The organism is Streptomyces sp. NPDC001822 (genome assembly GCF_042892135.1).
In the GTDB taxonomy this organism is placed as follows: domain Bacteria; phylum Actinomycetota; class Actinomycetes; order Streptomycetales; family Streptomycetaceae; genus Streptomyces.
This window is the reverse complement of record NZ_JBIATW010000019.1, coordinates 1-114,874: the sequence shown is the minus strand read 5'-3', so window position 1 is coordinate 114,874 and position 114,874 is coordinate 1. Positions and strand designations below refer to the sequence as shown.

Annotated in this window: 106 protein-coding genes, 3 pseudogenes and 1 CRISPR repeat array (1 of these 110 cut by a window edge); of the genes and pseudogenes, 78 read left to right on the top strand and 31 right to left on the bottom strand. The window is 68.2% G+C overall.

The genetic code is table 11. From position 1 onward, the window contains the following. The 27 genes from ACFYY2_RS31595 to ACFYY2_RS31465 all read left to right on the top strand — a co-directional run. A protein-coding gene (locus ACFYY2_RS31595; protein ID WP_388749368.1) for a ParB N-terminal domain-containing protein crosses the window boundary here: on the top strand, positions 1–1,478 show its 3' portion. The gene continues 334 nt to the left of window position 1, outside the view; 1,478 of the gene's 1,812 nt are visible here — the last part of the coding sequence; the start codon falls outside the window, past its left edge; the stop codon is at positions 1,476–1,478. 115 nt (positions 1,479–1,593) lie between these two features. Continuing rightward, on the top strand, positions 1,594–1,965 hold the full coding sequence (locus tag ACFYY2_RS31590; RefSeq protein ID WP_388749366.1) for a hypothetical protein: 372 nt from the start codon (positions 1,594–1,596) through the stop codon (positions 1,963–1,965). Between the two features lie 464 nt (positions 1,966–2,429). Then, positions 2,430–2,789, top strand: coding sequence for a hypothetical protein (locus ACFYY2_RS31585; RefSeq protein ID WP_388749364.1), 360 nt, complete (start codon positions 2,430–2,432; stop codon positions 2,787–2,789). Between the two features lie 110 nt (positions 2,790–2,899). Beyond that, positions 2,900–3,556, top strand: coding sequence for a hypothetical protein (locus ACFYY2_RS31580; RefSeq protein ID WP_388749362.1), 657 nt, complete (start codon positions 2,900–2,902; stop codon positions 3,554–3,556). 87 nt (positions 3,557–3,643) lie between these two features. Then, a complete protein-coding gene (locus tag ACFYY2_RS31575) occupies positions 3,644–4,135 on the top strand; it encodes a DUF6573 family protein (RefSeq protein ID WP_388749360.1) in 492 nt (163 codons plus the stop codon). Between the two features lie 78 nt (positions 4,136–4,213). Further along, entirely contained in the window at positions 4,214–4,927 is a 714-nt protein-coding gene (locus ACFYY2_RS31570; protein WP_388749358.1) for a PP2C family protein-serine/threonine phosphatase, read from the top strand. 285 nt (positions 4,928–5,212) lie between these two features. Further along, positions 5,213–5,731, top strand: a complete 519-nt coding sequence (locus ACFYY2_RS31565; protein ID WP_388749356.1) for a hypothetical protein — start codon at positions 5,213–5,215, stop codon at positions 5,729–5,731. Positions 5,732–5,768: 37 nt separating this feature from the next. Further along, positions 5,769–5,900, top strand: a complete 132-nt coding sequence (locus tag ACFYY2_RS31560) for a hypothetical protein (protein ID WP_388749354.1) — start codon at positions 5,769–5,771, stop codon at positions 5,898–5,900. A 69-nt stretch (positions 5,901–5,969) separates the two neighbouring features. After that, complete coding sequence (locus tag ACFYY2_RS31555) at positions 5,970–6,167, top strand: hypothetical protein (RefSeq protein ID WP_388749352.1); 198 nt, start codon at positions 5,970–5,972, stop codon at positions 6,165–6,167. Between the two features lie 770 nt (positions 6,168–6,937). Continuing rightward, positions 6,938–7,930, top strand: a complete 993-nt coding sequence (locus tag ACFYY2_RS31550) for a DUF3560 domain-containing protein (RefSeq protein ID WP_388749350.1) — start codon at positions 6,938–6,940, stop codon at positions 7,928–7,930. Positions 7,931–7,976: 46 nt separating this feature from the next. Then, complete coding sequence (locus tag ACFYY2_RS31545; RefSeq protein WP_388749348.1) at positions 7,977–8,195, top strand: hypothetical protein; 219 nt, start codon at positions 7,977–7,979, stop codon at positions 8,193–8,195. A gap of 149 nt (positions 8,196–8,344) precedes the next feature. Then, positions 8,345–9,031, top strand: a complete 687-nt coding sequence (locus ACFYY2_RS31540) for a hypothetical protein (protein WP_388749346.1) — start codon at positions 8,345–8,347, stop codon at positions 9,029–9,031. Positions 9,032–9,236: 205 nt separating this feature from the next. Then, on the top strand, positions 9,237–9,992 hold the full coding sequence (locus ACFYY2_RS31535; protein ID WP_388749344.1) for a hypothetical protein: 756 nt from the start codon (positions 9,237–9,239) through the stop codon (positions 9,990–9,992). A 212-nt stretch (positions 9,993–10,204) separates the two neighbouring features. After that, on the top strand, positions 10,205–10,612 hold the full coding sequence (locus ACFYY2_RS31530; protein WP_388749342.1) for a hypothetical protein: 408 nt from the start codon (positions 10,205–10,207) through the stop codon (positions 10,610–10,612). Positions 10,613–10,788: 176 nt separating this feature from the next. Next, positions 10,789–11,436 carry a hypothetical protein gene (locus ACFYY2_RS31525; protein ID WP_388749340.1) on the top strand — a complete coding sequence of 216 codons (648 nt, stop codon included), beginning with the start codon at positions 10,789–10,791 and terminating at the stop codon, positions 11,434–11,436. A 78-nt stretch (positions 11,437–11,514) separates the two neighbouring features. Further along, positions 11,515–12,297, top strand: a complete 783-nt coding sequence (locus ACFYY2_RS31520; protein ID WP_388749338.1) for a hypothetical protein — start codon at positions 11,515–11,517, stop codon at positions 12,295–12,297. A gap of 78 nt (positions 12,298–12,375) precedes the next feature. Continuing rightward, complete coding sequence (locus ACFYY2_RS31515; protein ID WP_388749336.1) at positions 12,376–13,101, top strand: hypothetical protein; 726 nt, start codon at positions 12,376–12,378, stop codon at positions 13,099–13,101. A 71-nt stretch (positions 13,102–13,172) separates the two neighbouring features. Next, positions 13,173–13,568 carry a hypothetical protein gene (locus ACFYY2_RS31510; RefSeq protein WP_388749334.1) on the top strand — a complete coding sequence of 132 codons (396 nt, stop codon included), beginning with the start codon at positions 13,173–13,175 and terminating at the stop codon, positions 13,566–13,568. Between the two features lie 46 nt (positions 13,569–13,614). Then, the gene (locus tag ACFYY2_RS31505; protein WP_388749332.1) at positions 13,615–14,007 is read left to right on the top strand and encodes a hypothetical protein; all 393 of its coding nucleotides are present in this window, start codon (positions 13,615–13,617) and stop codon (positions 14,005–14,007) included. Between the two features lie 80 nt (positions 14,008–14,087). Beyond that, entirely contained in the window at positions 14,088–15,152 is a 1,065-nt protein-coding gene (locus ACFYY2_RS31500; RefSeq protein ID WP_388749330.1) for a hypothetical protein, read from the top strand. A gap of 125 nt (positions 15,153–15,277) precedes the next feature. Then, positions 15,278–15,859 carry a hypothetical protein gene (locus ACFYY2_RS31495; protein WP_388749328.1) on the top strand — a complete coding sequence of 194 codons (582 nt, stop codon included), beginning with the start codon at positions 15,278–15,280 and terminating at the stop codon, positions 15,857–15,859. Between the two features lie 109 nt (positions 15,860–15,968). After that, positions 15,969–16,826, top strand: coding sequence for a DNA-processing protein DprA (locus ACFYY2_RS31490; protein WP_388749326.1), 858 nt, complete (start codon positions 15,969–15,971; stop codon positions 16,824–16,826). Positions 16,827–16,902: 76 nt separating this feature from the next. Next, on the top strand, positions 16,903–17,154 hold the full coding sequence (locus ACFYY2_RS31485) for a hypothetical protein (RefSeq protein ID WP_388749325.1): 252 nt from the start codon (positions 16,903–16,905) through the stop codon (positions 17,152–17,154). A 104-nt stretch (positions 17,155–17,258) separates the two neighbouring features. After that, a complete protein-coding gene (locus ACFYY2_RS31480; RefSeq protein ID WP_388749323.1) occupies positions 17,259–17,747 on the top strand; it encodes a hypothetical protein in 489 nt (162 codons plus the stop codon). A gap of 77 nt (positions 17,748–17,824) precedes the next feature. Beyond that, positions 17,825–18,649 carry a hypothetical protein gene (locus ACFYY2_RS31475; RefSeq protein ID WP_388749321.1) on the top strand — a complete coding sequence of 275 codons (825 nt, stop codon included), beginning with the start codon at positions 17,825–17,827 and terminating at the stop codon, positions 18,647–18,649. 241 nt (positions 18,650–18,890) lie between these two features. Beyond that, positions 18,891–19,076, top strand: coding sequence for a hypothetical protein (locus ACFYY2_RS31470; protein WP_388749320.1), 186 nt, complete (start codon positions 18,891–18,893; stop codon positions 19,074–19,076). 124 nt (positions 19,077–19,200) lie between these two features. After that, positions 19,201–19,404: a hypothetical protein gene (locus ACFYY2_RS31465; protein ID WP_388749318.1), complete on the top strand. Its 204-nt coding sequence runs from the start codon at positions 19,201–19,203 to the stop codon at positions 19,402–19,404. Between the two features lie 81 nt (positions 19,405–19,485). Here the strand turns inward: ACFYY2_RS31465 and ACFYY2_RS31460 are convergent, their stop codons facing one another. After that, positions 19,486–22,494, bottom strand: a complete 3,009-nt coding sequence (locus ACFYY2_RS31460) for a hypothetical protein (RefSeq protein ID WP_388749316.1) — start codon at positions 22,492–22,494, stop codon at positions 19,486–19,488. Between the two features lie 262 nt (positions 22,495–22,756). Here ACFYY2_RS31460 and ACFYY2_RS31455 point away from each other — a divergent pair, with 262 nt between their 5' ends. From ACFYY2_RS31455 to ACFYY2_RS31445, 3 genes are all read left to right on the top strand, one after another. Then, complete coding sequence (locus ACFYY2_RS31455; protein ID WP_388749314.1) at positions 22,757–22,939, top strand: hypothetical protein; 183 nt, start codon at positions 22,757–22,759, stop codon at positions 22,937–22,939. 492 nt (positions 22,940–23,431) lie between these two features. Next, on the top strand, positions 23,432–23,971 hold the full coding sequence (locus ACFYY2_RS31450) for a hypothetical protein (RefSeq protein ID WP_388749312.1): 540 nt from the start codon (positions 23,432–23,434) through the stop codon (positions 23,969–23,971). Between the two features lie 205 nt (positions 23,972–24,176). Further along, positions 24,177–25,112 carry a transposase family protein gene (locus ACFYY2_RS31445; RefSeq protein ID WP_388749310.1) on the top strand — a complete coding sequence of 312 codons (936 nt, stop codon included), beginning with the start codon at positions 24,177–24,179 and terminating at the stop codon, positions 25,110–25,112. Positions 25,113–25,226: 114 nt separating this feature from the next. Here ACFYY2_RS31445 and ACFYY2_RS31440 read toward each other — a convergent pair whose 3' ends face one another. Continuing rightward, on the bottom strand, positions 25,227–25,709 hold the full coding sequence (locus ACFYY2_RS31440; RefSeq protein WP_388749308.1) for a hypothetical protein: 483 nt from the start codon (positions 25,707–25,709) through the stop codon (positions 25,227–25,229). 110 nt (positions 25,710–25,819) lie between these two features. On the opposite strand from ACFYY2_RS31440, the gene ACFYY2_RS31435 reads away from it, so the two are divergent. Then, entirely contained in the window at positions 25,820–26,587 is a 768-nt protein-coding gene (locus tag ACFYY2_RS31435) for a transposase (protein ID WP_388749306.1), read from the top strand. Between the two features lie 182 nt (positions 26,588–26,769). Here the strand turns inward: ACFYY2_RS31435 and ACFYY2_RS31430 are convergent, their stop codons facing one another. Continuing rightward, positions 26,770–27,510 (bottom strand): class I SAM-dependent methyltransferase, encoded by a 741-nt coding sequence (locus ACFYY2_RS31430; protein WP_388749304.1) that lies wholly within the window; start codon positions 27,508–27,510, stop codon positions 26,770–26,772. Positions 27,511–27,677: 167 nt separating this feature from the next. Here ACFYY2_RS31430 and ACFYY2_RS31425 point away from each other — a divergent pair, with 167 nt between their 5' ends. From ACFYY2_RS31425 to ACFYY2_RS31415, 3 genes are all read left to right on the top strand, one after another. Further along, positions 27,678–28,457 carry a hypothetical protein gene (locus tag ACFYY2_RS31425; RefSeq protein ID WP_388749302.1) on the top strand — a complete coding sequence of 260 codons (780 nt, stop codon included), beginning with the start codon at positions 27,678–27,680 and terminating at the stop codon, positions 28,455–28,457. A gap of 402 nt (positions 28,458–28,859) precedes the next feature. After that, positions 28,860–29,135 (top strand): hypothetical protein, encoded by a 276-nt coding sequence (locus tag ACFYY2_RS31420; RefSeq protein ID WP_388749300.1) that lies wholly within the window; start codon positions 28,860–28,862, stop codon positions 29,133–29,135. A gap of 102 nt (positions 29,136–29,237) precedes the next feature. Then, complete coding sequence (locus ACFYY2_RS31415) at positions 29,238–30,431, top strand: DNA cytosine methyltransferase (RefSeq protein WP_388749298.1); 1,194 nt, start codon at positions 29,238–29,240, stop codon at positions 30,429–30,431. A gap of 113 nt (positions 30,432–30,544) precedes the next feature. On the opposite strand, the gene ACFYY2_RS31410 is transcribed toward ACFYY2_RS31415, so the two are convergent. Then, positions 30,545–30,697: a hypothetical protein gene (locus ACFYY2_RS31410; protein WP_331730877.1), complete on the bottom strand. Its 153-nt coding sequence runs from the start codon at positions 30,695–30,697 to the stop codon at positions 30,545–30,547. Between the two features lie 417 nt (positions 30,698–31,114). Between ACFYY2_RS31410 and ACFYY2_RS31405 the strand changes: the two genes are divergently transcribed. The 22 genes from ACFYY2_RS31405 (at position 31,115) to ACFYY2_RS31300 (ending at position 55,051) form a co-directional block, all read left to right on the top strand. After that, a complete protein-coding gene (locus ACFYY2_RS31405) occupies positions 31,115–31,717 on the top strand; it encodes a hypothetical protein (RefSeq protein WP_388749296.1) in 603 nt (200 codons plus the stop codon). A 1,011-nt stretch (positions 31,718–32,728) separates the two neighbouring features. Continuing rightward, a complete protein-coding gene (locus ACFYY2_RS31400) occupies positions 32,729–33,592 on the top strand; it encodes a conjugal transfer protein (RefSeq protein ID WP_388749294.1) in 864 nt (287 codons plus the stop codon). Further along, a complete protein-coding gene (locus ACFYY2_RS31395; protein WP_388749292.1) occupies positions 33,589–33,903 on the top strand; it encodes a hypothetical protein in 315 nt (104 codons plus the stop codon). Before ACFYY2_RS31400 ends, ACFYY2_RS31395 begins: the two co-directional genes overlap by 4 nt. Continuing rightward, positions 33,900–34,451: a hypothetical protein gene (locus ACFYY2_RS31390; RefSeq protein ID WP_388749290.1), complete on the top strand. Its 552-nt coding sequence runs from the start codon at positions 33,900–33,902 to the stop codon at positions 34,449–34,451. The genes ACFYY2_RS31395 and ACFYY2_RS31390 overlap by 4 nt, the downstream gene beginning before the upstream one ends. Then, complete coding sequence (locus ACFYY2_RS31385) at positions 34,451–37,090, top strand: ATP-binding protein (RefSeq protein WP_388749288.1); 2,640 nt, start codon at positions 34,451–34,453, stop codon at positions 37,088–37,090. The genes ACFYY2_RS31390 and ACFYY2_RS31385 overlap by 1 nt, the downstream gene beginning before the upstream one ends. Then, positions 37,077–37,280 (top strand): hypothetical protein, encoded by a 204-nt coding sequence (locus ACFYY2_RS31380; RefSeq protein WP_388749286.1) that lies wholly within the window; start codon positions 37,077–37,079, stop codon positions 37,278–37,280. Before ACFYY2_RS31385 ends, ACFYY2_RS31380 begins: the two co-directional genes overlap by 14 nt. Further along, positions 37,277–39,850, top strand: a complete 2,574-nt coding sequence (locus tag ACFYY2_RS31375) for a hypothetical protein (RefSeq protein ID WP_388749284.1) — start codon at positions 37,277–37,279, stop codon at positions 39,848–39,850. The genes ACFYY2_RS31380 and ACFYY2_RS31375 overlap by 4 nt, the downstream gene beginning before the upstream one ends. Continuing rightward, positions 39,847–40,977 carry an NlpC/P60 family protein gene (locus tag ACFYY2_RS31370; protein WP_388749282.1) on the top strand — a complete coding sequence of 377 codons (1,131 nt, stop codon included), beginning with the start codon at positions 39,847–39,849 and terminating at the stop codon, positions 40,975–40,977. The genes ACFYY2_RS31375 and ACFYY2_RS31370 overlap by 4 nt, the downstream gene beginning before the upstream one ends. Continuing rightward, positions 40,974–41,621, top strand: a complete 648-nt coding sequence (locus ACFYY2_RS31365; RefSeq protein ID WP_388749280.1) for a hypothetical protein — start codon at positions 40,974–40,976, stop codon at positions 41,619–41,621. Before ACFYY2_RS31370 ends, ACFYY2_RS31365 begins: the two co-directional genes overlap by 4 nt. Positions 41,622–42,006: 385 nt before the next feature. Continuing rightward, the gene (locus ACFYY2_RS31360) at positions 42,007–44,637 is read left to right on the top strand and encodes an ATP/GTP-binding protein (RefSeq protein WP_388749278.1); all 2,631 of its coding nucleotides are present in this window, start codon (positions 42,007–42,009) and stop codon (positions 44,635–44,637) included. Next, on the top strand, positions 44,634–45,584 hold the full coding sequence (locus tag ACFYY2_RS31355; RefSeq protein ID WP_388749276.1) for a replication-relaxation family protein: 951 nt from the start codon (positions 44,634–44,636) through the stop codon (positions 45,582–45,584). The genes ACFYY2_RS31360 and ACFYY2_RS31355 overlap by 4 nt, the downstream gene beginning before the upstream one ends. Continuing rightward, positions 45,584–47,053, top strand: a complete 1,470-nt coding sequence (locus ACFYY2_RS31350; protein WP_388749274.1) for a hypothetical protein — start codon at positions 45,584–45,586, stop codon at positions 47,051–47,053. Before ACFYY2_RS31355 ends, ACFYY2_RS31350 begins: the two co-directional genes overlap by 1 nt. 372 nt (positions 47,054–47,425) lie before the next feature. Then, positions 47,426–48,049 carry a hypothetical protein gene (locus tag ACFYY2_RS31345; protein WP_388749272.1) on the top strand — a complete coding sequence of 208 codons (624 nt, stop codon included), beginning with the start codon at positions 47,426–47,428 and terminating at the stop codon, positions 48,047–48,049. 599 nt (positions 48,050–48,648) lie between these two features. After that, a complete protein-coding gene (locus tag ACFYY2_RS31340) occupies positions 48,649–48,933 on the top strand; it encodes a hypothetical protein (RefSeq protein WP_388749270.1) in 285 nt (94 codons plus the stop codon). Positions 48,934–49,007: 74 nt separating this feature from the next. Further along, positions 49,008–49,724, top strand: coding sequence for an SAF domain-containing protein (locus ACFYY2_RS31335; RefSeq protein WP_388749268.1), 717 nt, complete (start codon positions 49,008–49,010; stop codon positions 49,722–49,724). After that, entirely contained in the window at positions 49,724–50,530 is an 807-nt protein-coding gene (locus ACFYY2_RS31330) for a hypothetical protein (RefSeq protein WP_388749266.1), read from the top strand. Before ACFYY2_RS31335 ends, ACFYY2_RS31330 begins: the two co-directional genes overlap by 1 nt. After that, positions 50,520–52,031, top strand: coding sequence for a CpaF family protein (locus ACFYY2_RS31325; protein WP_388749264.1), 1,512 nt, complete (start codon positions 50,520–50,522; stop codon positions 52,029–52,031). Before ACFYY2_RS31330 ends, ACFYY2_RS31325 begins: the two co-directional genes overlap by 11 nt. Then, positions 52,031–52,963 carry a type II secretion system F family protein gene (locus tag ACFYY2_RS31320; RefSeq protein WP_388749262.1) on the top strand — a complete coding sequence of 311 codons (933 nt, stop codon included), beginning with the start codon at positions 52,031–52,033 and terminating at the stop codon, positions 52,961–52,963. The genes ACFYY2_RS31325 and ACFYY2_RS31320 overlap by 1 nt, the downstream gene beginning before the upstream one ends. Continuing rightward, entirely contained in the window at positions 52,960–53,841 is an 882-nt protein-coding gene (locus ACFYY2_RS31315) for a type II secretion system F family protein (protein WP_388749260.1), read from the top strand. Before ACFYY2_RS31320 ends, ACFYY2_RS31315 begins: the two co-directional genes overlap by 4 nt. A 26-nt stretch (positions 53,842–53,867) precedes the next feature. Next, positions 53,868–54,074 carry a hypothetical protein gene (locus ACFYY2_RS31310; protein ID WP_388749258.1) on the top strand — a complete coding sequence of 69 codons (207 nt, stop codon included), beginning with the start codon at positions 53,868–53,870 and terminating at the stop codon, positions 54,072–54,074. A gap of 66 nt (positions 54,075–54,140) precedes the next feature. Then, positions 54,141–54,524 (top strand): TadE family protein, encoded by a 384-nt coding sequence (locus ACFYY2_RS31305; protein ID WP_388749257.1) that lies wholly within the window; start codon positions 54,141–54,143, stop codon positions 54,522–54,524. Between the two features lie 5 nt (positions 54,525–54,529). Then, on the top strand, positions 54,530–55,051 hold the full coding sequence (locus ACFYY2_RS31300; protein ID WP_388749386.1) for a TadE/TadG family type IV pilus assembly protein: 522 nt from the start codon (positions 54,530–54,532) through the stop codon (positions 55,049–55,051). 20 nt (positions 55,052–55,071) lie between these two features. Here the strand turns inward: ACFYY2_RS31300 and ACFYY2_RS31295 are convergent, their stop codons facing one another. Both ACFYY2_RS31295 and ACFYY2_RS31290 read right to left on the bottom strand, forming a co-directional pair. Further along, complete coding sequence (locus tag ACFYY2_RS31295) at positions 55,072–55,407, bottom strand: hypothetical protein (RefSeq protein WP_388749255.1); 336 nt, start codon at positions 55,405–55,407, stop codon at positions 55,072–55,074. Between the two features lie 36 nt (positions 55,408–55,443). After that, complete coding sequence (locus ACFYY2_RS31290) at positions 55,444–55,980, bottom strand: DUF4262 domain-containing protein (protein WP_388749253.1); 537 nt, start codon at positions 55,978–55,980, stop codon at positions 55,444–55,446. A 248-nt stretch (positions 55,981–56,228) separates the two neighbouring features. Between ACFYY2_RS31290 and ACFYY2_RS31285 the strand changes: the two genes are divergently transcribed. The 4 genes from ACFYY2_RS31285 to ACFYY2_RS31270 all read left to right on the top strand — a co-directional run bounded on the left by ACFYY2_RS31285 (position 56,229) and on the right by ACFYY2_RS31270 (position 60,959). Beyond that, positions 56,229–56,684: a pilus assembly protein TadG-related protein gene (locus tag ACFYY2_RS31285; RefSeq protein ID WP_388749251.1), complete on the top strand. Its 456-nt coding sequence runs from the start codon at positions 56,229–56,231 to the stop codon at positions 56,682–56,684. Between the two features lie 36 nt (positions 56,685–56,720). Then, entirely contained in the window at positions 56,721–60,083 is a 3,363-nt protein-coding gene (locus ACFYY2_RS31280; RefSeq protein WP_388749249.1) for a LysM peptidoglycan-binding domain-containing protein, read from the top strand. A gap of 192 nt (positions 60,084–60,275) precedes the next feature. Beyond that, positions 60,276–60,557, top strand: coding sequence for a hypothetical protein (locus ACFYY2_RS31275; protein WP_388749247.1), 282 nt, complete (start codon positions 60,276–60,278; stop codon positions 60,555–60,557). 48 nt (positions 60,558–60,605) lie between these two features. Beyond that, the gene (locus ACFYY2_RS31270) at positions 60,606–60,959 is read left to right on the top strand and encodes a hypothetical protein (RefSeq protein WP_388749245.1); all 354 of its coding nucleotides are present in this window, start codon (positions 60,606–60,608) and stop codon (positions 60,957–60,959) included. Positions 60,960–61,528: 569 nt separating this feature from the next. Here ACFYY2_RS31270 and ACFYY2_RS31265 read toward each other — a convergent pair. The 3 genes from ACFYY2_RS31265 to ACFYY2_RS31255 form a co-directional block, all read right to left on the bottom strand. After that, positions 61,529–61,810 (bottom strand): hypothetical protein, encoded by a 282-nt coding sequence (locus ACFYY2_RS31265; protein ID WP_388749243.1) that lies wholly within the window; start codon positions 61,808–61,810, stop codon positions 61,529–61,531. Positions 61,811–62,278: 468 nt separating this feature from the next. Then, on the bottom strand, positions 62,279–62,749 hold the full coding sequence (locus tag ACFYY2_RS31260) for an NUDIX domain-containing protein (RefSeq protein WP_388749241.1): 471 nt from the start codon (positions 62,747–62,749) through the stop codon (positions 62,279–62,281). Between the two features lie 2 nt (positions 62,750–62,751). Continuing rightward, positions 62,752–63,471 carry an XRE family transcriptional regulator gene (locus tag ACFYY2_RS31255; RefSeq protein ID WP_388749384.1) on the bottom strand — a complete coding sequence of 240 codons (720 nt, stop codon included), beginning with the start codon at positions 63,469–63,471 and terminating at the stop codon, positions 62,752–62,754. A gap of 271 nt (positions 63,472–63,742) precedes the next feature. Here ACFYY2_RS31255 and ACFYY2_RS31250 point away from each other — a divergent pair, with 271 nt between their 5' ends. Further along, entirely contained in the window at positions 63,743–63,994 is a 252-nt protein-coding gene (locus ACFYY2_RS31250) for a hypothetical protein (protein ID WP_388749382.1), read from the top strand. Then, complete coding sequence (locus tag ACFYY2_RS31245; protein WP_388749239.1) at positions 63,982–64,227, top strand: hypothetical protein; 246 nt, start codon at positions 63,982–63,984, stop codon at positions 64,225–64,227. Before ACFYY2_RS31250 ends, ACFYY2_RS31245 begins: the two co-directional genes overlap by 13 nt. Before the next feature lie 1,152 nt (positions 64,228–65,379). Here ACFYY2_RS31245 and ACFYY2_RS31240 read toward each other — a convergent pair. Beyond that, positions 65,380–72,324, bottom strand: coding sequence for a polymorphic toxin-type HINT domain-containing protein (locus tag ACFYY2_RS31240; protein ID WP_388749237.1), 6,945 nt, complete (start codon positions 72,322–72,324; stop codon positions 65,380–65,382). 202 nt (positions 72,325–72,526) lie between these two features. Further along, positions 72,527–76,237, bottom strand: a complete 3,711-nt coding sequence (locus ACFYY2_RS31235; RefSeq protein WP_388749235.1) for a LamG domain-containing protein — start codon at positions 76,235–76,237, stop codon at positions 72,527–72,529. Positions 76,238–76,593: 356 nt separating this feature from the next. On the opposite strand from ACFYY2_RS31235, the gene ACFYY2_RS31230 reads away from it, so the two are divergent. Next, a complete protein-coding gene (locus ACFYY2_RS31230) occupies positions 76,594–77,328 on the top strand; it encodes a hypothetical protein (RefSeq protein ID WP_388749233.1) in 735 nt (244 codons plus the stop codon). 169 nt (positions 77,329–77,497) lie between these two features. Further along, positions 77,498–77,649, top strand: a pseudogene (locus tag ACFYY2_RS31225) (IS5/IS1182 family transposase); the annotation flags it as partial. Between the two features lie 335 nt (positions 77,650–77,984). Here ACFYY2_RS31225 and ACFYY2_RS31220 read toward each other — a convergent pair. The 3 genes from ACFYY2_RS31220 to ACFYY2_RS31210 form a co-directional block, all read right to left on the bottom strand. Further along, positions 77,985–78,305, bottom strand: coding sequence for a hypothetical protein (locus ACFYY2_RS31220; protein ID WP_388749231.1), 321 nt, complete (start codon positions 78,303–78,305; stop codon positions 77,985–77,987). Between the two features lie 125 nt (positions 78,306–78,430). Continuing rightward, positions 78,431–84,643, bottom strand: coding sequence for a DUF6973 domain-containing protein (locus ACFYY2_RS31215; RefSeq protein ID WP_388749229.1), 6,213 nt, complete (start codon positions 84,641–84,643; stop codon positions 78,431–78,433). Positions 84,644–85,544: 901 nt separating this feature from the next. Beyond that, positions 85,545–85,982, bottom strand: a complete 438-nt coding sequence (locus ACFYY2_RS31210; protein WP_388749227.1) for a hypothetical protein — start codon at positions 85,980–85,982, stop codon at positions 85,545–85,547. Between the two features lie 119 nt (positions 85,983–86,101). Here ACFYY2_RS31210 and ACFYY2_RS31205 point away from each other — a divergent pair, with 119 nt between their 5' ends. Then, positions 86,102–86,365, top strand: a complete 264-nt coding sequence (locus tag ACFYY2_RS31205) for a hypothetical protein (RefSeq protein ID WP_388749225.1) — start codon at positions 86,102–86,104, stop codon at positions 86,363–86,365. Next, positions 86,362–86,727 (top strand): hypothetical protein, encoded by a 366-nt coding sequence (locus tag ACFYY2_RS31200; protein ID WP_388749223.1) that lies wholly within the window; start codon positions 86,362–86,364, stop codon positions 86,725–86,727. The genes ACFYY2_RS31205 and ACFYY2_RS31200 overlap by 4 nt, the downstream gene beginning before the upstream one ends. A 735-nt stretch (positions 86,728–87,462) precedes the next feature. On the opposite strand, the gene ACFYY2_RS31195 is transcribed toward ACFYY2_RS31200, so the two are convergent. From ACFYY2_RS31195 to ACFYY2_RS31165, 7 genes are all read right to left on the bottom strand, one after another. After that, positions 87,463–87,969, bottom strand: a complete 507-nt coding sequence (locus tag ACFYY2_RS31195) for a hypothetical protein (RefSeq protein ID WP_388749221.1) — start codon at positions 87,967–87,969, stop codon at positions 87,463–87,465. Positions 87,970–88,112: 143 nt separating this feature from the next. Beyond that, entirely contained in the window at positions 88,113–88,967 is an 855-nt protein-coding gene (locus ACFYY2_RS31190; RefSeq protein WP_388749219.1) for a hypothetical protein, read from the bottom strand. Beyond that, complete coding sequence (locus tag ACFYY2_RS31185) at positions 88,954–89,310, bottom strand: hypothetical protein (RefSeq protein WP_388749217.1); 357 nt, start codon at positions 89,308–89,310, stop codon at positions 88,954–88,956. The genes ACFYY2_RS31190 and ACFYY2_RS31185 overlap by 14 nt, the downstream gene beginning before the upstream one ends. A 68-nt stretch (positions 89,311–89,378) precedes the next feature. Further along, the gene (locus tag ACFYY2_RS31180; RefSeq protein ID WP_388749215.1) at positions 89,379–90,389 is read right to left on the bottom strand and encodes an NAD(P)H-dependent glycerol-3-phosphate dehydrogenase; all 1,011 of its coding nucleotides are present in this window, start codon (positions 90,387–90,389) and stop codon (positions 89,379–89,381) included. Continuing rightward, a complete protein-coding gene (locus ACFYY2_RS31175; protein ID WP_388749213.1) occupies positions 90,386–91,264 on the bottom strand; it encodes a class I SAM-dependent methyltransferase in 879 nt (292 codons plus the stop codon). The genes ACFYY2_RS31180 and ACFYY2_RS31175 overlap by 4 nt, the downstream gene beginning before the upstream one ends. Then, positions 91,261–92,406, bottom strand: coding sequence for a YcaO-like family protein (locus ACFYY2_RS31170; RefSeq protein WP_388749211.1), 1,146 nt, complete (start codon positions 92,404–92,406; stop codon positions 91,261–91,263). The genes ACFYY2_RS31175 and ACFYY2_RS31170 overlap by 4 nt, the downstream gene beginning before the upstream one ends. Beyond that, positions 92,393–93,652: a TfuA-like protein gene (locus ACFYY2_RS31165; RefSeq protein WP_388749209.1), complete on the bottom strand. Its 1,260-nt coding sequence runs from the start codon at positions 93,650–93,652 to the stop codon at positions 92,393–92,395. The genes ACFYY2_RS31170 and ACFYY2_RS31165 overlap by 14 nt, the downstream gene beginning before the upstream one ends. Before the next feature lie 473 nt (positions 93,653–94,125). Here ACFYY2_RS31165 and ACFYY2_RS31160 point away from each other — a divergent pair, with 473 nt between their 5' ends. The 10 genes and pseudogenes from ACFYY2_RS31160 to ACFYY2_RS31115 form a co-directional block, all read left to right on the top strand. Next, positions 94,126–95,355: a hypothetical protein gene (locus tag ACFYY2_RS31160; RefSeq protein WP_388749207.1), complete on the top strand. Its 1,230-nt coding sequence runs from the start codon at positions 94,126–94,128 to the stop codon at positions 95,353–95,355. Positions 95,356–95,859: 504 nt separating this feature from the next. Continuing rightward, entirely contained in the window at positions 95,860–97,383 is a 1,524-nt protein-coding gene (locus ACFYY2_RS31155) for a hypothetical protein (protein ID WP_388749205.1), read from the top strand. Between the two features lie 372 nt (positions 97,384–97,755). Further along, positions 97,756–98,499, top strand: coding sequence for an HNH endonuclease family protein (locus ACFYY2_RS31150; RefSeq protein WP_388749380.1), 744 nt, complete (start codon positions 97,756–97,758; stop codon positions 98,497–98,499). A gap of 67 nt (positions 98,500–98,566) precedes the next feature. Next, positions 98,567–98,878, top strand: coding sequence for a hypothetical protein (locus tag ACFYY2_RS31145; RefSeq protein ID WP_388749203.1), 312 nt, complete (start codon positions 98,567–98,569; stop codon positions 98,876–98,878). A gap of 304 nt (positions 98,879–99,182) precedes the next feature. Continuing rightward, positions 99,183–99,719 carry a peptidoglycan-binding protein gene (locus ACFYY2_RS31140; RefSeq protein WP_388749201.1) on the top strand — a complete coding sequence of 179 codons (537 nt, stop codon included), beginning with the start codon at positions 99,183–99,185 and terminating at the stop codon, positions 99,717–99,719. A 177-nt stretch (positions 99,720–99,896) separates the two neighbouring features. After that, positions 99,897–100,687, top strand: a protein-coding gene (locus ACFYY2_RS31135; RefSeq protein WP_388749378.1) for an IS5 family transposase whose coding sequence is annotated in 2 segments (ribosomal slippage) — positions 99,897–100,227 and positions 100,227–100,687 — 792 coding nt in all. Because the reading frame shifts where the segments join, the coding sequence is not laid out codon by codon here. A gap of 105 nt (positions 100,688–100,792) precedes the next feature. Further along, positions 100,793–101,173: a transposase gene (locus ACFYY2_RS31130; RefSeq protein WP_388749199.1), complete on the top strand. Its 381-nt coding sequence runs from the start codon at positions 100,793–100,795 to the stop codon at positions 101,171–101,173. After that, positions 101,065–101,328: a transposase gene (locus ACFYY2_RS31125; RefSeq protein WP_388749376.1), complete on the top strand. Its 264-nt coding sequence runs from the start codon at positions 101,065–101,067 to the stop codon at positions 101,326–101,328. The genes ACFYY2_RS31130 and ACFYY2_RS31125 overlap by 109 nt, the downstream gene beginning before the upstream one ends. A 280-nt stretch (positions 101,329–101,608) precedes the next feature. Then, the gene (locus ACFYY2_RS31120) at positions 101,609–101,947 is read left to right on the top strand and encodes a hypothetical protein (protein ID WP_388749197.1); all 339 of its coding nucleotides are present in this window, start codon (positions 101,609–101,611) and stop codon (positions 101,945–101,947) included. 28 nt (positions 101,948–101,975) lie between these two features. Next, positions 101,976–102,188: pseudogene (locus ACFYY2_RS31115) on the top strand (IS5/IS1182 family transposase); the annotation flags it as partial. Here ACFYY2_RS31115 and ACFYY2_RS31110 read toward each other — a convergent pair. The 3 genes and pseudogenes from ACFYY2_RS31110 to ACFYY2_RS31100 all read right to left on the bottom strand — a co-directional run. After that, a pseudogene (locus ACFYY2_RS31110) lies at positions 102,175–102,351 on the bottom strand (DUF2637 domain-containing protein); the annotation flags it as partial. The pseudogenes ACFYY2_RS31115 and ACFYY2_RS31110 sit on opposite strands and share 14 nt — an antisense overlap. Positions 102,352–102,721: 370 nt before the next feature. After that, entirely contained in the window at positions 102,722–103,378 is a 657-nt protein-coding gene (locus ACFYY2_RS31105; protein WP_388749196.1) for a class I SAM-dependent methyltransferase, read from the bottom strand. Between the two features lie 808 nt (positions 103,379–104,186). Next, complete coding sequence (locus ACFYY2_RS31100) at positions 104,187–104,552, bottom strand: hypothetical protein (RefSeq protein ID WP_388749194.1); 366 nt, start codon at positions 104,550–104,552, stop codon at positions 104,187–104,189. A gap of 193 nt (positions 104,553–104,745) precedes the next feature. Here ACFYY2_RS31100 and ACFYY2_RS31095 point away from each other — a divergent pair, with 193 nt between their 5' ends. Then, positions 104,746–106,305, top strand: coding sequence for a helix-turn-helix domain-containing protein (locus ACFYY2_RS31095; protein WP_388749192.1), 1,560 nt, complete (start codon positions 104,746–104,748; stop codon positions 106,303–106,305). Further along, on the top strand, positions 106,305–106,880 hold the full coding sequence (locus tag ACFYY2_RS31090) for a transcriptional regulator (RefSeq protein WP_388749190.1): 576 nt from the start codon (positions 106,305–106,307) through the stop codon (positions 106,878–106,880). The genes ACFYY2_RS31095 and ACFYY2_RS31090 overlap by 1 nt, the downstream gene beginning before the upstream one ends. Before the next feature lie 109 nt (positions 106,881–106,989). Continuing rightward, a CRISPR array of direct repeats spans positions 106,990–107,988; the repeat unit is 29 nt; unit sequence CGGAACACCCCCGCGTCGGCGGGGAGGAC. Positions 107,989–108,005: 17 nt separating this feature from the next. Here the strand turns inward: ACFYY2_RS31090 and cas2e are convergent. The 7 genes from cas2e to casA all read right to left on the bottom strand — a co-directional run bounded on the left by cas2e (position 108,006) and on the right by casA (position 114,174). Further along, positions 108,006–108,323, bottom strand: coding sequence for a type I-E CRISPR-associated endoribonuclease Cas2e (gene cas2e / locus ACFYY2_RS31085; protein WP_388749188.1), 318 nt, complete (start codon positions 108,321–108,323; stop codon positions 108,006–108,008). Then, entirely contained in the window at positions 108,323–109,261 is a 939-nt protein-coding gene (cas1e, locus tag ACFYY2_RS31080) for a type I-E CRISPR-associated endonuclease Cas1e (RefSeq protein WP_388749374.1), read from the bottom strand. Before cas1e ends, cas2e begins: the two co-directional genes overlap by 1 nt. 56 nt (positions 109,262–109,317) lie before the next feature. After that, on the bottom strand, positions 109,318–109,968 hold the full coding sequence (cas6e, locus tag ACFYY2_RS31075) for a type I-E CRISPR-associated protein Cas6/Cse3/CasE (RefSeq protein ID WP_388749186.1): 651 nt from the start codon (positions 109,966–109,968) through the stop codon (positions 109,318–109,320). Continuing rightward, positions 109,965–110,741, bottom strand: a complete 777-nt coding sequence (cas5e, locus tag ACFYY2_RS31070; protein ID WP_388749184.1) for a type I-E CRISPR-associated protein Cas5/CasD — start codon at positions 110,739–110,741, stop codon at positions 109,965–109,967. The genes cas6e and cas5e overlap by 4 nt, the downstream gene beginning before the upstream one ends. Beyond that, on the bottom strand, positions 110,738–111,901 hold the full coding sequence (cas7e, locus tag ACFYY2_RS31065; protein ID WP_388749182.1) for a type I-E CRISPR-associated protein Cas7/Cse4/CasC: 1,164 nt from the start codon (positions 111,899–111,901) through the stop codon (positions 110,738–110,740). The genes cas5e and cas7e overlap by 4 nt, the downstream gene beginning before the upstream one ends. Next, on the bottom strand, positions 111,898–112,512 hold the full coding sequence (casB, locus tag ACFYY2_RS31060) for a type I-E CRISPR-associated protein Cse2/CasB (RefSeq protein WP_388749180.1): 615 nt from the start codon (positions 112,510–112,512) through the stop codon (positions 111,898–111,900). Before casB ends, cas7e begins: the two co-directional genes overlap by 4 nt. 75 nt (positions 112,513–112,587) lie before the next feature. Then, positions 112,588–114,174, bottom strand: a complete 1,587-nt coding sequence (gene casA, locus ACFYY2_RS31055) for a type I-E CRISPR-associated protein Cse1/CasA (protein WP_388749178.1) — start codon at positions 114,172–114,174, stop codon at positions 112,588–112,590. Positions 114,175–114,874: the final 700 nt, after the last annotated feature.

Below are 114,874 nucleotides of genomic sequence, written 5' to 3'. Positions count from 1 at the left end.
ACACCGAAGCGCTGCTCCTGTCGATGGTGGAGAACACCCAGCGCGCCCCCATGACGCAGCGCGACCAGCTGAACGGCGCCGCGCAGCTGGAGCTCATTAGCATGAACGAGACCGACCGCCGCCGCGCGGCCGGAATCCTGGGCATGAAGCGCGAGTCTCTGCGTGCTGCGAAGCAGGCTTCCGCTCTGACCACCGAGGGACTCCAGGCAGGCGCCCGTTACGGGTTCGACCTGACCGAGATGGCCGACTTGCAGGACGTCGAAGAGGTGTCCGGAGCGGCCAACAAGCTCGCGGCCGCCCGTCGGCGGGACGCCGAGGCGAAGGGCAACACCAGGGGGAACTGGCAGCACGCCATGGCGTCACTCCGGCAGGAGCGCGACGAGCGGCGGAAGCGGGATGCCGCCGCGAAGACCCTCACGGACGCGGGGGTCACGGTCCTGCCCCGCTACAGCCGGAGCGATGACACCGCGCGGCCGCTGGACCAGATCACCACGAAGCTCGGCAAGGAGTTCACCGCGACGACGCACGCCGCGTGCGCCGGACACGCGGCGCGGCTGGACGAGGACGCCCAGCCGGTCTACTTCTGCACCGACCCGGAGAAGAACGGCCACGCGATTAAGGACGCCCCGGACGCGGCCGAGGAGGCCGAAGCGAAGGCAGCGGCGCGCGCCGAGCGGAAGAAGGTCATCGAGCAGAACAAGGCCGCCCGCGCCGCACGCGAGGTGCGCCACGAGTTCATTGCCCAGCTGTGCAAGGGCAAGACGCTGTCCGACGCGGCATGGACGCTCGTCCTCACCACCGTGATGAACGGGTCGGACACCTACCGCAAGTTCATCAACCGGACCCAGGCGAAGGCGACGGCGGCAGTCGCCCAGTTCACCGGCGGACCCGCGCCGGAGGAGAACGCAGACGACCCGTTCACGCCGCTCATCCAGCGGACCGGGAAGGCGCGCCGTCCGCAGTTGCTCATGGCTCAGGTGGCCGCAGCATTCGAGGACGAGATGCACGACAAGGCATGGTCCACGAAGACCGCCACTCAGGTCATGTGGCTGACGTTCCTGGAGGCCGAGGGCTACACCCTCAGTGCCCACGAGGCCGCCATTCTCGACCGTGCCACCACCCCCGAGCGCGCCGCCACCGAGCCTGACAGCCTGACGGACGAGCAGGAGCCGCAGGAGGACGCCGAGGAGCAGTCGACCGAGGCGCAGCAGGCCGACGAGGCCGACACCCAGGAGCAGGAGGCCGCGCCGGACGCCCCGGAGGAGGAGCCCGAGGCCGCGACCGCGCCGGACGCCCCGGAGGAGGAGCCCGAGGCCGCGACCGCGCCGGACGCCCCGGAGGAGGAGCCCGAGGCCGCGACCGCGCCGGAGGCCCCGGAGGGCGCCCAGGAGGCCGACAGGGAGGCCGAGGAGGGAGAAGTCGGGCCCGAGGCCGAGGACGCCGCCACGGCGCCGCAGGAGGGCGCACAGCAGGAGTAGCCGCCACGGAGCGGACCGGCCGCGCGCCGGTCCGCCCCCATTGGTCGCAGCATCACTCGCCGGGCGGGTTGGTCCCCGCCCGGCACCCAGACCGCACCCACACGGAAGGCACATCATGGAGACCACCGTTGCTCCGCAGCCGGACACCGAGCCCACGCTGCCCAACATCGCCCGCGCAGCCGCGCAGCGTCTCGGCGAGGGCTGGTCAGCCGAGCCGGGGGAGTACGCCGCATCGGCAGGGCTGTTCGGACCGTTCCGAAGCGCGTTCCGCCTGCACGTCGACCACGACGAAGACGTTGTCGTCGGTTACTGCCGCTACCAGGGAGACGACTTCCCCGAGCTGGACCCTGCTGAGCTCCCGATCGGAATCGGTATCTGTGACGGCGGGGTCTATCTGCCTGACGCGTGCCCCAGTGATGGCGTGGAGGCGCTCGCCGACCAGGTAGCGCGGGCCGTCCGCGTGGCTGCCGGGCTGCCTCTCCACTGATAGGCCCCGTGCCGATCCCTGGGACCGCGCAGCGGCAGCGTGCCCCGGAGGATCAGCCCGCCCAGCCGCTCTCCACCGAACCTCAGCGCTCCAGCCGGCAAAAAGATGAAGGGCGCGCCTTCCTCGCAGCGGGATGACGCAAGGGGCGGGCCGGACGCATACGCGTCCGGCCCGCCCCTTTCTTCGTGTGTGTGGCGGTCCGGCGGTTGTCCGCCGAAGCGGGCCGCTTGCGCGGTTGGCCCAACCGCCGGACCTTCCCAAACCACAACCCAACAGAGGAGATCGACCGATGGACGATTCCGCGCAGAGTCGTGATGCGTTTTCCAGCATAGCGGCACGCGAATTGCGACCCGGACACCTGCGGTCACTCGCCCACGAATGCGCCTAAGACTGCTAGAATTCATTATGTCGAAACCGGTTGGCCCCGGACGACACCCAGACCACCTCACCAGGGAGTTTCCCACATGAACGCTCAGGACCAGCAGGCCCGCAACGCCGCACCGGCGGACGAGATCACCACCGAGGAAATCGACTCGCTCTCCAAATTCGGCCTGACCCAGGACGACGTGGCTGAGGCCATGGGGCCCGTTGCCGCGAAGATCCGCGCGATGGCCGAGGACACCGGCCGACACGTCGAAGAGTTCTTCCTGTCCCTGGACTACGACCTGTTCGGCACGCTCTGTGTCGGTTACCTGGCCGCGAAGATCGCCGGGCACGCCGGGGAGGAACTGGCCCGCGAAGCGGAGCTGAACACGCTCGCAGCTCTCTCCCGGATCGGCCGCGAGGACCTCGGCCCGCTCGCCCAGGCACTCAGCCGCCGCTAGCCCGACCGGGCGGGGGCGGACCACGCGCCCGCCCCCGCCCGCCCGAGGCCCCTTTCCGGACCGGCCACGCCCACGCCGGCCGATCCGCCCACCGCGCCCGGAGGCACCCCATGGCCACAGGAACACTCACGCTGCGCGCGCCGCGACTCTTCGTGCTGCGCATGTCCGTCACCGACACCACGGCCACCACCCGCAGGTCCTGGTGCATGCCCGCCGCACCGTTCGGCGCTTCCGCCTGGCAGCTGCCGACCGTCGCCGCCTACCTCACCGCCCTGAACCGAACCCAGGGCGCGCCCACCCTGGAGAAGTTCGCCGCCCATCTCTCGCTTCGCGCCGGTGGATCCGTGCCCGTGCCGCTGGAGCCTTACGCCTACGACCCGATGCACGACCCGCGCGTCTCCACCTGGGTGGACGTCCACACCGAGCCCGCCCAGGGAGGCGAACGGTGGGCACGCTGCGCGCTGTCCGTGCTGGAGCAGGAGACCGGCCGGTGCGGATGGAGCCGGATCACGCGCCGTCGAGGCGCGCACGAGGTGATCGCGCACGCCTACCAGGAGGCCACGGCGGAGGCCGAACTACTGGCGGGCCGGATGCGGACGAGGCCGAACTACGGCACGGCCGAAGTGCACGAGCTGGCCGAGCAGATGCGCGCATGGTGCTGGCGTGCGCACCGGCAGGCCCGCGCCGAACAGTTGCTCATCCGCGCCGGGAAGCCGAGCCAGGAGAAGCAGAAGAATCGCAGGTCAATCGCGCTCACCTTCCACTAAAGACACACATTTCTGCTAGAATTCTTTATGTCGGGAGGTTGGCCCCTCCCGACACCCCGAACCGCACCACATGAAGGAGTGTCACCAGTGGAAAGCCCGGACATCCTCGCCCGCATCGAACACGACCTCTCCGTCAGCGATGACGCCATGCGTTCGATCCCCGCAGGCTCCACCGCCGCAGGCCCCGAGCCGTTCGGCCCGCTCATCGACGCCTACACCCGCGCCGACGCCATCGCGGACGGAACCCTGGTCGCCGTCCCCGAACCCGTCGCCCGCGAAGCGGGACTCCGCGCGCCGGTCGCGATCACCCGCGCCGCATGGAGCGACTGCGTGGAGTGGGGCGACACCGACAGCAACAGGCAGACCCCCCAGGACGAGGAAGGCCGACTCTGGGACGTCCTGTTCATGACCGCATTCGCCGCCCGCCGCTACATGCGGACGACCTTCCCCGTGGAGCTCTACCGGGTCCCCCGGGGAGGACGAGCCCGCACCGCGCGGCCCACCGAGCTCACATGCCGCCTCCACCGGGGCGACGCCAGCGAGGACGTAATCACGATCAGCCTGCCCGACGAGGACTGACAGCCCCAGACGGCCGGCGCCGCGCCGACGCGCGGCACCGGCCGCCTCTCGCCCACCCCTCGGTCCTCAGGAGCAGCCATGCCGATCCGCTGGATTTCCGCCACCGCCACCGATCAGGGCCCGCGCCGAGTCATGGCCGACGCCGCCACGTACCGCAATCGGGGGAACGGGCACCGGGCTTGGGCGGTTGCCGACGGAATCGGCGACGACTACGAGCCCGCCTACGCAGCACAGCTCGCCGCCGCCACCGCCGCCCAGGTCACCACCACGGGCGGAGCGTTCCGCGGCATCGCGACCGCGCGCGGGGTGCTCCAGGACGAGTACGAGGGAGCGCCCCGCGGTCAGTCCGGTGACTGCGTGATGGTGACCGCAGTACCGTTCCCCGACCACGCCGGAGGCGGATTCGATATCGCCTGGGTCGGCGACTGCCGCGCCTACAGCGTGCGAGGCGGGACGCTGCACCAGGAGACCGAGGACCACACCCAGGGCGCCGCCATGCTGCGCAGCGAGACCGCGTGGACGCGGGAGATCGCACCGGGCTACGACCACGTGGTGACGCGCAGCGTGTTGCGTGACTCCGAGATCGCGTCCGTCCGGGTCGACGGCCCGGTTGAGCGGCTACTGCTGTGCACCGATGGGGCGTCCAAGGTCCTGCCGGCCGAGGTCGTCGCCGCGATCCTCACGGGCACGAACTCCGCTTCCCGGGCCGCCCGGGCACTGGTGGCCGCCGCCCGGGCACGGCCCGGCGCGCGCGACAACATCGCCGTCACCGTTCTTATGCCGCGTTCCTGACAACACCACTAGCGGTGGCGGATGCTGACGCGGACATCATTCGGCCGACGAACACGTAACACACTGCGGCGCGATCGCCGCCCGGGAATTACAGGGCTGCGGACAGCGAAATTCAAGCCCTCTATTTGTAGCTCCCTTCGCCTTTCGCCGTGCACAAAGAAAGGGCGGAACATTCGCGCACCATCATCAAATGAGCGCAATTATGGTAGAGTTCTTTATGTCGGAACGGGGTTGGCCCCCCATCGGCACCCACGCCACACACCCCCAGCAGACGGAGGAAACCCCATGGCACGCCTGCCCAAAGTCACCATCCAGCCCCGCTACACCACAGCGTCTCCGCTCGCGGGACACGGCCACCGCATCGTCGACACCCGCAGCGGCTACACCCTCACCGAGCACCCCGACGCCGACGCCGCCCGGCTGACCGCCGAGGAGTTCAACACCTCCCCCCTCGCAGCGATCAACGCCGTCCGTGCCCTGGACGACACCCAGAGCGGCCCCGCCGCGCACGTGCTGCGCAGTCTGCGCCGCTACGGCTACAACTGGGCACTTGAGGAGCGCGACGCGAGGACGCTGCACCGATTCTGGGAGCTCGACGAGCTCACCGAGGCCGGTCACCTGACCATGGTGTGGAGCACCGAGGGGAAGCCGTTCTACGTTGCCCCCCCAGCGCTACCAGGCCCTGCCCATTGGGATTCTGGAGGACAGCGGCAAGAAGTACCCGTCCGTCCCGGAGTCCGAGCTCAGCCGCCGCCGCGTGCTGCTGGAAGCCATGCCCCCCAAGGAGCGGTACTCACCGTGTGAGCTGCACGGCATCAGCACCGGAAGGTGCGCCATCTGCATGCCGCGCGAGGAGTGGGAGTGCGAATGGGGCACGTGCTGGGCGAACGCCGTGACCGTGATCAAGGGCCGCCCGATGTGTGAGCGCTGCGCCCCGTCGATGGACCACCGCCTTTACCTCGCCGAGCGCTGAGACAGCCGTGCCGTCCCGGGGGTGCCGGTCACTGGCACCCCCGGGCGTGAACCGAAGGGATCACCACCGATGTTCACCCCGATCATCTGCGGCACCTGCGACCAAGGGAAGTACGCTCCAGCCGGCCCCGGCCTGTACGCGTGCACCATGTGCGGCCACACGCTCGCGACCACCGATTTCGTCCTGGACCCCGAAGAGCGGCTGATCTGCCGCGACGGCGTCATGTACACCCAGGCGCAGCACAGCCTCTCGGAGGACCCATCGTGACCACTTCCCCCGACAGCCCTTCCACTCCTCCCCAGGCGCCCCCTGACCCCGACGCCATCCAGCCGGGGCAACCCTTGCCCGGGGTCCGCCTGTATCCGCCTGCCGAGTTCGTGCACCATGCGGCTGGCCCGGATCGCGTCCCACTCGAAGAGGTCCCGTCCTCATCCTGAACGGGCGCAGCATCACCGCTCGCGGCGTGTGGCCCCACGGCCCGCGGCCCCCATACAGGCCTTCCTCCGCACCGGAGATCACTATGGCTGCCAACGAGCGCGCAGTATGTGAGTGGGCACATCCAGCGGCGTCTGCTGGCCAGGCTGGAGGAAGTGTCCGCCCAGTGGATCCAGGGCGCTGCAGCGGCCGAGGCAGAGCGGAGCGCCCGCGGTGCATCATCAGTCCGCATCGCTGCCGCATTGGCCCAGATCTCGGGCGGGCGCATCTGGACCGAGGCGCAGGACGCTCACCGGTCGACGCACATTCGGCGGCTCGGCCCACGGGTCGATGTCCGGGCCAAGATTGGCCCCGCCGGTGAGGAGGTCATGCTGTCCGTGAGCGGCTTGACCGGGAGTGCGGCGGCTGAACTCTGTGCGTTTCTCGCCCAGCTGACAAGACGTCCGGCGATCTCTGACACGTCCGCATCGGACGACGGAAACGACCTCCCACCTGCCCCCCCACACACAAAAACACCTAATTCTGGTAGGGTTATTTCAGTCGGAAGGGGTTGGCCCCCCGGACGGCGCCCAGACCACACCTGCGACATACGGAGGTCATTCGTGATCACCATCCGGCATACCCGCGCAGACGGCACACTCGTCGAGGGCAGCACAAAGGGCGACGGCGTCTACGAGATCGTCCAGGCGCACGGGTTCCGCTACTTCCCGTCGATCGGCCGCATCGGTATCCGCTCCTCCCGCGACCGCGCCGCCCAGACCTGGAAAATCAATCCCGCCGCGGAGGCCCTGCGCAACGCCGGCTTCGACGTAATCATCGACATCGACGAGGACAACCGGCGATCCTTCGCGGAAGCCGAGGCGGAGAAGACCCAGCGCGCCGAGGACCGCGCGGCCCGCTACGACGAGCGGTCCGCAAGGGCGCAGGAGAGCAGCGACCAGCTTCGAGCCACGGCCAGGCGGCGCATGGACGCCATCCCGTTCGGGCAGCCGATGATGCCGGACCACCACTCGTACGCACGGGACCGGAACTACCGGGAGCGCACCCACCGCATGTACGGCAAGGCGATCGCCGAAGGCGAGCGCGCCGCCTACCTCGCCAGCCGATCCGACGCGGCGGAGAACACCCAGCGCCACCGCAGGAACCCCGCTGTCACGCTGCGCCGTATCGAGAGGCTGGAGGCCGACCTGCGGCGGGTGCACCGGCGGCAGGCAGGCAAGGGCGCCCACGGCTTCCCCTTCGAGCTCGCCCCCGAGACGGTGGCGGAGCTCGGCCGCAGGGAGGAGGAGATCGCGGAGGAGCTCACCTTCTGGCGGACTCTGGTCGAGCAGGCCGAGGCCGACGGGTTCAAGGTGTGGGGCAAGGCCGACTTCACCAAGGGCGACTTCGTGCAGTGCGGGAGCCGTTGGTACGAGGTGCTGCGGGCCAACCCGAAGAGCCTGACCGTGCCCGGCGGCCCGGACATCAAGCCGGTCGTCACCAGCAAGAACCGCGCCTACAGCTGGGATGACCGGCTTCCGTACGACAAGGTCACCGGCCGCCGGACCGCACAGGAGATGCAGAAGGTTGCCGACTCCCCGACCACCGATGAGTGATTCAGCAAGCCCCTTCCTACCGCCAACCGGAAAGGACACTTTGGGCATGCTCGGATTCGACCCGACCACGACCAGCGGCGAGGAGCTCGCCTCCCTGTTCCGCACCTGGTGCGCACTGCGCGGTGACGACCCCGAAGGGGACATCAACGGTGGCGACCTGGTCGAGGCCGTCGGCCAGCACTTCGAGGCGCTCGGCCTGGACGTCGGCGGCCCCGCCTCCCAGGTCGACGCCCCGGCCGGCCGCGACGCCGCTACTGGCGACTAGCACCCCAAGGGATCGATAGCAGGCCCCTGCACGGAGAGGGCGGCCCCGCTCGATGAGCAACAGGCCGGGCCGCCCTGTCCTCTCCACGCCCTGCGCGCCGCAGCTCGGGCAACCAGACCGAGCCGCCCCCCATCTCGGAAGGGCCCCCCATGGACAGCACCGTCATGCCCGAAATGCAGACCCTCGCCGCTGCCGTCGCCACCCATCTCGGCCACGGATGGAAGGACGAGCCCCACCCCGAGCATCCCCGCTACAGCGCCAACGTGATCCACGAGGACGGCCGCCAGGTCCGCCTGTACGTCGACCGGTACGCCAGCGGCCGCGAAGCGGGACGCATCCACGTGACGGGGCAGCAGCCCAAGCCCCCGGCCAACCTCCCCGAGGAGACCGATCGGATCAACTTCGGTCACATCACGGTGGCCGGGACCAAGACCCCACGGCAGGTGGCGGGCGACGTGAGCCGCCGCCTGTTGCCCGACCTCACCACCGCACTGGCGACGTGGCAGAACAAGGTCCAACGGCTCTGCGCGGAAGAGGCCGAGCGCACCGCGACCGCCCACCGTCTCGCCAAAGTGCTCGCAACCACGCCGACCCGTGCCACCCGCGGAGCAAGTTACGAGAAGCGAAAGCTGCACCTGGGTTGGACCGGGGCCAACCGGAGCCGCGGACCTGAGCAGCGATCGACCACCACGCCGCGCGCGTCCGTCGAGATCGATGCGGACCGCTCCGGCGAGTACGTGAAGGTCGAGCTTTCCGGCCTCTCCGCCGCTCAGGCGGAACGGGTGCTGCGCGCCCTCATCGACCAGGAGCAGCACGGAGAAGCCCCCGGCAACTGATCCTCCCGTGGGAGGGCGGTGATGACTCGCGGGGAACAGGTGCCCGCCGGCCGCCGCCCTCCCACCTCTCCACTCGTGTCCCGCAGCGGCGGAGCCTGGCCGGTCCGGCCGGTGACCGTGCTGCGCCCAGCAGGCCGCCGAGGCAGACGCGGCGGCTCAGCCCGGCTCTTCAAGTACCCGAACCCGTCGGAGGGATGACTTCCCCATGGCCCGGACGTGGCTCTTGCAGCAGAACAACAGCGATCTACGCCGTCACGGCATCTACACCTGGAGGCTCCCGGCATGGGTGGTCACGCTCCCGTCCGGCGCATCGATGAACGTGTGCCCCAGTGCGGGTGTCTGTGCTCAGCTCTGCTTCGCACGTCAGGGCAGCTACCGGTATCCCAACGTGCGGGCGGCGCACATGCGCAATCTCCTCCTCACCCTGGACGACGCACTTCCCAGGTTCGAGGAGCTGATGAGCGAGGAGGTGCAGCACCGCCGCTACCGGAACCGCGCGGTGCGGCTGCACGACGCAGGTGACTTCCACAGCCTGGCCTATCTGGAAACGTGGCTGCGGATCATGCGCAACGCTCCGGAAGACACGTTCTTCTACTGCTACACCAAGGAAGTCCGTCTCTTTCAGGATGTGGTGGTCGGCAACACTCCGGCGAACTTCGCTTGGCTTCCCAGTCTGGGAGGCCGTGAGGACTATGCCGTCGACCTCTCCGCCCGGCACGCCGACGTCTTCCCCGACGAGGAGGCACTGGCCGCTGCGGGTTACTCCGATCAGTCGGAGTGCGATCTGCTCGCGGTCCGCGGACCCGAACGTGTCGGCATGCCCGCGAACAACATCCCGCGGCTGCGCAAACTGCAAGGCCGTGCCAGCTTCGGGCAGCTCCAACGCGCCCGCGACGAGCGGCTGAACCGCAAGAAGGCCCGCCACCCCGCACCGCAGCCGGCGGACACCATCCTGCGCTGACCCGCCCCCACGCCCGTCGGCACGGCCTTGACGTCCCGCTCGCTCCATCGGGCCCGGAAACCGGTTCTGACGTGCGGTGGAGCCGAGGACGCGAGGGAAATCCACCCAAGAAAACTCGCTAAACACTGGTAGAATTATCTATGTCAGGAAGTCGGAAGGGGTTGGCCCCCCGGACGGCGCCCAAACCGCATCACCCCACGTCAGGAGCCCGCGTGAACGACGAGACCACCCCCGTCACCGTTCCCGTCGACATCGAGTTCGGCGATCAGCCCGAGCGCTACACCCTGATCATCACCAAGCTCGAACGGCGCTTCGAGTCCTGCTCCGAGCTCCTCGGCGGTGACAGGACGGGCCTGGAAGCTCAGGTGACCGTGTGCCAGCCCGGCCGCGACAGCGGAGACACGTTCTTCCTCTCCCGTCTGGTCGACGAAGAGGACTGGGTCATCGACGCCAAGTTCGGCGCCAACGGCTTCCCCCACTTCAGCCACGGGTTCGGCTCCCGCGTCACGAAGCTGAGGTCCCTGCTCCCGGCGCTCACCGACCCGCTGGACGCGGCCGCCCGTGAGCGAGGGCTGGCCCGGGTCATCGGACGGGGCCTCCCGCTCACCCTCTCCAGCTGACTCCCCTCCCTCTTCCGGGGCGCCACTCCCGCGCCCCGGAAGAGGAGACAGCGCCCGCGCACCAGTTGACCCGGCATCTCTCTGTCCGAGCTCACCCTCACCTCTGCCGAGCGGGCCGGATTCCCTGCCCGCCGGGACCCGGCCGACCAACACCTCACGCGCGAGGAGCACCGCACATGTCCTTGACCCACCCCAGCATCCGGAGTCGCGTCAGCCTCGAAGACTGGCTTGGCCCGTTCGACTGCTACATCAGCCCCACCGACGGCTGGCTCCGCCCCCGCTTCGACCTCGAAGGCGCCCGCGAACTCTCCTCCCAGACAGTGCGCATGGCCGCTGAGGACGGCTTCGACAGCATGACCACGATCCACATCGTCGACGGACGCGCGGACAGTGGGGACACCGTCCACCTCGTCGAGGGTGGCCCGGACCGGTACAGCGAGAGCGACGATCCCATGGTGGTCGCCCTCCGCATCCGGTGGACCGGTGTAGGCCAGGACCCTGTCCACGCGGTCTCCATCTCGCACGCCACCCCCAAGGACATCAAGGCAGCCCGCAAGCGCAAGGTCAGCGGCCGAGGCCCCCGACGCGCGGTCGTCGTTCAGGTCGAATGGCAGTGGCTGTTCCGAGACGGTGACGCCACCTCAGCGGTCGACATCTGCCCGCCCCGCCCCGACGGCCTCTACGGAGTCGGCGACGGCCACTGGCCCTGGACGTACGTCGAGTGGACGTGCGCGTGCGGGTCGGTCTGGAACTGGCACGAGGACCAGTGCGGCACCTGTGACCTCACCCGAGACGGCCAGCCCGAGCACCAGCCGACTACCTGACCTGACCCCCGGGCCGGGACCCCTGCCCCGCCCGGGCCAGCCGACCACACCTCACAACGCACAGGTCGAGGAGCCACCATGCCCCACACCCACACCATGATCCGGACCCGTGTCTGCATCGACGACTTCCTTGGACCGCTCGACTGCGAGCTCGACCCCAGGAACCTGTGGAACGGCTTCCTGAGCCCCCACTTCACCCTGGACGCCGTCCGCGAGCTCTCCGCCCAGACGCTCCGCTGGGCCGCCGAGGACGACTACCAGTCCGACACCATCCACGTCATCGACGGCCGCGAGGACAGCCGGGACACCGTCCACATCATCGAGGGCTCCCCCAACCCGGACAGCGAGCGCGGCGAGCCATGGGCGGTCGCCGTCCGCATCCGGTGGAGCAACGTGGCCCGGGGCGCGGTCGAGGCCACCTCGATCCGCGTCGCGACACCCGCCGACCGCAAGCGGGCCCGCCGGAGCAAGGCCACCGGTCGCGGCGCCCAGCGCGCCGTCGTCCTCCACATCCGGTGGATGTACATCCACGAAGGCAGCGACACGGCGGCTACCGCCGAGCCCCTCGGCAAGGACGGGCTGTACTCCATCGGCGGCTGGGAATGGGCGTGGAGCTACTCCGTCTGGTGGTGCCCGTGCGCGAACTACAACAACTGGCACATGGCCGAGTGCAAGAACTGCGGCCTCGCCCGCGACAGCCGACCCGAGGAGCAGCCGTGCGACTGCGGCTGTGACCCCGCCCTGGGTGAACCCGGCCAGTACGACACCGCAGGGCCCGCGAGCCTTGCGCACCTCGCCGCGACCGGCCGGTACCTGCGCTGGACCGAGCTGATCCGCCTGGCCGCTACATCCGCCACCTGACCGACCCCGGGGTGGGCGGGGCCGAGTCCCCGCCCACCCCGGGCCGACCGGACACGCCTCACAGTGCAGGAGCACGCGATGGACCACAACAAGATCCGTACCTACGTCAGCACCGGCGGGGAGATCTACCCGGCCCGCCTCAACCCCCACAACCGGCACAACGGCTGGTATGACCCGTACTTCACCCTGGCCACCGTCCGGAAGCTGGCAGCCGACCTCCAGCAGGAAGCCGCCCTGCCCGGCTGCGAGGGCATCGACACCATCCACGTCATCGACAGCCGCACGGACATCGACGGCGCCCCCCAGGCGGTCGTCGCCCACGTCCGCTGGAGGCACGTGGACGACATGAACGAGCCCACGACCACGGTCGTCCGTCCGGACGCGGACGGCCTGTACGGCATCGGCGGCTACGAGTGGACGTGGTCGCAGGTCAAGGACGGCCCGATGGAAGCCGCCCGCCGCGCTGCCGACCGCGCACGCGTCGACGTCCTCCGCGAAGGCGCACGGCAGGCCGGCCACATGCTCCACCAGCTCGCCCCCGAGGCCACCGGCGCAGGGTTCGTCATCCAGGACGGCCACCCGCGCCTGATCAACGTGTTGGCCAAGGGCCGGGTCATCTGGACCGCCGACGAAGCCGACGAAGGAGTCTTCGACTGCGAGCGCCTCGGAGGAGCCGACGAGGCCCTGCGCCAGGCGCTCCAGTACGGCACCAGCCCCGAGACGCTCCAGGCGGCCGGATGGCACGCCATGAACAACGACCAGGGCCTCGAAGCGTACGCCGTCACCTTCCCCCCGAAAGCGTAGTCACCCAGGCCGGGGCGGGCACGCCCGGCCGCGCCCGCGCCCGCCCCGGCCCCCTCCTCCGAGGACATCACATGACCACCCAAACCCGCGCCTACCAGCACCCCGACAGCGGCACGCTGTCCGCAGCGGCTGACGCGGCACTGGCCGCGCACTCCGAAGCAGCCGACCGGATCGCCCGCGTCATGACCGTCGTCACCGCGGCAGGCGTCCGGGACGGCCTGACCGGCTGCGATCCCGACGCCACGCACCTGGAGCTGACCGAAGGCTATGACGGCGACCTCTGGGCCACTGGCCGTTACTGGACCGCCGACGGAGCGGAACGGACCTTCGCCGAGCACGCGGCCGACGGCGCCGGAGCAGGCATCGTCCACGTCTGGCACCCGTTGTGCACCGAGCTCCCCGACCGCGACGGGCGACCGGCTTACCGCCTCGACCTCACCAAGGCCGCCGGCATGCCCCTCGACTGACCGTCATCCCCGACACCGACCGTCTTGCAGAGCCGAAGGGACGCCCATGATCGAGACACTGGTCAGCAACAACGATCGCGACCGCTACCCCGCACACGTCGACCCCGCCGAGGTCAACGAAGAGGGCTACGTCCTGCCCTGGTTCGACCTGGAAACCGTCCGCCGCATCGCCGAGGGCACCCAGGACGACGCCGCCGACTTCAGCTACGGCTCGATCGACACCGTGCACGTCATCGACGGCGGCTACGAACGCGGTGAGACCCGGGCCCTCGTAGTCATCGTCACGTGGATGTACATGCCCGAGAAGAGTGCCGAAGAGGCCACCGAGATCCTCGCACCCCACCGGGAGACCGGCCTGTACGCCGTCGGCGGCCTCCCCTGGTGCTGGTACGCGCTCGACGACGACCTCTCGCTCAACTTCCCCTTTCGCGCCAAGTAGTCGGCCTACCCGGAGCGGGCACAGCGTCCGCCCGCTCCGGGAGCAGCTGACCTCACCTCACCGCCCGAAGGAGCAGCACCGTGCCCACCATCGACACCTTTGTCTGCTGGGACGACGAGCACATCTACCCGGCCCGGCTCAACCCCTCGAACCGCGGGAACGGCTGCGTCTTCCCCGGCTTCACCCTGGACGCGGTGCGCGAGATCGCCGCGCGCACCGAGGAAGCGATCGAGATGTACGGACACGAGAGGGACCAGATCACCGTCATCGACGGAGAGCCCCAGCCGATCGTGCTGCACATTCGCTGGGGGTACTTCGACCAGGCCAGCCCGGCCAGGTCGGTCACCGTCGTCAAGCCCGACGCCAACGGCCTGTACTGGATCGGTTGGGAGTGGTTCTGGTCCGAGGTCGAAAACGGCCCGCTGTTCCACAGCGAGCGGGCCGCTCACGAGGCCAAGAAGCAGGTCCTGAAACGAAGTGCCCACCGCGTCGGGGAGATTCTGCGGGAGCAGGTTCCGGACGCCACCTCCTGCCTGGTCGACCTGAGCGGGATCGCCCGCATCGGCCGCGTCTTCGGAGAGTTCGGCGACGACTGGCCGGTCACCACCGGACAGATCCAGGACGGGCCGTTCGACGCCGAGACCCTCGGCGACGCCGACGAGGTAGTGCGTCTCGCGCTCAACCACGGCCGAGCAGCGGACGACCTCGAAGCCAGCGGCTGGCGGCCCGCTCAGGACATCGGACGCCCCGATCTGCACCGAGTCGTGTTCGCACCGCGCGGTCTCGACTCCGTCGGCGAGGGCCCGCTGGACGAGGCCCGCACCACGGCGACCGAAGCGCGGCGCACACTGCTCACGGCCACCGTGCCCTACCTCGCCGACGACGTGGTCACGGCCTGTCCCAGCGCCACCGGTCTGATCGTCGACCCGACCGCGGAACAACCGTTCCTCCTGTTCCTCACCGACACGGCCCAGCCGGACGGGCGCTACCCGGCCTCCGCTCGGCTTGTGCAGAAGGTTCGTGACCGGCTGGCGAGCATGTTCGCCTACCGGCCGAGCGCCGAGGACCTGACCGTCAGCGGATGGAAGCCCGTTGTGCTGCCGGAACTGGACGGCGCCTACGCCCTGATCTTCCCCACCGAGTAGCTGTCCGGCGCCCCCGGGGGGCGGGCTCTTCACCCCGCCCCCCCCGGGGGCGCGACCGGCCACGCCGCCAGCCGGCGGCCACCCTTCGCCGCGCTGCGCGCGCGGCGGCCCGAGGAGGAGCAGCAGTGGCACACCCCAGGACGAAATACAGCGAGGACGGCAAGACCTGCGTCAGGACCCCCCGCCCCTGGGGATACGAGTACGCGGCATTCAAGGAGTCGCACTTCGGCGACGACTACGACACCGGCTTCCTCACCGGCTGGGAGGCCGACAACCTGATCGCCCGAGCGGTAAAGCGCCGCTACCTCGTGCGCATCGACGTCATGGGCAGCATGAGCATCACCCGGTCCCTGTCGTCGCAACGCCGCATCGTCCTGGACCCCGTCCGCGTTCCGGCGACCGTGACCAGCCGCCAGTTCGACGACCTGCGATTGATCGAGGCCGCCGGCAGCCGTGCCCGGATCCGAGGGACCGAGGACGGCGCCGCGAGCATCGAGTCGGACCTGCTGCGCATCCCACCCGGCGCGGCATCGGTGCTGCGACGCCGCGGCTGGATCAGCGAGACGCCTCACACCGGCCGCGCGGCCGTGTCAGCAGCCGGCCGGATGGCCATGGCCTGGCACTGGCACGAGTCCGAACGCCTGAACAGGCGACTTCTGCCAGGCCTGTACCTCGATGCGGCGCTGAGTCTGCCCTCCGCTCACTGACATCGGCGGATCAGCGCCCCGCAGCAACCACGCACACGGGTGGGAAGAGGGTCGGCCCCTTCTCCCCGCTCCGCAGATCCCAAGCCACAGCACTCACCGCGAGGTAATCATGACGACTGCCCCTGTCCGTATCAGCGAGCGCGCCGCCCGCGCCGCCCTGGCCCACTTCAGCCGGCCGGAGTGTGTTGCCGCCGAACTGTCCCAGCTGGGCCCGGTGGATCTCTGGGAGAAACTCACCGCCGCCGACCCGACCGGGCGGCTCTCCGGCTACGCGCCGGAGAAGGAACTCACCACGGCCGAACTGGCCGCCGACTTCGTCATCCCTGGTGACCCCGCTTGGCCGACCGCACTGGACGGCTTCGGAGACGCGCGCCCGCTGGGGGTGTGGATCCGCGGCCGCGGTGACCTGACCGCCCTTGCGGCCCACGCCATCGCCGTCACCGGCCGCCGCGCGCCAAGCCCTTCCGGTGTCCGCGCCGCCCAGGACGCGGCCCGTGCCCTGACCCAGGCCGGGCACACGGTGGCTTCCGCCCTCTCGTACGGCATCGACACCGCCGCCCAGCACGGCGCCGGTGCCCCGACGCTCGCCGTCCTGCCGTGCGGACTGGACACCTGCCACCCCTACAACCAGGCCGAACTCCTGGACCACGTCACCACGAACGGTGGCCTGGCAGTCAGCGTCTACCGGCCGGGAACACCAACCAGCCGAGTCACCCTCTCCACCACGGCCCGCCTCCTGGCCGCCCTTTCCCAGGCCCTCGTCCTGATCGAGCCCAGTGACGACGTCGCCACCGTCCCACTGGAAGCAGCCCAGGCGGCCCGGTCCCTGCACCGTCCGGTGCACGTGCTCACTACGACGGACCCCAGCACGAACATCCCCTACACGAGCAAGACCGGCCGCCTGCTGACGTCCATCCGCGCCCACCGCACCACGCAGCTCGCCGACATCGTCGCTGCCGTGGACTGACACCTCAGGGGGCGGGCCAGGTCAGCCTGGCCCGCCCCGCCGCTCCCCTCCGCCGACCCGGAAAGAAGGCATCGCCATGCGCGTCTCCGCCCGCCTCCGTCACCGCTTCCACCGATCGGCCCGCTTCTGGAACCTCAAGCGCAATGAACCGGATTCGCTGCCCGCCCTCCAGGTAGCCGGGGTCCTGGTCTTCGTCTACATCGACCGCGAGCACGGCACGGTCCGGGTGAGCGTCGACCTGGACACGGCCCACCGTGCGCTGCTGCGCCCCGACAACTGCGTGCCGCTCGAGATCTCGGTGCAGGGCTACACCGTTTTCCGGGGGTAATCCACCCGAAAAATCTCTCCTATTCCTGGTAGAATTATTTACGTCAGAAGGGGTTGGCCCCCCGGACGACACCCGAACCGCACCCGAGCAGCAGGAGGCCCCACATGACCGTCACCAACCCGAAGAGCGCAGCGCTCCCCGTCATCGGCACGCGCGCGGCCTATCACGGAAGCCTCACCGACTACCACGGCCGCGACTTCCTACTCTTCCCCCACGACTTCCTGCTGTCGACGTACGAGGCCGAGGACTGCGGCTGTGAGCACCGATCCCGCCGCACCCTGGTCAGCTGCGACCTGGCCGCTGACCCCCTGGTCCACGTCCGCGAATCGAGCTTCACCGCCGAGACGGGTGACTGGTGGCCCGACGACGCGATCGACATCGTGCACGACGGTTTCGTCTACAAGGCCTCCCACACCCTGCCCGGCGGATCGCCCACCACCCGGATCCTCGCGTTCTACACCGGGAGCGGCCACGTCCTGAAGAACTGGGGCACCCTCTGCGAGATCACCGAGAGCAACACCATCCGCATCCTTGACGAACGTGGCCTCGACCCGTTCCGCGCCCGTCTAGCCCTCCCCTCCCCTCCCCGCTGAGCAGCTGACACATCCCAGAGGGCGGCAATCCGCCGCCCCCTGCCGTCACCTGATCTACCGCGAGCAGAGGAGCACCCATGTCCGACCGCACCGCCACGACCGGTCACGCCATCCTCCCGCCGGGGACCGTCGTGCGCTGCCCCCACTACGTCAACGGCGAGAGCACCGGACTGCGCAAGGCCATCGTGCAACGTCTGTACGACAACAAGAAGCCGGAGCAGGGCTACCTGGTCTACTTTTTCGCCTCCGGCCCCGCCGACCCCTTCCGCCGCATGGGCGGCCGGGCCCGCCACTCCGAAGTCACCAGCGAACCCCAGCAGAAGGTTCCCGCCTCGCCCCGGACGGTGCACCGCTTCAACTCCACAGGTGAAGCGAACGACGCCGTGCAGTGGAACGACGCCATCGCCGACGGCGACCTGATCGTGGTCGAGCCGGAAGGAGTGGTCGGATTTCTGGCACTAACTCAGGCCGTCGCCATCACCACCAAAAGGGGCAGGCTTGAGCCCTTGCGCGCCCCCGCCAGGGAGGTCGACGGCGGTAGGTATGCCGACACCTACGCTGCCGCCGCCCACGAAGCCTACGCACTCAGGTCCGCCGTCGCCCCGCATCACGCCCTTGAGGTCAACGCACCGGTCCGCGCCGCTGCTCAAGCCATCGACCCCACAGCCCGGTTCTTCAAGCCGGTGTTCGCGAACCACGAGAACCCGCAGCCCATCGCCTGGGTCTACCTCGTCGGTCGAGGAGACACAGCCCGCTTCAAATGGCTCGCTGCTGACGGCCGCGTCGTCTCCGCCGAAAGCCACCGATACGGCTCCGAGGTTGCGCGGTCCGCATGGCTCCACTCCTGCGGTGCCGAACGGCCGCAGGACGCCACGTGCGACCCCTCACGAACCTGGGTCTGACGCCAGGCTTCCCGGCCCGCAGCTGAGCGCACTACCCCGGCACAGCTGCGCCGGGGGCAGCCATGCCAACCGCCTACGCACGGCCCGACTCGCTCGATAGGCCGCTTCTGCCCGCCGGTGGGGCGTGAACCCACGGAATGCCCCACCGGCCCCCAGCACAGTCCAGCACTGACAAGCCGCACACCCCGGCCAGGCGCGTGCGGTCCGTCGTGCCCTCACCCAACGGATGGAAGTCCCCAGCATGAGCATCGAGACCCGCGAGTTCATCATCGTCGGCAAGAACACCGACGCCAGCTACACCCTGTGGGACGTCATGCCCGCCGGCGCCGTCCTGGGCGGCCTGCGCCGCGCCACGGCCCCGGACACCCAACCCCCGGCTCCGCCCGTGCCCGCGGCCCCGACGGCCGCCGCCTCCCGCACCCGCTGATCCACTCGTACCGCTTGAGGAGTGCGCCCTGCCCGACAGCCCCGGCTGAGCGCCCCTTCCTTGGCCACCACCGCGCCGCCCCCCTCCGCATCGCACGACCTCTCCGATGTCACCAAGAACGCCGGTGGCTGCTGCTCGAGAGGTTCGGTCGCCGGCGTTCCTGGCCCGCACGGAGCGCTACCAGGCACTGATGATCGAGGCCATCGACAGGCTGGGCCTGGCTCGCATCGACGCGGGTGGCGGACAGTCCGCCGAGGAACTGGCTGACACTGTGCTCGCGGCAGTCGACGCGCAGACCGCGCTGGGACGGTCATCCACCGGCCGGTGACCATTCATGACTGCTCACCTACGGTGCATCCCGGCGCCAAGCGTCCCACCAGCTCATATTGAAACGATCAGTCAGTGCAGATCACTCAAGGTCTTGCCATGACCAGGGGTCAGCTGGGCGTCCATCCGGTTCCCGCCCGGACCTGAACCGCGTTCCGTGGTCACCGAACCTGATGAACGAATCGAAGCATCCTGAGCCCGGAAGCCTCTCGGTCAAAACCGCAATGTGTTCTCCTGCCCTTGCCGCCTTGAGCGCGGGCAGCACCACCTCCAACAGACGAGGCACGGTGTGCCGGTTGTCGAGGGCGGCGTCCGCGGCGGCCCGTTTAGCCAGGGTTGTGACCTGCTCATGGGCCTTGACCTTTCCAAGTGCCTCCAGCAACTCACGTACGGTGTGCGGGTTGTCGAGGGCGGCGTCCGCGGCGACCCGTTTAGCCAGGGTTCTGACCTGCTCGTGCGCGCCGGCGTCATGCAACCAGTTCAGCAGTACGGCCACGTTGTGAAGGTCGCCGAGGGTGACGTGAGTGGCGGCCCGGTCGGCGAGAAGCGTGGCTTGATCCTGTGCCCCCATCTCTTTGAGTCTGTGCAGCAGGATGGTTAGGGCGCCCGGGTCATCGAGGGCGACGTGCGCGGCTGGGGTGCGGGCCATCAATACAGCGATTTCTTCTTGCGCCCCGGCAGAGCGCAGTCCGGCCAGCAGGATGGACACGGATTGTGGGTCGTCGAGGGCGACGTGCGCGGCGGGTTTACGGGCCAACAACGTCGCAACCTGTTCGCGCGCCCCGGCCTCCTGCAGCGCTCCCAGCAGGCGACCTACGGTGAGCGGCCCTACGAGGGTGATATGCGCGGCTGCCCATGTGGCCAGGTCTGCGACCTGCTCGTGCGCCCCGGCCTTGCGCAGACTGTTCATCAGTACGGCGACGGCGCCCGGGCTGTTGAGGGAGGCGTGCGCGGCGGGTTTGCGGGCCAACAGGGTGGCAACCTGTTCTTGCGTCCCGAAATCCAGCAGCGCGTCCAGCAGCCAAGCAATGGTGTACGGCTCGTCGAGGGCGGCCGTCGTCGCGATGCGATCGGTCAGGACCCTGATCTGCTCCTCTGCCTCAAGTTCCTGCAGCCTCACCAGCACCTCGGGCATGGTGAACGGCGCTAGTGGGTCGTTGAGGGCCGCCGTCGTTGCGATGCGATCGATCAGGACCGTGATCTGCTCCTTTGCAGCGACTTTCACCAGTATGTCCAACAGTTCGCACACGTCGCCCAGGGCGTCGAGAGCGACCTGCGACGCAGGATCGCGGGCCAGCAGCATCGCCACCTGGTCGTGGGCCCCCACCACCCGCAGGGTCTCCAACAGCGTGGCCACGGCGCCCGGGGTGTCGAGGGCGGCGTGGGCGGAGGCCCGTTTCGCTAGGTCTGTAACCAGTTCCCGTGCCCCGAATCTCCACAGGATGATCAGCACCCCAGCGGTGGCATAGGGGCGGTCGACAGCGACATGGGCAGCCGCCCATTCGGCGGGGCGCTGGTCGGCGGGATGTAGGTCGTGGAGGCTGCGGACTAGGTCCGTCGGGGCAAACGATGCGCCATGGACGGTGGCATGCTTGTGGAGTTGCGCAGCGTCCCGGTAGAGGCCGCGAGCCCGAGCGGCGTCCCCGAGTACGGCCAGATCGGCGCGATGGGCGTGGGCGGCGGCGGCAGTCCAGAAGTCGATGGGTGGGATCTGCTCCGCTCGTTCCCGGCGCCCTTTCTGCTCTAGGTAATCAGCCAGCCGGTACAGCGGTCCCTGAACAGCAGAGGCGTCCTCGGTTCGGTTTGCTCTGGGGGTGCGCTGATTGCGGGAGCTGCCGGCTTTGACGGGGGTGAGGATGCCGGGGACGCCATTGCACGGCTTCGTGGCGTAGTCAAGGGCCTGTTCCAACCAATCTTCGCCGATATGGTCCCACTCGGTTTCCGTGAGGTAGCCGGGAGCGGCCTGAGTCAGCCAGGCCAGAGGGATCCGTGGTCCGGCGCCAAGTCGGCGGGCGTCCATCGCCGCGTGGATGAGTGCCTTCGTCGCGGGTGGGGCGGCATTCTGATAGCGGTTCAGGAGGACTGGAACTCCGGCCAGGTACTGGGTGATCTGACCGTCCGTGGCATGCGCGGCGGCCTCACCGAGCCGGGGGTCACGGTCGACGGTGCCGTGCAGCGCGGTCAGGTCGGCTGCTGTGAAGGCATCCGGAACGCCGATTCGATGTCCGTCCAGCAACTCCCGGGCCTGGGGGTGCAACTCCCGGCCGGCGCGGGCTGTCAGAGCGTCCCAGTAGTTGGGCCAGAGGGTGGCCAGCACCAGCACGGGGCCCCGCCTGCGGTCCCGCAGCAGGGTGCGCAGTTCCGCTGCAACCTGTTCCCCGAGCCGGTCCGCGGTCAGATAGAACTGCGCCTCGTTCAGCCACACGACCGTGTGCGGGGCGAGGTCCGCGAGGTCGGCCAGGACAGCGTCGGGGCGGGTAGGGGCGATGGGATGCCACAGCCTCCACGGCTCGTTGCTCTCACGCAACGGGGCGAGGGCCTCCCAGCAGGTGCGGGTCTTCCCGGTGGAGGAGCCGCCCACCAGCACCGCGATCTGGCTGGCCCCGCCGGCGGCCTGGGCCACCACCTCGGCGAGCACACGGTCGTGCTCACGCGGCACATACGCCGGCAGCATCGGCAGGCCAGTAACCGGGGAGGCGATCGAGCGGTGCACCTCCAGGTAGAACGGATCAACCACTTCCGACAAGGGCAGTCCCGGCCGTATCCCTTCCAGGGCCGTCCGACCGTGCCCCGCTAGGACCGCCGTGCTTGTGACTTCTGCACGTCGGCGGGCCTCGGCCTCGTAGGCACGGCGCCACGTCTGAGGATCCAGGAATGCTGCCGCGGGCTCGCCGGCCTGTCCCACGCGGTCGGCCCGTGCCTGAACTGCCCGCACCAGAGCTAGGAGGGGATCAATAACTTGGGGGAACTGTTTTTTGCGCAGCCAGTTCCCGATCGTGGTCGGCGCAACCCCTGCGACTCTGGCCAGTTCGCGGTGCGACGGTTGGCCCTGCAGAGGACCGGCGTGGAACGCCTCCAGTTCGGCGAGCATCGCAGCGAAACCAGAATCCTGCGCCCTCTGTCCGCTCATCACAGCGCCCCCTGACACTCACGGTACCCCCGGGCGTGGCGTGTCCACCCTGGCCGTGGACGCCGGTGGACACGCACCGTCCCGTGGCGTGAAACCCTAACGCCACCAGCGGGTTTGCTCAGCCGCGATCAGATTCCTGTGGGACGGACGGTTGGACAGGCAGCGTCGTGCACATCAAGTACGGCCCGCCCGGGCCGTCACTGTCCATCGGGGAGTTCCGGCGATGAGCCCGCTACAAATCCTTGCCCTGCTGCTTGCCCTGTCCACCGCCCTCAACCTTGCGATCGCCGCAAGCCTGCTGGCCCGGCGTTCTGGCGCCGGCGTCTGTCAGGCGATCCTTACCGGCGCGGGCACCGCGGCCACCGGTCTGGGCATCTATTTCGCTGCTGTCGCCGCCTACAGATGACCAGGCATACCCCTGGCTTGACAGACACTCCGTCACGTCGCGCATTCAGCGGCCACGTTGTCATACCGTCAGCCGGCCATCCTCCCGTCCTCGGCGGCTTCCTGCCGGGGCAGGGCGACCTCCGCGTATCGGGTACGGGGCTTGCGGGGCCGGGCACCATGGATGCCGCGTCGGCGAGGGCGAGGTGGGAGTTCATGTCCAGCTCTCGAGGCAGAGGGGAGGTCGGGGTCGGCATCCAAGTTGCTACGCGGTCGTGGCGAACTGAGTCCGAATGACGTCCACCGCTGGTGCGGTCAACGGATCCGAAGCCTCCGCAACGCGGGACCGGCACCGAAGCCAGGGCCCGAGTCACCACATACGACAGCATCGACGCCGAGCACATAATTAGGGGCTGTGTACGTCCAAGCCACCAGAGTCCATGTGACGTTCCGCAAGTCCGCGTGACCCGAATTCCCCTGGATACCAGGCGGAGGTGTCCCGGATACTTGCCTGATGACCAATCAGGCTCCACGCTACGGTGAACAAGTGATCAAGGCTGACTCGGTTCTGGCCGATATGGATGAGGAAAACCGCGATGAGTTCGGGAGCCCCGTCCACGGCAACGCGACCCGCCTCAACCACCTCCGCGGCCTGATCACCGCCCAGTCGGTCGAGATCGACACCGTGCTCCAAGACGTCCTGCACGTGATTGCGCCGGGCGCACTGGATAAGAGGAAAAAGTGGACAGCTGGCCAACTGCATCACGAGGTAGTGGCCTCGCTGGCGGCGGCCGAGGACAGCGACGCTGCCAGGCAGCTCGACCTCATTGACAAGGCGGTCAAGCGCCGGAACACCTCGGCGCACGGATCCCTGGACGTCATTGTCATGCTCGACAAGGCTCCGCAATACCCCGGAGACTCCGGGGGTACTCGCTACGACGTCGCCTTCCTGAACGGTGAGCAGGTGACGGATGCTGACCTGCTCGCCGATCTCGCCTTGCAGCAGGAGGCGCTCCGGGCCGCAGTGCAGATCTGGATTGACCTGCACAGATGAACGTCCCGGACGAGTGCCGCGCGACTCCGTCATCAGGCACCACCCACCGGGATGCGCCCATGGCGAAGAGGAGCGACCCCGCCTTGCGAGGCACGGCACCGACCACCCGAGCTGAGGGCAGCGAGATCCCAAAGAGACGGACAGCTTACGAGCTCGTGCACGGTTAGCGGTGGGACGTCGAGCTCGGATCGGCGATCATGGCTGCGTGGTGGGGAACGTGACGCGCAGAGCGATCATCAGCGACAGGAGGATCACGGGCTTGTCGGCCGCTGTGATCGCTGAACTCGTTGCCGAGATGGGCCCGTTGTGGCATGAGCAGCACCAGGCCAGGCTTGCGTCCCGGTCGCGGAAGCGTGCGGTGGGCGCTGGTGCGAAGCACCGCATGGTCTTCGTCGACCGGCTCTTGGCCACGCTGGTGCACCTTCGCCATGGGGTTACTCATGATGTGCTGGCCTGCTGGTTCGGTGTGGACCGCTCGACTGTCACCCGGGCGATCGGCGAGGTGCGGCCCCTGCTCGCGGCGCGGGGATGCACCGTCAGCCCCGACGTGCGGCTGCGAACCCTGGCCGAGGTCGTGGAGCATCTCGGCCAGGCCGGGAAGACCGGCATCATCGACGGCACCGAGATCCCTGTCCGCCGCCCGGCCGTCGGCCGCAAGGACCGGGACAAGTTCATCTCCGGCAAGAACAAGCAGAACGCCGTGAAGGCCATGGTCTTCACCGACGGGGACGGGCGACTGCTGTTCTGCAGCCCGACCAGACCCGGAAGCTGCGCGGACATCACCCACGCCCGCGAGTTAGGGCTGGTCAAGCTCCTGGCCGACGGGCCACTAGTCGAGATCCTTGCCGATGCCGGCTACCAAGGACTCGGAGCACAGACCGGCGGGCGCGTCGTGACGCCACCGCACCGCAAGTTCAAAAAGAATGCCCCGGACTGGTACGAGGAGATGCACGAGCGCCAGCGCAAGGCCCACTCCTCACGCCGCATCCGGGTAGAACACGGCATCGCCCACCTGAAGAACTCGCGGGCGCTGGCCCGTCACCTTGGCCACCGCGAGCACATGGACGACACCGTCCAAGCCATCGCCGGCCTACTGTCCCAGCAACAGACCGCAGACCGGATCCCGGCTCGGCAGACGTGAGCACCAAGGCCCCACCGACGCCACCGACGTCCCACCGCTAACCGTGCACGAGCTCGTAAGGCTTGTCCCGTAAGTGGGCAGAGTGATCAACAGCCCCAGGGTGACGGCGCCGTCTCACACGGCTGACCGCTGAAGGGTTTCTCGCCACTCGTCCATCACATCGCGGGACTCGTCCAGGGCAGGATCGCGCGTTGCGCCGGGTGCGTAGGCCGGGGACCGGTCGGCGCGGAGCGGCACATGAGCGCAGTACCAGGCCCGCTTGGCGCCTGCTTGCTCCGCGTCCGTGCCCGTCCGTAGATAGTCGAGCAAGGAGGTCATGACCCGACGGCGTCCGAAGGCGTAGACCGTGGGCTCGACGAACCAGAGGCAGAAGCTGGGGTCCGGGTCGTAGACGGCTGCGGCCATCAACGGGGCGAAGAACTCTTCGGGTAGGTAGGCGCGTTCGAGCAATGGCTTGCGCACCGCATGCGCCAGGTACCGTGCGCGGCGTGCTTCCGGCACGTCGGTCGCGCTCCCGAGATCGATCAGGCGCGCCACCTCGACGGCACATGTCAGGAAGGAGCGTGCACCTGCTTCGTTGTGCTCTTCGTCGGCCATGGCGGCATTCTGGACTGACTCAGGTCAAGAGGGTACGGGGCCGATTGTGGCCGCGATGCGGGCGACGACGTGCCGCTCGACTACCACTCCCAGGGTGAAACGATCATGCTGTGGCTGGTGTGATCACGGCGTCGGTGCCGTCCTGGATAGAGCCCTTCACCGGGCTGAGCTCGCGCTGCTTCAACAAGTTGGTCGCTTCTGTGCGGCGCGAGCAAGCCGTGGGTCAGCAGTGGGGCCGGCCTTGGAGTCTGTCGCTGGAAGACCGTGTCCTGCTGGTGACGGCGTACTGGCGCACCAACTTGACGATGCGCCAGATTGCTCCGCTGTTCGGCATCTCGAAGTCAGCGGCGGACCGGGTCATCGATATCCTCGGGCCGCTGCTCGCGCTCCAGACAAGGAAGCGGTTCCGCAAGGGCACCGTGCTCATCGTCGACGGGACCCTGGTGCCCACCCGCGACCACACGGTGGCCGAGCAGTCGAAGATCTATCGCTACTCAACGGCCCATCAGGTGGTCATCGACGCCGACACCCGCCTGGTCGTCGTGGTCGGCCGACCCCTGCCGGGTAACCGGCACGACTCCCGCGGCTGGGAGGAATCCGGCGCTAAGGCCGCCGTCGGCAACACGATGACCATCGCCGACGGCGGCTACCAGGGCACCGGACTGGTCGTCCCGCACCGCCGCCGCAAAGGCGAAGGACTCCCGGCTTGGAGGGAGGAACACAACCGCTCCCACAAGCAAGTCAGGGCCCGAGTCGAGCACACCTTCGCCCGCATGAAGGGCTGGAAGATCCTGCGTGACTGCCGGCTCAAAGGCGACGGAGTCCACCACGCCATCCTCGGCATCGCACGCCTGCACAACCTCGCCCTCGCCGGATAGGCCAACAAGTAGTTGGACAGCCACCCCTGCCCTCGCCAGGTCCAAGATCAGTTACGGGACAAGCCTTAGCCGGTCTAACCGTGTTGCTCTGGTTAACGACCCGAGACCCTCGCGGCATAGACCAAGTCCCACCGCAGAAGGCATGAATCTGCCCGAATAGGGAGTCGGTAGTCCGCCAGTTCTTAAAGGTCCGCGACGAGAAGTCGGTAGCCAACGTCTAGCGTCTCACGGTCGAGCAGGTCAGCATGGCGCTCGTGCCACAGGCCGGAAGACAGGTCGCTGGACAGCCGGGTCAGGCCCAGGCGGAGGACCTCCTCGCCGGTTTGGGCGAGCATCGAGATGCCGGCTCGCACTTCCGGATCGAGGTATGCCTCGGGTCGGCGCCAGAAAGCAGCACCGAATCCGTCAGTGCAGTCGTACGGGATCGGAACTGTCTCGATGTGAGCGTCTCCCAGCAGCGTAACCAATCGATCGATCGGAACAGCACGTGTGTCGTCGAACGTGGCCACCTCGGGCAGGTACTCGTCCAGCAGCCAGAACTTGCGAAAGATAGCCTGGTCCCACGTGAAGATGATGACGCGCTGCCGCGCGATCCGAAGGAGTTCCCCGATGCCGGCTTCCAGGTTCGTCCAGTGGTGCACGGTCAGTAGGGCCATCGCCGCGTCGGCCGAGTCGTCGGCGATGGGGATCAACTCCGCGGATGCCTGCAGGGCACGCGCAGATCCGGCCGGACGCTGGGCGATCATCACTGCACTGGGTTCAACCGCCAGCACCGTTTGCGGTGGTTCGTAGGAGCCAGTACCAGCACCGACGTTGACGACAGTGCTGGCATCGCCGAGCGCCTCGTGGATCTTGACACCGATCCGGCTGTCGGGTCGTCGCGTGTGATTGTAGGTCGCGCCGATGCGGTCATAGGTCGTCACGACGGACAGTATGCCTCGCCACTTACCACCTACCGTTTCTGATGAACCATCCACAAGTGTTGACAATTTCTCCTTGTGGTATGACGCGGGGTCAGGGACGCCGTCGGTCGTTCATCGGTTCTGACCAACTGGCTTCGCTTGTCAGACCGCAGCTCTAGTCTGATGGGGTGACCTCAGAAGGCGGCAAGCTCTCCAAAGAAGAGGCGGCACTCTCCGTCGAAGAGACCGTCCTCGGCCAAACGGCCTGGTTCCTTCATGATCAAGGAGACGTTCAAGCAGCGGCTCTTCTCCTGGACGTCGAGGGGATCGAGTGGTCTCCCGGCAACAGGTTTGGCGACTGGATGGATGCCCGCCTCCTCGTCCCGGGGTGGCTGATGGAACGGTTCGCCGAAGACATTCTTGCGCGGATCCGAGACGCTCTCTTGCCGATTGCTGAGCGGAACGGAGTAGAAGCACATTCTGTCTATGTCGGTCCAGCGCTTCCAGACGTGGGTTCGGACTGGAGGCAGGACCTGCAAGGTCGGCTCACGTCCGATACCTCGACAAACCATGCCGCGCGGGTCACCGATCCGAAGCCCGAATTGCGACGCGACGGATTCGTCTTTGATTCCCGCGAGGAACTACGGGCCTATGAGGCGCTCAAGCGAGCTCAGGCCGCCCTCCCCGCCGACGCCACCATCTCGATCTTTCCCTTGCCCCTGGGCCGTGTGGGTGTCGGCAACACATGGACGCCAGACTTCCTAGTCGTTCGCGAGGGCAGGGCCGGCCTGATCGAGGTCGACGGGCCTCATCACCGCGGCCGACTGGCAGCTGACGGAACTCGGGATCGACATTGGCGGAACAGCGGATTCGTTCACATAGAGCGAATCCTGGTGGAGGAAACCGCTCAGGACTCAGAGCTGGACGCACTAGTCCGGACCTTCCTCAAACGGCTGCGGACCCATTAGCCGGCCCCGGAGTCACCCCTACTGCCTTGTTCTCGGGAAATGTGTCCCTTCTGTCCCTGATGAGCGGCCGTAATCAGCGCCGCCCGCGCGGAAGCGGGCGGTGAACCCTGCCCGCGGGGGCCGTCCTCTGCGGTGGAGGATTCAGTGGGGTGACTCCAAGCGCGGCGTCCCGCGCTGCCAGGGCCTCGTCGCGTTCGGCGACCGCCTCGGACCGCTCCGTCGCCAGCTGTTCGATCATGACCGCGTAGGTGCCCGGACCGAGTTCTGCCGCGGGGCCCACGACGAGCAAGGTGGCGCTCCCACGTGCCGCGGCGAGGCCGCGTGCACGCAGCCCGCTCGCAAGGGGCAGTCGCGGCGGTCTGTGCGCACGCTGTTCGAGGGCGTGCAGCTGCCGAGGCCTGGGTGAGCGACGTGGCGGCGGAGGGGGCGCGGCTTGAGCGTGGTGCCCTGTCGGGTATCCGCCGGGCGGTGTACCAGGAGGCCGGACCGGGTTACCCGCACGGGGTCGGATTCGTCACGGCTGCTCCCACGGGTGCCCAGGACAAGCAGCGTGGCGGTTTCGAGGATGTCTGGTCGGCGGTCACCGGCCGGTCGGGGACGTGGCGGAGGCCGTTGCGCGGGGCGCGTCCGGCGCAGCAGTTGGGGTTCGCCGGGCCGGTGGCTTCGGAGTGGGTGTGATCACCCCCTTCACATTGCCTTGATTGTGCTAGGATTTTTTACGTCAGGCGGGGTTGGCCCCTCGTCTGCGTCCCGAACCGCTTCCGACAAGGAGCTCACGTGGTGAGTGGCATTACTTCGACGCATCTGTTCGCGGGAGGGCTCGGAGATTTGGTGGGCTTCGCGGCCGCCGGGTTCGACCCGCGGTTCGCCGCGAACCACGCGGCTCCCGCGATCGCCACGCTGCGCAGGAACTTCCCCACCGTGGCCTACGAGCAGTGCGACATCAACAACCTCGACTTCCGGCGCATCCCGCGAACCCAGGTGTGCTTCGGATCGCCGATCTGCAAGGAGGCCGCTCCGGCCGGGCGCAACTCCACCAAGAGCCAGCAGCCGACTGCCAGCCGTGAGCCCGGTGAGGGCGGCCCGGCCCCGGCCCCGGCATGGTCGCGGACCAGGGCGACGGCGTGGGATCTGATCCGGGCTCACGAGGTGCACGACTACGACATGGTCTGCGGCGAGAACGTGCCGGACTTCGCGACGCGGTGGGTTCCGTTCGAGGCCCGGCTCAACGTGTGGAGGGCCATGGGCATGGTGCCTCACATTGTGTCCTTCAACGCCGCACACATCTCCGGCCCCGGCAACGAGGCGGCGCCGCAGTACCGCGACCGCATCGTGTTCGTCTTCCTCAAGGAGGGGCTGCCCGCACCTGACCTCCAGGTGCGCCCCGCGTGCTGGTGCACCGAGTGCGGACCGGTCGAGGGGGTGCAGGTCTGGAGCAAGAGGTTCGACGAGCCGGGAATTCGCAAGGTGGGGGTCTACGGCAAGCAGTACCGGTACGCCTGCCCCGCCGTCCGGTGCGGCAGGCGCGTCGAGCCGGTCACCCAGCCGATCCGCGGCCACATCGATCTCGATGTGCCCGGCCGCCGCTTCGGCGCGGGCAAGCCCAACCGTAAGAAGTTCGCTCCCTACGCGGAGGAGACCCGCCGCAAGGTTGCCATCGGGCTGCAGCGGTTCGGGGACGAGCCGTTCCTGGTCGTGCTGCGCAACCACTGCACCGTGCAGTCCCTCGACGAGCCGATCGGCGCGATCACCGCCGAGGGCAATCACCACATGCTCGTGAGGCCCGGCTCCACGGTCGATGAGTGCGAGGTCAGCATGATCAGCCTGCGCACCAAGGCGCGCGCCCAGCGCTTCCCCGACAGCCACATTTTCGAGGGCACCACCGGCGCCGACCTGACCCGCCTGGTCGGAAACGCCGTACCCGTCAACGCCGCCACGTGGTTCGGTCAGCGCCTGATGCCCAGCCTGAACTGACCAGCCGCAAGCCGCCGCACCCCGACCCTCCCGCTGGAGGGTCGGGACCGCGGCGGCTTGCCCTTCAGGCGGACACGAGGCCCGTGATGCCCCGGGGCGGGCAGGGCGGCGTGTCACTGCCGCACGATCCAGACCAGGGTGGCGATCGCTGCGGCCGCGACGATCGGCTCGGTCAGCGAGGGGTGGACCGCGGCCACGTAGAAGGTGCCGGCCGCAGCAAGGAGAACGAGCAGCAGGTGCTGCGTGTCGAGGGGACGCTGATTCATGAGGGGGTCTCCGGTCGTGAGCGCACGGAACCAAGGCCGGGCGCGGAGGGGAAGGTCTCGCCGTCGGGCGGGGAAGCTCTGCGGTCAGACCAACAGAGGGGAAAGGGGGCATTCAAGAGCTCCGGCTGTGGCGAATGGATCGCCACAGCGGCGCCACACCCACTCTGCTCCGGGCGTCAGTTAGCAGTGCAAGCCCCAACCCCGTGCTCCCGCGCCACGCCTGCGAGTACATCTGCCACCGGCCAGAGCGTTCCTGACGCCCCGAATGCGGGAAGTCCGGCTGTTCGCGGCGCGGCCGGCTACCCGCCATTCCCGTAAATGCTGTACGGTTATTCATGTCACACCGTTGGTCGCGGTGCGCACCCAAACCCGATCCCGCTCAGGCCCGCATCGCGTAGGCCGTTGAAGGAGACTCACATGATCCGCGCCGGCCGCACTCCCGTGGGCACCGCCGATGTAGCCAAGCTCCTGGGGCGCAAGACTCTGCCCGCCGCCCTGGCCAGGACGCTGCCCGCCCCGATCAGTCGCCCCGGCGCAAGGACCAGCATCTGGGACCTCGAGCAGGTGGAGGCACACCTGGCCGGCCGGGAGATCCCCACGATCGCCGAGGCCGAGTCGGCCGACGATCTGCTGGACCGGGAGGAGGCCCGCCTTCAGCTGCAGAACGTCATCAAGCCGACAGCCTGGAACTCTTACATCGACCACGGCTTCGCCCCCAGCCCCGATCAGAAGGTGTGCGGGGTGTCCCACTGGCGGCGCAGCACAATCCTCGAGTGGGACGCCAACCGTCCCGGGGAAGGAGCTGGCGGTGGCCGCCCGAAGGGCAGCAAGGACACCAAGCCCCGCAACCGCGTAGTCGACGCCCGCCTGGCGCGCGCCGATGCCCGGAAGGAGCGTGTGCGCAAGATGCTGCAGGACGCCGGCGCACAGCTGACACCGGCCGAGGTCGCCGCCGCTGAGGACATCTCGGAGCGGCAGGCCTACCGACTGCTCGACGAGGCCCGGGCCGCAGCCGAGTAGTCGGTCTCGAGGACCGGTCCCCCGGCTGCGGTCGTCGCTTTCGGTGACTGCACAGCGAGGTGCGTACAGCGGGTCTCACCCTGCGCACCGACCTCGTCTGCCTGGATCGGCCCGTTTCACCGTGCCGCCTGCCCAGTGCGCAGCCGTTCCGGGAGGTATGTGAAGGGGGCGCCGCACACGCGACTCGGCGGGTGCGCAGTGGTTCCGCGCCGCTCTTGGGGACGCGCGGCGCAGACTGCGCAGTGCGACAGGGCTCGGTAGCCCAGCGACGGATGCGCACTCGGATGGACGTCTGTGACAGGGCGTCGGCCGGGGGCTGTGCGCAGGCGGCGAGGCACATCGAGCAAGGGGTGGTGAGTTCTGCTCACGACGGGGCGAGCTCCTGCCGGTCGCGCCGCCGGCTGGCACGAGCGTCTGGCTCGTGTTGAGGAGCCCGCTGCCCGTGGTGAGTTCTCTGGCATCCCGTGGTGAGTTTCCCGGCGTCCCGGTGAGTTCTCTGGCATCCCGTGGTGAGTTTCCCGGCGTCCCGTGGTGAGTTTCTTCGCGCGCCCATTCAGCGTGGTGAGTTCCGCGTCGAGCCGTGGTGAGTTGTGCAGCCGCGGCTCCGCCCCTCGTCCGTACTCCCGGTCCTCCTCGGCGTCTCAGAAGCGGCGATTGGGGCTCTGACCAGGCATGGTGAGTGGCGGGCCGAACTCACCACAGGGTGCAGAAACTCACCACGGGCGGCGTGCTTCAACCGTGATTTCAACCGGGTTGTCGTGGTGAGCTTTCCGGTGAGTGGTGCCGGGTTCCTTGGAGACAAGATCTGACCGCTTCTCTCCTTGGAGCCCCGGCATGACCGCAGGAACCTCTCGAAGGCCCGCCCCCGCGGCGTCTTCCCCTCCCCCGCTTCGCCCGTCCGTGCCGCCCGCGAGTTCCTTGCGGGAGGCGAAGCGACGCGTCTCCCTGGCACGGATCGGGGTCTGGACAGCACTCGCCGCCGGACCCGTTGCGCTGGTTGTCGCCTGCGCAATGCCCCGCACGGTCGTAGCCGCTGCGCAGCCCACGGCCGTCGCCGCGGCCCCGGTGCGCACCGCCGATCCATCCGGTGTGGCTGCGCTGTTCTGTGATCTGTGGCTGCGCAGTGATGACGCAGCGCCGGACAGCCAGACGGCCCGCATGGTCCACACGCTGGCCCCCGACGTGGCACTGCCCTCTCACACCGGCGCGGTGAGTGCGCAGCCGGTTCAGTCCGTGATGGCGGTGCGCAGCGAGCGTCTGGGGGGTGATCGCTGGTCGGTGGTGGTCGCTGCGCAGTTCACCGTCCGTGACGAGGATGCCGGTGCTGCTGAGTCCGGGAAGGCCTCGCGGGCGGTGAAGTACTTCGCCGTTCCGGTGGTCGCGAAGGAGTCTGCGAGTGGGGCAGGTGTGTTCCGGGTGACGGCTCCCCCGGCGCGGGTTGCCGGTCCGGTGCTGGCGGCGTCCGGTGCCTCACGGTTCGAGAACCGGCTTCCGGCCGACAGCGAGCTGGTCGCCTCGCTCGGTGAGTTCTTCGGGGCCTACCTCGCGGGGGTTGGTGAAGTGGACCGGTACCTGTCCCCGGATACGGAGCTCGCGGCGGTAGCGGATGCCGGATACACCGCGGTCCGGGTCGAGGACGTCTCAGCCGACTCTGAGATGGCCGCCGGCCCGGTGCCTGAGGACGGGACGAGCGTTCGGGTGCAGGCGCGGGTGACCGCTCTGGCCGCGAAGGCGGAGCAGTGGCCGCTGGCCTACGAGCTGACGATGACCGCCCGGTCCGGACGGTGGGAAGTCACCGCCCTGCACGCCGGAGCCGACCCGACAGCCAAGCCGTCCGCTGAGAACTCCGCTGCTGCCGGCGGTGAGGAGCAGTGAGCCGATCTCTCGTGCTGGCCGGAAAACTCGATTCGCTCGGTGACTCGTGGCTGGGGACGCTGGAGGACTGGGGTGACAAGGGTCTGAAGGTGGCGTTGATCGCCATCGTCGTCATCACTGTCGTCCGGAAGGTCTCCCTCAAGGCGGGCATCGGGGCCCTGATCGGTCTCGTCCTCGCGCTGGGCATCTACAACTCGCGGGATTCGCTGGCGAACATCTTCGAGGACGAGGTCAACAACCCCGCCAACTCGCAGCCCCCGGCCGTCGTCGTGGTCACCGACCAGGCCCCCACCCCTGGTGGTGTCCTGTGAGCGCCGCGACGGCGGACCGGCAGCGGGTGGCCCGGGTCTACACGGCTGCGCGTCGGCATCCGTGGGTGCTGGGCAAGCTCGGTGACTGGGTCATCTGGTTCGGCCCGTACACGCCCGCGCAGCTGGCGGTGCTCGGCGGCGGAGCCCTGCTGCTGGTCAAGACGTTCTCGTGGTGGTCGTGGCTTGGCCCGGTGCCGGTGGTGCTGTGGCTGGTCGCCGTATGGGCGGTGCGCGGGGCGAAGATCAACGGGCGCTCCCCTATGACGGCTGCCATGGGCTGGCTGAGCCTGCTGGTCCGCCACCCTGCGGGACGCATCGCCGGGCGGGTGGCCCGTGACCGTTCGTCCACGCTGCTCTCCGGAACGTTCATGGTCGAGCCCGCGGCGGACGAGGTTGCCCGCCTCGCCCCTGACGCCGCTCCGGTCACGGCGGCACGGCGCCGTACGAAGGCGAAGAGGAAGCCGTCCGCGCGGGCCCGGGCGGCGCGGCCGGTGCCGGTCACCGGCCTGGCAGGGCTGCTTGCCGGGGCACAGACGGGGAGGTCCTGATGCGGATTCCGTTCCGGCATGTAGCGGGGCATCTGGTCTGGTCGGTGTCGGGCACCGTGTGGGCGATCTGGCGCGTGGCCCCGGTTGGCGGCCGCTACGTGGCGCCGCAGGTCCGCGACGAGTTGTTGAGCCGTGTCACGTCACTGGTGCGGTCTCTGGCCGGGGCACCACGCCTGTTCGGGCTGGCGGCCCGGGTCGATCCGGGTGAGGTCGCCGAGCAGATGGTTGAGGGTGTCGACTGGCAGCGCCTGCCGGCTTGGGCGGAGACGACCGCGGCTGCTCTGGATCTGCTGGCCGGTCAGGAGATGCACCGGCGCACCCTGTGGCTGGCCGTCCCGTTGACGTCGCCGGGGCGCAGGTTCGATCTGGCGGCGAACGGGTCGGCGATGTGGTCGGAGCTGTCGGGTGCGCTGGGGTTGGACCCGGTGCCGGTTGCTGCGGACGAGGTCACCGAGTTCACCGAGCGGGCGGACCGTGTGCAGGCCGCCCTCGGTGGCGGTCTGTCGCTGCGGCCGGCCCGCCCGGCGGAGGTTGTGTGGATGCTTCAGCACGCGGTGCATCGAGGTCTGGAGGAGCCGCTGCTCGCCGACGCCGAGGAGTCCTCCCTCTACGGCAGCCGGCTGCAGGGTGATGAGCTCCGCTCCCCCTCGTACGCCGACCTGGGCCAGGTCCGCCTCGCAGAAGGCGGCCGCCCCACCCCAGATCGGGGCGACACCCGCAAGCAGGAGAAGAAGGGGAAGGGGAGCCGCTCCGGTAAGGGCGGGGCGTCGTGGTGGCGTAGGGATGGTTCTTCCCCGTTGGCGCGCCGGTGGCTGGAGGTGGAGTGCGAGGCGGGGACCGGCTACCAGGCGCACCTGGCGCTGGCGGAGTTTCCCGCGGTGCAGGCGCTGGAGTCCGCGGATCTCCTGGCGCAGTTGGAGTCGCTGGACTTCCCTGTCGACTTCACCGTCGACATGCAGGTGGTCCCGTCCGAGCGGGCGCGTGAGCAGGTGCGGCGGAAGAAGAAGGAGTTGCTGGACCAGGCCGAGCAGTACGGTGCTCAGCCCACCGGCATGCCGCATTCGCTGCCGGAGGCGGCCGGGGCCTTGGCTGAGCAGGACGCCAGGCTGTCCCGGTCGAGCGTTGAGGTCGAGGTCCAGTCCGTCACCGTCCTGACCGTGTGGGGGCCGGATCCGGTGGTGTGTGATGCCAGGGCCCGGGCCTTGGTGGCGCTGCTGTCGGGTGGGGACTACCGGGCGGTGCGCCCGCACGGCATGCAGGAAGCACTCTTCGCCCTGGGCCTGCCGGGATCCGTGTGCCCGGCTGCGGTGCGGGAGTTCACGCAGCATCAGCTGTCGGAGGACTGGGCCGCAGGCGGTGCGTTCACGAACACCCGGGTCGGGGACCCGAGCGGGATGATGATCGGCGTTGACCTGGACTGCGGGACTATCCGCCCTGTCCTGATCAACCTCGCGGATGCCCCGCAGCGCAACGCGAGCGCCTCGATGGGCATCGTCGGGGACCTCGGCGGCGGCAAGAGTGTGCTGGAGAAGCTGCTCGTGGCCGCGGTCGCCGACCGGGGCGGGCGGGCCATCGTCATCGACCGCACCCCGATCCGGGAGTGGGCGACGTTCGCGCAGTCCGCCGCCGTGGGCAGGTGTGAGGTCATCGACGCGGCGAAGGCCCAGCTGTCCATCGATCCGCTGCGCGTGTTCGGCGGGCCCGTCGGCGCGCACTACGCCTTGTCCTACCTCACGCTGCAGCTCGGTGTCGGACCGATGTCCGCGTCCGGTGCGGTGCTGCACCACGCGGTCGAAGAGGCCGCCGCCGGCCCGGATCCCTCCATGGCATCGGTCCTGCGGGCCCTGCGCGCTCTGGCGTCGAGCAGCTCGCCCGGCTCCAGCCGCCGCGACGCGGCAACGACCATGTCCGAGCTGCTGTCGATCGTGAGCTCGAACCCGCTGGCGGGCATGGTCTTCGACCCGGACCTGCCCCCGGTCACGCTGGACGGAGATCTCAGCGCGGACATGGTCGTCATGACGACCACCGGTCTCACACTGCCGCCGCGTGAGGCGTTCGCCGACATGGAAGTGCTGCGCCAACAGCCGCTGGAGGCTCTGATCGGCCGGGCGGTGCTCTACCTGATCGCGGCCATCGCCCGCCAGGCCGCGTTCAGCGACCCGTCCCGGTTTTGCACCGTGGCGATGGACGAGGCGTACTGGCTGACCAGCAGCGCCGAAGGCAGCGCCCTGGTCCACGAGATCCTCCACGACGGCCGTAAGCACGGCGCCGGCTGCATCCTGGCCGCCCACGACGCCGACGAACTCGGCAAAGACTCCGGGCTCCTCGCCTACAAGGCCCTGGCCCGCACCAGCGACCAGACCCGCGCCCGCAAAGGCCTCGCGTTCCTGGGCCTGGACAGCGAGGACGAGGACCTCCTCCGCATGGTCACCACCGGACTGTCCCCCGTCGGCCAGAAAGGCCGCGAAGGCGAGATGCTCCTGCGCGACCCACGCATGCAAGTCGGCCGCATCAAGGTCCACGTGCCACCGGTCCCCCGCATCGAGAAGGCCATCTACACCACGCCCGCGACCGCCGCTCCTTCCGCGCGGACGACGAGTGCCCCCACCGTCGAGGAGGTCCACCGTGCGGACGTCTAAGGCCGACCGGCTGGCGCTGCTGTTCCTCGTCATCGTCCCGCTCCTGAGTCTGCTCGCGCCGTCCTGGACAACGCTTGCTTCAGCCGTCGAGCACCACGTGCTGCCCGAGCATGCCTGTGTGCAGGCGCCCGTTCCCGGACTGGTGTACTGCCCGGCATCGTCTGCTCGCCAGAGCGGGGGGCATCAGTGACGTCTCTGACTGCCGCCACCATTGGTGGGTGGGTCCGCAGGTGGGCCCCGCAGCGCGGCACTGTGCGCCAGGCGCTGTACGTAGGCCTGCTCGTCGTCGTGTTCCTCGGAGTGAATGCCTCGGTCGCGCACGCGGCGACCGGAGGCAACGACTCGGCCGACCTCCTCGCGCCACTGAATATCCGGTCCTCCGAGGGGATCCCGATCAACGGGTACGAGCTGTCCGCGAACGGCGGGTCGATCGTGTCCCTGAAGTCGCAGGCCCTGGCGTTCGTGCTGTCCGGCCTGTTCACGATCATCCGGGTGTTCGTCGGCTTGGCCTGCTGGGCTGTCGAGTTCGCGTTCCGCTTCCCCCTGCTGCACATGCTGGCCGGTCCCGCGCAGAAGGTGTCGGACGCCTACGAGAGCGCAGTCGTCGACACTCTCGGTCTCAAGGGGCGGCTGCTGTCGTGGGCGTTCGTGTTCGGACTGGTCATGGTCATGCGCGGCATGGTCGGCAAGGGGCTCGGCGAGATCGTGCTCACCTTGCTGATCGCCGCGTTCGCCGCGTCGGCGTTCGTGCGCCCCGACTACCTCCTGGCCGAACAGGGCCCCCTGGTGGCGACGCACGAGGGTGCTGCGGAGGTCGCGCTGCTGACGGTGAACTCCTACAGCTGGGGCGGGAAGGTCGCCAGTGCGGAGCCGTGCGCGAGCCTGGTGGGCGGTGCTGAGCTGAAGTGTCTCGAGCGTGAGAGGGCGAAGCCGGTCTCGGCGACCGAGGTGGCCCGGCCGATTCAGGAGTCGGTGACCAACGCGCTGGTCGTGAAGCCGTACATGCTGCTGCAGTGGGGCAGGATCCTGGACCCGGCCAAGGCCTCCGACAGGAAGGCCTACGCCATCCATCTGCGGCTCGTCTCCGGCAACTACCTGACCGGTCAGGACGGCAAGGACGACCCGTGCGAGGCGATCGACGGTCCGGCTGGTGAGTTCTGTGAGAGCCCCGGTCACAAGCGGGACGCGGTGCTGCCGCCGCTCACCCCGGGCAACGCGCTGCTGAAGACTCCCAGCCCGGTTCTGACCGAGGAGGACCAGCAGCTGGCCGCCGCGCTCACCGACATGGAGAAGGCGGGGCCGGTCGGCAAGGCAGCCGCCGAGTATGCGAAGAAGCCGACGTGGTGGCGGGCCGGCGGCGCGGTGCTGCTGCTGATCGCCGCGCTGCTGATCTGCGCGATGCTGCTGTCCGCTGTCATCGTGCTGCTGGGCACCCAGGCCGCCGACGTCGCGGCCGCCGCCGGCGGTGTCGTCGCCTTCGTCCTGGGCATGCTCCCCGGCCCCAGCCGCCAGGCCGTGTGGAAGTGGCTGGCCGTCTTCGCGATCAGCATGCTGTCCACCTTCGGGATCTGTATGTTCATCCCGTTCTTCGGGATCGCCGTGGACGCGATCCTCACCAACGGCCCGGACCTGATGATCGAGCGGATCCTGCTCCTGGACGTCATGGCCCTGGTCGGACTCGCCTTCCACCGCAGGCTCCTGACCGGTATCACCTCCTTCGGGAACCGCATGGCCATGCGCATGCGCTACGCGAAGATCGGCGGCTCGCACCTGCCCGGCGACTCCTCCGAGATCGGTGCCGCGCTCGCCATGAACCTGGGCGGACAGGCAGGCGCAGGCCTCGGCATGGGCCTGCTCGGCCGCCCGAGCGCTGGCGCCCACATGCTCGGAATGCGCCACGGACTGCTGAACAGCGTGGCCGCAATGGCCGACGGCGCGGGCCAGCCCATCGACGGCAGCCGGCTGCTCGGCGAAGCGGCCGCCGAAGGCAGTCGCGGAATGGCCCCGATGATGCTCGGCCTGGCCGGAGGCCGCCTCGCTCTGCGCGGCGCCTACGGAGCCCTGATCGGCCGCCGCCCGCAGGAGGAAGACGAGTCCGTGAAGCTGTTGCGGCTCATCGCCAAGGGAGGCCCACAAGGCACTACGGAGGCCTCGGCCGGCACGGGTGGAACCGGGGACACCATGCGCGTCCACAAGGTCACCGGCGAAATTCTGCCCGACCAGCCGACCGAACCTGAGCAGCCCCTGGCCGGGACCCGCCTTCACGAAAAGGCGATGCGGTTCCGTGGATACCGGATCGCCAGCCGCACCGCCCGCGTCGGATACGGGGCAACGCTCGGCGCACCCCGCAACGTCAAGGCCGGTGCACGTGCTGCAACTGCGGTCACCCGTGATGCCCACACGCAGTTGCGGGCCGCGGCCAGTCAGGTCCGTGAGGACGCCGGTGAGTGGGCTTCGGCCGGGCGGGCCACCGCTGCGGGCATCGACCACGTCTCGCAGAAGGCTGCCGCCACGTGGCAGGCCCACGACCCCACCGCGCCGGTACGCACCGCGGCGCGCAACGCCGCCGCCACAGCGATCATCGCCACAGGTCAGACCAGCCCCTCGACGACGCCGACGGGTCCGGGCGCTGGCAACACCTCGGCCACACGGCAGGAGGATGCGGCTGTCGACGCGCGCCGCCGTGTCTTCGACGCACTGATGCGCGCGCAGCGCACCGGGTGGGACAACGAGCCCTCGTGGGGCCGTGATCCGGAGTGAAGGCCTGGAAGAAGGCGAGTCTCCTCGGTGTGCTGCTGGTGGTGTGTGCGGTGAGCTGCGTCGCCCCGATGAACTCGATGATCTCCGCCGCCACCACGATGAGCGAGGACCAGGGCGAGGACGTCGGCGGATCGGCCCCGGGGATCCCGGAGCGGATGCTCGCCGCGTACAAGAACGCGGTCGTCGCGGTGCGGGATGTGGCGCCCCGGTGTCGGGGCATGCGGTGGCAGATCCTCGCCGGGATCGCGCGGATCGAGTCCAACCACGCCGGCGGGCACAGCATCGGCGCTACCGGGGACATCAGCCCGCACATCCTGGGCCCGGCGCTGAACGGGTCCGGTGTCGGGGGGAACACCAGCGTCTTCCCCGACACCGACGACGGCGCATGGGATGGCGACCCGGTGTACGAGCGGGCTGTGGGCCCTTTCCAGTTCCTGCCTCAGACGTTCCGCGGGTACGGCGAGGACGCCAACGGTGACGGAGTCATCGACCCGCACAACGCGGACGATGCCGCACTGACGGCAGCCTCCTACCTCTGTGGGGAGGGCCGGAACCTCAAGGACGAAGCCCAGCTGAAGAGGGCGATCTTCGTCTACAACCACTCCGACGCCTACGTCGCCGACGTGCTGAGCTGGATCCACCGATACGACGAAGCCTCCGCCGGAGCAGGTGAGATCGGCCAGGCCACCGGCACCGCCCGCACCGTTCTGTCCGCCGCCCTCGCCCAGAAGGGCATCGCGTACTCCTGGGGCGGCGGCAACGCCAAGGGCCCCTCTCGCGGGGTGTGCTGCTCACCCGGCGGCCAGGACGGGCGCACCGTCATCGGCTTCGACTGCTCCGGGCTGACCCTGTACGCGTTCGGCCGGGCCGGTGTGAGGCTGCCGCGCACGGCCGCCGAGCAGGCGGGGGTCGGCAGGCGGATCCCCGCCTCCGCCGGCGTGGGCGCGCTCGAGCCGGGCGACCTCGTGTTCTACGGCTACGTCCCCACCCGCAACAGCACCATCCACCATGTCGGGATCTACCTCGGAAACGGCCAGATGATCAACGCCCCCAAGCCCGGAACCAGGGTCCGTGTCGAATCCGTGAGCTCCATGGCCGACTACGCCGGAGGAGCTCGGATCCTGTGACTCATCCACCCGCCCCGCAAGGCAGCCGCACACTGCTGGCCGTCGCTGGCACGCTCGCCGCGACCGGCTGCGCCCTGGTCTTCTACGCCATGCCCGCGCACCACGAAGCCGGTGCGCCACGCACGACTCCGTCCCCCGCGTCGGCGACCCGCGTTGCAGCACTTCCCAGCGCTGATGCGACATCGCCGGTCACCGCCGGGCCGTCGACCAGTTCCCGCGCAGTCGAATCAGTGCCTGTTGTGCCGCCCTCCGCACCAGCGAGCGCGCGGGCCCTGCCGGAGCCGGGAGCAGGCCCGCGCGCCGACCCTCTCGTCCAGGACGCCCTGGAACAAGCACTCCCCTCCGACCTCGCGCCGGCCGACGAAGCGCAGCTGACCGTCTTGGGACGCGCGGTGTGGATGGCCGAGCTCACCGGCGCGGGCCGGTCCAAGTGGCCCGACTACTTCCCGGACTCGCCCTCGGCTGCCGTGTACTCCCGGGTTCGAATCCAGGCGCTGATCGCGCGCCGCGACAACAACCACCCGGCCGACGCCGTGGTGCACCTCGTCTGGGCGGGAGCCGACCCAGCCGGGACCTTCATGGACGGACGCACCGCGACCCTCCGATTCACCCGGCAAGCCGGAGCTTGGGCGCCCGTGCGGTGACCTCCCAACGAAGCGAGAGCCTGCGCCTCCGCAGTAAGCCAGCGGATGCGCAGCCGTGGTGAGTTTGCGCGACGGCTCCCCTGTTCTTGTTTCCGGGGACGTGTGCTCCCCGAGTGCTGCATCCCGTGACATGCGCCCTGACCAGGGATGGTGAGTGGCCAACTGGCCGCTACGCACTCACCACGAGCGCTGTTCCTCAACCGTGATTTCAACCGGGTGGCCGTGGTGAGCAAATCGGTGAGTGGTGCCGGGTTCCTTGGAGACAACACCGGATCACCTCCCCTCAGGAGTACCTCATGCCCCTACACCGCGCGCTTGCTACGAGCCCCGCCGGAACGATCAGGCGGGATAGGCCCGTGGGCTCTCTCTCATCCGAGGGGGTCTGATGGCTCTCCACGGCGTCACCGTGGCTTCCGCTCCCAGCGCGGCATGGGAGGTGATGACGTCTCTGGGTTCTCTGGCGTGGTCGTGGGCGAACTGGGTCTACGCGAACGCGTGGCTGCTGGGTTTGGTCGGAACGGTGCTGGCATGTGGGTGGACGGTGCTGGAGCGCCGTTTGTCGGCTGCGGCGCTGGAGCGGCGGACCTTTGTGGAGTTGGTGCCGTCGCGTCAGTTCGAGGCGAGTGGTGAGGAGATCGGCCGGTTCGGTGCGCAGCTGATCCGGGCGGCGGGTGCGGGTCCGTGGTGGGCGCCGAGGTCGGCGCGGGCGGTGCGGGTGCGGTTGCGGGCCGATGGCGGCAAGCCGCTGACCTACTTGGTCGAGGCCCCGGCGTCGGCCCGGCATCTGCTGTTGCAGACGCCGTATGCGCGGGTGCGCTCCGAGCCTGTCCGGCCGCCGCAGGCTAAGCGGAAGCGCAAGGAGCCGGACCACACGGTGCGGGCGGTGTTCGCGTTGCACGGGGCTCCGGGGGCGCGGTTGCGGGAGGTTCCGTTGGAGCCGGATCCGTTGCAGCCGCTGATCGACGCGGTCGCCGATCTCCGGGCGGATCTGGGTGATCTGGCGGAGGTGTGCCTGGACATGTCGCCGGCGTCGAAGTGGCGGCTGCGGGCCAGGCGCTGGCAGGTCGTCGACTCCGCGCGGCAGCACGCGCGGCGTGAGTCGCGTCGCGAGGCGCGGTGGATGACGCAGGACGCCGCGACGATGGAGGACGCCCTGGCATGGCAGGTCACAAAGCTGACCATGCCCCACGAGCAGCGTTCGGGGTCGAGTCGGAGTCTGCTGATGGCGCCGCGGCCGCCGCGGCTGGATCGGGACAAGGCACTGGGGAAGCTGGCCGAGGACGCCGGTCTGGTGCGGGTGCAGTTGTTGGTGCGGTGTTCCTCGAACGTGGTGGGCAGGGCGGAGCGCCGGCTTCGGCACATCGAGGCGGCGCTGGACGTGTACGCGGCGCGGACCCGGTTGTCGTCGGCCGGCTGGTCGGTGGGCCCGGTGCGGGTGGGTCCGGACCGGTGGCCGTGGCGGGACCGGTTCGATGAGCGGTGGGCAAGCGGGCTGATGCGGCCGGGGCGTAATTCATGGGCTCGGGTGGAGGAGCTCGCCGGTTTCCTGAAGCCGCCGACGGTGCATGCCCGGTTGCCGCTGCTGGCCACGGACATTCCGACGTTCGATCCGCAGGAGCTTCAGCAGGGGCTGGTGCCGCAGGGCTGGTACCGGGGGCCTGACGGGCGCGAGCGGCTGGTGGCGACCCGTGAGGACGACACCCTGTTCGAGGTGCAGGTCGGCAAAGCCGGGTGGGGCAAGACCATGCGCGCTTTGTGCCAGGCCGTCGCCTCCGCCCATGGCGGGCGGGGGCTGGGCTTCGTCGACCCGCACAGTGACTCGTGGACGACGGTCGCCCCCTACCTCGCTCACCCGGAGATCATGAGCCGGGTCTGGCTGTTCGACCTGACGGTGCGCGGGGGCCAGGACAAGTTGGCGTGCTGGAACCCGCTGGACATGAGGGGCGGGCGTGCCGCTCATGAGGTGACGGCCGCCATGGTCGACGCTTTCGCGACCAGTCTGGGGTGGGGCGACGCGAACGCTCCCCGGGCCATCACGATCCTGACCAAGGCCATCGAGGCGCTGGTCGCGGTGAACAGCAAGGCTGTCGCGCACGACGCACCGCGCTGCCAGGCCACCGTCTTCCAGATCCGCTCGCTGCTGACCGATCCCGGTTTCCGCCATCTCGTGGTCGGCGGACTCGACGCGGAAGCGGCCGCGTGGTGGACGACGTCGTTCACCGAGATCCCCAAGGACGCCCTGCCGACCGTTCTCAACCCGCTGGACCGTCTCGCTTCCTCCCCGGTCATCAAGGCGTTCCTTGGGCAGCCGGTTGGCAGCTACGACATCCGCCGGGCGATGGACGACTCGCATGTGGTGTGGATCTGCCCGGCCGGGACCGGGCCGACCGACCGGCTGCTGGTGTCGCTTCTGGTGCGGGACATGCTGCGCGCTGGCCTGTCCCGGCGTGACTTGCCCGAGCGTCGCCGGGCACCGTTCCGGCTGTACCTGGACGAGCTGATCTCCCTGGACGGCTCCGCGTCCACATCGTTGGCGGAGATCACCGAGCAGCTGCGCAAGTTCGGGGTGCGGATGCACGGAATGACGCAGCTCCTGCACCGGCTCAGCGGCGACGTGCGCACCGCGTTGCTGCAGAACGCCTCGTGCCTGTCCACGACCGCCGGATCGGTCGAAGCGGTCCGCCACATCACCAACGAATGGGGCGACCAGGTCAGCCCCGAAGACGCGGCCGAACTCGACCGCTACCGGCACTGGGCCTCCTTCACCGTCGCCGGCAAACGGGTCGGGCCTCTCCTCATCCGCGGTCCGGAACTCGGTGAAGTCTTCGGATCGCTCGCCAAGCGCGACAGGGTCCGCACCCTTACGCGCGCCGCCCACACCAACACCGGCGCTATGGCTCTCACCACTTTGACGGAAGCAGCCGCCAAGCACGAAGAGACCGTTCGCGGCTTCCTTCACCAGTCCAGTCCGAGGGCCACCGATTCGGCCTCGAACGAGCAGGAGCAGTACCGATGAACACAACAGGCCAGAACGCGGTGTCCCCCTTCAGCACAAGGACCGGGTCAGGGCAGGCGCTGGCTGCCACCGAGGATTCCGCGGCCCACCGGACAATGGCGCTGCTCGCTCAGCACCGTGTCATCACCACTCCGCAGCTTCACCAGATGTTGGCTCTGCACGCCGCACGGTCGGCGACTTCGAGAGTGCTGAGCAAGCTGCAGGCCGGCAAGATGATCGCCTACGCGGTCCTGCCCAGCAGCAACCGGACCCGGTTGTGGTTCCTCACCCCCCGGGGCGCCCAGGTGGCGACGCTGTGGCCCGAGCTCCGCGGGCGCAGCGTCGTGGCTCCGGGCAACGCGGCCGAGGCCACACTGCGGGCGGCACACACCCTGACCGGGGTGCGCGCACATCTGGCATTCCTCGATGATGCACGGTTCCGTGGGGATGAGTATGGGGCGTTGGACTGGGTGCCGGAGATCGCTCACCGGCTGCCGGACACCGGTGGTGAGGACCGGCTGATCGCGGACGCGGTGATGCACTACACGGCGTCCTCACCGCGGCGGCTGCAGTTCAGGTCGTTCGTGGAGATCGACCGGGCCACGATGAGTTCGGAGCGCCTGGCGAGCAAGCTCATCTCCTATGCCCGGTTCCACGACTACACCCCGCAGCCGGTCGGACGCCGGGGGCTGGTCGGGGACCAGGCCGCGATGCTGGCCTGGCAGCGCTTCTACCCGCGCTTCCCCCGGATCCTGTTCATCCTCACCGGTGCCTCCGCCCGGACGCTGCAGCAGCGCACCGAGGACCTGCGGGCCATGGCCACCGAACATCCGCTCGTCGCCACGCTGGCCGCCAAGGTTCCGCTCGGTGCGGCCGTGCTGGAGGACCTGGAGGAACACGGGCCGTCCGCACCGGTGTGGACGCCGCTGTCCGGGCCGGCCGAGCGCCGCTCATGGATGGACCTGTGATGGCGGCGAAGCCACCGCGGCAGTTCGGCGGCAGCATCCGGCGGGGGCCGATGGCCGCTGACGCTTTCCAGGCCCACTTCACCCAGATCCACAACGCTCTCTTCCGAGACCGTCGCCTGTCCTTCAAGGCCAAGGGCATCTTCGGGCTGATCAGCACCCACCGGGACGGCTTCGGAGTGAACAGGGCATCGATCGCCGGCTTCTCCACCGATGGCATCGCGGCGGTCAGCTCCGGGCTCAAGGAGCTCGTCGCCCTGGGCTACCTCCAGCGCAGCCGAACCCGGAACGCAGCCGGCCATCTCGGGGAGGCCGAGTACTTCATCACCGACATGCCCGACGGCCTGATCCTCACCTTCGACCCCGGGTCCGACCCCTGGGACCAGGCCCCACAAGCAGGTGACGAAACCTGCAGGTCAGAACCAGGATGCGAAAACCGCACACAGGTCACTGCACAGGAAACCCGCAGGTCAGAACCAAGATGCGATTTCCCTACGTTGGAAAACCCTACGTTGGAAAATCGCCTACATAAGAAGACCACTACTTCTAAGGAGACCAACAAGAAGAACCAGGATGCGGCTGCGCCGCGTAGCGGTGGGACGTCCGGTAGGACTTCAACCTCAGGTAGTAGCGCGCGTGAGGCTGAAGGCGGCTCCGCCGCGTCCGGAGAGACGTCCTCCTCGCCGGGCATCGAGGCAGGCCGCGGACGGCGGAAGGCGGTACGGGCTGAAAGCCGCAGGAAGGCGCGGCACTCAGCGGTCGAGCTCGCCACCGTACGGCAGGTGCGCGGCTACTTCGCGCCCGCTCTGCTGGAGGTCCTGCCGGAGCTCCCGCAGGTGTCCACGGCGATCCTGTCGGCCATGCGGGCCGACGGGCGGACCGTTGAGCAGCTCGGCGAGCGGATCCAGTACCGGTGGATCCACCACGGCTTCGCCGCGAAGTTCACCACCGGGGAGCTGAGTAACCCGGTAGGTGCGGCCGTCGCGATGGTGCGGCCGCTGCGGCGCGGCGACCGCTACGCGTGCGCGGACGCCCGGTGCGAGAACGGCCGTGACGTCATCACCGGTGTCGACTGCCGCCTGTGCGAGGTCCGTATCAGTGACCGCCGGGCTGCAAGGACCCCTCGTACGGGCCGGCCCGGGAACGCAGACCGCACCGAGCCCCCCGGTGTCGGCGGGAAGGCAAGGGGGCGGCTTGTGGACTGTGCGGAGCCTTCATGCCGGCAGCCGATCCCCCCGGCGAGCGGCCCGCTGTGCCCGGGCTGCCTCACTGACGAGCGCGAAGCCATGGAAGCCGCGCAGCGGGCGTCGGCCCGATGGGAAGCCGAAACGAACAGCCAGGCGAATGCAGCTCCGGCAGCGGCGTCACAGGACGAGGGAGACCCGACTACTGCTCGGCTACGCGCACAGATCGCTGGCCGTTGGGGCACGGCGGAAGAACTTGCGGCGTACGGGCAAGGCCTCCAGCAGTGAGTGGACACACCTCGACCTCGATGACGCACAGGTGGCGAGAACAGACCACTCGGCCGGTTACTGACCCACGGCCCAGACGCCACCATAGGGCGCCCCTCGCTAAGGATGCCGACGAATCGACTAACTGACTGGATAAGGGCTGGTCAACAGCACTACTGGCGGGGGCGCCTGGAACGGGCGTATGAATTTCTTCGCCCTCCACGCCGGATTGCGCAGATTTGGGCCACCTGTACCGAATTCCAACATCCCTTACCGGCTGGGTTGTTGAGACAACTTTGCGTAAGGTACCGATTTAGACTGCCGAGTTGGTTTCGAGGGCGAGACCCTGCCACCAGGGGTCCAGCCCAGGTCGTACCTCTTTTAGGCATATGCATGGGAGACGTAGTAATGCGGACAGGACGGCAGGACCGCCCCGATCTTCGCAAGCGAAACCACCTCACAGTGGCCGCGCTGCTTCTAGCGACTTGCGGGCTTAGCGCCGTAGTCGGGTGCAGCGCCGACCCCGCCACGGACGCGAAGCCGGCCAAAGCGACGCCTGCAGCGCCCTCGGGCCAGCCGGCACCATCTGCCGATCCGACAGAGGCCGCCGAGACGGCTGCCATCGGGGTCTACAAGCAGTACTGGCAAGAGATGGAGCTGGGTTACGCCAAGGGCAGTTCCAAGGGCACCAGCTTGCAGGACTACGCCGCTGGCCTTGCGCTGATCAAGGCGAACGACGGCATGGCGAGCATGGTCAGCGCTGACCAGTTGGCGGTAGGCCAGGTCACCGTGGACAGCCCAACGGCAACCGAGAGCGACATCAACCGGAAGACCCCCAATGTCAAGCTGGCCAGCTGCCTCGACGTCTCAAAGTGGCAGGTCATCGACAGCAAGACGCGGAAGCCTGTGCCTCTTCCTTCCACACGCCTGACGAGGTACGTCGTCCACTCGGTCATCGAGAAGTGGCCGGAGGGGTGGCGAGTCGTGAAGGACGAGCCTCAGGAGAAGGCGTGCTGACTGGGCGCCGCGTTGCTGCGGCTCTCGGTGTCGCTTCAGTCGTGCTCGCCGGCCCGGCGTCAGCCCAGGACCATCGAGTGGGCGCCGGCAACTGTGCGGACCAGTGGTTCTGTGTCGAGGCTGGCACCGGCGGCTCTGGTGGCAGCGGTTCACATGGTGGTCCTCCTACCGGCACCGGTGGTACTGCCGCGAAACCAAGTGGGAAGCCCAAGCCGCCCGAGTGCTCACCTCCCAAAAAAGTGGCCCCTCAGCCTCCCGCCGGTAGCGAATTCTGGGAGGGCCACGACCCATCCGAGGGTGGTGCGGTCTATGTGCGTACGTGCCGCTACTACATGGAGTCCGGAGCCTCGAACACGATCACCGAGGCCGTGTACGGCGGGCCGGGTGGTGCACCTGCGGCGCCGGCGGTGGATCCTGCGGTAGTCGCGCGGCAGGCCGTGGACAAAATGCTGCTGCGGGGCCCGCAGATCGGTATCACGCCGAAACCAGGCGGCACGGGTGTCATCGGTATGCCGGTGTACATGTGGACAGCTCGCGGTCCTGAGACGTTCGGGCCTAACACGGCGAGCGCTACGGCTGGTGCTGTCACGGTGACGGCGGTGGCGAAGGTCAGCAGGATCGTCTGGTCCATGGGTGACGGCAAGACCGTCGTGTGCACGACGCCCGGGACGCCGTACAAGAAGTCGTACGGTGCGGATCCGTCGCCAGACTGCGGGCACCGCTACACGCGCCCCTCCTCGACCCAGGGGTCGGGGAAGTACCACGTCACGGCGACCTCCACGTGGACGATCGACTGGACCGGTGGCGGTACCTCCGGTCAGCTGACCGAGGTCCGCGACAGCGACGTCGACATCACCGTCGCAGAGGTCCAGGTCGTCAACTAGCCGTCTCTCGAGCCGCGCTCTTCGCGGCTCGTCCTCGTCCATGAGTTCCTGCGTGTCCCAGGAGGCAGCAGATCGTGAGTAAGAGCACCACCATCCTTGCGCCCGGCCAGGGAACGCAGGATTCAGTCCGGGAGCGTTCGTCCAAGCCGGTTGCCGCTCCGCGGATGGTCAAGCAGCGACGGCGCCGCCCCGGCCTGATCGCCCTGTCCGTCGCGCTGATCGCCGCGGGTGGCCTGTCCGGCGCCGTGCTGTACTCGGCGTCGGGCCAACGCACTGCCGTCCTGGTCGTGACCAAGGACGTCCCGGCAGGCACGAAGCTGGCCAAGACGGACTTGAGTGAGGCGTCGGTCGCGCTGGATCCCGCCGTTAAGTCGGTGAAAGCCTCCCTGGCATCCGACCTCGTGGGCCAGCGGGCTGCAGTTGACCTCCGGGCCGGTTCACTGCTGACCCCATCGCAGGTGACGGACAAGTCCCTGGTCGGGCCTGACCAGCAGCTCGTCGGGGTGAGCCTGAAGCCTTCGCAGATCCCCGCCACCCGCCTGAAGCCCGGGCAGAAGGTGCTCGTCGTCAGCACTCCGGACGCCGACGCCGCAGCAGCCCAGCAGGAGACCGGCATCGAGCGGAAACCGAAGACACTGACCGCCTCCGTCGTCGCGGTCGGCGCGCCGGCGACAGGAACGGGCAATGTGGTCGTGGACGTCGCGGTCCCCGTGAAGGACGGCCCTGCACTCGCCGCCCAGGTTGCCACGGGCAACGTTGCGGTGATCGTCGATGCTCGGGATGGCAGCTGATGGCGGTCATCGCGCTGGCCGGTGGACTCGGCGCGCCGGGTGCGACGACTGCGGCGATGGCGTTGCTGTTGACGTGGCCGTTGGAGACCGGGCATCGGGTGGTGCTGGCCGAATGTGATCCGGACGGCGGTGCGATCCTGCCCGGTGCCCTGCAGGGCACCCTCGGCAACACGCACGGCCTGCGCAACCTCGCGCTGGCCGGCCGGCAGGGCCAGTTGGGCGAGGCATTTTGGCGGCAGCTGGTCGATGTGACCGACGCCGGTACTCGGGACCGTCTGGTGCTGCCCGGTCTCTACGATCCTGCCCACGCCTCCTCGATGGGGCCGGTGTGGGATCAGCTGGCCCACCTGTTCGCCGGCGTCGAGGAGCACCAGCACGACGTCCTGGTCGACCTCGGCCGCCGCGGGGCGTTCGGCCCGTCGGGTGTCCTAGCGCAGCGGGCTGACGTGGTGTTGATGGTTGCGCAGAACACGCTGCGGAGCCTGCAGAGTGCGGAGGTACGGCTGACGGCCCTGCGTGAACAAGTGGGCAACGCTCCGGAAATCGGTCTGTTGCTGGTGGACCGAGGGCCCTTCCCGAAGGAAGAAGTCCAGAAGCACCTGAAAGCGGATGTGGTGGCGACGCTGCCGTGGCGGCCGGCCGAGGCCGCAGTGCTGTCGGACGGGGCAAGTCAGCCGCGGAAGTTCGCCACCAGCGAGCTCATGCGCAGCGCCCGCACCACGACGGAGAAGGTACGGGAGCTGGTCGAGGCCCGCCGGGCCCGTCTGGGCCCTCCCGGGCAGAGGTCGGTGGCCGGTGCGCGCTAACCCGATCTACCACAACCCGCAGGTCACCACGTTTGACGAGAGGATCGCGGCCCAGGCGCAGGCCCGACCGCACCCGTCTCCCGTTCAGGCGCCCCTGTCCTCACAGAGCGCAACCGGCGGTCCCCATCAGGTTGCCGTCGACTACGAATCTGTGCGGCTGATCAAGAAGGAAGTCGGCGAGCGGCTCACCGCGTTGCTGCGTGCCGAGCCGGGCATGTCACAGGCGGCCCAGGAGCAGCGTGGCAGGGCGTTGATCAATGAGCAGGTGGCGATCTGGTCGGATGCCGAGGCCGTGAAGCGTGGTCTTGCGACCACGCCCGGCGAGGATGCGGCGATTTCGCAGGCTGTGTTCGATCTGCAGTTCCGGGCGGGTCGTCTGCAGGCGCACCTGGACAACGAGCGGGTGGAGAACATCCTCATCAACGGCTTTCGGGAGGTGTGGCTGGACTTCACCGACGGGCGTCGTGTCCAGGTCGTCCCGGTCGCCGACTCAGATGAGGAGCTCCGGGAACTGCTGCGCGATCTGGCCCGGCGCACGACCGGGCAGAGCGAGCGCAGCCTCTCCACCGCCGATCCGTTCCTTGCCCTGCGGCTGGCGGATGGGTCCCGGTTGCAGGCGATCATCGACGTCACCCCCGGCACCTACGTGGCGATCCGACGGCACAGCATGCGGCACGCGAATCTGGACGACCTGGTGCGGTTCGGGATGCTCGACACCACCCTGCAGCAGTTCCTCAGGGCGTGTGTCCGTGCCGAGAAGAACGTGATGATCGTCGGTGGCCAGGCCGCCGGTAAGACGACGCTGCTGCGGGCGCTACTCAAGGAGATCGACCCGGACGAACGGTTCGCCACGCTTGAGACCGAGTTCGAGCTGTTCGCGCACGAGAACGGGTTCCACCGCCAGGTCGTGCCGATGGAGGCACGCCAGTCCAACGGTGAACGGGTCGACGGGCACGGTGCGGGTGAGATCTCGCTGATGGACCTGATGTACCGGGCGCTGCGTATGTCGTTGGCTCGGATTGTCGTCGGTGAGGTCCGTGGGCCGGAGATCGTGGCGATGCTGCAGGCGATGACGAACGGGCAGGGCGGCAATCTCTGCACCCTGCACGCCATCCACCCCAGTGTTGTCTTCGATCGCATCGCGGAGCTCTACCTGCTGGCCCAGGCGAACATGTCGGAGCAGCTGGCCTACCGTCAGGCGGCGAACGGGCTGCACTTCATCGTGTTCGTGAACTCGATCGATGAGACGAAGATCGCCGGTTACCGCCACCGTTTCCTCTCCCACGTCGTGGAGGTGACCGGTATCGGTGAGGGCGGCCGGCCCGACACGAACACGATCTTCGGGCCGCGCCCCGAGTGGGACGAACCGCGGGCGGTGCCGTTGATGCACCCCAGGTGTATCAACGACCTGCGCCGTGTCGGCTTCGACGCCGACCTCCTGAACGCGCCACGCGGCACGTGGCCCACGGTCCTCCCGCTCAAGGTTCGGGAGGTGTCCTGATGGGTGCATTGCTGCTGTGGGTGCTGGCCGGTCTCGCCCTGACCGGCGGAATGGTCGGCCTGGTCTCCGGCGTCGTCGGCACAACCCAGCCGAAGGGCCCGTCGGTGGCGTCCCGGCTGCGGGCGCGGACCGGGTACGCCGACCAGGATGCCCGCGCACGCCGACGCAACCTCCTGGTTCTCGGTCTGGTTATGGGTGCGGTGCTGTGGCTGGTGACCGGGGTCTTCGTCCTCGGTGTTCTCGTGGTGCTCGCGGCGGTGGGTGTGCCGTGGCTGCTGGCACCGACGAGGGGCGCCGTGGGGCGGATCGCGAAGCTGGAGGCCTTGGGCGACTGGACGCAGCGCCTGAGCAACGTGCTGCGGCTCGGCCGCGGCCTGGACGAGGCACTGAAGCTGTCCCGCAAAGGGGTGCCCGAGGCGATCGAGGACGAAATCGGCGACCTCGTCGACCGGCTCCAGGCCGGATGGCGCTCCACCGACGCGTTGCGCGAGTTCGGGAACGCGCTGGACGACGTGACCGCCGACAAGGTCGTCGCCGCGCTGATCCTGTCCGCCGCCGACCGCGGCCCGGGCCTCGCCCAGGCGCTCGACGACCTCGCCGAGTCCGTGCACGAGGAAGTCGCCAAGCGCCGGACCATCGAGTCCGACCGGGCCAAGCCCCGCACCACGGTGCGGTGGATGACCATCATCACCCTCGGTGTCATCGGCATCGGGATGCTCGTGCCCAGCTACACCGCCCCCTACGGAACCCTCCTGGGTCAGCTGGTCCTCGCCCTCCTCGTCGCCGGCTTCGTGGCGGTCCTGGCATGGATGAGGTCGCTGGCCGACACCAAGCCGGTCCCCCGCTTCCTGGTCGCCGACCCGCGCAGCCGCGTCACCGTCACACCACCCCAACACGCATGTGATACCCCGGTCCTCGAGGAGGTCCTGTGATTCCCGTCGGCGCAGTCCTGACCGGCTGCACAATCGGCGCCGGCGTGGCCCTGCTCATCAAGGAACTCGCGCGCCCCGCCCCCGCCCTGGGCCCGGCCCTGCAACGCCTGAACCATCCCTCCCCGCCGCGCCCGGAACTGACCAGCGCGAACCGGGACGAACGCTGGGGCGCCTGGCTCCTGGACCACCTCACCCAGGTGCCAGGGGTTCGGGTCCCCTACCGGAATCTCGCCCTGGTCGGGCAGAGCCCGAGCCGCTTCATGCTGACCAAAGTCGCGCTCGGTGCCGGTGGGCTGCTGCTCCCACCGCTGTCGACGCTGCCGTTCCTGCTGCTGGGCATGCCCTTGTATCTCCCGGTCGGTGTCGGGCTGCTGTTCGGCCTCATCCTGTGGTTCGCCCCGGATCTCGCGCTACGCGACCAAGCACGGCGAGCCCGCGAAGAGTTCGCGCACGCCATGGCCGCCTACCTCGACCTCGTCGCCCTGCGCCGGGCCGGGAACACCAGCGCCGAGCAGGCCATGGAACAGGCCGCCCAAGTCGGGCAAGGGTGGGCGTTCGTCCGGATCCAGGAAGCCCTGGCCCGCTCCCGGGTCGACAAGGTCCCGCACTGGGAGTCACTGGAGCGGCTCACCCGCGAGCTCGACCTTCCGGTCCTCGATGACCTTGCCGCGATCATGCGGCAGTCCTCGGACGATGGAGCGTCCGTCTACGCGACCCTGCGCTCCCGGTCGAAAAACCTGCGCACCGAACTGCTGTCCGACCAGGCCACCGAAGCCAACGCCGAGAGCGAGAAGATGACCGCCCCCGGAGCCCTCCTCGCGGTACTCGTCATGCTCCTCATCGCGTTCCCCGCGGTCATCCGCATCCTCAACACCTGAATCCCCAGCACGAAGGAGACAACGTCATGCGCAAGCTCACCGTCCGAATTTCCGGCGCCGGCCAGTGGCTCCGTAGCCGCATCGACCAGGGCCGAGCACAGGGAGAAGACCGGGGCGACATCTCGATCACCACCGTCATCATCTGGGTAGCGGCCGTTGCCGGGGCGCTGCTGATCGCGGGCAGCATCGCCGTGGTCATCTCCAAGTACAACGGCATGCTCACCGGTATCTGACCCACCGTGAACAGAGCAGCAGCAGCCGTACGCCTCCGGCATTGGACCACCACGGTCCGGTCTCGCATGAGCGGGCAGGGCGATCGCGGCGATTCATCCGTACAGATGGCGATCGTGTTCCCGTTCGTCATCCTGCTCATGATCACCGCGGTGCAGGTGGGGATGCAGTACTACGCGCGCAACATCGCACTGACCGCCGCCCGGGAAGGTGTTGCCGCCGGCCGGATCCACGAGGCCTCCCCCGGTGAGGGCGCGGCCCGGGCCCGGGAGACGCTGGGCCGGATCGCCGGTGACAGCCTGCGCGGCGCCGGCGTCAGCACGGCCGGGAGCAGTGGGGAGACGATGGAGGTCACCGTGACCGGCCGGGCCGTGTCCCTGGTTCCGGGCATCCGAGGACTGCTGATCTCGCAGTCCGCGACCGGCGCCCGCGAACGCTGGACCAGCCCGTGAGCGCCATGTTCGGGATCCGGTCCTGGTTTCGGGTCCGCGCTTGCGGGCTTCGGAGCGACCGGGGTAGTGAGGCGATTCAGGCGGCGATCGTGACACCTTTGCTCATCGCATTCGTGTGCATGGCGGTCGCGGCCGGCCGGCTGGTGACATCGGGCAGCAAGATCGACGCCGCCGCCGAGGACGCCGCCCGGGCCGCTTCGATCGAGCGGACCTACGGCGACGCGACCGCGGCTGCTTCCTCCGCTGCGGCGCGCTCGCTCGATGACCAGGGCATCAAGTGCGCGTCCACGAGCGTGTCCGTGGACGCCTCCGGACTGAACGTGCCGATCGGCCAGGTCGGCTACACCACCGTCACCGTGCGCTGCACCGTGGCGCTCTCCGACCTCCTGCTGCCCGGCGTGCCGGGTTCGAAGACGCTGTCCAGCAGCTTCAGTTCAGTGGTCGACGCCTACCGCTCCAGAGCTCCTGGGTTCGCAAATTCTGAAGGCCAATGGAGCACGAACCGAAGTAGGGAGGCCCTGCAGTGAGCAGGCACGAGTACTTGGGTTCACGCTCCTCGCGGCACGCACTTCCGGGATCCTTCTCGGCAGGCTGCTCGAGCCGCGAGCCAGATTCCCTCGAACTCGTCGGGGGTGAGGTCCTGCGGCTCGAGTCCCTCCCACTCCTGGAGGGGCACCTCGGCCGTGGCACCGAACATCGACTCGTACTCCACGAGGGTTCCGGCCTGCTGAGCGACTTGCCATTCGGCCAGACAGGCTGCAGCGATCGGCTTCTCACGGGGACCTTGAAGCTCGACCTGGCGGGCGACCCAGCCGTCGGCGTCGATCTCGAAGTAGAACCAAGTGTCTTCCGCAGCCCAGTAGCTGCGGCACCAGTGCTTCATGCCGCTATCGTGCGCGCCGGTGCCGTCGTCGGACGTTCACAGGTTCTGCGTCCATACGCCGGCAGGGTGTTCGTCCGGGAGCACGTCCAGCCTGGGTTGGTGGGAAAGGAGGCTTTCTCCACCGGGCTGCCAGGGCAGGACTCCGTCGCGGTCGGGCCAGACGACCTGAAGGACTGGGAACGGTGGCTTGCGGTAGAAGTTGATCGCGGTGCCGAAGAACGCTTTGTACCAGCGGTAGTCGACAGCTTTGAGCACGACCGGAACAGAGGCGATGTCGTGCCGTATCTGGCCCGCCTCCAGGCGCTGCCCTTCAACAGCCCGCTTGCCGAGGTCGTTCAGGAGCGTCTGCATCATGCGGACATCGAGACCGAACATCGCGAGCTCGGGGATGCGATGGCTATGCCACAAGCCGATCGTGTACGCCCAGCCGGGTGCCTCGTCGCGGCCGACGGGGACCATCGTGACCTGCCAACCGTGCTGCTGAACGACATCGACCGTCGACTGGATGCGGGGGTCCAGTTCTTCGATGTCCCGGCAGACGATGCAGTGGCAGAGGGTGTGACCGGTGGGCATAGCCGCGAGGCTACGGGAGCGGATCGGCTCCATGTTCAGCGGGATCGGTCAGGCGGAGGGGGTGGCGTCAGTGAAGCCGGAGTGGTCGACGACTTCGGTGTAGCGGAGGCTGGCGTTGATGGACGGGTCGAACACCTTCAAGAACTTCCCCCATCGAGGCAGGCCTCTGGCCAGCACCGGAACACGGCCTGCAACAGCGAGGGCTGCCGAACTCACGACTTTTCCGATACGGGAGGAATGACGTGCAGATGAAATTCCTCGGTCGGTTCGACCGTCGTCGACTTGCGTTGTCGCACCGGATGCAGCGGGACGACGGCGGGGTCGTCGTGTTCGTCGCAGCGTGTGTGGTGGCGTTGCTCGGCATCGTCGGGCTGGTCCTTGACGGTGGCGGGAAGCTGCGGGCCACGGAGCGTGCGGACGCTGTGGCGTTCGAAGCCGCCCGGGCCGGCGGTCAGGCCATCAACCCCGCGGCCGCGGTCAGCGGGGACGCGATCCGGGTCGACCCGCAGGCCGCCGCGGCGGCCGCGTACGCCTACCTCGGCCAGGCCGGTGTCAGCGGGGAGGTCACCTTCAGCGACAACAACTCCAAGGTCTTCGTCACGGTCACCGACACCTACGCCACGAAGTTCCTGCCCGTGGTCGGGATCGGCTCCATGGCCGTGTCCGGGCACGGATCCGCAACCCTGCTCCACCAAGCCGACTGACACCCCGCACCATCCTGAGAAGAAGGGCGCCGTTTCATGCCAGAGTCCCCCGCCGGTCTGACCCGGCGCCCACCCGCCCCAGCCCGCCACAGGGGCGCCGGGCTACTGGCGGTGTTGCGAGCCCTGATCAGCCTCGTGGTGCTGGCCGCCCTGCTGGCCGGCCTGCCCATCCTTCTGTGGTGGGCGACCGGTGTGGTCGCACCGGCGGGGCTCAACGTGCTCGGCAGCCTGCTCTCGACGCAGGACAGCGGGCAGGTGTTCCTCCTGGTCCTGTCCGCGGCAGGCTGGGTGGGCTGGGGAATGTTCGCCCTGTCCGTCCTGGTCGAAATCCCCGCCCAGCTACGGGGGCGCACCGCGCCGCAGCTGAGGCTGCTGGTCGGGCAGCGCGCCGCCGCCGCTATGGTCGGCGCTGTCCTGCTGGCCCTGCCGACGGGGACCGCGCTCGCCGCCTCCGCCAGCCCAGCGACCGCCTCCCCCGCCGCCACGTCCACGCTCAGTCCGTCCGATGCCTCCGTGGCCGCTGGGCCGAGTGCGGCGCGGCAGTCCGAGGACAGCAGGCAGGTCACCCACACCGTGGCCGACACCAAGCCGGCCGAGAGCCTGTGGTCGATCGCCCAGGACCGGCTCGGCGACGGCAACCGGTGGGAAGAGATCGCGGCACTCAACGACGGCCGCACCATGGCCGACAGCCAGACCTTCCACGCCGATGCGCCGATCCACACCGGCTGGATCCTGCACCTTCCCGACGATGCCCGCCCCACCACACCCGTGGCCGGCCCCAGCGAGGAGGCCGACAGCGCGAGTGGGCTGCGGACACTGGCTGTTGGCAAGCAGCCTGCTGCGGGTGAGGAGTATGTGGTGGAGGTGGGTGACAGCCTCTCGAAGATCGCGGCGGACGAGCTCGGGGACGAGTCGAAGTACCCGGACATTTTCGAGCTCAACAAGGGCGAAGCCCAGCCCAGTGGAGGCCACTTCACCAACCCGGATCAGATCTTCCCCGGTCAGAGCCTGACACTCCCTGCCACCACACCCGTGCCGGGTGACACCGGGACAGGAGAGAAGCCGGGGTTGAACACACCCGCCCCACAGACTCCCGACACCACCAACCAACCGGACCAGGCAGAGCAGCGCCACGACGACGCCAAGCAGGGCGACGACGAAACGGACCAGCCGTCCCCGAGTACGCCAGCCCCGGAACGCAGCACAACTCCCGGCCACGCCGGCGCCGGATCACCCGCCCCGACCACCGCACCGGGCGCCGGGCCATCCAAGGACGCCACTGCTCCCGCCCCGCGCAGCACCCCGACTTCCGTCCCGTCACAAGCCGGACCGCCTACAACGGCCACACCGAGAGCAGGTGAGGAGTCGTCTGAGTCTGTGCGGCAGGCGGCGCTGGTCGGAGGGATCGGTGCGCTGCTGGCCGCCTCGCTCGCCGGTGCGCTCGGGGTGAAGCGGATCCTGCAGCAGCGACGTCGCAAGGCGGGCGAGAGGATCGCGATCGACTCCGACCCGTCGCTGCTGGAGCAGATCTTCAACACCAGCGGTGAGCCCGCCAGCGCCGCGTTGCTGGACCTGGCTCTGCGCACGCTGGCCGGCGGGGCCAGTGCACAGACGGAGCTGCCGGTCGTGCGCGGGGCACGGATCACGGGTCGGAGCCTGCACCTGCTGGTCGAGGACAAGGCTACGACCCCGCTGTCCCCGTTCACGGCTGGTAAAGAGACGGGCGTGTGGGGGCTGGATGCGGCGGCCGCACTGCTGGACGAGGAAGCCGCCGCCCAGGTCTCCGCACCGTACCCGGGACTCGTCACGCTGGGAGCCACCGGGGACGGTGACCTGCTCCTAGCTGACCTGTTGAACCGTGTGGTCCTCCTTGATGGTCAGGCCGACGACGTTCTCGCTGTCACCCGCGCGCTGGCGCTGGAGGCCGGCACCTGCGGCTGGAGTGACCACACCGAGATCGTGACCGTCGGTCTCGGCAGCCGCCTCGCCACGCTGCTGCCCAAGGGCCGTGTGCGCACGATGCCAACCCTGCAGTCCGTCGTGGCCGATCTCGGCAGCCTCCTCGTCGAAGTCCACCAGCAGGACGAGAACGCCCCCGCTCCCCTGCCCTGGATCCTGATCGGCGCCGGCGACATCGACGGCGACCAGGTCTGGCAGCTCGCCGACGCCATCGCCGCAGCCCGCACCCTCCCCATCGCCGTCGTCCTGCCCGCGAACGACGCCACCCGCCAGGCCTTCCCCGACGCCGACACGATCCCGGCCGCCGCGGACACCCCGGTCGACGTTCCCAACCTGACCGGTGAACCCATCCAGTTGCAGCGGCTCACCAACGAGCAGTACCGAGACTTCATCCACGCCCTCGAAGTCACCGAAGAACCCGCCCAGCCCGCCACCGGCGCCTGGAAACTCGCCGAAGACCACACCCACCCAGTCGGGACACCACTCACCGGCCCCCACACCTTCTACCTCGACGAGGGAAGCCCGGACCCCGGCAACCCGTTCCCCGCCCTACTCGCCTCCACCGATAAGAACGCTCCCGTCGACGACGCCGAAGGCATCGCACCGCAAGAAGGCATGGGCAAGTCCGGTAGCCCAGTAGTCCCCGGGCAAGCGACAGAGCCCGGGGCGCGACGCACCGACGACCTGATCGAGGATGACCCGTCGGCGCCGGAGATCCGCCTGCTGGGTCCGTTGCAGGTCAGTGGCATCAGCAACTCCGGTCACGGGCCCAAGGTCGGGGCGCTCGCCGCGCTGATCTACCTGCGGCCCGGACGTAGCGCCGACACCTTGTGCACGGCGATGGATCCGGTGAACCCGTGGTCGACGCGCACCCTGCAGTCCCGCCTCTCCGAGATCCGCTCCCGCTTCGGCACGGACGCCGACGGGCAGCCCTACCTGCCGCGCCCGAAGACCGGCTACGCGTTCCGCACCGGGATCCGCTCCGACTGGGACCACTTCCAGAAGCTGGCTACGCGCGGCCTGGCTGCCGGCCCGGAGACCGGGATCCCGGACCTGGAGAAAGCCCTCGGCCTGGTCCGCGGCAAGCCGTTCGAGGGCCAGGACTACCCGTGGGCCGACTCCATCCAGCAGGAAGTCATCTCCCGCGTCACCGACATCGCCCACACGCTGGCCGCCTGGCTCTCCGAAGGCGACACCCCCGACATGGACGCAGCCCGCCACGCCGTCCTGCGCGGCCTGGACGTCGACGAGACCTCCGAAGTCCTCTACCGAGACTGGATGCGCATCGAGTGGGCCACCGGCAACACAACCGGCGTGCGTAAAGCCATCTCCCGCCTCCAGCAGATCACCCGCACCTACGACATCTCCCTCGAACCCCTCACCGAACAGGTCATCGACCTGGTTCTGTCCGAGGAGCCAAAACACGCGGCGGCGAAGTGACGGTCTGACCTGGCTCGCCCGGCCACGGGCTACGAGGAGATGCAGGGGCTCAGTGCCATGCTGATCCCGCGAGTGCCCCGATAACCCGAGACCGGGCTCTCGCGGTGGCCCCGCCTCTTCTTCTCCGGGAAGGCGGGGCCAGCCGCTGTCTGGTCGTTGGCGTCCGGCGGGCTGGGGAGGCACCGTGGGGAGATGAGCCCGCCCGTCACTGTTCACCACCTCAGCCCCGATGGCGGCCGTCGCGTATCCGTGCGGAGCGCCGCCGACACGCACATCCTCGGAATCGCGTACAGCGACCGCGATGTCGTCGAGTTCCTGCGTCGATCGGCCAGGACGAGCCTGATCTGCTGCTCGATGACGCTGCTTGGGTCCGGTGGCGTGGCGGAAGGCCGCATGAGTGGGCGGCGGCATGAGCGTCCGGACAGGGCCGCGTGCTGCCTGATTGCGGCTGGTCGCGTGATCGCGGGCAGGTAAGCGGCGTGTGACTCGCACACGACAATCGAACAGACGTACTATCCCGGTGTGCCGACGTATACCTTCCCCGCAGATCTTCGTGACGCTCAGATCGCCCTGCTCCAGGCCCGCGCAGCCCTGGAGCAGTACACCGCCGGTCACCCCGGGTCGGTGGAGCCGATGCCCGGCTGGAAGGCCGAGAAGCAGCTGCACAGCGACTACCGGCCCGAGAAGCCCGAGAGCGCGGGCTACACGCCGGAGCAGAAGGTCGAGGTGGCCCGGCTCCGCAAGGATGCGCTCGACCTGAGCGTGACCGTCTCCACCCATCCGTTCTGGGCGACGGTGGACAGGGGTGAGGTGGTCGAGGCCCGCATGGCCTTGAAGCGCGCCCAGGAGAGCGCGGATACGAACGGGGCCGCCTGACAATGGGCGGCGACGGCGGGATCTCCCGGCTGGAGAAGTGGCGAGCGACGCGCGAGTATCTGGCCTGGCAGCTGCAGTGCGTCGACCGCCAGATCAGAGAGCTCGAAGCTCAGGAGCGGGCCCGCGCCAAGCAGACGTGGAAGATCCAGCCGAGGGCTTCCAATACCACGGCTCTGCTGCACCGCGGGGACTGCACGCGTTACACGGAGGATTTCGGGCTCGTGTCCCGCGAAGAGGCAGTTGTCTCGGCTTCCATACTGGGAAGTCGTAGTATTCCTTGATTAGTGTGTCCACGATTCCACTGGTTTGGAACATTCCTTGCAGTGCGGATAGAGAGTCCACGGACCATTCGGGGAGAACTTGTTCGGCGGGTTGTGGTCGCCAGTCCAGTGTGACCGCACTCGGCGACGCCCTCGACACGCGCTTAGCAGCGGCGGCTACTGCCGTCAAGCGGCAAATCATCGGCCCCGTCGGGAACAGCTCGACGGGGCCGATAATGTACACGTTAGGCGGCGGAAAGATCTACCGATCAGCCAAGACCAAAAGATCGATCAAGCCAGCAGCCCAAGTCACTTGAGGTGTTCACAGTAGGCATCGAAAGCCACGTCGCTCATGTTTCTTACCTCGAACTCTGTTAGCCATCGAGTTTCCAAAGCGATGCGGGCTAGCTCTTCCCCTACAGCGACGAGGACAATTGGCGGCTCATCGGGATCTTCAGTCACGCTGATCGCAACCTGAATGGCTCGTTCAGTATTCAGGCCAGACAACAAGCGTAGCGCGGCAATTCTATCTGCGAGGTCAGTCGATGAGTCCATGACCGCTGCAGTCGCCATTGCTACCTGGTTACTCATCCGGAACTCCCGAATAGTTCATTCAACGCATCCGTCACTTGCCCTGTAATCGGCTTCGGGAGATGGACCGTGTGGTGCGCTTTATTGTTACCTGTCCGCTCCACCCTGAAACCCCTCTCCCTCAAAGCGCCCACCATTGTCGAGCGATACTCACCGGATTCCTTGATCTTCGGAGGTAGGCGAGTCGATGTTGAAATCCCGTGGGGGAAATTATTCTGTTCGGCGCTAACGGCATCCGCCGCCAGCTTCTCCGTGGTTTCTGGGCCACTCCCGAAGCGGTACAGAGTGGTTGCGTCATCAATTCCATTGCAGTTGTGAACGAGTACTGGAGTCTTACCCGCCAGGACATAGTACGTGTGCTACGCGAAGCCTTCGACCTGCTTTCTCGCAGGTCAAGTGCGGTTTGCTGGTCCGGTGACGTGCGTGGTTGTGCGGGGTCGTTGCCGTCAGCTACTGCCGTCAGTGGGTTCAGCCCAGGTAGGGGGTTTCACGGTGTTCCAGGAAGTGCTGGAGCCGAAGCCGTTGGGTGTGGTGCATCGGCAACTGCTCGATCTCTTCCGGCGGTACATACCGGAGTTCGGTGGACTCATCGGAAATCTCCAGCTGGCCGCCGGTGATGCGGGCGGTGAAGCAAACGTTGAACTGGCGGCGGACCTCGCCGTCGGTGTAGGCGATGATGTGTTTCGGGTCGGTGTATGTGCCGACCAGGCTGGTGATCTCGACGTCCAGGCCCGTTTCTTCCTTGACCTCGCGGACGGCCGTGCCGGGCAGGGAGTCGGTGAGGTCCATGCCGCCGCCGGGCAACGCCCACAGGTCGTTGTCGCGGCGGCGCTGGAGGAGGATGCGCCCGTGGTCGTCGGTGACGACGGCGGAGGCGGCGACAACCATGCTGTTCGGCTTGGGCGCATTCGGGGCGTCGTAGTACTCGGTGCGGGCCACGGTCAGCCTTCCTCTCGTACGGGGGTTGCCGTCGTCCACACGGCGACGAAGCTCTCGGCATAGGTGTCGAACATGCCGCCTGCCTCGTGTCGGCGAAGATGCCACACGGGGGCGGCGTAGGCGTTGACGCCCCAGACATGGGCGTTGACGAGTTGCTGGTCGTCGGCCCGGTAGAGGGAGTTGTAGAGCGTGGTGCTGTGGGTGCGGACTTCGATGCCCGGGGTGCCGGCGAGGGGCCTGTAGTGCATGAGTGCGAGGCGGCAGCGGGATTCGATGCCGTGGCCGAAGCGCTCTTCCTGGCCGCGGGCTTGGACGTTGTCGCTGTCGGCGTCCCCGATCGCGATGCGGACGGTGCAGCCTTCGGCGGCGCGTTCGGTGAGGAGTTCGTTCAGCCGCGGGTACGCCTCGTGGAGGAAGACTGCCGCGTAGACCAGGATGTCGATCCGTTCCCGCGCCTGGGCCATCAGGTCGGTGAACGTCGAGACGGGGATGTCGGCCCGCTGCTCGTAGAGCGCGACCAGCTCGGGGCTGATGCCGCGGGCGGGGCGGGCCTGGCGGAGCGCCGGCCAGAGTGCGTGCACGTCTTCTCCCAGGGCCTTGGCCGCCTGGAGGGCGGTGGCACGACGTGGGATACGCCCGAGGTTCACCCAGCGCTCGACCGACTTGGGGTCGACCTCGACCTGCTTAGCGAGTGCGGCGTACGTCCAGCCTCCCGCCGCCATGACGGCTCGTAGTCTCTCGTTCGGCACGAGTCTCCCCCTACATCTCAGGACGGCACTAGGGACGTTCTACACGGTGTAGGACGTCCCGAAGTGGGGTTTGGTGGAGGTTCCTTCGTACCGGTGACCGGCGTGAGGATCGGTGCCGACCCTGCGGCACCAACAGGCCCAGGGGCACGCATCAATGCCGCCGAGGAGCGTCACCGTGCGAATGAGCGCTACCCCATGTTCCCGCCCTGCGACTGGACGCCCGGTCGTGCGACGCCTCGTCGGGGTGGTCACGATGACGTCCTCCACCCCTGATGCCGACGGGAACACCGTCTCGCCCGATGCTGGCGCCCTGGTGGTCGACCGGCGGAGCGGCAAGGTGGGCGTGGTGATGGGGCATGTGGGGCCGTACGTGCAGCTACGACCGCCACGCGGTGGCCGGGAGTGGGACGTGCCGCCCGAGGACGTTCGCCCACCGACTCCGACGGAGGAGTTAAGCGCGAAGGTGGCCGTGGCTAACCGGAGGTGGGGACGGTGACCCCTCGCTCGGTCCTGCGCTACGAGACCTGGACGCTCCAGCCCGACCGCGAGCCGGACGCGGAGCCGGTCCTTTACGAGATGCAGTGCGCCGTGGACGGAGAGACCTCGCCGACAAGCGAGGACTTCGCCGAACCACAGGAATGGGTGCTGCGGCACTGCGGCCAGAACCCGTCTCACCACACCTACCGGGAGATCATCACCCGCCCCTGGCGGACCTGGCGCCAGACGTGACCCGCCTCGCTCGCCCAGGCGCCGCACCGCGCTGACCCACCCGTCTCCCGTCCCTGCCGGGCGCAGCCGATCGAGGCTCCCCCGTCCTCGTCAGCCCCGGCAGGGACGGGCCTTCACGTGTGCGCCGCGCCCATGACCGTAAGGTTCTGGCCTCAGCCCCAGAAAGTCAGCCACGACGGCGGGCGCGCCAATCGATCACCCGCCACGTGTGTCTCGCTCAACCCCGCACCGCCATCAGCCCAGTTATCTCCATCGTCACGGCCCCCAGCCAGGCACAACGGCCGCGTTCTGGACGACAGCTCCGCCGGAGTGCCGACGCCGCACGGTACGAGATCACCGGACGGCCTCTCGGGGGCCCGGCCGGTCTGCTGCTGAGCGGTCGGACAGCGGGGCTTCCGATTGACAGTCCGGCCTGTACCTCTGGGCTCTGCGCGCAGAGTGGTCGGCGGCCGTCGCCAGCGGGGCGGCAGACAGGAGCGGGCGGCGGTCACCGACCGCCGGCGCGCGGCGGCCCGCGTCAGCGGGACGCCCTTGATCAAGTAAGGAAACTCTGAACAGCTCGCCTATCCAGCCAGCCGACTGCGACGAGCCAGCACTCCGTGCAGCGCTCATCCGCTGGCGTTGCCGTCAACTACTGCCGTCAGACAGCCGAGCAGACGTCCGGAGCCCTGCCGGGGATGGACCCGGCGGGTCCTCTCACATTCCACCCAGAGACACTCAGCTCACCTTCATGAAGCATGGGAACCCCGGCATGCCTACGGTGAGGCGACCGCCCATTTCCAGTGTGGGTGAATAGAGGCTGCGACAGCCCTGACGAGGAATTCGAAAAGCCCTGTCGCAGGCATCTGATCGCCATTTGACAGGGCTTTCCATCCGGAAAATTGATTACGAAATCACCACAGGCGGGCCACCTCGCTATTTCCGGAGTCTAGGACAACATAGTCAGACTCTCCCGGGTAGGGCAGCCAAACTGATATTCCATTCGGCCAGATATTAATCTCGACGGAGGGAGCAAGGCTCGGATCCAGCTGCAACGTTATGAACTCGTCGGCGTCGAGCGTGAAGACGACCCCACCCGGCTCGAACGTAATTCGTGTCGACCCGGCTGTTGCAGCGAGCTTCATTTCCATCATCGAACGATTAGCCTCCATACTAGCTCCAGGCGTTAATTATCTCCTGCAACAGTTGCACACGGTTTCTTGCGGTGTTCACGGGCGCCCTGGAGTTCTGCGCACCCCGTCCGGCTGCGCCGCCCTTGCCCGCATTAACAGCCCCCTGATAGAAGTCCTGGAGCTTCTCTGCGTCGCCCCGACTGGCAAGTCCACGGAGAACCCCCGGCGTGCGCGTTCCAATAAGTTCCCCGGGGTCACTGTTGCCCCAAATCTTGTTGCCGACGACATTCATTCTTCCCCCCTCAAGCGTCGGCGGCTTTACGTAGCCGCCGCGTTCGGGAAGAGCGTTAGCCAGGTCTTCGGCGACACCGTCGGAACCCACACTGAATCGTGTTCCCCCACAATTGTGAACGAGGACCGGCGTGGCGCCTGCGAGCACATAGTACGCGTGGATGTCCGCGATGGTGAGGTCGTGGGTTCGTTGGCGCTTGGTGTAGTGGGTTACTTCGGAGATCTGGACGCGCCTGCCTGCACTGGTGCGCAGGGACTGTCCGACCTGAAGGTCTCCCGCTTTGACCCATTTCTTGAGGTCGGGGACCCAGAACGGGTGTGTGTCAGTGGCTACGATGCTTGACTGGTCGCCATCATGGGAGATGAAGATCTTCGTGAAGGCCTTGTCGTCTTCCGTCGTGATCGTGTCGACGACCTTCTTTGCGACCGTCTCTCCACTCTCGGCGTCTGTGGTGACGACGACGTCTCCGGCTTCGACATCCTCGATGGCTTTCCGTTTACCGTTGGCTAGGAGTACGCCGGTGCCGGGCAGGAAGCTGTGACACGCATTGAATTTTTTTCCGGCCTTGTGGGTCGCGACCAATAGGGAGACATCGAATGTAATCTTGGCTGACCCCTCTGCAGATCGCCCATTATCGAAGTCGCTGTAGATCTCACTTCCTCTTGCGTAGAGGGCATTTACCGTCGCCGCTCCGGTGATCTCTTCTATTTGATTTTGGACGATCTCGAAGCACGAATCGCCGGATGTGACACAGTTCCGGTCCTGTTCGAATTCCTCGACTCCCTGGTCCCAGATGCTGGTGCCCAGGTTCTTCGCCTGCCCTACGAAGGTCTTGACGAATCGAAGGCCCCAGCTTCCTCCGCTGTTGGTGTGATTTGTTCCACCTGTATTGCCTTTTGGTATGTGGACTACAGCGTTGCGGGTTTGGGACATGTCGGGCGCGTTGTGGACGACGCGGACGGGGTTGTTCTTTCCGGTGCCGGTGCCGCCGATGGGGTAGCCGTTGCCGCAGACGTCGGCTGGGCACATTCCGGTGGGGTCGCTGGAGGTGACGGGGTTGTTGCCGGCGTAGCTGTAGCCGTTGAGGGATTGGTGCTGTGTGAGGGTGAGGACGGGGTCGACGCTGATGAACTGGCCAATGCCTGGGTCGTATTCGCGTGCGCCGATGTGGGTGAGGCCGGTGGTGGTGTCGGCGGGTTTGCCGAGGAAGGCTTTGTCGTCGGGCCAGGCGGTGCCGGTGGTGGTGCCGCGGGGTGCGCCGAAGGGGGTGGTGTAGCGCTTGCTGAGGGCTTGGGTCGTGCCGGCGTCGATGGCCAGGGCGCCGGTGCCGTGGTGGTCCGAGGTCAGGAAGACCAGGGCGGGGGCGCCGGATTTGTTGGTGCGGGTGGCGATCGTGGTGCCGCCGACGGTGTAGGTGCGGTTTGCCCAGTATTTGGGAGTGGTTGTGGTGGTGTCGAGATGGACTTCGGTGATGCCGTCGAGGTAGAGGATGCTCTCGCCAGCGGTGTTGCGCCGGATGAGGAGTTCACCGTCGGCGTCGTAGATGTAGTTGGTGGTGCTGGTGGTGCTTCCGGCGGTCTCCTTGGTCTGGGCGAGGTCGGATTCCTCGTTCCAGGTCAGGGCCTGGGTGGCTGACCCGTCGGGACGGGTCAGGGTATTGCCGGTCGTGTCGTAGGTGTACTGGGCGGTGGCTGCGGTGCAGGCGGCTGTGGTGGTGGCGGTGAGGGTGTGGGGCTGGGCCAGCTTGGTGTAGCAGTAGTTGCGGGTGGTGTTGGTGGTGTGGTTGGTCTCGGTGGAGCGCTGGCCTCCGTTGGTGTAGGTGTAGGAGGTCCAGTAGGGGGCGGCGCCGCCGATGTTGTTGGTGGTGCGGCCGGTGGTGGCGCAGTCGGCGGTGGTGGGGGTCCAGGCGTCGGTCAGGCGTTGGTAGCCGTCGTAGGAGAAGCACTGGTTGTCGGCTTTGCCGGTGCCGCCGAGGGTGGTGGGGTCGCTGAGTGCGGTGACGTTGCCGCTCTGGTCGTAGGTGTAGTTGAGCTCTTGGAGTTCGTAGGAGTGGGTGTCGTCGGTGACCTTTGACTGGGTCAGCCGGTCGGTGCCGTCTTCGTAGGTGTTGCCTATGTGTGTGTGCTTGATGCCTTCGGCGGCGGAGGTGCCCAGGGTGAGGGTTTCGGGCAGCCCGGTGGCGGAATAGCTGGCGCCCAGCAGGTAGCTGCTTGTGCCGCCGACGTCGGTGGGCAGCCCTGCCGCGTTGTAGTGGGTCTGGATGATCTCGGAGGGCATCCCGCCGGCCGCGGGTTCGCTGGTGTTCTGCTGGGTGCCGTCGAGGTTGTAGGCGGTGGTGAAGGTCAGGGGGGATTTGACGGCGTCGAGGGTGACCAGCTGGTCGGTGGCGGGCAGGGTCAGTTGGCTGCCGGTGACCCGGTAGAGGGTGTCGTAGGCGGTGACTTTGCGGGTGTAAGCGGTGCCCGTGGTGCCGCTGCCGCCGACGTAGCGGGTTGAGGCGTCGAGTTGGCCCTTGGCGAGAGTGTCGTAGGTGCGGGAGGTGAGCTGGTTGGCTGGGATCTGTTCCTCGAGGGTGGAGGTGAGATCTGCGGTGGCCGGAGCCTTCCACGTGCCGGTGGGGCGGCCGAGGACGTCGTAGGCGGTGATCAGGACCCGGCCGGCCGCGTCCTTGCTCCAGGAGGGCTGGTCCAGAGGGGTGTAGCCGGTGGTGGTGGTGCCCTTGTCCGGGTCGCTGACGCTGGTCTGCCGGCCGAACAGGTCGTAGGAGTAGGTCCAGGAGGAGTTGTCCGGTCCGGTTACCGTCTTCGGCTGGCCGCCGCTGGTGTAGGTGTAGGAGGTGGAGGTATGCGCGGCGCCCAGTGCGCCGCCGTAGCCGGTGTCCGCGGGGGAGGCGCCGGCGTATTCGCGGCGTTCGGTTGTGCGGCCCTGGGCGTCGGTGATGACGCGGGTGGCGGAGCCGCCGTCCAGTGCGGTGGTGGCTGTGGAGTCACCGGTGTAGCTGGTAGTGCTCGACTGCTTCTTGACTCCGAAGACCAGGAGGCTGCTGGTGACGGCGCGGCCTGCCCCGTCGAAGACGGTCTCCACCTGCTTGGGTGCCCCGCCGTATTCGGCCCTGCTGTATTCGCTGTTGGGGGCATGGGTGGTGTCGGGGATGTCGGCGAACGATTCGTAGGCCAGACCGCGGCTGTCGTAGCGGGTGTCGCTCAGCAGCCGGCCGCCATCCGCCGCCGGTACCTGGGTCTGCAGCGGCCGCAGCAGCGCGTCGTAGAGGGTGTAACTGGTGTTGTAGACGTTGTTTCCGCGGATGGTGGCGGTGGAGACCCAGGACGGTTCGGTCTTCGAGAGGTGATAGGCGTAGGTGTAGTTGGCGCTCTGGTTGCCGCTGTGGGACCGGTTGGGCAACCAGACGCTCGTTATTCGGCCGAGCGCGTCGTACGCCGACTCCGTCAGGTTCTTGTTGACGTCGAAGACCGTGAGGGGGGAGCCTCGGCCCGGGTCGAAGAAGCTGATGACCTTCTGTGTCGTGATGGGGCTGGTGACGATGGTCTGCGTCAGGGGGCCTGCGGCGACTGGGGTGTAAGCGGTCGTGGTGGTGTTGTTCGCGGTGTCGGTGACGGTGCGGAGTCGGCCGAGGGTGTCGAAGGTGGACTTGGCGAGGGTCTGCCAGGTGCTGGGCATTCGTTCACCGCCGCTCGCAGCGGCTGGGTAGGCCGTGGCCCGGCCGCTCCAGCTGGCGTCGCCCGTGGTCGGGGTCTGGTCCTGCTTCCAGGTGGTGGCGGTGGTGTTGTCGTAGACGGTGGCAGTGTCCGCGAGCACGTCGCCCGGGGTCGCGCTGGTCGCGGGCAGGGACAGGGCGGTCTCGGCGGTGGCGCAGGGCTGGCCGACAGTGCGGGTACGGGAGACCAGAGAGGTGATGCCGAGCGCGGAGTTTCGGGCGTACCAGGTGCGGGTGCAGGCTTCGTCGCCGGTCTTGGCGGTGTCCCCGGTGGTTTCGGAGGCGGTGGCCATGCCGTAGGTGTCGTAGGTGGTTGTCGCTGTGGTGGTGCGCCAGGTTTTGGGGACGGTGAGGTAGGTGTGGGTGGAGGTTTTCGCGGTGCGGACGTAGTACGCCTCGATGTCGGCGTACGACTTGTGCTGGGTTGCCGTTTTCTGCATCCACGGGTCGCTGACGCTCACCGCGACGGGGGTGGTGCCGTCGTAGGTGATCTGTTCGCGAAGCGTGCCGGCGTAGGGGTCACTGTCCTTGAAGTCGGGCACGTCCAGGCCCGCCACGTCGATCCCGGCGACGTCGGCCGGGCGGGTGCCGCCCGTTTTGGTCCGGTCACCGTCCATGCCCTGCAGATACAGGGAGACACTCTTGGACTTGGTGCTTCCGCTGCCCGTGGTTGTGGTGACCTGTCCGTAGCCTCGCCAGAGCGACCAGGTGCGCTCGTCCTCGGGGGTGAAGGGGTCGTCGTTGTAGTGCCAGGCGGGGGCGGCGTAGGAGTAGGCGCTTTGCATGGTCTCGCCGTGGCCGCTGGGGTCGGAGGAGACCACCGCGAGGACGCGGTACTTGTTGAACCAGTCGATCGCGGCGCCCTTGGAGCCGTTGATGTGCCAGTACTGCGGGTAGCAGCTGGTTGTGTTGTCGTCCTCTGCCGGCATGCTGGAGCCGCGCACGCACCCCGGCTCGGAAAGGGTCACCGTGGTGATGGCGCCGGTCTCGGAGGTGATGGTGTCGATGCGGGGCCGGTCGAGGGGAAGGATGTCATCCAGTGGGGCGTCGACCCGGTTGGGGCGCATCTGGTAGGTGAAGGTGACCGGGTCCAGGGCGATCGGGGTTGTGCTGCCGTTCTTCCCGGTGTGCTGAATGGATGTCAGGGTCAGTGTCTGGTCGCTGGTGTCGCCGATGTCGCCGCCGTCCTTGAACGCCTGGGTCAGTGTCCAAGCGTCGACGGGCTTGTAGGCGGCCGGGCTTGCCGCAGCCGCCCAGACGGATGTCTCGACTCCGGTCAGGCGCTTGCGGGTGAAGAACGACGGGGCGACCACGTCACAGTCGGCGCCGGCTGCGCAGATGCTGTCGTACGGGACGTCGGGCCACTTGTCCGCTGTGTCCTTCGTGAGCGAGGTGCAGTCGGCGGCGGTGCAGCGCTCGTCATAGGTGAGGGTGACCTTGTTGGAGGCGTCGGCGGTGAAGAGGGTGGCCTTGTTCTGCCCGTAAAGGATCTTTGTGAGGTAGCCGCCACGCGTGTACTGGGCGGTGGCGGTGTCCGAGCCGTTCTTCGCGTAGGAGTTGCTCTCCGCCGTGTACCAGTAGGACATGGCGTTGCCGTGCAGGTCCTCGACGTAGTCGAGGTTCCAGCGCCAGGCCTGGTTCTTGGACCGGCCGGAGAAGGTGGTGGCGGAGGAGTAGCCAGGCTCGCCGTCGTCGTCGCCGAAGACGGGGACGGTCCAGACCGAGTTGGTGCGCTCGGTGCCTGCGCCGGACAGTTTGTTGAGACCAAAGACGTACTTGGTGCCGTCTCCTGTGGTCACGGTCCAGTACTCGCCCGCGCCGTCGCTGTCATCGTCTCCCTCGTCGGCGTTGTCCGCGCCGGTGGAGTGCGTGACGGTGGAGGCGTCGTCGTTCTTCAGCCGCCACTCGCCCGTGGTGTCGTCCTTGACCAGTTCGGTCGATGCGCCGTTCAGGACCAGGGAGGCGTTGTCGTACTTCCAGCACTGGTCGAACTTGTCGGCCTGACCATCTTGGTCGCACGGTCCGTAGTTGCGCTCGACGTAGGAGGCGGTGTTCAGGTCGAAACCTTCGCCTACCTGCGTCGTCTGGTTGTTGGTCGTGGCCGTCTTGCCGTCCACACTCCCGGAGTTGTAGGTAAGGGAGGGGGAAGGTGCCGGACCTGCGGCCGGCGAGGGAGCCGCCATGTCGTAGGACCAGGTGAATGCGCCTGATGATCCGCCAGCCTCCCAGGCGGAGGACGATGCCAATGGCGTGGCCGCGTAGTTGCCAGAACCCGACGCCGATTCGCCCGGTGCGCCCGCGGCGAGCGCGAGCACCGTCCCTGCCGGCCCGGCCGACAGGTCGACGCGCGCCGTCAGTGTCCGGGCGGAGACATGGTTGTGTGAACTGACGGGGACCGCTTTCCCGCAGGCCGCCTTGGCGGGAGTGGTCAGTACGCAGTCCGGCAGGCGTACCAAGCGCAGCCGTCCGGCCCAGCCACCGCCGTAGGCGGAGGCGAAAGCCCCGTAGTTCACTGAGAGTTCAGCTGTGCCGGGGCTAGCGGCGGCTGCACTGAGCAGGACGCCTTTGATCCCGGCGGCCGTCGCGGCGTCCTGTCCCAGAGTCCGCACCGTCACTTGACCGCTGGCGGCAGCTTTGCGTTTGCCTCCGGCCATCGGGGTGATCGTGACGGGGAGGCCGCCTGACGTAAGCCGGGCAGGGGCGCCGCGATGCAGCGTCGCGGCCGCTGCTGCGGCGTGCGGCCAGGTCTTCGTCTGCTGGGCCCGTGCGGTTGCCGCTTGAGCTGCGTTTACGGTCCAAGCGGCGGCGACGTGATCACGGGCCTTCTTCGCACCCAGGCCCTTGACCTCGGTCAGTTTGCTGACTCTGTGGGCGGGTGGCTGCTGCCGGCCCAGCCCTTCAGGGTCCGCTGCCTGGCTCACCGATGTGAGCCCGGTGGGTATGGACAGGGCGAGCGCGAGTCCGAGTACCAGCGACACTCTTCTGCCCTGGCTCCCCCCGCTCCGCACCTGAAATCTCTTGCGGGCTGACCTGCCCTTGGTGCTCATGACTGATCTCCACACCTGCACGATTCACGCCCGCCGGGTAAGAAGGGATATGGGAGGAGGAAGGAAACAAGAGGAGCCACCGGACCGAGGCCCGGGCGGCGCCGTAGGGCACCCAGTCCAAGCGTGCGGACGGCTATTCACCGACCACCGCCGCGAGCTGGGCCTCGTTGGCGACGGCTCCCGCCCAGAGCCGGATGTCCGTAAGGGCAGCCGGTGCGTAGTGGTCCCATGCGCCGGCCACGTAGCCCTCGCCGACGGCGAAGTCGCCGGTGCCTGCCACAGCTGTGAAGGCGTGCGTAGCCCCTGCGCCGGACTCGGTCGACTTGAGGTAGAGATGGATCTCACCCGTGATGGCGTCGTAGACACCCGTGAGCTGGACGGGGCTGCCGGTCTCCGCTGCGGTGTCCGATTGCACGGCGGTAAAGGAACCATCCGTGTTGAGGCGGCCGAACTCCCAGTAGCCCTGGGGAACAAGCACCTGATTGCCGTCGTCGTCGACCTCGGTAGTCGAACCGTCGCGGTGATACCACAGACCCCACGACGAGCCGTCCGCACTGCGCTGTCCCAGGATCTGGCCGCTGTACCCGTCAGGCTTGGCCATCAGCGCGGTCTTGTTGAGCGCCACCTCGCTGGTGACCGTGAAGGAGCCAGTGTCGTCCACCAGCGGTCCCGGCGTGGTTGCGGCGCCGTTGAGACCGTCGAGGACGATGGCTTCGCCGTCCAGGGTCGCGCCGCCCGAGAGGGTCAGGGTGCGGCCGTAGCCGGTGGTCGTGTCGGGGAGCGTGGCGCCGCTCGCACCGGCCGGGTTCCACGCTGCCGTCAGTTCCACCGCTGGGTTGTTTGAGGAGTCCAGCAGGCGGGACTCCGTGGCAATTCCCTCGTCGGTCAGGGGCCGTTGCCACACGGCTACCTCGTCCACCCGGCCACGCCAGTATTCCTTGAACTCGTTGAACTTCGAGCTGCGTCGTCCGAACTGCATGACACCGTCCGTGGTCTGCGCCAGCGAGGCGGCAGGCAGAGCCACCGGGGTCCCTTGCCGACGGCCGTTGACGAAGAGGCTGATCGTGCGCGCGTTCTTGTCGTACACACCCGCCAGGTGCGTCCATGCCTTCAGCGGAACACCGGCGGATTCAGCGTTGACACCCAGCTGCTTTTGCACGCCGCCCTCGTTCCACGTCCACAGGAACACCCACCGCTTCACGCTCGGGGAGTAGTACAGGGAGAACCCGGAACTGTCGCTGCCCATCTGGGAGAGAACTCCGCGGTAGGCGGAGTCGTCCGTCAGATAAGCCCATGCCGAGACCGTGAACGAGGACTGGGTGTTGACAGCCGGGGCCTGCGTAGCCGCATAGCCCGCCTGATGAGCCGTGTCGCTCGTGTCGTTGAGGAACAGAGAGCGATCTCCGTCTCCGCGCCGCGCGAACGTCGACCATCCCGCACCTGCCGCGGTGTTCAGGGTCGCCGGGTGTCGGACGCCCTCCGTCGCGCTGTCCAAGGCCGTGGTGACGGTGGATCCCGGCGGCTGGTCATCGAAGTGCCAGCGCCCCGTCGCCTCCTGCCCTTCGGCGACCTTGAACTCGACGATCGCCTTCGCACCCCAGCGGCCGGAGCCCACGCTGTCCTGCGCCCGCACCTGCAACTGCTGGGTGCCGGCCAGCTGGGGTGTCACGCCGGCCTGCACGGTCGCCCCGGTGATCGGCGCGGACCAGGACGGTGAGCTCGAGAGCTTGTACTGGTAGGCGGCGTTTCGATCACCGGAGGCCGGTGCGAAGGTGAAGTTGCCCTTGATTCCGGGGCCGCCCCCCGGCGCACAGGCGTCTGGCAGGCAGAGCGTGTACGGGCCGTCGAATGTGATGCTGGGGGCCTTGGGGGCGGTGGTGTCCACGAGGAAGTAGCACCAGCCCTTGGTGGTCAGGGTGCTGTGCGACTCGATGAGACTGGTGTCCCCGTTGTAGTAGGACCGGGTGAACACCGCCATCCGGTAGAGGGGGCCTTCGCTCAGAGTGATGGGCGAGCTGACCGCCACTGCCTGGTTGTCCCTGACGAAACCTGCACTGGGCCGCACCGGTTCCGTCGCCACGCCCCACGTGCCGTCGCTGTTCTTCTTCTGCACGTAGAAGTGCGCACGCAGACTGGCTTCGCTTTCCCCTCCGGCGACGGTCTGTGCGGTGGCGGTCATCGTCGGCGTCGGGTCGGAGATCACGTCGGGATCCGCCGGGTTGGTCTCGCAGCTGATGCCGGTTCCCTCGACGATGCCCGCGCTGGTCGGCGGGGCGGGCAGCCCAACGTAGGTGACGTCCAGGACCGCATCGTCATCGAAGCGCTTCCAGCTGTTCGGATCGTTCTCGTCATGCGCTTTGAGCATCAGCGTCAGTCGGGAAAACGTCCCAGCCGCGAAGGACTGGACCGTGGGGGTGAGATTCTCGTACGCCTGCTTGGAATCATCGTGGAACTCGATAGGGGCGTCCGGCTGATCAGGACTGCAGGCCGTGCCCCGCCCCGCGGACACCGTCCGGTCGACCATCACGTCCCAGCCGCTGGAAGCCGGCCCCGGCCACCGGGTGGCAGACGAGATGTTCCCGGTCCGCACCAGGTCGACCGTCGAGGGAACGCACGACATGGACCAGCGCTCGGTTACTCGGAACGTTGCGTCCAGGACCCGCTTGCCCGCCAGTTGCGTCGGCGCGAACTCGAAGTACATCCGGTTCGCATACGAGGTCTCCGAGCACACGTAGCCGACGCCGCCGGTCACGTAGATGCTGCAGCGTCCAACGCCCTTCCCGTCGGTGCCGCCCGAGAAGTTGTAGGAGGTGTCCGGCCCCGAGGACAGCAGCGTGCGCTCGGACTCACCCCACGACACGTCCGGGTCGATGTACTGCGGGAAGACCGCGTCCTCGCCGGTCAGCATCGCGGCGTCGGGCACCACGGTGATCGACTCGGCGTCGGTGTGCACCGGCAGAACCGTGGAGGCGTCGCCGTTTCCGGGTCCGCTCGCCGGATCCGGCGTGGACTCACCGTCTGCGTCCTCCGAGAGAAGGGCGTCGGACGGGCGGGGCGCCGGCACGTTCTTGGTGACTCTGTCACCGGCAGAGTCCCACTGCCGTGCGGCTGGGGACCGGAAAACGGTGGTGCCGTTCTCATCCACCGCCGAGAGGCTCCCCAGGCCCTCCTTACGCAGGGTCAGCCTTTCGGTTTTGACGGGGAACTGCAGCTTCTTCAACTCTGCGCTGGCAGCAGCCTCAGCGGTCTTCACGATGAGGACCTCACGGTAGCCCTCAACCTCGGCCGTCAACTGCAGATCCACACCAGGCAGCACATCCGCGTACCGGGCGGTCGCGCCCGTCAGCGTCGGCGTGGGCAGAACCCCCGGCCAGCCCACCCCAAGAGAACGGCCGCTCTTCGACACCTTTACCAGGCCCTCGCCATCACCGCTGCCGGAGAACGACAAGGCCGCAACCGCGGCCTTCGGACCGACCGAACCATCCGCGCGACGAATGAGCGTCGTATCCGGGGTGACCCATGACCCGTCAGACTGCCTGACCCTCACGGGAACCGCGGACTGCTCAAGAGTGAAGGTCAGCCCGTCAGGGTTCGCGTAAGTCGTCGCGTACTCCGTGCGCTGCTCGACCACCTCCTGACGCTCGCCGGTTTGAACGGCCTTCGCCGCAGCGGCCCTCGCACCCGAGGCCGCAGGCGTGCGCTCAGTTGCCCGGGCCGCAGATGCAGACATCGTTCCCCACGCGGGAATACCCGCGAGCAACGTGGACATCACCACAGCCGACCAAAGCCGACGCGCCTTCCTGCAGCCTGTCCGGCCACGGCGACGCCCCACCACCCCGCCCATATTCCCCACCCCAGGCTCACAAGATCGTCACAGACTCGCAGACCATAGGTGATCACCCATTGATCCCGTCAACAGCAAAAAAAGGGCACGCAAGTAGGCTTCATCCAGACGTTTATGACAGCCCGTCAACACTTCAATAAACCTAATGAGTACACCCGTGAAATTCACGCAGAGAAAACCACGAAAAGTGTATTAAAAATGAACAGAAATATAATTTAAGATGGCTTACAAGAGAATGACTCGCGATATAATGGGCGGGTAAAATAGTTTCAAACATTGCGGCAGACACCGCCGGGTGTGGAGAGCGATGCATCCACTCCCTCGCGTTCAGCGGTAGGTGGGCGAATGACTCGTCGGTGCCGGAGAACTGTCTGCTGGGTCCGTTGCAGGTCAGTGGCATCAGCAACTCCGGTCACGGGCCCAAGGTCGGGGCGCTCGCCGCGCTGATCTACCTGCGGCCCGGACGTAGCGCCGACACCTTGTGCACGGCGATGGATCCGGTGAACCCGTGGTCGACGCGCACCCTGCAGTCCCGCCTCTCCGAGATCCGCTCCCGCTTCGGCACGGACGCCGACGGGCAGCCCTACCTGCCGCGCCCGAAGACCGGCTACGCGTTCCGCACCGGGATCCGCTCCGACTGGGACCACTTCCAGAAGCTGGCTACGCGCGGCCTGGCTGCCGGCCCGGAGACCGGGATCCCGGACCTGGAGAAAGCCCTCGGCCTGGTCCGCGGCAAGCCGTTCGAGGGCCAGGACTACCCGTGGGCCGACTCCATCCAGCAGGAAGTCATCTCCCGCGTCACCGACATCGCCCACACGCTGGCCGCCTGGCTCTCCGAAGGCGACACCCCCGACATGGACGCAGCCCGCCACGCCGTCCTGCGCGGCCTGGACGTCGACGAGACCTCCGAAGTCCTCTACCGAGACTGGATGCGCATCGAGTGGGCCACCGGCAACACAACCGGCGTGCGTAAAGCCATCTCCCGCCTCCAGCAGATCACCCGCACCTACGACATCTCCCTCGAACCCCTCACCGAACAGGTCATCGACCTGGTTCTGTCCGAGGAGCCAAAACACGCGGCGGCGAAGTGACGGTCTGACCTGGCTCGCCCGGCCACGGGCTACGAGGAGATGCAGGGGCTCAGTGAGCATTCTCAGAGTGGCCACCGATCGGGTGACTGCGACGGGGGCGCAACGCACGAGGCACCCGTGCCGTTGAGGGAGGTGTTTGAAATCTCAACTCATCAGCGCAGGTGCCTCGTTGGTCTCTTATCCTGCCGCACTCGACCTGCCGCATGCGCTGGTCGAGTGGGTCGCCATGATCATCGTCACCCGCAAGGGTGACCGCCGGTGCATCCGCCGCACCAGCGTGCGCTGGTCGCTCTGGTGTACCTGCGCAAGCACGACACGCTCGAAGATCCCGGATCAGCCCGAACCGCATGACGTCAATCGCCAGAGCAGTCCTCACCCTGCAGAGGCAACGCTGAAAAGGCTCACTCGAGCCGGGCCGTCGGTCCCATGGCTCTGGTCGCCAGGCTGAGGTACTGAAACGACGGTGGACGGCAGGGCAAACACCCCGGTCATTGGTATAGCCAGCACCACTGACCGACGACATGCAGCCGTGCATGAGGCTGGTCCCGGCCCTCAGCTACACCGACCTGCTGCGACAGGCCCGAGGTAATGGTCTTCCATCTCCACTCGGACCACAGCGCCTCACGGCGCAACCAAGATCCTCGACAGAGTCAAGCTCAGGACGATTCGACGACGACTACGCCGTACATGACGTACCCCATCGCAGTGAACACGATCAGGCCCAGTCGCAGCAGTGACAGCAGCAGTCCAATCCGCCGAGTACCGTCCTTGTCACTGCGCAGCACAACGAAAGACAACGCCAGGGAGCCGAGCAGGATCACCGCTCCCGTGAGGTAGCCCACCGTCCACGGCGCCGTGGAGCCGTCGTAGTCCTCCGTGAAGGCGGGCATCAGCAGGCCGATGCCCGCCAGAACCATGGCGCTCACACAGGTCAGGACGAAGTCGAGCGAGAGGGCCACCGCCCAGGTGACCGGCATACGCCGCCGGGCCGGGGAAAAAGCTTGGTTTCGCACAGCAGTGTCTCCGTACATCGATGGCGCCGGAGGGCGCGGGCGGCCAGGTGACCGTTTCCGCACCCTCCGGCGGTGAAAGGCCCACGCGGTCAGCGCATGGCCAGTTTGCCGTTCTTTAGTGCCTTCTTGCAGCGCTTGCAGGCAGCATCTTGCGCTCCCCAGCGCGTCCACGCGGTGATCTGGGAGCCGATGCTGCGGCCCACCTTGTTGTTGTAGTAGTCGACCTGGGAGTCACGGCGCTTGGCCTTGTCCTTCGTGTTCTTGTGCTTTGCCTCGTGGGCGTTGCCGAAAGCCTTGGCAATGGTCCAGCCGAAGTCCCACACCAGCATGGCCTGCCAGATGCAGTGCCGGTAGGCGTTCTGCTTGTTGGAGTTCTTGTAGGCCTTCTTCGCCTCCCGCTGGGCCCAGTAGCTGTCATCGGCCACACCCCAGCAGGCCCACCAGTACTTGGCGCAGGCTTTCCCCTCGTGCCAGATGTCGTTGATGCTGAAATTGCCGCTGAGGTCCTTGCAACCGACGGGATCGCCGGAACAGTAGTCGTAGGCATTGGCGTTTCCGCCCTCGACCGGGTCCAGCGAGGTGAACCGGCCAGTCGCCGGGTCGTAGAGGCGCGAGCCCATCAGGGTGAGGCCGGACAGGGTCTCGCCGGAGCGCTGATCGCCCCCGAGCCAGCCGTAGCGGGTGGGCGTCTGGCCTGCGCGCCGTTGGCCGTACTCGTCCGTGTCCAGGGCCACCGGGGCCTTGGAGGCGTCCAGCGGGAGTTGGAGCACGACGTCACCGTGCACGGAGGTGAGCTGCAGGACGACGTCACCGGTCTTGCCTGTGACCGCCGCGAGCCCGCCGCCGAGCGAGTCCACGTTCCGGGTCAGCGCCCCGGTGGCGGTGTCCTCGACAATCCAGCGCGGGCTGTCGGAGTCGCCGTCGTAATGGTTGATCCGGGACGCGCTCTGGGTCCAGGTGGAACCGCTGCCCGTCTCGACGGTCCACGACCTGAAGCGCTGGGTGGCGTCGAGCCGCCAGGTCTGACGCTGCCCCTTCGCAGTCTCCCGGTATACGAGGTCGTTGGCGTAGTACTCGATGCCCGTGCCGTCGGGACGTGCCGTGTTGCGGCCGAGCCCGTCGTAGACGTAGCCGGAGTCGACGAGGCGGTCCGCGGTGTCGTAGGTGCTGGTCCGCGTGGTCCCTCCACTGGTCGGGCAGTCGGTGCCGGGGGCGGAGGAGGCCGTCGTGAGCGACGTCCGGTTGGTCCGCCCGTCGAAGCCGTAGGACCTCCAGGTGCAGACGGTCTCCGAAGTGTCCTCCACTGTGGAGAGCCGCCCGACCGCGTCGTACCGGAAGGTCTGGTCGGACCAGCCGGTCCGGGTCGTGGCCTGGCTGTGGACCGACTTCGTGACGGTGTCGGAGTGGACGAGCACGCCGTCGCTGTCCCGGGTGTACGTCCTCTGGGTCTGGGACCCGGAGGGATCCTCGACTGTGCGCAGGGTGTAGCCGCCGGGCAGTTTCTCGGTGTCGACCGCGCCGTCGGCGCTGTAGGTGGCGGTGAAGGCCCCCGCAACCGAGTCGACGACCTTGGTTGCCAAGCCGCGCGGTTCGGCGGTGTGGTCGTAGGTGAACGTGCGCGTGCTGGGCACGTTGTCGGTGATCTTGGCCGGGCGGCCCAGCGTGTCGTAGGTGACGCCGGTGGTGCCGCCGTCCGCGTCGGTGTACGAGATCTGACGGCCCAGTTTGTCGTACGCCTTGGTGACGGTGCCGCCGGTCGAGGAGACTGTTTTGTACGGGCGTCCGGTGGCGGTGTCGTACTCGGTCGTCACGTCAGGCACGGCCTGGCCCCCGGTACCGGTCGTCTTGACCGTCGTCGGCCGGCCGGCCGCGTCGCGGGTGGTGGTGACGGTACGAGTGGCGCCGGTCACCGCTTCCGTCGCCTTCGCGGCGTTGCCCCACCAGTCGTACTCGGTCGTCGTGGTGGGGAGCTGCGCCGGGTTGTTGCCGCCTCCGGTGATAGCGCCGCCAGGACCCGTGGAACACACCATGTCCGCCCACTCCGGACGGCCGGCGCAGGCGCCGCTTCCGGTCGCTGACCAGTAGGAGGTCACCGTGGTCGCCGCATCGGTGCCGGTGCCGCCAGGGGCGATGTTCTTGACCTCGCGGCCCTGGGAGTCGTACTGAGCGGTCGTGGTGATCGCCAGACCACCCGGGTCCTGAACTTCCTTGACCGGCAGGCCCTTGCCCCAGTCGTAGACCGTCTCGGAGACGCGCGTCTCGGCGTGCACCGACGGGTGCTCCCGTACCTGCGCGCCCGTCGTACGCTTCGTGACCTGGTCGGCAATGGTCGCGGAGCCGTCGGTCGGACGGCCCGCGTCGTACTCAGCGACGGTCCATGCGCGGGCGAGAACAGAGGTGCCCGCCGCCACCAGCGTGGCCGTACCACTCTTCAGATCCTGGGTGAGGGTAATCCGGTGCAACGGGCCGAAGCCCTCAAGCTCGCGCGTTCCGGTGCTGTTGTAGACGGACCGCGTCGACAGCAGGGCGGCACGCTCCGGGGTCGGGAGTGATCCGATGCCGAGGTCCGCATGAACGGTCGCCGCATCCGGGGACAGACCGAGGGCGATGGCACGGTTGGCCGCGGACAGTTCACGGACAGTGTTTCCGAACCGGTCGTACTCGGTCGTGCCGATATGGCCGCCGGGCTGAGCCGTGTTCACCTCTCGGGCGAACGCGCTCAGGTAGTGGACCGTGGCTCGGCCATAGTCGCCCGCGGCAAGGGTGTCGCCGGAGTGCGAGGCGGGGACCGAGTCGGGCGGGAACACCGCCGTGGCATCGGTGGGCAGATCGTTCTGCCCCCACGCCTTCGCGTCCACGGCGCTCATCTTATGCGGCGCTCGGGTACCGGTGAGCGGGACGGCGTATACGACGCTGGTGACGGCGTCGGCCTCCACCACGTCCGCGGTGCCCTGCTTCAGGGTCGCGCGCGATGCCTTGAGTAGCATACCGGGCCCTGCCGACGGGCCGGTTCCCGCTGTCCCGTAGGTAAGGTTCCAGGGGAGTTCGCTCGGCGGGGTTACGCGAGCGACCCGCCCGCCCGCGTCGTACGCGTAGACGGTTTTCAGGGACGGCGAGATCTGCGGGTTCCAGACTTGGGTCAGCTGTCCCGTGGCATTGTAGAGGTACTTCTGCACGGACTTCGAGGTGGCAGCCGTCGCACCCGTCTCCGTGGACCACAGCCGGATCTCCTGGACGCGGCCGGCGAAGTCACCGTCCGCCTGGGAGGTGGCCGTCGTAGTGGTGGCGTAGACGAACTCCAACACCCGGCATCCCTTGGTGCTGGGATCGGCGTTGCACGCCGTCGCCGTGGCGGCCGACGTCGGCGCGATGAGCCGCTTGGGCCGAGCCAGCGTCTCGTCGCCGACGGTGACGGTCTCGGAGGCGACCGTGGTAGTCGAGTTGGCGAGACCGTCGAGCAGCGTGCTGGAGACCTGCCACGTAGTCGCCGTCGTCTCGGGCTTGGCGAACTGGGTGATCGTGCCGTCCGCCGCAGAGAGGGTGAAACTGCCGGTCACTCCGCCCGTGAGGGTCAGGTGCTCCGCACCGGGCTCCGCTATCCAGCCCGTCTTCGCGGCGTTGGCGGTGAAGTGGATCTCACTGTCGTCCGCAGTGGCCACGACCACGGCCGTGTCCGAGATCTTGCGGACGTGACTGTAGTCCGACTCTGTGATCTCCGTGAGGACACCGGACGCCCACTCCTCACCGAAGATCGGTGCCTGACCCTCCTGAGCCCCCGACTGCGGGTTACGCGATGCTGCGGTACGTCCAACCGTCAGGCCGAAGTAGGAGGCGTCCGTCTGGGACAGGACCAACTCACCCGTGAGCAGGTTCAGCGAGCCGGGGCCGATCGTGGTCGTGGCGGCGCCGTCGGCGTCCCGATCCACGATGACGACGAGCGGCTGGGTGCTGCCGGCGGCCGCGCCGGGCCCCGTGAAGTCGGCTTTGATCTCAACGGAGCCGTCGGGGTCGACCGTGGTGGTGGCGTTCCAGACAAGCGGGGTGTTCCTGCCGTCGGTCAGCGGCGTCGGCCAAGCGGTCAGCGGGGCGCCGTCGGAGGTGACGTCGGCGGCCGGGATGCGCACCCAGGGATCCGCCTCGGAACGGCGCCAGGAGAAGGAGACCTTGTCGTACTTGGCCGCGTCGCCCTCGGCCACCAGAGTGAGCCGCCGCGCGGTGCGCTCGTCCTCGGCGGGCTGCACGAAGCCGCCCGGGCCGACGTGGAAGGTGTAGTCGAGCTCGGGAGACTTATTGTCCGCCTTGTCGACGGTGCGTACTTCGAGGCTGTGCGTCCCGTCGGAATCCGGGGTCACCGGGATGGGCACACTGCTCGTCGATCCACCGGTGGCGACTTTGGTCCAGGTCACGCCGTCTAGGGACCACTCGAGCCAGTTGTGGTCGGTGCCGTTCGGGGTAACGGTGAAAATGCCCTTCTGCCCGGATCCCTTGACCCACTGGGCCGCCGGATAGTCCGTGGAAGTGATCTTCGTCGGGGCCTGGGGCGCGGTGGTGTCGACGGTGAAGGTCTTCCACGCTGACCAGCCCACGTTGTAGTGCGCCCCGTCATACGGAGAGGTGCGGAACTTGTACGTCTTGCCGTTGGCGAGTACACCAGCGGGAACGGTCACCGAGGCGACCTGCCCGGAGGGCACGTACTTGGAGACAATGACATCGCCGACCTGGGTGTTGGTGGCGTTGTCGAAGATTTGGAAGGTGCCGTTGACCTTGTCGCCGTCGGCGTCGACGAACGTGTCACGCAGGGTCGGCGTCGTGGTGTTAACCGTGTAGGCCCCACCGTAGGAAAAGTAGGGGGGACCTGCTTCCTGCTTCGTGCCGGTACGGGGCCGGTAGTTGTAGTTGACGACCAGCTTCGGCGGGTTGGAGGCGGCATTTGCGGAATTCACCCGCTTCCACTGCGCAATTGCGCTTTCATCGGTGGCGCGCAGCCCCATGTGGCCCCGGGTGACCTTGGCCGACGCCCACTCCTGTGCCAGAGTGGTTACGTCGGCGTTGATCCAGCCGTCAGGCTGCGCGGTGCACGATGTGTTACCGCGCGTTTCGGTGGAAGTGGCCTTCTTCACTGTCATCGTCGGACGGTTGGACCACCGGCTGGAGGTGGAAGCCGCAGGCGACGACCAGACTTCCCACGGGTAGTTCTTGCAGTCCACGTTGTTGCCCGAGTGAAAGTTCCACAGGGACAGCTTTGCGTTCAGGACGAGTGCATCCTGCATCGGGGAGGTGTTCCACGAGATGAAGGACTGCGCCGTGCGCGGGGTGCCGTCGGCGTTCTTCGTGCCCGGGTTGCCCAGGTCGAGTTCGACGTCGGCCGACCAGTCGACGGTTTCGCCCTGCTGGACGTACGTGTCGAAAGCGTTCGACAGGGATGAGGTGGAGGGGTCGACCGTCACCGGATACTTGGTGGCCGGGTCGGCGAGGAACTTTGCGTCAGGAGTAATCACCAGGTCGACGGAAGAGCCCTTGGTGGCGATCTTCATCGCGACGGGTACCCGCCGGGTGTGCTCGCCTGAGCGCTCATCGACGGTGGCGTCCCACATCACCGGGGCAGGCATGACAGCCTGCTTCTTGTTCTTCTTGTCGATGAACACCACACTGCCGTCGGCCTGCTGCTTGGCCTTGAGCCCCTTGGCTTTCAAAGGAAGCGTGTAAGTGTAGCCGTCGGTGGCGGGCTTCTGCTTGATCTCGACGTACTGCTCGAAGCCGGTACGGGTCGCCTCGACCACCACGTCTGCGCCGGGGACAGCGTTGACGTATTCAGCCCGCGTGCCGGTCAGTTTGGGCGTGGGCAGTCCGCCCTTCCACTGCAGGGTGATCTGCTGATCGCCCTCGCCGAGCGTCACTAGGTCGGTGGCCTTCGAGGCTTGTGCAGACTTGAGAGAGGTGGCGGGGCTTCCTGTCCTGCCGGCGAGTCTCAGGCCGCGGGGGTGCGCGTGAGGTTGGACCGAGCCGTCGGGGTTGGTGGCTAGGTCGAGGTCTACGTCTCGCCACTGGTCGGTGGTGCCGTCCTGGAAGCGGACGGGGCCGGCGGCAAGCTCTGTCGTCAGCGAACCGTTTTTGTTGGCCCAGGTTGTGGACGTCTCTGTGCGCTCGGACAGCGCTTCGACGCGCTTACCTGACAGACGCGCGGCAACGCGGGCGGAAGGGATGTCCGCGGCCTGGGTGGCCGCCGTCTTCTTCGGTGCAGTGGGGACCTGAGGGGCGGCGGCGATCGCGGCACTGGTGCCGTCAACCAAGGTGACCGACAACGCCAATGCAAGGCTGCCCGCTATGTACCGCAGGTTTCGGCCCGGTCTTGGTCGCCCGCGCTCGTGGTGCGCGGGTTTGTGAACTCTCATCGATCCTCAGTCCGTTGTGGCCTTCGCATCACTTATGTGAAGCAAATTCGAAGGTATCGAGGAGGGAAAGATCACGAACTCAGACAGACTTACCCTAGAGCGACACCCTCGATACGCAAGGTAATGTGACGTCCATCACTCGTGATGCTCAAAATTTGCTAACTACGCCGGGGGAAGCGACTCAAAGCCCGTCACGGCCCACGCGACAACCGCACGGCTGCAGAACGCTGACGACGGGACGGGTGCCTCCCTGGCACGGCGTGACGCGGAGCGGTTCAGCATGCTGGGCGTGACCTGGGCCGATCCCGGCGCCAGTGTCACAGGGAGGGTCGAGGTCCGTACCCGTTCCCTGACGACCGGGAAGTGGTCGCCGTTGCTGCGGCTGGACGGGGACAGCGGGCAAGGGGAGAACGGAGCTGCCCGCGGCGGCACCGAACCGGCCTGGGTAGGACCTTCGACGGCGTCGAGGCCCGTGTGGCTTCGAATGGGAAATCGTCTGCGGGGCTGCCGGCCGGTCTGCGGTTGGACACGGTGGATCCGGGGACCGGCGACGTGAGCGCCATCAAGCCTGCGGCTTTCGCAGTCGAGGAGACGGACGCACCGACCCCCTCGGAATCCGCCGAACCGCAGCCCAGCGCCTCTCCGGACACTCAAAACCCCGCCGGCCAGGAGCCTTCCGCTGAACCACCGGTGAGCGAGTTACCTTCGGCTTTCACCCTCTGCCGAGCCCGGAACTCCTTCGGCAACCCCGACCACTGCCCCGACCGACACGGGCCCCACCGCCCCGCCAAGCACCATGCCACAGCGCCCATCACCTCCCGTGCCGGCTGGGGGCAAGATCAAGGCGGTGGTGGTCCACCACACCGCCGAGTGGACGGATGGACGGATGTGCACACAGGTGGCGGTCGTCGCGGATCCGCTCCAGCTGCTTGCGCTGGGTGAAGTCGATCAACTCGTGCTTCTCCGCCGTATCGAGCAGAGTCTTCTCCAGGGCGAGCATGATCGGAATCGCTTCGGACTCCGCACTGCCCTGCGCTCGCTCCACATCGGCAACCAGGTCCTTCGCGTGGCTCTCGCCCTCTTCATGGAGGATCTGGGCCTTGGCGATGAGGTCAGCGCAGACAGCCGTCCAGGTCAGGACGATCGCGCCGCGGCCCGAGCCGGAGACGTAGCAACGGTACGCCTCGCTGACGAGGGGACGCAGGTCCGGATTGAACACGCGGTTCACGCGCTCTTCAAGGTCGATCATGTTGCCCCTCCGGCGCGCCCGTCCCACTTGCCCCCGGAATGATCTCACCACCGCTCCGGTCCCGAGCCGACGTCCCCGTTCGCTATGCACTGGTACCAGCACATAGCTACAGTGCTGGTATGGGAAAGCAGACGAACATCCGCCTGGATGAAGAGGTCAAGGAAGCCGCCGAGGACCGGGCCAAGCGCCGAGGCCTGAGCTTGCAGGGGTACGTGGCCGACCTGATCGAGGCGGACGTGAATCAGTCCCGCGCAGCCTTCATGGCCGGCGCCGCATCATTCCTGGCTGCGTACACGGACGTGTTCGATGCGGAAGTCGGTGAGGACCGGTACCCCGGTCTCCCGGACGTCCCGGCGAAGACGGCACCGAGGGATGCCGCGTGAACCTTCGGATTGACCTCGCGTGGATCCTGGCAGTGGCGCAGCAGATTCCGGGAGACCCCCAGGTCGTCGACTACGGCGTCCCCGTAGCAGCGGAAGCACGTCACCGGGCGGAGATCCTTGACCACGAGGTCTACCCCGAACTTCATCACAAGGCTGCGGCGCTGCTGTGCGAGTTGGCGAGAAACCCGAGCCTGGAGATGCGGAATCTGCTGTTCGCGGCCACGGTGACCGCGGCCTACTTGTCGGCGTGCGGGATGCCGGTGGGCCCTGGCCTGGACACCGTTCTCCCGCTGGCCCGCGCCGCCCGGGACGGTCTACCGGTGCGGGAGGTCGCCGCTCAGATCAAGACCTGGACGAGCTGATCGAGCAGGCTCTTCACGCGGTCCGTACCGAGTTAGGAATCCAGGTCATCAACGAGCGTCGGCCGGCCATCCGAATCGCCTCTGCCTGCGCACTCGTGTGCGGTGCGCAGCGAGCGCCGAGCGACTGAGGGCTGCTGAGGCAGATACCGAGAGTCGCTGGGCGAAAGATGCAGGTCAGACGAATTTACCTCCCCCTTCAGCGACCGAAGCGACTCAACGACAGACATACAGTAGCGAAGGATCTCGGGAGTGCGGCGCAGCCCCTGCGGATTGCCAGCCGCTGTGTCGCTCTCGGAGCCAGCAACTCGGACACCGGTCAGCGACCGACGATTGAGCCGAGCTACTGAGAGTACTTGGGTCGCTCGCGTCGGATGAAGGCATATCGGCAGGTCAGATGGCCTCTCGCTGCCCAACAGCGACTGAAGCGACTCAAGACGCCTATATATGACACAGGCGCGCGCATGGTGGTGGCCTCATATACCCGAACCTAAGTCGCTTCAGTCGCTGTCAAGCGCCGCACAAGTCCTTGACCTGCAAAAACGGGACGTAGAGGCTGGAGCGACTGAAGGGATCTCGGGCGGTGGGTTCGGCTGGTGCTGGTGCGATCGGCGTAGGTAGGTCAGGTCCTGGCCTACCGAGTGAGCGTCCGTGAGCTGGGATAGGCACGCCCGCGACGCAGCGCCCCCACGGTAAGGGCTTGGTCGCTCAGACTTCAGGTAGACAGAGCCGACGTTGCTAGGCTCTGCGGATACTCCGCCGCCGCTCCCAGTACCGTGCGAAGGCTCCCCAAGTGTGAGGGCGCAGGAGCAGCCGGGTATTCGGAGCCCGACGCTTGATATGTCTCACCCGGATCACGTCTCTAGTCTGCAGGTCGCGGGCCCACCTGTATCCGTCGCCGTCGAGGAACAGCACAGCCAGAGGGAACGTGCGGTTGCCGTCGATGTATAGCGAGATGTCAGCGGTTGTTTCCTCGCCCGGCCCGACTCTCTCCTGTCCGAATGGCACCTGCACCTGACCAGTGCACAGCACCCTCGGTAGAAGGATGGGCCGGTCTGCTGTGTTCAGCAGGTGGACTTTGACGTTCTTGTCGTCGCGGTTGAAGTGGATCACTATCTTCTGTGCTTCCTGACGTTCTTCCTTCCTCCGGTCTCGCAGCAGGATGGCGAAGCCGAGGAGTAGCGATCCGCTCGTCCCGATTGCACTTGCCCAGGCAGGGGCCGTTCCCCAGTCGATACTCGTCACACGTTTGTGATGCGGCGATCCGCGGCTAAGAAAACACGACTTGAGCCGTTCCTGAGCCTGAGCCAGCGCGTACAGCGCGCGAACCGACTGCCCCTCCCGAGTGTGGGCTGTAGGTGACGGCCGCGACGACCTCGGTATAGAAGTCAGGTGGTGAAGGCGAGGTAGGTGCCGGTGGTGAGGCCGGAGAAGGTGATGAGTTGTCGGGGTTTGAGGCAGGTGAATGCGACGTGCATAGCGATACCCGCGGCGACGGCGTAGGGCGCGGTGTGGGTGAGCAGTAGTGCTGGGGGCAGGGTGGTCTCTGCTGCGATGGCGGTGATGGAGGCCAGGCGCCAGAAGCGAATGTCCCGGTCGGTGAGGTTGCCTGTGTGGTGGCGGACGAAGCCGGGGACGGCGTGCTGGCGGCGGTGGGGCAGGCGGTCTTTGACCTGGTCGTAGACGTGGATCCACTGGGCGAGGTAGAGGCCGCTGCGGAACTGGGGTGAGCGGAGTTTCTGCCAGGCGCTGTTCCAGTAGATGTCGGTGGTGATCAGGACGAGGAGGCACTGCGCCCAGGTGTTGGCGGTGCTGGGCTGGTGCTCGATGTGGAAGCCGTGGCCGAGGTCGCCGGCGAGCAGGAGGCAGGTGCCGGTGAGCAGGGTGAAACGCACGGCGTTGGGGCTCTTGAGGTAGAGGAGTTCCATTGCGGCGCCGGCCAGGACGAGCACGAGCGACAGCCGGGGCTGGAGGCCTGCGGCGAGGGTGAGGGCGGCGGCTGTGCGGATGAGCAGGGCGGGCCGGTAGCAGCGGACCAGGACACGGGCGCGCTTGGGTCCGAAGCGCTGGTTGGCGAGGTGTGTGCTGAGTGAGATGAGGGTGAAGCGGTCCCAGCCGCCGTGGCCAAAGGACAGGGCGAAGCGCAGGGTCAGCACGGTGGCGAAGACGATGCGGAACCGCTGGAGGCGGCCGGGGTCGGTGGGGTGCTGGAAGCCGGCGGTGATGCTGTCAATGAACCACATGGCTGTCTCTCACCTCGATGTGGTGCTCGCCTTGGGCGTTGAGCAGTCGGCCGTGTCCGTCGAGGCGTGCGTAGCGGCCGCTGCTGATCAGGTAGTTGATGATGGCTTGCAGTTGGGGTGGGCCGAGGATGAAGGAGCCTGGTGAGAGGTGGTCGTAGACGTTGACCGGCTCGGTGTGTCCGTCGGTTGTGGTGCCGGTGAGCGTGATGACGGTGAAGTTGGCCCGGCAGAACATCTTCCAGCGGAGCCATCGTCCGGGCAGGGGGGTGAAGCCGGTGATCATCCATGCGGCGAGGGCGAGGGTGAGAGAGATCTGGGCAGCGGGCAGCACGAACTGGGGCATGGGTGCCAACCTCCGGGTGGGAGGGTGAAGGGGTGGTGGGCCGCCCTGGTGAACTGGGGGCCGGGGGGTCAGCGCTCGGGCTTGGGGGGCCGCTGCATCAGCGCGGCTGTGGCCTGATCGAGGCTGATCTTGTCGTGGAGCAGGTCTGACATCACTTTGGTGATGGGCATTTCGACGTCGTGGGCGCGGGCCAGGGCGAGGATCGCCTCTGCGCTCTTGACGCCCTCGGTGGTGGTGCGGGTGGCGGCGGTTGCCTGCTCGACGCTCATGCCCTGGCCGAGGTGGGTGCCGAAGGTGCGGTTGCGGGAGAGCGGCGAGGAGCAGGTGGCGACGAGGTCGCCGAGGCCGGCCAGGCCGGCGAGGGTGGCCGGGTGCGCGCCCATGGCGGTGGCGAGGCGGGTGGTTTCCGCGAGGCCGCGGGTGATAAGCATGGCGGAGGCGTTGCCGCCCAGGCCCATGCCGGAGGCGATGCCGACGGCGAGAGCGATGACGTTCTTCACGGCGCCGCCGAGCTCGCAGCCGGTCACATCGGTGCTGGTGTAGGGGCGGAAGTACGGGGTGTGGCAGGCCTGCTGAACCCTTCGGGCGGTGTCCTCGTCGCGGCAGGCGATCGTCGCGGCGGCGGGCTGCCCGGCCATGATCTCCCGGGCCAAGTTCGGCCCCGACAGCACCGCCACGCTGCCCTCACTCACGCCGGTCACCTCGGTGATGACCTGGCTGGCGCGCAGGCCGCTGCCCAGTTCGATGCCCTTCATCAGCGACACGATCACCGTGTCTGGTCCGATGAGCGGCGCCCACGCGGCGAGGCTGGTGCGCAGGGACTGTGCGGGGATGGAGAGCACGAGGTAGTTGGCGCCGGTGAGGGCGGTGGCCGGGTCGGTGGTGGCCGTGAGGGTGGGAGGCAGTTCGATGTCGGGGAAGTAGCCGGGGTTTCGGTGTGTGGTGTTGATGCCGTCGGCGATCTCGTCGCGGCGGGCGTGGACGATGACGTCGGTGCCGGCGTCGGCCATGATTTTGGCGACGGCGGTGCCCCAGGACCCTGCTGAGAACACGGCCGCACGGCTTCGGGGCTGGCTCACTGCGGGGTCCTCTCGTCGGGCGTGTGCCTGCCGCCGTGGCGGTCGGGCCTGGCCATCCTATCGGCGGTGCGGGCCTGATCAGGGGCGGTTGCGGGGCGGTGCAGGGTCAGCAGGACGGCGCGTCGGCCGGGCAGTGCGGGCAGCATCCCTTCGGCCTCCGCCAGCATGCTCTGCGCCGGCGCGTCACCCAGGTCGCGGCGCAGGTCGTCGGCGTGGGTGATCCAGAGGCGGTAGAGGCGCTCCCACATGGCGGGCTCGCCGCGGCGTTCGTCCACGTGCTCCAGGACGAGGCCGACTGCTGCGGCCTGCTCGGCCCACGTGGGGGTGGCGTCTCGGCGCAGAGAGCGGGTCATCACGAGCCGGCCGCCCGGGGCCAGGACCCTGGCGAGCTCGGCCATCGCCTGGTCGCGGTCGGCCGCGCGGCCGAGTGCGTCGATGCAGACAATGCCATGGGCGGTGGAGGTGGGCAGGGCGGTGTGCTGCAGGTCTGCGACACGGAAGGCGGCGCGGGTGGTGTCTGTGCCGAGGAAGTGGGGGCGGCGGGCGGTGGCCTGGGTGACGGCGACCGGGGAGAGGTCGAAGCCGTCCAGGCGCAGGGCCAGGGCGCGGGCGAGCCAGAGGCCGATGCCGCCGGTTCCGCAGCCGGCATCCACGAGGAGTTGCCCCGGTCGCATCCTCAGCCGGCTGGTGAGGAGTCCCAGCAGGGGCCAGTCGCAGGAGCTCGAAGCGCCGATCTCTCCCGGGTAGTCGGCGCCCATCGCCGCGGCGTACATGCGTGCGACGAGGTCGGTGCGGGCGCGGGCGGTGTGGAAGGCGTCGTACTGGGCGGAGCTCGGCAGGGCCGGCACGGGCGCCGGGGGTGTGGTGGTGTTCATCGGGGCATCGATCTCCGGATCCGCGAGTGCGTGCCGGGGCAGAGAACCTGCACGGCATGGACCGGTGCGGTGGGGGCGGACAACTCCAGGGCCACAGGCTCGTGCCCGGTGACACCGGCGACTCTGCGGACCACGTCGGCTCGGCATTCGGCGAAGGTCGGGGCGGGCGGGGCGAGTCGGGAGGTGGCCTGCGTCCAGGGCATGAGGCCGGTGGCCCGCGGTGGATGGAAGGGGGCGTCGAAGCTGCCGGTATCGCTGGGGAGGTCGTCGCGCGTTCCGGCGATGGCTGTCAGCCGCGACTGCGCGGCCTCTGTCAGCGCGCGGGTCAGGGCGATCGTGGGACTGCTGTGGCAGCCGCCGCCGGCGAAGACGACCGGGTAGTCCTCCGACCAGAGGTAGGCCACGCACACCGGCAGCCCGTACGGACCGTCCACCAGAGCCATCTCGAAGGCCATGCCCGCGGCCGCCAGCCGGTCGATCACCTCCCGGCTGTGAGGATCGCCGACGGTTGCGGAGTCGATGAGCGTGCGATTCCTGCCGTCGTTCAAACCGTCCCGGTAGAGCACATCCCGCTCCACGACCTCGTACAAGCCGTGCAGCAGGGCTTCGTCCCGCGTGTTTCCGCACGCGAGGCCGGTACTCGTCGCGCGCAGCGGGCCCGGGCTCCACTCGGGCCGCTGGGAGCGGCGCCGGACGACGTCGACCGGAACGAGGACTTCGTGCCCTGTGGCCAGGCCGGTTGCCGGCGTCCAGTCCCAGACCATCCTGGCCAGGGCTTGTTCGGGGCACGGCACGGTCGCAGGGAGGGCTGCCACGGGGCAGTCGGAGGCTACTTCGATGGCCGGCCCGTGGGCGGCGATGGGCAGCGGCTGTTCCACGTGCCAGAGCTCGATCGCCTCCATGACCGCGGAGAGTTTCGCGAGCAGGTGGGTGGCGCCCTTGCCCTGGGAGGTGCTCAGGGTGCGGGAGGCGGGGCGGATCGCGGTCCAGACAGGGAGCCCGATGCAGTCCAGTCCGGTCAGGTCGGCGACCCGGGTGATGCCGTAGTCCGGCAGCTGCCCGGCCACCGTCTCCCACGTCTGCTCCGGGGGTCGGGCACGCATGGTGCCCGGCAGGTCGAGTACGACTTCAGAGTCCGGCATGGGCTGCCTCCCCTCGCTTCAAGCTGCGCGCCTCGTGAAGGAACCCGGGGATGAACCGCTTGGCGTCCATCACGGCGCGCGCGCCGCACACCAGGCCACGGGCGGACGCTTCGGAATCGAAGTCCCGCTCCGGGCAGTCCCACAGTTCCAGGAGGAAGCAACGGGTCACGTCGTCGCGGACCGATGCAGTGGAGAAGCCGGGCCGCATCTGACGTGCCTGTTCCAGGGCGTCGGCGTACCGGGCCACTGCCTGGCGATCCTGGGCGCTCTCCCCCGCGAGCAAGATCGCCACAGTGGGCTCGTGCCGCAGGTCGACGCTCGGCTGGAAGACCCGGTCGGCGGGCAGACCCCCGTCGGTGAAGCGGACCAGACGGGCCGTCAGTGGCAGGCCCGGTCCGTGAGCGGGGTGCAGGGAACGGTGCTCGAGATAGGCAGTCCACCGTGTGCGGAACGCCGGGTCGAAGACCTGCTGGTAGAGGAGGCGGTCCTCGGTGGACAGCTGCACGCCGTCGACGTGCGCGTGCGCCCAGGCGTTGGACCAGGCCCGGAAGTACGTCGTGTCCCACACCCCACGTCCCGGTCGCGCGCCGCACCGCCGCGGCGGTCCGGCGATGGCCGTGCGGACGGCGTCAAGGGCGTCGGCACGCTTGACGTCACCGAAGTGCTGATCGAGCCGCACTTGTTCGGCCAGCCACTGGGCGAAATCCGCTTCCCCCTGCCAGCGGCAGACAGCCCGGACCGCGGCGGTGGTGCGCTGCGGGTAGTAGACGGCGCGCAGTGCGCGCAGGAGGGCGGTGGCCCGGGCGTCGTCGAGGATGCCGGCGGCCTGGGCCAGGCGCAGTGTCTGGCGGAGGTTGACCAGGGGCCAGGTCAAGGCGTGCCACTGCCCGTCCGGGGCCTGTCCGACCGCTACCTCGTCGTCGCCGACGATGTCGCCGCGGGCGTAGGCGGTGTAGACGGCGCCGACGCCGAGCATTCCGTAGGGTGCGAGTTCAGCGGCGCGCAGCGCGCCGATGCTGGCGGCTCCGATGACGTGCACGCCCCGGCCCATCGCGGCCAGGATTTCCTTGTGGCGCAGGGCGGGTGCCTGGTGGTAGACCCCGTCGATGAGTACGACGGTGTCGCCGTCACGGATCCCGCTGGCGAACAGGTCGCCGTGCCGGGCCGGGGGCCACAGCTGAATCTCGGGGGCGGCAAGGTGCGGTTCGGACCGTGACAGTGTCGGTCCGACAAAGACGTGAATCATGGCGACCTCCCAGGGGCCGGTGCGAGAGGCGCCCGCGCCTCCCCCACGGCCAGCGGCACGAGGAGAGGGGCGGGCACCCTGCGGGTCAGAACGTGCGCGGGAGGACTACTCCTCGTCCTCCACGTCGACAGCGACCACCACGGGCCCGGTGATCTCGTTGGTCTCCTCCGTGGACACCGCGATACCGACGGCGGCGATAGCGGACTTGGACTCCATGACGAACCTCCTGCGAGAAGGGTTCAGCGGCCGGTTGGCCTGCTGTGTGCAGTCGCCAGTGAAGCGGGAACCCGCCTTGTGGATAAGCCCATCGTGGGGGCCCGTCATGGGGGTAGCGTCGGGGCTTCCGCTGCGGGTGCGAAGGGGGACTCGTGGACGACTTGCAGCCGTCACCAGCACAGATTCCGTACGTCTTACTGGAAGACCCGGCCTTCATCCATGCCGCCCGGAACCGTGACTTCACAACGGTCTTCGCCATGGCCTACGAGCAGGGGATCAGCTACTACCGAATCGGTGAAGCCTGCGGCATGAAACCCGAGCGGGTCTCGAAGGTCGCACGGGGCGAGGCGGCGGTCATCACCCTGGACGCGATCGAGCGCATCGGGGACGCACTTCGCATTCCCGGTGCCTTTCTGGGGCTTGCTGCGCGACCCTGGGAGGACAGCTCCCCCAGACCGCACCCGGAGTCCGATGATGGAGATGACCCGATGAACCGCCGTCAGGTGCTGCGCGGCGCCCTCGCAGCCGGCCTCACGACCACGGCACTCACCGCGTTGACGCAGACCCGCCAGTCGCTGGACCTCGCCCTGACCAGTGACACGGCACCGGCCGAACTGTCCGATCTCGAGGCAGCCGCCGAGGCATACGGGTACGGGTACCACGGGCAGCCCCCGACCCGGTTCCTCGCCGATCTCGTCAACGACTTCACAGAGCTCCGGTCCCATCTCGACATCCCTCAGCCAGTCGCCGCCCGCATCCGGGTATGCCGCACCGCCGGACAGATGGCAGGGATGATCGCGATCGTCCTGCACGACCTCGGCACCCGCGCAGAGGCCAGGAAGTGGTTCGCCACAGCCGCGAAGGCCGCCCAGGAATCCGGTGACCACCAACTCCACGCCTGGGTCCTGGCCCGCGAGGCGATGGTCCCGATCAACTACGGCGCCCCGCAGGCAGCAGCGCTCCTGGCCGAGCGGGCCCGGCAGATCGCAGGGGACCGGCCCACGGCGGCCGCGACCCTCGCGGCCGCCGTGGCCGCCCGCGCCTACGCCCTCTCCCACCAGCCGGAACAAGCGCGCGAAGCGATCACACAGGCCGACACCCTCATGAAACGACTCGATGCCGGTGCCCGCGCCGACACGTGGCTCACGCACGGCGAACAGAAGCACCATGTCCACCTGTCCCACGCACTCACCGCACTCGGCGACACCCGGCGCGCCGGCGAAAGCCAAAAGCGGGCGCTGGAACTGTCCGCGCCGACCAGCACCATGACCCGCTCCCTGCTGACCATCGACGCCGCCACCTGCATCCATCACGACGGCGACACCGAGGAAGCCTGCCGACGCGTCACCACGGTGCTGACCCCTCTCCCCGAGGCGTTTCGCAACGGCCTCGTCCACCAGCGGGCCATGGGCCTGCTCCGCTCGATCCCCGCCCCGTCCCACGGCGAGCGGGCAGTACGCGAGCTGCGCGAAATCCTCGCCTCATGAGCGGAGACGGAACTGGCAGCTGCGGACCTACGCGTGGACTGATCAGGAAACCGCACCGCCCGTTACCCGCCCACCCACCCGTCGTTACCCAGGCAGGCACCCCGACTGCCCCCGTGGTCGCAGGACCTTCCCGAATGCCCCGCACCCGCCGTGCGGGGCATTCGACGTACACGCTGAAACGTCACCATGGAGACGCCGGAAGGCCCGGCGACCGGGGACATATCGCCCGGCACACGCAGACCGGCCCGCAGGGGCAGTGGGCGGCTACTCCGGGCCGGCAGCAGCAAGTACGGCATGAACCACATCAAGGCCGGCGGAACGCACAAGCGGAAGTTCAACCACCCCACGGACAAGCAGGCCATCGGTCTTGGTAGGAACCATCCCCGCGGGCGCGGGGAGCACGGCTGCTGTCGGGGCGCTGGGCCCTGCGGACCGGGGCCCTCCCCGCCGCTGCGGTCGTAGTCGGGCGACCCCGTTCAGGAGGCGAGGTGGCAGGATCACACGGTGTTCGACTCTCTGCGTGAACTGTGGCTGCGCGGCATCGCCTTCAATCGGGCGGCGCCCTCCGAGGTATTGGTACGCCTGTTGGATCGAGCGGCCGGTGAAGCCAGCCTGCTGATGTGCGAGGGCCGTGACCTGCCTGACGCCATCATCGACGCTGCCCTGCGCCATCCGGAGGGGGTCATCCGCCGCACGCTCGCCCGCAACCGGTACGTCGACCCGGCGCGGCTCGCCCCCTTGGCAACGGACCCGTCGGGGGTCGTCCGCGGGTGGCTCGCCGCAGGCCCCCGGCACGATCTCCGATGGGTCCGACCGCTGCCGGACGACATCCTCGTGACCCTCCTGACCGCCCAGGACGCGGGCGTGGACGGCAAGGTCACCGTGGACGAGATCATCGGGGGGCTCGACTCGTCCCGGCAGATCCCGCTGTCCTTCTTCCGCTCCATGGCCGGCAGCAAGGACCCCGAACTCCGGATGCGAGCCACTTGGCGGTGGGAGTCGCTCACCCCGGCCCAGCGGGCAGGGTTGCTCGACGATCCGGACCTCGCGGTCCGGGAAGCGGCGCAGGACAAGAGCTGGCGGTTGGACCCGGAACGGGTGGAGGCCATGCTGCCGTCCTTCGGCTCGCGCAACCGATTCGTGTTCGACACGTGTGCTCTGTCCCCCGCGCTCGTCGAGCAGTGCTTCACGGACGGCACGGTGCTCCCCATGGCCAGGAACCCGAACATCCCCGCCTACGCCCTCGCCCGTCTCGCCCGCCACCCTGACGCGGAGGTCCGCGCGTCGGTCGCCGTCCGGCCTGACGTAGGAACCGACCTGGTGGCGGAGTTGATGCGAGACCCGGACGAGTACGTGCGGATGTGCGCGCGCCTCCACCCCTCCACCCACACCTGGGCGGAGTACTGGGCGATCGATCAGGTCCTCGGACACGGTCCTGACTGCACCTGCCCGATCGGCGAGCCGTTCACCAGGTCGAATATTGAGCCGGACGTCGGGCCGTCACCCGACTGGTTCGCCACCTGCGCGGTGTCCGAGGAACCGGTGCTCCGCCGGGTCGCGGCAAGTTGGCCGGGCCTGTCGGCGGAACTCTCCGAGACGCTCGCGCAGGACGACGACGAGGAGGTGCGGATCCGGCTGGCCTGCCACCACCCGCTGGCTCCGCCGCACCTCCTCCTGGATGTCTTCGTCACACGCCCTGCCCACCGTCCTCACCTGCTGGACCGGCCCGCATTCCCCCCTACCGGCCGGGCTCACCTCATCGACCACCCGGATCCCGAGGTACGGGCCCTGGCCGCAGCCGATCCCGCCTTGCCCGACCCCCCGGTGGAGGACCCCGACGCGTCGGTTCGCCGGGCAGCGGTCACCAACCCGAGCCTGTCACCGGAAACCCTGGAGTCCCTCCTCGCCGACCCCCGCACCGCCGAGGGCGCCGCGTCCAACCCGGCCCTCCCCATTCCACGCATGCACGCACTCCTGGACCACTGCCTGAACGGCACCGCCACCCGGCCGGGGACCGTACAGCGCTGACAGACGACGCCCACGCAGCGATCACAGGCATGGCAACCTCCGTGGACCGCTTTTTCGACGGTAGCCGGAACACAGTTCAGGATGGCCGCCCTCCCGGTCCGAGCCTGCGCTCCGTGCGGGGAACGACCACGGTTCCCGAGGCGTGCGCGCCGGTCTGAGAGGGCCTCCCGCCGGAGGCTCGGCCGCCCTTCGCCTGCCAGTGACGTCAAGGCGAACCCGGCCCACTCCCTCGGCTGGGTAGGCCCTTGGCACGCAGGCACTGGTGCCAGCGCGGTGTGCCGTTTCTTCAGGTGAACCTGTGCCCGCGATCGAGTGACGGGACATCAGCACTCCTTCGCCCCGCAGGAGGCGACTGCTACACCACGTCCCGTGATGATCTCCCTGATGCGGCGCGGTCTGCCCGCGCTCGCCCTCGCAGTCCTGCCCCTGCTCACCACAACCGGATCCGCCGGCGCCGTGATGGTACCCACTCCGGTGGACGAGCTGCCCTTCACCTCCTACGCCCCGGCCCAGCCTCCCGCCGGCGCACCCGGTGCCTCGATGGCGCTGCCCTTGTTCGACGCGATCGACCGGCTCCCCGTCGCCGCGGAACACCGCGAGGGCTACCAGCGCACCCTCTACAAGCACTGGAACCGCGGCCTGAACCCAACAGACGGCTGCGACACCCGCCGGGAAGTCATCCTCGCCGAAGCTGTCGACGCACCCGAGGTCGCGGCCGGCTGCAAACTCACCGGCGGGTCCTGGCGCAGCGCGTACGACGACCTGGTGGTGACAGATGCGGGCCGGCTGGATGTCGACCACTTCGTGCCGTTGGCGGAGGTGTTCGACTCCGAGCAGACGCCGTGGAGCGCCGCGCGGCGTGAGGCGTACGCGAACGACCAGGACAGCCCCGACACGCTGATCGCAGTGTCCGCTGCCTCCAACCGGTCCAAGAGTGACAAGGACCCCGCACAGTGGATGCCCACGGACGGCTCCTACCACTGCACCTACGCCGCGACCTGGGTCGCAACGAAACTCCGCTGGGACCTGGCCGTCGACGAGAACGAGCGCCAGGCGCTCCTCGGCACCGCGGAGGACTGTGGCGACACCACCGTCACCTACACACCCGCCCCGTAACCCCGAGCACACGGAGCCGGGCCGCGGTTTCCGCGACCCCTCTACCGTTCCTGCAGGTCAGTCAGCCTTGGCAGCCGCCCTCGACAAGGCCGGGCGCGACCATCCGCGGCTTGCTGGCGGTGGCCCGAACCACCGCCGGCACCTTCTGGAAGGTTGCCAGTGGGACGGCTTCGATCCGGACGTCATCCGAAGCGAATGCGGCCGCCAGCACCAGGCGCGCAACGCGGCGCTCGGAGCGCTAGCACGGGGAAAGGCAGGTGTAGTCCTCGACGTCCTGTGGTCGGCGAGCAGCCTGCCCGCGCAGCTGGGCGGTGCGAGGCTCCATCTCGACGGCCCGCTGCTCGGCTTGAGCTGCTGCCAAGGGCTGTGGGCGCGCTGAGTCGCGCCGCCCTCCAGCCCTCCTGCTGGCAGCACTCCGCCTTCGCCTCGTGCATGCAAGCGGACCGGGCGCGGGCCGTCACTGGCGCCCGGTCGACGTACGCCGTCGAGGCCTTGCTGAACGAGCACGAGGCGCAGCCGCGCCCCAGTCCCAGACCTGCGGCTTCACCAGCCCAACGCCGAAGACCGAGCACTTGGCGCGAACATGATCCAGGCTCTGGCGTGAACTTCCCGTGTGGATCAGTTGTCGGAGGCTGTGTAATGACCCAGTCCGGCTCCAAGGGGGCCCGAATTCAGGAGTCTTTATGAGTTCGTACACCAAGCGCATCAAGTGGGGCGCGTGCACGGTGGGGGCCCTGAGCGCCGCCCTCCTAGCCATGAGCACCACGCCGGCCGCGGCAAGCGGAACCTACAGCGGCCTCGACTACGTCACCGGGGCAGGAGCCTGGAGCGACGACTGGGGCAACGAAGGCGTCGTGGACACCAACACGAATAGGACTTCCAACGCTACTTGCCTGTGGCAGATGGTGCTGTGGGCAAACGGCTACCTCTCGTCCAACTCGGACATCGACGGCGACTTCGGAAGCCAGACCAAAACCGCGACCGCCAACTGGCAGTCAGCCTCCGGCCTGACAGCCGACGGAAGCGCTGGCAAGGCGAGCTGGAGCTATGCCGCCAGGCGGATTAACTACTCTTCGGGCGCTGACTCGGACCTGTATCTCGTTTACGCCGGCTCGGCCCGCAGCTTCGTCCTGCATCGCTTCCCAGACGGCGTCTACCAGTTCATCGACGCAGACGGCGCATCGCGTAACGCCGGTTACAACTACCGGACCTGCAGCTGACGCCTGCCGGGATATGATCGTGAAAATTGTCGCGAGGGGTCAATCCGCCGACGTCACGGCACTTGGCGAGGCTCTCGCGCGGGCCCTTAGAGGTTCTAACAGAAGCCTCAGATGATGTGACTGTCGGCTTGGTTGCTCGTTGGGCTGTTCGTGGGGAAGAGAGAGTCGCATCCGTGGATCGTCTCGGACGAACTGTGGTCGCTGGTAGAACCGTTGTTGCCTGTTCCGGCGCCGAAGCTGGTGCCTGGTCGGCCGAGAGTCCCTGACCGTCAAGCGCTCTGCGGGATCCTGTTTGTGCTGCATACCGGGATCCAGTGGGAGTATCTGCCGCAGGAGCTGGGCTTCGGTTCAGGCATGACGTGCTGGCGCCGTCTCGCTGCCTGGAATGAGGCCGGCGTCTGGGACCGGCTCCACGTCGTGCTGCTGGCCAGGCTGCGAGCGGCGAAACAGCTCGACTGGTCGCGGGCGGTGATCGACTCTTCCCACGTCCGGGCCGCTCGGCGCGGCCCAAAAGCGGACCCAGCCCGGTCGACCGAGCGCGGCCGGGCAGCAAGCATCACATCCTCGTCGATGGCCAGGGCATCCCGCTCGCGGTGTCCCTGACCGGCGGAAACCGCAACGACGTCACCCAGCTGATGCCTCTGCTCGCCAAGATCCCGTCGGTCCCAGGGCTCGTGGGACGGCCACGTCGACGGCCCGACGTCCTGCTCGGCGACCGCGGCTATGACCACGACAAGTACCGTCGCCTGGTCTGGGCTCAGGGCATCAAGCCGGTCATCGCCCGCCGCGGAGTAGCGCACGGCTCCGGCCTCGGTGTTCATCGCTGGGTTGTCGAGCGCACGATCGCCTGGTTCCACGGCTTCCGACGACTCCGGGTCCGGTGGGAAAGACGCGACGACATACACGAAGCCTTCCTCGGCCTCGCAACCTGCCTCATCACCCACCGCCACGTCCAACGCCTTTGTTAGGACCTCTTAGAGCTCGTAACACGATCTTGTTGATGTGGGCTTGTTGGGCGTTACCGGTGTGAGGATTCGGCCGTTCGTGATGGTGTGGGTACTCGGCCGTGGATCGTGGACGATGAGTTGTGGGCATTGATCGAGCCGTTGTTGCCGCCGTGGCCGGAGCGGTCTCCGGGGCCTCGGCCGGTGTCGGACCGGCTCTGTCTGCAGGGCATTCTGTTCGTCCTCTACAACGACATAGCCTGGCAACTTCTGCCGTTGGAACTGGGCTTCGGCTCTGGGCAGACATGCTGGCGTCGCCTGGACCGGTGGCAGAAGACAGGGGCTTTCGACCGGCTGCACCGGGTCATGCTCGCCGAGCTGAACGCGGCCGGCGAGCTCGACTGGTCACGGGCCTGCGTGGATGGTTCTCACATCCACGCGAAAAAGGGGGCGCCGACACCGGTCCGTCGCCGGTCGACCGGCGGAAGACAGGCAGCAAGCACCATCTAATCTGCGACAGACGCGGCACCCCACTGAAGGTCATCACGACCGCGGCGAACGTCAACGACGTCACCCAGACCCTCGCCCTGGTCGACGGCATCCCGCCCGTCGCAGGGCGCCCCGGCCGCCCCCCGATCTGTCCAGCAGCACTCTGCGGCACCTGACGCGATGGCTCATGCGAGGCGGCGGGAGCTCGGTACACGGTGACGGCGACTGCCCGCCAGCCGCCAGGTCCTGCTTGCCGGCCCATGCTCAAGGTCATCACAACCGCGGCCAACGTCAACGACGTCACCTTGTCCCGTAAGTCATGGTCGGGGGGGGACGGTGCGGTGGCATGATGACGGCTCCGACCATCCGAGAGGCCATCCTCATGCCCACCCCTGCTGACTACCTTGCACTGGCGCATGCTGAGGAAGACAGCGGTGTGCTGCAGCGTCTCGCGCGATGTCCGTACCCCTTCGTCTGCAAGCCCTGGCCGCCAATCCCCACACCCCGCCCGCATCTCTGCAGGAACTGAGCACGGCCCGGGACAGCGTCTGGAACGACAACAAGCTCCTTCGGCTGCTGGCAGAACATCCCGGCGCGAATCTCGTCGTTCTTCGAGCCGTCCTCGATGCTGTTGCCGCGAAGCTCGATGAAGGCGAACGGCCTTACGCCGCCGTGCTTGCCCTCGCAGACCGGCTGGAACTTGGGGCGGACGAGCTGAGGAAGCTGGGGATGTTCCGAGGGGCATCTGCTCGTCTACGTCACCTGCTTGATCTGCGGCTGAGCGTCCGTATCTGAGTCCTGCTACGGGTGAGATGATCTTGGCGTGGCTGGTGTGATCACGGCGTCGGAGTCGTCCTGGATAGCCCCCTTCTCAGGGCTGAGCCTGCGGCAGTTCGGGGAGCTGGTGACGGTTTTGCGACGCGAGGGTGCGGACGCAGTCCGCAAGGGCCGGCCGTGGAGTCTGCCGTTGGAGGACCGGGCTCTGCTGGTGGCCGCGTACTGGCACACGAACCTGACGATGCGACAGCTCGCCCCGCGTCGATGCCGATCGGGAAGACCAGGGAGAACTGACCGAAGCCCTTCTCCTCCGCGAGTTCGCGTAGGGCGGCGTACGAGCCGGCGAAACCGATCGCGGCGATGAGTACGGCGCCGGCGACGACGACCCCGATGAGTACGCGATGCGTGCGGGTCAGCTGCACGGGACTTCCCGAGTTCGCTGCCCCCACTGTCCCTGGTTCCCCCTGCACATCCTGGGTCACGTCGCACAACGCTCTCACGCTGTGGCAGGACGTCGTATGGGTGTGCGGCAGGGAGCGGCGTCGTGATGCTGGTTCCTGTATTACGTCAGATGGCATCCGATGCCTCCCACCGCCATGGCCCCGAGCAGCCGGCCGCCGTCGCCCCTACCTGCGAATGCGACGTCATCTCGAGCGTGCCGCCTGAAGCGGAGATCGAGGCGGCTCTCGCCGAGCTCGGAGCGACTGGGAGTGTGTCCTGGTGGGTGCGACTCGGACGATCGGCCCTCGTTGCGGTGCCTTTGGCTCCAGGCCGAGCCGCGAGGTCGATCTCCTAGTTCTGGTGCCAGACCAGCACGTAGCGCCAGAACAGTCGTCGGTGCAGCCGTGCACCGGGTAGCGCCTGGTGGGTGTCGCGAACGATGTCTGTAAAGGTCATAGTCGCCGGTCGGGTCGAGGCGGTCATTGAGGCTGGTCGCGGCGCCTTGCGCCCTTTGTTCTTGATCCATGCCATGAGGACGTTCGCCGGAATGGCCGCGGCGTCGATCAGGTAATCGCTTCGAGACCGCGGGCGATAGACGCCGACCACCACCAGGGTTCCGTCGGGCGCCAGGTGCTGACGGAAGCAGGTGAGGGCGTCGCTGAACGGCATGTGGTGGATGGTGGCGACACATGTGATGACGTCGTAGGGGCCAGGCGCAACCTCCTTCAGTGCGTCTCCGACAGTGAAGGTCACTGGGGCGGCGGGGTCTGTGAGCTCCCGCGCGCGATCGACGATCGTGGGATCGACATCGATACCGTGCACTGCGACGGCTCGTGTGGCCAGGAGTCTGGCGAGGTCACCGCTGCCTGATCCGATGTCCAGAGCCCTGTTGAAACGGCTTGCGAGCTGACGCAGGATCCACCGGTGGTAGTGGGCGTTGTGGTCCCAGGGATGGGCGGCATGGAACTGCTCAAGTGCTCGCAGGATGCGGGGAAGCAATGTCGTCATGGCGTGAGTCCATCAGCCCGTCGCTCGCCTGCGGAACCGCAGCTGAGAGAAATGTGAGCTGGTCGGGAGGGCCCCGGCTGCAACGGCCGTCGGCCGCTTGGCCGGGATTGCCTGGCCGAGCGGCTGTCTAGACTGACGTGCCATCGCACAACGGCATCACGTGTTGCGACGATCCTTCGGATTCGCCCAAGGCGGGGCGTTCGTCCGTGGCCTCCGGGCCTCCGGGCTGCACCCCGGCGCGCAGCCCGGAGGCCACGGCAGCAGCCGGACGTTGCTCCGGGCGGGCCCGGCTCGTTCACCGGGTATGTACCGCTCTCTCCGCGCCTTGGCCGTCGCCATCACAGGCATCGCCCTGGCTGTTTCCCTGGATGCTCCCGCGCACGCGGCGGCTTCCGGGTGTACCCACCACTTCTCCGGCCCGCAGATCTGTCTCTCCACCACCGGTGACCCTGGCAGTGCGAACCCGGGGACTGTCCGGGCGACCTGGACCAATCCGCCCCGTCATCGCGTGTCCGCCACGGTGCACATCACTGAGCCTGGAGGCATGGCCTACACCGTTACCGCCCGACGACGCGGGGATCGACTGGTGGCAACGTTCGTGCCCGGCATCCAGTCGGACGGGAAGCTCTGCGCGCGATACCAGGGTTCGCGCCGTACCGCCTGCATCCAGATCATCGACCGCACCTGAGCACATTGTGGGCCGACAAGAGCGCGGATGAGCGTACAACTTCGGGCGGCCAGCGCCGACAGGAGTGGCCATTCCGGGAGTGCCCGGTTCTTCTGCAGGTCGTCGATGTCGCGGCCGTGGCTATGGCGCCTCGGGGCCGGCCGGGTCGTTGACGTGCTTGAGGACGGTTCGGGCTTCCACCCGGTCCGGACCAGACAGTGTTTCCCAGTAGGGGTGTGTGATGACCTGCGTGGTCAGTTCCAGGATGCGCGCCCTGTAGGCGGCCAGGCGCTCTGCCTGCTCGGGGGTGTAGCCGGCGCTGGCGTCCTTCTCCGGGCGGTAGCCGGGCATGGCTTCGGCCGACCACGGCAGGATCTGAGCAAAAAGATCGTGCTCTTTCTGCACCTCGTCGAGGGCGGCTTGGGCGTCGAGGAGGTCCTGAGGAAAGGCGTAGGAGGGCACGACCTCGATGCTCCGGTCTTCGACTTCAGGATGCCAGCGGCGCACCGGAGCACCCCCTGATCGGCGTCGTCGGCCGCCGGAGACGCCACGCAGTCCGTGAATCGCCCGACCCGCGCCGCACGGCATGCGGCGCGGGTCGGGTCGAGCCAGGACAAAACCCAACTCGACCCGGGCAACCGTCGCCCAATAGATGACCAATGGCTGCGCATTACACAGTCAATCAATGTAGTCTGGGGTCATGACTGAAGGACTGAGCGGCGTGGAAGCGCTGTTGGAGGAAGCTCGTCTTACAGCGTCGATGCCGTCCCCCGCGGAACGACGGCGTCTGCGTGAGGCGGCCAGCCTCTCGCGCGCCCAGGTCGCCACCGCGGTAGGCGTGGGACGCTCCACCATCGCGAACTGGGAAGAGGGCGTCTCGGATCCGGCACCGCCAGCTCGCCTGGAGTACCTGCGCCTGATGAAGGGTCTCTCGGAGATCTACCCGGCCTCGGCCGTCACCCCGCCGCCCGCCGCAGGGGGCGCGGAGCAGCCGCCCGCTCCGTTCGGCGCCACGCCTGAGACGCTGCGCGGCCCTGATGGCCTGGCCGTTCACGGCCCGCCCGGCCCGTGCATGCGCTGCGGCGTCGTCACCACCTACCAGTCCACCGACGGCCACCCCCTCCACGCCGGCGCGTTCTGCCGGCCCGGCACCACCGCTCAGGCCGCGGGTACGCCCACACCCGCCACCGCGGAGTTCATCGCCTCTGCTCCCGCAGCTCCCGCCTCACCCGTTCCGGTGCCCATGGCGGCGCGGCCGGAGCGTCGGGCGCGTTCGGCTGCCCGAGCGCAGGAGGAGACCACCGGCCTCATCAGCCGCGCCGTCCAAAGCGAACTGGAGCGCGCTGGCGGTGACATGGATGCGACACTCAAAGCCCTGATCAAGCGTGCGATCCCCGACGTGATGCACCTGTTCAACGAGACCAGGGCAACAGCCCGGTACGAGTACACCGCCTACCCGGCACTGCCCGACGTCCTGAAGAAGCCGTCGAAGAAGGATCCGGATCAGATCTGGGAAGCGCGGCCGCGCTTCCACCACCCCGACTTCTCGACACGGATGCCCGGTGACATCAAGGTCACCGCCCTCGATGTGAACGCCGCCTACCTGTCGGCACTCAAGTGCTGGCTGCCGATCGGCAAGCTCGAGCACAGCACCGGCACGGACGATGTCGAGCCCAAGCGCTCCGGGGTACACCTGATCACTCCCGCACCCTGGGAGCACCCGCATCTGCCGGATCCGATCGGTGACCGTGACGAGCCCGGCGCCCTGTGGGTCACCAACGCCACCCTGCGCCTCCTGCAACGCCTGGCCGGCCCGAAGTACGGACTGACCGAAGCGCCGGTCATTCATGAGTCGTGGACATCCGGGGCGACGGAGAATTTCCTCGACGCCCTGCGCAAGACCCTCACCGCGGCACGGGAGACCGCCATCGAAGAGGACGACACCCTCACCCTGGAGTACATCAAGCAGATGTACTCCAAGTTCATCTCCACGATGGGCGAGTCGATCCACAACCGCGAAATGGTCCGCCCGGACTGGATGCACATCATCCACTCCCAGGCCTACGCCAACCTCTGGGGCAAGGCCTACAAAGCCCACCAGGCCGGGCTCGACATCATCAGCATGATGGGGACCGACGAACTCCACGTCACCGGCGACTGGCGCGAGGTCTTCCCCGAAGGCCGCGGCGTCTCCCAGATGAAGATCAAGCACGGTGACGCCAAAACGTCCGGCGAGTACACCGTCGGCAAGGCCAGCTGATGGCCGGCCGCTGGATGGACCTCGGCATGTTCAACGCCCACGGAGTGCCGGGCGCCGACGCGCTGGGCACAGCCATCGAGAACATGGTCACCGGCATCGCCTCCCCCGTCGACAGCGAACGCGGCCTCGCCGCCCGCCTGCGCTACCTCACCAAGACCGACGCCGGCTACGAAGCCATGGACCGCGCCGGCATCAACGTCTCCCCCCGCACCCTCATGGCCTGGCTCGCCGAGGAACGCACCCCCAACGGCGCCAACCTCAACCGCCTGGACGCCGCCTACTGGGACCTGCGCCGCCGCAACGTGGCCACCGACCTCAAGCACCGGCTCAACAACGACGGCCGCGGCACCCGTGTCGAGATCAACCCCGTCGACCAGTCCCGCGTCGAGAACAAGCACCAGCGCGAGGTCGCCAGTCGCAACATCAACGTCCGAGGCGTATGGGACCGCGCCGTCGATGCCTGGATCGACGACGACCTGGGAGAACTGGATGCCATCTGGGACGAGATCATCCAGGACCTCGGCTCGGACTACGACGCGTACAGCAACGTCTCCTCCATCGGCTGGGCCGCCTGACCACACACGCACGGAGCGGGCCCGGAGTCATACCAACTGACTCCGGGCCCGCTCCGTGTGCCCGTGCCCTTGCGTACACCAGGTTCGGGGTCGCCGCGTTCTCCATGAACGGAATACCCTCGTGTCGGCGGTGAGGCCCCCTACCGGTGTCCCGGCCGACCGCGATCATCGGAACGCCCCCGCGTCGGCGGGGAGGACGAGAGCAGGGCGGTTCGGCCCTGCCCGTAGATCGGAACACCCCCGCGTCGGCGGGGAGGACCGGACCGTCCGGAACCTCGCGCGATTCCGGAACACTCCCGCGTCGGCGGGGAGGACGCGATGCTGCCCGCGTTCAGGGTGTAGGTCTGCGGAACACCCCCGCTTCGGCGGGGAGGACGTCTCGCCGGAGGAAGCACCGGCCAGCATGGTCGGAACACCCCCGCGTCGGCGGGGAGGACGTCTCGCCGGAGGAAGCACCGGCCAGCATAGTCGGAACACCCCCGCGTCGGCGGGGAGGACGGCTCGGGCAAGTCCTTCTCCGCCCTCCAGTTCGGAACACCCCCGCGTCGGCGGGGAGGACGTTGTGTCACTGGACGGGATTCCTGGCCAAGCCGGAACACCCCCGCGTCGGCGGGGAGGACACGAGCGGGAAGAGCGCGAGCGGAAGCGCGAGCGGAACACCCCCGCGTCGGCGGGGAGGACTCACCCATGGGAGAACTCTCGTGCCGCCTCGCCGGAACACCCCCGCGTCGGCGGGGAGGACTCACCCATGGGAGAACTCTCGTGCCGCCTCGCCGGAACACCCCCGCGTCGGCGGGGAGGACGCGCATCGCCACCGTCTCGGCTGACGAGCCGACGGAACACCCCCGCGTCGGCGGGGAGGACACGAACCGGTCCGCGCTCGGCGGGATGATCGGCGGAACACCCCCGCGTCGGCGGGGAGGACGCCGTCGGAATGCGCCTGGGTCTCATCGCCGGTGGAACACCCCCGCGTCGGCGGGGAGGACGGCCCCGGCGGTGCAGCAGAGATGATGCGGACCGGAACACCCCCGCGTCGGCGGGGAGGACGAGGGTGGCGCGCAGGTCGAGGGGGCTGAGGGCGGAACACCCCCGCGTCGGCGGGGAGGACACTTCCTGACCTGCAGCTCAAGGAGGGCTTTGCATTTCCTTTACCTTTGGTGCGGCGGTCATACGGATCAGGGTAAGCCCGTCGAAGTCGGCGGGGACGCGGCGGCGGGTGCCGGCGGTTCGTATGGCGTAGCCCTGTTCGGTGGGGGCGGGGTGGACGAGGACGGCGGCACCGTTGCCCACGGTCTCGGTGACGGCTTGCCAGAGTTGGTCGCGGACGCGGGCGGAGGTGCTTCCGACGAAGATGCCGGGGACGACCTCGCTGGTCCAGCGGCTGAGTGCTCCTCGGAGGTGGTCAGGAACGGCCGTGGTGGCGATCACGAGCATGGACGGCATCAGTCACCTCGGGCCGCGTAGTTGACGCCGGCAGGAAGGACACCGGCTTTGGGGTCCCAGAGGTGGACCAGTTGGACGTCGTGCTTCTCCTGTGGCTCGTCTTCGTCGGTGGCGTCCGTGGGGGGTGGCGTCAGGAGGTTCTGGACGTCGTGGACGATGCGCGGGAGGAGCTTGAGGAGGCGTAGGTCTTCGCGGAAGCGGCGGCGTGCTTCTTGTTCGGGGTTGTCGGAGTTGTGGAGGGCGAAGGCGAGGGGGAGGGTGGTCTCGGCCTTGTAGAGGTCGGCGATGTCGTAGACGAAGGAATGCTGCTTACCGGTGTGGACGAATCCGAGGGCAGGAGAGAGGCCGAGGGCGAGCAGCGCGGAGTGGACGATGCCGTAAAGGCAGGCGCTGGCGGCGGACAGGGCAAGGTTGACGGGGTCCTGTGCGTTCCATTGATCGGGATGGTAGTTGCGGCGGAAGCGGCCGATGCCGTGCTGCTGGGCGAGGATCTTGTAGAAGGCTTTCATCCGCTGGCCCTCGAGGCCGCGGAGCTGGTCGAGGGTGACGGCCTCGGGGAGGTCGGCGTCCTGGAAGCGCATGCGGTACATGCGTATGGCGACGTCGAGGCGTCGTCCGGGGTCGGTCCAGCAGGCGACCTGTTGTTCCAGCCAGTGGGTGGTGAGGGAGTCGGAGAGGATGCCGGCGTAGGCGCGTACGCCGCCGGATCCGACGGAGATGACGCTGGTGCCGTGGCGGGCCAGCGTGCTCAGGGCGGGTGTGGTGATGGAGACGCCCGGACCGAGGAGGAGGCACGAGAGCGCTGCGGTGGGGATGTAGACGAGGTCGGTGCGGTGGTCGTCGACCTGGATCTGGGCGCAGACTCCGGTGTCGTCCTGGACGACGCGGACCATGTCCAGGTAGAGGAATGACAGGGAGTCGGCGACGCGGGGCAGCATGGCGAGGGTGGGGGAGGCGAGGCGTCGCCGGGCGTCGCCTCCCTTTCTGGGTGCGCTCATGCGGCTGGTGCGGGGGCCAGGCTGAGCAGTCCGGCTCCGTAGGGCTTCCCGCGTCCGACGCCGGCCAGGATGGCCTCGTGGAGGGCGTCGGGGTCGGTGACGGTTGCGGTGCCGTCGTAACGGATCAGGCTGTGCCGTATGCCGTCGGGGTCCTGTCTGCGGGTGCGGATGGGCGGCATGTTGGTGGGAGTCAGGACGTGGAGTTGCAGGCCCGCGTCGGCCGCCCGGCGTTGCCACCACTGGTCGGCGTCCGGTCCGGACAGCGGCAGGATCCGGCCGCGCTTGCCTTGTGCCTCGAGTGGGAGGCGCTCGCGCTTGGCGGGGTTGAGGGCGATGCGGTAGCGGACGGCCAGCCCTTTGCGTAGCGCGGTGAACATGGGGGTGAGGCTCTTGAGGTCTGCCTGCCCGTAGCCGGCAGGGAGGCGGGCGGGGTCGAGGCGGTTCGCTTGGACGAGGAGGGTGCTGGTGGTGTCGGTCTCGTCGAGGCGGTAGAGCAGGCCCGCCTGGCTGCGGGGGGATTCGCCGAGGCCGTCGGGCACCATACGCATCACCGTGCGGTGCATTTCGGTGGCGTCGCGAAGATCCCTCTGAACGTCGCGGCTGTGCGGGTTGAGGCGGATCCGGGCGATCACCGGCTCGTCGTTCATGCGTGTTCCTCGGCGTGGGCGTAGTCGATCAGGCGCGTGAGCAGGGTTTTCTGCGGTCCCACCAGGGCTCGGCTCACCGGCTCGACGGTCCGGTAGAGACGGCGGCCGGCATGGGCCCGCCCGTGTGGAGCGAAGCTGACCGGCCTGTCGTTGATCTCGATGACGTCGGCGGTCGCGCCGGGGCCGGCTTCGGGAGCAGGGCGCTCGCGTAGGAACTGCACCGCAATCGTGTCCCCTGCACCGTGACGGGGTTCGGGGGAGGTGAGCGGTACTGCGGTCAGCAGTTCCTTCTCGGGATCGTCGGCGTGCCGGCGCAGGAGGAACGGCTCGTCGGGTGCGCAGGAGCGTCGGCCGAGATAGGGCGCCCAGTAAGGGCGCCGCAGTGCGGCGGCGAGCTGCTCTGCCAGGTCGTCGGGTGCGGTGACGGCGACGACGAAGACCGCGTCGGCAAGGTACTGGCGGCGGGTGATGACGGCCGCGTCCTTGTTGCTGCCGCCGCTCGTGGCGGCGGTGCGTTCCTTGGGGAAGCCGCCGCCGACGGTGTGGTAGTCCTCCAGCAGCGTGCCCGGCCGGTCGACTCGTACCGTCAGCCGCACCTGCTCGTACTTCTTGAGGCCGGCAGTGTCGTAGCGGGCGATGCCCTCGGCCGCGGCGAACATTCCGACCAGTGCGGAACGGGTCGGGAAGGAGGCAGTCTCCCGCACCGGGGTGAATGCCGAGCGTTCACCCCACGACTGCAGGGGGCCAGCCAGCCTGAGCAGCAGTCCGCTCACTGCTGGGCTCCCGCGACCGTGCTTCCAGCAGCGTTGATCGCGGCCTCGACGGCGGCCTCTACGAGCATGTGGTAGGACTCGTGGGCAGTGCCGAGTCCCTTGGGCTTCTCCTGAGGGTCGATGACCGTGTGCCCGTGGAAAGGGCGGTTGCGGTCACCGGTGAGCCGGTTGATGTTGACGGTGTAGGTGTCGAGCGCCTGGCGAGACGGCTTGGAGAATCCCCCCTGCCGGTCTGCGTTCACAGGGGTTTCGAAGGCGGCGGCCAGCGACAGCGGCCGGTGCTCACGCACCGCCAGGTACGCGAGGTCAGGCAGGGTGTGCGGAGCCGTCGAGTTCTTCTTGGCCTGCGGCAACGACATCAGGAAGTGCTCGGCGAACGAGGCCAGCACCGTACGGGCGGCCTTGACGTCACCCTCGAGGTTCTTCAGCAGGTCGGTAACGTTGACGGTCCCGTACCGGTAGAAGACGCCTGCGGCGAATTCGGCGGTGTCCAGGTGTCCGCTACCCGTCTCGGACTCCCCCAGCCAGTCGTCGACCGCGGTGAAGTAGTCCCGCTGCGGTTCCGCCGCGTGCGTGGTGAAGGCGTGCGCGACCTGGGCCGCGCCGTCAACGTTGGCGTCCGGCAGCTCGGCGAGCATGCGTCCCAGAAGGCTGATGGATGCGGTGCGCCGCTTGAGGATCGCCTCAATGGTGTTCGGGGGCAGCGTCTGGGGGGCTTTGGTGCCCTTCTTGGCACTCGCTGCCTTCTGCATGGCCGCTTCCAGGGCCTCGCGGTGCTCGGCGCACACGGTGGCGAGCTCCTCGATGGCCGCCTCCGGCAGGAACAGCAGCACCGAGGTGTGGCCGGCGGCCTCCAGACCGATGCCCTTCTTCCCGGCGCTCACCGCCACCTGGGAGCCGGCGAACGCGGCCAGATCGGTGGGCCAGCCCGCCCGCTCGAGCGTCTGCTGCACCTTCACCGGCACCAGGCGGGTCCGGGCTGCCTTCTCCCCGAGGTCCTTTTCCACGCCGAGACGGATGGGCCGTTTCCAGGACTGGCTGGAGACGCGGATACGCAGCGCGTCGCCATAGCGCACCTGCTTCGGAGACCCGAGGTCGTCACGGTTCAGGTTCGCGGCCGGCACCGACTGAAGGGCGTTCAGGTCCAGGTAGAGGGTCATCGCTCGTTCTCCTCGGGAAGAATAGTGGCGGTGGTGTCGGTGGCGCCGGTGGGAATGGAACGGCGGAAGTACTGGTCGAGCCAGCGGGTCGCGATCACGTCACGGTCCTGGGTCCACCAGGACAGGTCTTTCAACAGAACCGCCCAGTCGACCGCGATGCCACCACTCAAGAGCTGCCGGGTCAGGGCGGGAAGCGTCCGGTGAACGGCATCGCTGCTCTGCCGGGACATCAGGTGCAAAGCGCTCTCGGCCGTGCCTGACTTCATGACGTCCCTCTTGACGGCCTCGCCGAGCGCGGACCCCAGATTCGGACGCAGGTACCAGGCGGTGGCCGAGGTGTCAGCCGGCCCGGTCTGCCGGGCAACGCGCGGGCGCGCCGCGATCAGCGACGCCACCCCGTAGTAGGCCCGGCGGGTGTCCGGATAGCTGACGTCATCGTGCTGGTGAAGCCAAGGGACGAGGTAGCGGTGCATGTAGTTGCACCGTTCGACCGGCAGGCCCAGGCCCCGGCGCAGCTCGGCACGGGTGCGGTTGTCCTGACAGAGGTCGTGGACATAGGAGATGAATCTGTCGTGTTTCGGCGGCGCAGCGGCCACCGTGGAATCGCTCATGAGGCATCCCTGGTACGGGGAAAGGGGTGTGAACGCTGACAGGCGGTCAGCGAGCGCAGAATGGTCGGTACCGGCTCAGCCGGCGTTGGGGCTCAGCAGCGCAAGGAGCATCGAGCGAGCGCGGTGCCGGGCGCGCGCCACCCTGATGTCCGCCCGACTGGACGGGCCGATCGCCTCGTCCAGCGCCGAGAGGGCCGCGTGGATGAACGGTTCCACGGGTCGGTCCGTTTGCCGCTCAAGGTTGGTCAGCTGCCAGAATTCGGCCTCTGCCTTCGGCCAGAACCGCGTCAGCGCGGCGGCGACCCAAGGGCCGGGTTTCCGGGCGTCGAGTTTGACCTTCGCCTTCGGCGAGGGATCGACGTTGGAGTCCGTGGCAATCTTCCAGGCCACCTTGGCCGCGAACTCCAGCCGGGCTCCTACCACTTCTGCGCAGGCATGACAGCGCTTGATGTAGTGCGCCATCTCCTCGTCGTTCTCCTCCAGCCAGGTCAGAACCCGGGGAGTTGTCGACGCGAACCAGACGCTGTCCTTCTGCTGGCCGTCCTGGTCGAATCCGTAGGCGCGCACGCGCAGAGTGGGCAGCAGCGTCTTGGGCAGTGCGCCGAAGGCGGGTGGCCGCTGGGTGTCCTGCCGGTCGTCCTTCAGCAGCAGGGCGTCCAGGTCACGCCACAGGGCACGGGCACCGTCGGCCTCTCGAGGCTGAAAATTCCCGTCCTTGCGCCGATCCAGGATCTGGTACGGGTCCCGCACCACAGGGGCCGGTGCGTGCGTGGACCAGGTGATGTACGCGTCGGTCACCTGCCGGCCGTCCGACGACGGAACGAGCAGCACGGCGTGCCGGAACCGGCCGGTCAGCATCCGCCCTGGCCACGTCATCGGGGGCAGAGGTACCAGCGGGTCGAGAAGTTCACCCTCCCACGGGCAGGCGTCCTCGTCCTCCCCGAGCTCCTCGCCCTGCAGCGTTGGCACGGCCAGGATCAGCGAGGTGAACAGGTCACGGCCCCAGGGGAAGTACGAGACCGACTTCCGCAGAGGCGCCGCGTCCCCACTGCCCGTCCGGTCCTCGCCGATACGCCGGGGCGTGCACTGGCCGGACGGCCCGAAATAGAGCTGGGCGATCAGATGCCAGGCGGCCTCCGCGGCCGGCACGGGAACAGGATCCGTGTCGGTGAAGTGACCGAACAGGACCGCGCCGTTGATCCCGGTCGGCCGGCCCATCACCAGCTTGTTCACCCCCGACGGGTTCGGCGCACCCTTGGCGTCCACACATTCGGTATGAAGCCGCGGGTCCTGGAGGAACGGCCGCTCCACGTCAAACAGGTCGAACCTGCCTGACGGCACCTCCTTGTCGAAGTAACTGTCCACCGCCCCCGGATCGAATCGGCCGGCCCGCAGAACGCGCCGACGCAGATCGAGCCAGTCCTTGACGTTCTCGGCGACATCGAGGTCATCGAGACGGTCGTCTCCATCGGAGGCGACCCTGGCCGTGATCACTGCCAGGATCCGCATCAGCCCCGCTGCTGCCGGCGGCACCGACAACTCCAGGTCCTCGATCTCATGAGCCTGCTTGAACACCTGCCGCAGCCCCAGCCGCACCGACTCCCCAGTCAGCAGCCGCACCGGAATCCATGGCTCGTCCCGCAGGTCGAACCCCCCAGACATCAAACAGCCCCCTCAACGAACGTGGTCAGCGCGAAGCAGCACGACAAGGCCCCCAACGAAACGCCGCCTGAGTCGCGCTTCGCATTCAAGCAGCCACCACTGACACAGGGGTCCCGTTCCAAGCTGCCGATCCAGTAGAGCACCTCGCGGTGACAGATGTGACGGGAACTCAGAAGGTTGGTGAACGTGGGGTGGAGTCAGAGGAGGGGTGCCCGGTGGAATACGGCCCCAGGGTCAGGCTCTGAGGGAACCTCCGTCTATAACAACGGAGTTGCTCTGAGGAGGCGTCGTCCATCGAGTCCCAGCAATAGCCGCACCTTGGGCTTTGCCAGCACCCTGGGCGCTTGTGATTGCCCTCATCACGATCATCGTCAGCATGAGACCCGACCCGGCCACCATCGGATCGTGCCTGCTTCTGCCGGCCGGGGCGGGCAAGGCGCACCGCGGCTTGTCCCGGTAGCCTCGGGCCAGGCGGTGGTCGTACTGAGGTACGACCACTTCCCCGCCGATGTGGGGGTGTTCCAGTTGGAGAGCGCGGGGCTGAGAACAGCTCAACGCCTTCCCCGCCGATGTGGGGGTGCTCCATCCGCAGCTGTGTCCCACTAAGACCGTGTCCTATGTGGTGAGGCGGGCGAGGCGCTTGTAGCAACAAAGGGCGGCGGCGAGCCCGAGGAAGGCCAGGTAGTTGCGGGGATGGCGT

Coding starts and splice junctions, on each gene's coding strand:
- ACFYY2_RS31590 (WP_388749366.1), top strand. CDS start 1,594: ATGGAGACCACCGTTGCTCCGCAGCCGGACACCGAGCCCACGCTGCCC.
- ACFYY2_RS31585 (WP_388749364.1), top strand. CDS start 2,430: ATGAACGCTCAGGACCAGCAGGCCCGCAACGCCGCACCGGCGGACGAG.
- ACFYY2_RS31580 (WP_388749362.1), top strand. CDS start 2,900: ATGGCCACAGGAACACTCACGCTGCGCGCGCCGCGACTCTTCGTGCTG.
- ACFYY2_RS31570 (WP_388749358.1), top strand. CDS start 4,214: ATGCCGATCCGCTGGATTTCCGCCACCGCCACCGATCAGGGCCCGCGC.
- ACFYY2_RS31565 (WP_388749356.1), top strand. CDS start 5,213: ATGGCACGCCTGCCCAAAGTCACCATCCAGCCCCGCTACACCACAGCG.
- ACFYY2_RS31560 (WP_388749354.1), top strand. CDS start 5,769: ATGCCGCGCGAGGAGTGGGAGTGCGAATGGGGCACGTGCTGGGCGAAC.
- ACFYY2_RS31555 (WP_388749352.1), top strand. CDS start 5,970: ATGTTCACCCCGATCATCTGCGGCACCTGCGACCAAGGGAAGTACGCT.
- ACFYY2_RS31545 (WP_388749348.1), top strand. CDS start 7,977: ATGCTCGGATTCGACCCGACCACGACCAGCGGCGAGGAGCTCGCCTCC.
- ACFYY2_RS31540 (WP_388749346.1), top strand. CDS start 8,345: ATGGACAGCACCGTCATGCCCGAAATGCAGACCCTCGCCGCTGCCGTC.
- ACFYY2_RS31535 (WP_388749344.1), top strand. CDS start 9,237: ATGGCCCGGACGTGGCTCTTGCAGCAGAACAACAGCGATCTACGCCGT.
- ACFYY2_RS31525 (WP_388749340.1), top strand. CDS start 10,789: ATGTCCTTGACCCACCCCAGCATCCGGAGTCGCGTCAGCCTCGAAGAC.
- ACFYY2_RS31520 (WP_388749338.1), top strand. CDS start 11,515: ATGCCCCACACCCACACCATGATCCGGACCCGTGTCTGCATCGACGAC.
- ACFYY2_RS31515 (WP_388749336.1), top strand. CDS start 12,376: ATGGACCACAACAAGATCCGTACCTACGTCAGCACCGGCGGGGAGATC.
- ACFYY2_RS31510 (WP_388749334.1), top strand. CDS start 13,173: ATGACCACCCAAACCCGCGCCTACCAGCACCCCGACAGCGGCACGCTG.
- ACFYY2_RS31505 (WP_388749332.1), top strand. CDS start 13,615: ATGATCGAGACACTGGTCAGCAACAACGATCGCGACCGCTACCCCGCA.
- ACFYY2_RS31490 (WP_388749326.1), top strand. CDS start 15,969: ATGACGACTGCCCCTGTCCGTATCAGCGAGCGCGCCGCCCGCGCCGCC.
- ACFYY2_RS31485 (WP_388749325.1), top strand. CDS start 16,903: ATGCGCGTCTCCGCCCGCCTCCGTCACCGCTTCCACCGATCGGCCCGC.
- ACFYY2_RS31480 (WP_388749323.1), top strand. CDS start 17,259: ATGACCGTCACCAACCCGAAGAGCGCAGCGCTCCCCGTCATCGGCACG.
- ACFYY2_RS31475 (WP_388749321.1), top strand. CDS start 17,825: ATGTCCGACCGCACCGCCACGACCGGTCACGCCATCCTCCCGCCGGGG.
- ACFYY2_RS31470 (WP_388749320.1), top strand. CDS start 18,891: ATGAGCATCGAGACCCGCGAGTTCATCATCGTCGGCAAGAACACCGAC.
- ACFYY2_RS31460 (WP_388749316.1), bottom strand. CDS start 22,494: ATGCTCGCCGAACTGGAGGCGTTCCACGCCGGTCCTCTGCAGGGCCAA.
- ACFYY2_RS31455 (WP_388749314.1), top strand. CDS start 22,757: ATGAGCCCGCTACAAATCCTTGCCCTGCTGCTTGCCCTGTCCACCGCC.
- ACFYY2_RS31450 (WP_388749312.1), top strand. CDS start 23,432: ATGACCAATCAGGCTCCACGCTACGGTGAACAAGTGATCAAGGCTGAC.
- ACFYY2_RS31440 (WP_388749308.1), bottom strand. CDS start 25,709: ATGGCCGACGAAGAGCACAACGAAGCAGGTGCACGCTCCTTCCTGACA.
- ACFYY2_RS31410 (WP_331730877.1), bottom strand. CDS start 30,697: ATGAATCAGCGTCCCCTCGACACGCAGCACCTGCTGCTCGTTCTCCTT.
- ACFYY2_RS31405 (WP_388749296.1), top strand. CDS start 31,115: ATGATCCGCGCCGGCCGCACTCCCGTGGGCACCGCCGATGTAGCCAAG.
- ACFYY2_RS31400 (WP_388749294.1), top strand. CDS start 32,729: ATGCCCCGCACGGTCGTAGCCGCTGCGCAGCCCACGGCCGTCGCCGCG.
- ACFYY2_RS31385 (WP_388749288.1), top strand. CDS start 34,451: ATGCGGATTCCGTTCCGGCATGTAGCGGGGCATCTGGTCTGGTCGGTG.
- ACFYY2_RS31360 (WP_388749278.1), top strand. CDS start 42,007: ATGGCTCTCCACGGCGTCACCGTGGCTTCCGCTCCCAGCGCGGCATGG.
- ACFYY2_RS31355 (WP_388749276.1), top strand. CDS start 44,634: ATGAACACAACAGGCCAGAACGCGGTGTCCCCCTTCAGCACAAGGACC.
- ACFYY2_RS31350 (WP_388749274.1), top strand. CDS start 45,584: ATGGCGGCGAAGCCACCGCGGCAGTTCGGCGGCAGCATCCGGCGGGGG.
- ACFYY2_RS31345 (WP_388749272.1), top strand. CDS start 47,426: ATGGGAGACGTAGTAATGCGGACAGGACGGCAGGACCGCCCCGATCTT.
- ACFYY2_RS31330 (WP_388749266.1), top strand. CDS start 49,724: ATGGCGGTCATCGCGCTGGCCGGTGGACTCGGCGCGCCGGGTGCGACG.
- ACFYY2_RS31320 (WP_388749262.1), top strand. CDS start 52,031: ATGGGTGCATTGCTGCTGTGGGTGCTGGCCGGTCTCGCCCTGACCGGC.
- ACFYY2_RS31310 (WP_388749258.1), top strand. CDS start 53,868: ATGCGCAAGCTCACCGTCCGAATTTCCGGCGCCGGCCAGTGGCTCCGT.
- ACFYY2_RS31305 (WP_388749257.1), top strand. CDS start 54,141: ATGAGCGGGCAGGGCGATCGCGGCGATTCATCCGTACAGATGGCGATC.
- ACFYY2_RS31300 (WP_388749386.1), top strand. CDS start 54,530: ATGTTCGGGATCCGGTCCTGGTTTCGGGTCCGCGCTTGCGGGCTTCGG.
- ACFYY2_RS31295 (WP_388749255.1), bottom strand. CDS start 55,407: ATGAAGCACTGGTGCCGCAGCTACTGGGCTGCGGAAGACACTTGGTTC.
- ACFYY2_RS31290 (WP_388749253.1), bottom strand. CDS start 55,980: ATGCCCACCGGTCACACCCTCTGCCACTGCATCGTCTGCCGGGACATC.
- ACFYY2_RS31285 (WP_388749251.1), top strand. CDS start 56,229: ATGAAATTCCTCGGTCGGTTCGACCGTCGTCGACTTGCGTTGTCGCAC.
- ACFYY2_RS31280 (WP_388749249.1), top strand. CDS start 56,721: ATGCCAGAGTCCCCCGCCGGTCTGACCCGGCGCCCACCCGCCCCAGCC.
- ACFYY2_RS31275 (WP_388749247.1), top strand. CDS start 60,276: ATGAGCCCGCCCGTCACTGTTCACCACCTCAGCCCCGATGGCGGCCGT.
- ACFYY2_RS31265 (WP_388749243.1), bottom strand. CDS start 61,810: ATGAGTAACCAGGTAGCAATGGCGACTGCAGCGGTCATGGACTCATCG.
- ACFYY2_RS31255 (WP_388749384.1), bottom strand. CDS start 63,471: ATGGCGGCGGGAGGCTGGACGTACGCCGCACTCGCTAAGCAGGTCGAG.
- ACFYY2_RS31235 (WP_388749235.1), bottom strand. CDS start 76,237: ATGGGCGGGGTGGTGGGGCGTCGCCGTGGCCGGACAGGCTGCAGGAAG.
- ACFYY2_RS31220 (WP_388749231.1), bottom strand. CDS start 78,305: ATGCCGGTCACCTGGGCGGTGGCCCTCTCGCTCGACTTCGTCCTGACC.
- ACFYY2_RS31210 (WP_388749227.1), bottom strand. CDS start 85,982: ATGATCGACCTTGAAGAGCGCGTGAACCGCGTGTTCAATCCGGACCTG.
- ACFYY2_RS31205 (WP_388749225.1), top strand. CDS start 86,102: ATGGGAAAGCAGACGAACATCCGCCTGGATGAAGAGGTCAAGGAAGCC.
- ACFYY2_RS31190 (WP_388749219.1), bottom strand. CDS start 88,967: ATGTGGTTCATTGACAGCATCACCGCCGGCTTCCAGCACCCCACCGAC.
- ACFYY2_RS31185 (WP_388749217.1), bottom strand. CDS start 89,310: ATGCCCCAGTTCGTGCTGCCCGCTGCCCAGATCTCTCTCACCCTCGCC.
- ACFYY2_RS31175 (WP_388749213.1), bottom strand. CDS start 91,264: ATGAACACCACCACACCCCCGGCGCCCGTGCCGGCCCTGCCGAGCTCC.
- ACFYY2_RS31170 (WP_388749211.1), bottom strand. CDS start 92,406: ATGCCGGACTCTGAAGTCGTACTCGACCTGCCGGGCACCATGCGTGCC.
- ACFYY2_RS31165 (WP_388749209.1), bottom strand. CDS start 93,652: ATGATTCACGTCTTTGTCGGACCGACACTGTCACGGTCCGAACCGCAC.
- ACFYY2_RS31160 (WP_388749207.1), top strand. CDS start 94,126: ATGGCCTACGAGCAGGGGATCAGCTACTACCGAATCGGTGAAGCCTGC.
- ACFYY2_RS31150 (WP_388749380.1), top strand. CDS start 97,756: ATGATCTCCCTGATGCGGCGCGGTCTGCCCGCGCTCGCCCTCGCAGTC.
- ACFYY2_RS31140 (WP_388749201.1), top strand. CDS start 99,183: ATGAGTTCGTACACCAAGCGCATCAAGTGGGGCGCGTGCACGGTGGGG.
- ACFYY2_RS31120 (WP_388749197.1), top strand. CDS start 101,609: ATGTCCGTACCCCTTCGTCTGCAAGCCCTGGCCGCCAATCCCCACACC.
- ACFYY2_RS31105 (WP_388749196.1), bottom strand. CDS start 103,378: ATGACGACATTGCTTCCCCGCATCCTGCGAGCACTTGAGCAGTTCCAT.
- ACFYY2_RS31095 (WP_388749192.1), top strand. CDS start 104,746: ATGACTGAAGGACTGAGCGGCGTGGAAGCGCTGTTGGAGGAAGCTCGT.
- ACFYY2_RS31090 (WP_388749190.1), top strand. CDS start 106,305: ATGGCCGGCCGCTGGATGGACCTCGGCATGTTCAACGCCCACGGAGTG.
- cas2e (WP_388749188.1), bottom strand. CDS start 108,323: ATGCCGTCCATGCTCGTGATCGCCACCACGGCCGTTCCTGACCACCTC.
- cas1e (WP_388749374.1), bottom strand. CDS start 109,261: ATGCTGCCCCGCGTCGCCGACTCCCTGTCATTCCTCTACCTGGACATG.
- cas6e (WP_388749186.1), bottom strand. CDS start 109,968: ATGAACGACGAGCCGGTGATCGCCCGGATCCGCCTCAACCCGCACAGC.
- cas7e (WP_388749182.1), bottom strand. CDS start 111,901: ATGACCCTCTACCTGGACCTGAACGCCCTTCAGTCGGTGCCGGCCGCG.
- casB (WP_388749180.1), bottom strand. CDS start 112,512: ATGAGCGATTCCACGGTGGCCGCTGCGCCGCCGAAACACGACAGATTC.
- casA (WP_388749178.1), bottom strand. CDS start 114,174: ATGTCTGGGGGGTTCGACCTGCGGGACGAGCCATGGATTCCGGTGCGG.